This window comes from Photobacterium carnosum, assembly GCF_021236965.1.
Classification (GTDB): Bacteria; Pseudomonadota; Gammaproteobacteria; order Enterobacterales; family Vibrionaceae; genus Photobacterium; species Photobacterium carnosum.
In genome coordinates this window covers 1-115343 of the sequence record NZ_WMDN01000009.1, presented here as the reverse complement: position 1 = coordinate 115343, position 115343 = coordinate 1, and the positions used below count along the sequence as shown (strand labels likewise).

Below are 115343 nucleotides of genomic sequence, written 5' to 3'. Positions count from 1 at the left end.
CGATAGACAGTTAGTGGATAAGCTAATCCTTTCATTTTTAGATTTGTGATGGTAAATAGCCGCATCCAACATTCAACATCTTCAGATTGGGTTAATGATTCATCAAAAAATTGCATATCAGAATGGTGTTTTTGACAATAAAAGCCAATTTTTTTTAAGACGACTGTTTTAATGACAGCTGATGATCCATTGCCGATAGGATTTCGGCAATAAAGATCACTGATTGTGATGTTATTTATTTTAGGCGTCTGTTGTAGGTTAATGGATTCATTATCCATGTTTATTAGTTTCGATTGACTATAACTCATCGACACATCAGAATTTAATTGATGTAAATAATAATGGGCTTTTAACTTATCTTTATGCCACAAATCATCGCCATCTAAAAAAGCAATAAACGTGCCTTTAGCATGACGAATACCAGTATTTCGAGCGCCACTTAGGCCCCGGTTTTCTTGCTCGATAAGCCGAAATCGATCATCTTTTTCTGTAAATTGTTTGCATATATTAACGCTGTTATCTTTACTGCCATCGTTAACCATGAGTACTTCAAAATTTGAGAAGCTTTGTAGTAATACCGATTTTAAGCTATCACATAGATACTCTTCTACGTTGTAGATCGGTATTACAATCGAAAAAAAAGGAGTATTAGAAGAAGCCATATTTCGCCACCAATTCATCAACATGAATATCATTGGATATGTCATTTAAAATATGTCGCTCATTACGGGTGAGTGTAAGAGCCCGCTCAATTACTTGGTGTTCGACTTGCTGCGGTACAATAACAATGCCTTCATTATCGGCATAAATAAGACAATTGGGCTCAACAGTTACATTATCAAGCGTAATTGTTTTGTTGAAATGTTCAACTACCGCTCTATTTTTAACATCTTGGCAGTTATAACCTTTAGAAAATACAGGATAATTCAAGTTTGCGACATTCTGGCTGTCACGGGTTGCACCATCAATAATGGTTCCGATAGCTCCCGCTCTAATGGCTAAATTTGCATTTAATTCACCAAAATAGGCATAATCTGAAATTTCATTTTCAACAACAATAATGTCATTAGGGACAATATATTTATAAGTATTTAATGCATTGTAAATACCAGCAGGTGATTCGTCTTGGTGTTTTTTACGTAACTTTAAGGTTTTTGCACGGCCAAAAATTTTTGTCGGGGTATAAGGTTTAAGTTTTTTTATGACTTGGTTTGGGTAACCGAGTTCATCTAATATATCTGACAATATTGCACTCGATATTGATGCTGAAATATTTTGTAATAAATGATTTTCTTGTTCTCGTATTCCAGCAGCAATGAGATTGGCTAGTTGAAAATCTTCAGCCCAATTAACATCAATGGCTTCTATTGGTGTTGCGTAGATAAGGTAAGGATTATTACCTATACGTCGTTTTAATGTAAGCGCATGGTCACGATACATAATATACATACCCATGGTTTCTATGATCGTATCATTCAGATCGACACTATTGGGTATATGCTCAATATCATAACTAGGTTGGTTATTATTCCATAAATATTGTTTTTCTTTTTTTACCATCACGGCACTGTCATATGCAGGGTTGCTTATGAGTGTTGCTAAGGTATCTTCAATGGTTTGAATTTCAATAAATGGGCTGGTGCATAGTACTTGTAAATAAATATCAGCATCAATATGGGAAACTTCATTTAAAAATAAAGCATTACCATCGGTTGTGTTACTGGCTAGCTGAGGCTCTCGTTTCATGATGTGAATAGGAAGCTCGCTAGCGATATCTATAAATTGCTCGCTATCAGTATCAAGCCATACCTCATCAATAGATGGACACTTTATTAGTTTTTCTAACATATTGATAAATAAAGGCTTACCATCAAGTAATTGACTGTTTTTTGATGGTATGCGATCACTATTACCTTTTGCTGGAACAACTGCAATTATTTTCATATTTTCTTCCTGTAAATACGAGTATATACACCTGAGATATGCTGAATGTTGTTATGATATACTATAACAATAGTATTAATATTGTGTTGTTGCATAAGTTGTTCTGCATCATGTACCGTATGATTGTCATTTAAGGTTATTGGATTGACCGACATGATTTCCTTTGCTGGAATGTTTTGCCAATGTTGAGGGTTACGAGAGATAGCGCGATTAAGGTCGCCTTCGGTAATTAGGCCTTGGAGTTGTTGTTGGCTACCGACGAGTACACATCCTTGATGGCCTGATAATAATTGAGATAATACCTGTTGTAATGGGGTATCTGTATTAATAATAGGTACTGATTGCAACTGGGTTTTAAGTGGCTTTAACGCATTTAATCCTAAGTTGCCATGGGGATGATTTTTAGCAAAAACAGTCTTAGAAAAGGCATGATTTTTAGCTATGGCAATAGTGATAGCATCACCCATAACCAATGCACAAGTTGTTGAAGATGTCGGTAATATACTGTCAGAATCTGCTTCTATTGATGAACCTGCAATAAGATTTAGATCGGCTTGCATAGCGACGCTATTAGTATGATTTCGAGTTAACGTGATAGTAGGGATCTTACGCTGCTTAAGTTGATATTGTAGTGCAAGTATTTCAGGGGTTTCTCCAGAGTTGGAGATCAAAAAAGCCAGATCATGATGCTTTAATGGCCCTATATCACCATGCATGGCCTCACTTGCATGAAGGAATGTTGCATTAATGCCGAGGCTTTTTATTGAGCTTGTGATTTTATGGGCAATATGACCTGATTTACCGATACCTGAAAATATAATTTGACCTGTTTGACGTTGGATTAAATCCATCAATACTTCAGATTGCGTCGTTGTTAATTGGCGCTGCATATTTTGAAGTGCCCCAATTTGTAATGACATTGAATTAGATATTAGTGAATGCATTATATTTCTTGCCTCAAAATTGATTATTATTCTTAAAAATAAGCAAATATTAAGCCAATAGCGTAGTATCTTATTTGTCATATATATTATCAATTTCTGATATATTTTCTTATTACATGCATATTTTCCTATAAATAAGAGGTTTTATTTTATATTTTGTATTGAATATTTATTTTGCTTTGCTTTTTGCAAACGATAAAATAGATAACTATCATACTGATAATATAACGTTATTTATGGATTGGAACGGCAGTTATAAAGAAAATACCTGTCAAAAAATTATAATGGTAATAATTCAATGACAGATATTAACGTGATATCGAAAATTAAGGCTGAAGTATTAATGGTTCAATATCAGCTGTATTTCCTCGACAACGCTGACGAATATCTAACCACAGCATAGGAATAACAATAAAACTGAGTAGAACAGTTGATAATGGCATTGATAACCAGACCCCTTTTACGCCTAGCCATTGTGGTAGAAAGTATAAAAAAGGAAGTTGTACTAACATATTACTGACTGAAATAGCTAACGCTTTGCCTGCTTTATCTACCGCCATAAAGTACACCGTTGCAAGGACAATTAAGCCATCTAAAAACATTGCAAATAAGTGTAATTGAATGCCACCCACCGCTTCTGATGTCAATGCGGCATTACCGCTATTAAACAATCCAATCAATGTGCGTGGGAAACTGTACAGTAATGCAAACCATGTGATACCTGCAATAATGGTGACTTTAATTGCTAAGTATGTTGTTTTCTTAATGTTTCTTGGTTGTTTAGCACCATAGTAATAACTGACTGGTGGTTGCATGCCCTCTGCAATGCCTTCAGCGACTAAGTAATACAATGTCATCATATAGCCGACAATCGCAAATGCTCCGACTGTTAGTTCAGTACCATATTGCATAAATTGATAATTATGTAGTGCAACAACAAAGCTCGTATAGAGGTACATAATTAAGACTGATGAACCAAGGCTAACGATTTTCCAGCAGTGGTTTAATTGAATATTAATCATTGTTAAACGGATACGAAGCGGTGAATATGAAGAACAAAAGTAGAGGATCCCGCCTATAACTGTAATGGCTTGAGCAATAATAGTCGCAATCGCAGCACCTTGTAATTGCCAGTTGAAGACACCAATAAAGAGATAATCCAATCCAATATTGGTTAATGCTCCCGTAATTAATAAGCCAGTTGCTATTTTAGGGCTATCATCATTACGAATAATCATTGGAATTGCACCAGCAAAAATAGTCACAAATGCCGCCCAACCAAAACTTTGAACATATTGCAGTGCTAGTGTTTTTATGGAGTGGTTAGCACCTTGGATCGTTAATAATGTTTCACCAAAATGAACAAATAACACTAATGCAATAGTACTAACTACGGCAATTAATAGTACCGCATGATCTAATGCGCGCTGTGCATGTTGTGAATTATTTTCCCCTCTAGCGATAGAGATCAGTGTGCCACTACCAATACCGATCATCAAACCTAAACCTGATAATAAATAGGTAATCGGCCATGCCATATTAATCGCCGCTAATCCTTGATAACCCACATAGTGGCCAACAAAAATACCATCAACAATTTGATATAATCCAGTGACTAACATTGCAGCTATAGATGGAATAGCATAACGCCAAAAATTTTGGTTGATAGTGAGTGTTGGCGGTGGTAAGTGAGTAATTTGCATAAGATGCCTCATGATATTGATAACGGTATTATCCTTGTTTCTTAGATTGTTCAAAGATAATATCTATCTTATTTTCGGATGGTTTAAACTGTTATGGATTGGACATTAGATCAGCTCAATGCGTTTGTTATATCAGTAGAACAGGGATCGTTTTCAGGTGCCGCTCGGCGAATAGGCAAAGCACAATCACGTATCAGTACCGCAATTAGTAATCTTGAGGCTGATTTAGGCTTTGATTTGTTTGATCGTAGCGCCCGTTTACCTGTGTTAACGCCGGCTGGCGAGCAGATGTATGAAGAAGCAAAAGTGGTTTTAGCACAATGCGACCGATTACAATCGCGGGCGTTAACATTAACTAAAGGTGAGGAAGTATCACTTACGATCGCAATGGATGAGGCGACACCAACAACCGTATTTGAAGAGTTTTTTGAGCGCGTAGCCGTTACTTTTCCACTGTTAAAGTTGACTATTATCAGTGGTTCAAAAGATGATATTGCAAGTCAAGTTGACGACTTAACCGCTGATTTGGGGATTTTGTTTTTCAGTAAAACACTGCCTAATAGTTTAGAGTTTACCCCTATTTGTGAATTTAATTCATCGTTAATTGTGGCTAAAAATCATCCTTTAGCAACCGTATCAGCACCCACGATGCAGCAGTTAGGCCAATATCGACAATTATTAATTTGTGATCGAATGGGGTATTACCATACGGATGCACTTTCAGCTAACTACTGGCATATTGATAGTTATTATTCGATCACGGCATTTGTGTTGAGAAATATGGGATGGGCGTTTGTGCCTGATCATGTGTTTAATTATTCAATATTTAAAGATGGGGTAGTGCGGTTATCGATTGAAAATATTCCAACCTCGCCTTGGATTGATATGGGATTAGTAAAACGACGTGATCAAGGTAATGGCCCAGTATTACGTTGGATGTATCAAGAACTTAAAACAATGTTCGCACAACATAACTAGCAATTTTTGATTTAGAGATGGTAGAAAAAAAATGAAGAACACGGTGGCAAGAGATCCCCTACCATTAATTGTAGCGGGGCCTATTTTACGTAAAGCAACCGCAAAAGAATTAACATTATGGTTAGTGACAACGCGTCAATTTGAAGCTGATTTTAGTGTTTTCATGGGATCAAGTGAAACACCTTTTTATGAGGCAAAATTTGACGCTTCTCATCAAATTCAAATTGGTAAACATGCGTGGGTTGTACTCGCGCATTTTAAGGGTGATTTTCCGCAAGATACACCACTTGAATATCAAGTAACGACAGCTGAAGGCTTACTAACTGAATTAGTCCCTAATTTATTGTATGGCGATGAATCTCGTTTAAGTGTCGTCATTCAACAACGGGCTGACTATGTATTACATGGTTCGTGTCGTAATCCGCATTACCCAAGTAAAGACAGTTTAGTTGCCGCTGATCATAAAGTGAGTACGTTAGCTGCAATTGATCGCCCGAGCTTATTAATGATGAGCGGCGATCAAATTTATGCCGATCATGTTGCAGGGCCAATGTTGGATGCAATTGAACAAATAACGGTATTGTTAGGTTTACCTGATGAGACCTTTGAACAAGCGACAATTGCGGATACTACCGCGTTGTATCAACATCCACATAATATTTATGGTCGTGATAAATTACTACCGCATTATGTTAATAATGAAAGTTGGTGGCGACGTTGTTTGCCGACAACGACTCAGCCTATTTTTAGCTCGCGTGAATGTGAAAATCATTTAATTAGTTTCAGTGAATTTTTTGCGATGTATTTATTGGTGTGGTCACCAACATTGTGGCAATTTGTTGATCGTGACCGTTTTGTGCGTAATGGATATTGTAATGCAGGTGTTGCAGTCTCGCTTAAGTGGCAGCAAACATGGCAACATGAAGCACCTATTATTGATGATTTTGTCGCAGGGCTTGATAATGTCCGTCGATTAATGGCGCATATCCCAACGTATATGATTTTTGATGATCATGATATTACTGATGATTTTCAGCTTAATCGACGTTGGGAAACAGCAGCTTACGATAATTTATTTTCACGCCGTATTATTGGTAATGCTTTAATTAGTTATTGGTTATGTCAAGGCTGGGGGAATGCGCCCGAAAAATTCACGCCATCTTGTTTAGCATTAGCACGAACGTTTTTTAAGCAACCAACAGCTGAGAGGCATGATGCACTGGCTGCGTATTTTTATCGTTTTGAAGATTGGCACTATACAATCGCAACAGTGCCAAAGATTGTGGTGTTAGATACTCGTACACGTCGCTGGCGTTCAGAATCACATCCCAATCGCCCCTCAGGATTAATGGATTGGGAAGCATTGATTGAATTGCAGCAAGAATTATTACATGAACCTGCAGTCATCATTGTTTCTGCAGCTCCTATATTTGGGGTTAAATTTATTGAAACGTTACAACGAATGATGACGTTATTAGGACAACCTTTAGTGGTTGATGCTGAAAATTGGATGGCTCATCCAGGTTCTGCCAATACGTTATTAAGTATTTTTACCCATACTAAAACCCCAACGACATTTATAATATTATCGGGCGATGTTCATTATTCGTTTGCTTATGATATTACGTTACGTAATTTGAAAGGGCAGTTTAAAATCTTTCAAATAACGTGTAGTGGGCTGAAAAATGAATTTCCAACTCGATTATTGCGATTTTGCGATCTGATGGATCGGGGGCTTTATAGTCCACATTCGCCCCTGAACTGGTTTACTAAACGTAAGCGATTGTTGATTGAAAAACGGGATCCCGACATCGCGGGTCATCATCGGCTAATTAATCAGAGTGCTATTGGTGAATTATTCCTTGATCAACAGGGAACGCCATTAGTTATTGATATATTAACCGCTGAAGGAACCGTTATTCATTTTCCAGCGAAAGTTTCTTGATGATAAAATGACAGTATGTTCACCGTTGGTATATATATTATTTGATAATAATCATTCTAGGTTTATTTTATGTGATCGTTATTATTATCACTATTATTGATTAATAAAGTATTTAATAGTCTTATTTTTGTTGTCAAGGTGTGATCTGCTTTATTGTTTTTTACGTCTAAAAATGGATATTAATAGAGATGAATATAATTTCTCATATTTATGATTTTGTTTTTATAAATAAAACAGATTTAATACCGCAGAACCAAAAAAAATGACCTATTATTGACTTTGACATGACGTTAACTAGATATATTTCTCAAACTAATAGTAGATACTGTTAAGGTTATATTTTAAGGTGGATTTTACAGGAGTTGATATGAAAAGAAGTATTATTGCTATCGCTATTGCTGGTTTAGTGCTTGTTGGTTGTGATCAAGCAAGTCACGATTCGGCAAAAGAATCTGCGGCTTCAGTAAAGGCAACAGCAACACAGGTAAAAGAGGATGCTGCTACCACAACGGATGCAGTGCTTGATTCAACGAAGAAAGCGGTAAATGATTCTGCAGACGCTGTAAAAAATACAGTTAACGACGCAGTGAATAAAGCAAAAGAAATGAAAAATAGCGTAGTCGATAGTTCTGATGCGGCAATGGCTGATTCTAAGCAGGCAGTATCTGACTCGACTAATGTTGTTGAGGATAAAGCCTCTGAGCTAAAAGATAGCGCAGAAGATGCAACGACTAACGCTATTGATGCATCGAAAGAAGCGGCAGATAATACTAAGGCTGTGATGGAAAATGCAGCGACTGATGCTGCTAATAATGCGACAGAAGTAAAAGATAGCACTATTGATAAAACTAAATCAGCGATAAATGACGCCGCTGATATGATGAATAAATCTGTTGATTCAGCAGAGAAAAAAGTAACTGATCTAACAAATTAATCAATATAATAAAGTAATAAAAATATTGATATTCACATTAAGAAGCCGAGCATTATTAATTGAGTGCTCGGTTATTCTTTTTTCACAAGGAGTTTACGGTGAAAAAAAAATATTTATTGGCCGCGATGGTTGTACTTGCATTAGCAGGTTGTGATCAAGCAAAAAACAGCGCTAATGTTTCCACAGCAAAACAAGCTGACGTGCATACGGCACAAAATTCATTAGATTGGATGGGGGAATATAACGGCATTCAGCCTTGTGGTGATTGTTCTGGTATTGAGACGAGCTTAACCTTAAATAAAGACGGTACATTTGTTTTAAATGAAACCTACCAAGGTAAAGAGACGAAGCCATTTGTTAATAAAGGTAACTTTAAGTGGAATGATCATGGTGATACCATCACATTGAATCTTACCAGTAACAAGTCTGTGAAATATTTTGTGGGTGAGCGCCGTATTTTCCGACTTGATCAAAAAGGTCAGCGTATTACCGGTGATTTAGCCGATGCTTATACTCTTAAGCAAACTGATGATGATTAATTTATAAAAAAACACCCTGATGTCTTTTTATTAAGTATAGATATCAGGGTTTGTTATTGATAATAGATATTAGTTTATTTGTCTTGCCATTATTACTATGTTGTTAACCATTGCTTAATTATTGTGACCGTTGAATTTCATCATCTACCCAGCGTAATAACTGCTTGATTGCGCGTGATAAGACTTGATTCTGACGCACTATATAGCCAAGACTCGTGGTCGGGAAATGTGGTAACGGTGTAATGGTTGTTTGTAGATGTAATTTCGAATGCAATGAAAAACTAGGAACAATAGCTACCCCAAATCCCGCTTCTGCCCAATCAATTTGAGCATCAACACTGCTGACTTCCATCACATGATACTTAGCGAGTTGTAAGCTGGGTAATGCTAAATCAATTAATTCGCGAGTACGGGTATCGTGACCCAATAAAATTAATGTTGGTTCATCTGCGGCAAGAGCCGACTGTTCAATTATCGCTTCTGGATCTTGTGATAATTGTTGCCAACGTTTTAAGCCATTACCTAACGCGCACCATTTAACTTGGCGTAATTCCATAAAATGTAATGGTTGGCTTTCTTTCTGGGCAATCACAAATCCCAAATCAGCTTTGGCACTTTTTACGAGCTCTGTTGCTTGTGACGAGGTGGTATTAAAAAGAGATAAATCGATACCCGGATATTCTTTTTTAAACGCCTGAAATGGACTGATAAGTAACAATCGCGAGATAATATCACTGGCAGCAATTGTCAGTGTACCTTGGTTGAGTTCGTTAATCGCATTCAGATCAGCTTGGCAAATTTGTAATTCCATTAAGGTGTTTTCAGCGCTTTTCAGTAACCGTTCACCCGCTTGTGTTAAGCGAAATGGATTTCTTTCAATTAATTTTACTCGTGTTGTTTGTTCTAATTGTTTTATATGAAGGCTGACATTAGGTTGAGTCATGTGAAGCGAAATAGCTGTCTTTCCAAAATGTTGATGTTTAGAAAGTGCAACGAATGTATTGAGCCAATGCAAATCTATCATTTTTACCTTCTATTTGGTTTCGATGTTATTACTGTTTGCAATATTATCTGAATAAAGACAATGGATAATGTACGCCATATAAGAGATTCTTATCAAGTTAATAACGATTATTAATTATTTTTATTGAGCTATTGAGCATAGGATAGCTACATCGCTTTTAAGGAGAGTTAATTATGTCGTCTATTGTTGTTGTTGGTGCTAACTGGGGTGATGAAGGTAAAGGTCGTATTGTTGATTTCTTAGCAGACCAAGCTTCAGCTAGTATTCGTTTTCAAGGTGGTAATAACGCAGGTCATACTGTTGTTAATGATTTTGGTACTTTTAAACTACACCAATTACCAAGCGGCGTATTTAACCCTGATTGTATTGCTGTTTTAGGCCCTGGTATGGTTATCAGCCCAGAGAAATTAAGCCTAGAAATTGAAGAAGTTGCAGCCGCTGGTGTTGATGTGAAACTTTGCATCTCTGATCGTGCAACACTATGTCTACCATTACACGCACTAGAAGATACGCTAGAAGAAGAACGTCTAGGCGCTGGTGCTTACGGTTCAACTCGTCAAGGTATCGCACCTGCATATGGCGACCGTGTAATGAAGAAGGGTATTCTTATTGGTTGGTTAAATCAGCCTGCAGTACTTCTTGAGCGTATTCAATTCATGATGGATTGGAAACTGCCACAGCTTAAAGCGTTATATCCTTCAATGGAATTTACGCAAACTGCTGAAGAAATGACAGAGTGGCTTCTTGAAGTGTCTCAACCTTGGCGTGACAGTATTTGTAACGTTACTGAGCCACTAAAAGCACTACAAAAAGAAGACAAAACATTATTGTTTGAAGCACAGTTAGGCGCTGGCCGTGACTTAGTTTATGGGGAATACCCATGGACAACATCATCTAACGTAACTGCAGCTTATGCAGGTATCGGTAGTGGTTTACCAGCACTTCACCCTGAACGCGTTATTGCTGTTGCTAAATCATTCAGCTCTTCAGTAGGTACAGGTACTTTGATCACCGCAATGGAAGATCAAGACCAATTCCGTGAAGATGCTAAAGAATTCGGCGCAACAACAGGTCGTCCACGTGATATGGGTTACTTTGATGCAGTTGCAACACGTAATGGTGTTGAACTACAAGCAGCAACAGAAATCGCATTAACTAAGATTGACTGCCTAAGTGGCATGAAAGATCTTAAGATCTGTGTTGCTTACAACGGTGACCACACTGAAAACCCAATTTGGCCTCAAACTGCATCTCTAACAGCAGTCTATGAGCAAATGATGGGTTGGAATGAAGACATTACGGGTTGCCGTAAGTTTGAAGAACTACCAGAAGGTGCACAACAGTACGTACTTCGCATTGAAGAACTAATGGGTGTGCCAGTTAAAATGGTATCAGTAGGTCCTGAGCGCGAACAAATGATCCTACGTTAATCGTAGCGTAATCCGACATTATAACGGGCGAGTTACTTAGTAACTCGCCCGTTTTTTTATCTGTTTATTTATACGTAACTTAAGGGCAGGCAATGGATATAATCGGTGTACTTATCATGACAAGGGCACACCCTTGACTCTCGATATGAGTTACTCTTGTCACGAGGGCTCAAGTAAGCTTCTTTGTCAGTTTAGTGGATTATTACTAATTTATTTTGCAATTTTTACAACGTGATTTTCCCGTAAATAAATAGGAAATTTTGTAGCGATTACGGGCGAAAAATAAATAACATTTATCGGCAAAAAAACTAATGATAGGCCAGCGCAGTAATGCTAGCCATTTTTTCTTTCCTATTGATTTCCAAGCAAGGCAAGCAAGGCAAGTGACATCAAGTCCAAGTAATAATTGGGGTGATTGTTGAGGATCAGGAAAATATAAACCATGTAATATTGTTGAGGCGTCAGTAATCTTTATATAAGGGAAACGTTGATTAAAATCAGGTGCAAGAATATCCTCAAACAAAAGCTGTTGATGATTATTGTGTGTTTGTAGTTGACGCATTTCAGTAACACAGAGTGGACAACTGCTGTCATAGAATAAGATTAATTTCATAAGATCCTCCTGATACCTATTAATAATAGCGACTAATTAGCATTCTTTGGCTAATTTTATTATTTAAGGTTACATCGACTGTAAAACCTAGGATAATAGTGATTATCTATCGTTAATTTTCGGTTGTGAATGATTAACGAGAAAATTTTAAACTTCTAGGATATTGATTATGCGCGCTTTCGTATTACGAGCCCGTTCTGCTCCAACAGACAGTAAGATGTTATTAGCTTCAGTTGGACAAGATGCTCACACTGAGATTTTGGCTCACGTTTTAATGAATGCTATTTTTGTAGCGCAATCACATCGTGAAGATATTATGGTGCATTTAGTTCTTGAAAGTACTCAAGACTTCTCTCGCACTATTAGCTTTAATTCTAATGATATTACTAATTTATCAGGTTTCCATGAGCAAGCTTGGCTTGATAAAATTGCGCATGCTCTAGATAAGTCATTAGGTATGGCGAAAGAACAACAACGTAATGTTGAACCGGGTATTGTTGTTCGTACCATTAGTTTTGAAAAATTAGTGAGCGAGCTGGCAGAAGATTACCAATTATATATGCTCGATAAAAAAGGTGACTTTATTCGAGATATCGAGCTAGCTGCAAATCCTTGTTTTTTACTGACAGATCATATGCCGATGCCGAAAAAAAGCTTTAATAGCTTAAAGCGTTTAGGTGCGAAAAAAATCAGTTTAGGGCCGAAGATGTTATTTGCATCGCAATGTATTGTATTAATACATAATGAATTGGATTTAACGCTATAATTTTTATTGTTATTAGTTGTTAATAAATAAAAGCCGTTAAGTGGTTGTTGATGTTTCAACCGATCATTTAACGTTTTTTTTATTGTGATAAAAATGAATTAATATGCATATGTTGGGTTTTAAGTGATTTTTTATGTGATGTTGGTTGCAAAAGTGTAACTGTAAGTAGATGATGTTGATAAATGGCATATAATCGTTTGCCATTTTTTATATACGATAATATCCATTTTATTTATATGAAAATTAAGATACTAAATATGGAGTAAGATTAAGCTTGAGCTTGAGCTTGTTCAGTGTATTTTCAGTATTAAATACCAACGGTATTTCAAATCAAATAACAATTATTACCGTTAGCCTATATGGCCCCTTTATTAGGAAACAATATGCAATTATCCTCTCAGCCTAAAGGGCTTTTTCACCTCATTGCGATACAGATGTGGGAATTCTTTAGTTATTACGGCATGCGGTCGTTATTAATCCTCTTTTTAACTCAAAAACTTTTAATGTCTGATGACCATGCGTATGCCCTTTATGGTGCTTATACGTCATTAGTTTATGTTACCCCTATCCTCGGTGGCTACCTAGCTGACCGTTATTTGGGTAATTATTGGTCAGTGATTATTGGTGGTTCATTAATGGTTGCTGGGCACGCTGTGCTGAGTATTCCAAGTCATGATAATACGGTACTTTATGCAGCATTAGCATTGATTATTTGTGGTTATGGTTTTTTTAAAACTAACTCAAGTTGTTTATTGGGTGAGTTATATAAAGACCATGAAGAGGCACGTGAATCTGGATTTTCTATTTCTTATATTGGCGGTAATGTTGGCTCAGCATTAGCACCGATATTCTGTGGTTACGCGGCGAGTCGTTGGGGCTGGAACGTCGGTTTTGCACTTGCTGGTATCGGTATGCTTATTGGTTTGATTATCTTTAGTACTGGGCGTAAACACTTCGCACATGTACAAAAAGCTAACCTACCAGCATTACGTAAAAAGACCGCAGGTTTTAGCCATTGGCAATTGATTATTCTTGGCGTCATTGTTTGTGCTACGGGTTTAGTCTTCGTCTTACAAGATTTACTTGCAGGTTATATTCTTGCTGTTGTTTTGGTTTTCTCTGCATTACAGATGTTCCGTTTATACCGTAAGAGTAGTACAGAAGATCGTAAGAAATTAAATGCAATTATTTACTTTATGTTGTTTGGTATGGTGTTCTGGGCATTTGATCAGCAAGGTGGTAGTTCTATCAGTTTGTTCATTGAGCGTAATATTGATACCGATATTTTTGGCTACCATATTCCAACAGCATTTTTCCAATCAGTGAACCCTGTTGCGGTTATTGTGGGTGGTATTGCTGTTGCATGGTTGTGGAAAGTATTAGCTGCTCGTCAAATTTCAGTACGGACTTTGACTAAACTTAATCTGGGTTTATTCCTGCTTACTGCTGGGTTTAGTTTGATTGCTTTATCGTCTAAATTAGCAATGGCTAGCGGTCACACAACATTCCTATGGTTATTTATTGGTTTGTTCTTAATTGGTATTGCCGAGCTATTTATTGACCCTGTAGCGTTATCCGCGATTACACGTATGAACCCTCAAGGTGCAACGGGTACAGTGGCGGGTATTTATATGCTAATGGGTGGCTCAGTGGCTAACTACTTAGCCGCTAATATTGCAGAGTTAACATCAACCGGTACGCAAGCAACGAATGCGGCTGATTTGATTGCATCTGCAGCTCAGTATCACCATGTGTTCCAATCAATATTTATTGTAACCGTGGTCGTCTTTATCTTGGGTTTATTAGTGAATTTCAAAACGCGTAACGAACCTGAATACGATTAATTTCTATTCTTAGAAAAGGTCGGTAATGGGGGCTATTTTTAGCCACCATTACCGACCTTTTTTTTGGGTTATTTATAGCAAAGGGTCATTAAATGAATGATAAAAAGCAATATGCGAAAGTGCCCAGTAGTCGCTTATCCCGTTTAGCTAAATTAGGATCATTAGCGACGAAGGTTGCTTCGAGTATGGTTGCTGAAGGGGCAAAGCAATTAGCTGCGGGGCATCGACCTAAAATGAGTGAATTAATTTTAACCCCAACAAACGTTAAACGCGTGGCAGATCAATTAGCGGATTTACGCGGCGCAGCAATGAAGGTCGGGCAATTATTATCAATGGATGGTGGTGATCTCTTGCCGCCACAATTAACTGAATTATTGTCTCGCTTACAAGCAAATGCCAAACCAATGCCGATTAGTCAACTTAACCATTCGCTTGAACAGCAATGGGGCTGTGATTGGCAACAGCAATTTAGTCAGTTTTCCTTTTATCCCATCGCTGCGGCATCGATTGGGCAAGTGCATAAAGCGACAACGCAAGACGGACGTCTATTGGCGCTAAAAATTCAATATCCAGGGATCAATAAAAGCATTGATAGTGACGTCAATAATGTTGCTATTTTATTAAATATTAGTGGTTTAGTTCCAAAACAGATAGATATATCTGAATTATTAAATGAAGCAAAAAAGCAACTTCATGCAGAAGCAGATTATTTACTTGAAGCTCAATATGTAAAGCAATATCGTCAATTATTAGCTTCTGATACTCGTTATGTCTTACCGAATATTGCCGATGATTTGACTACAGAACATATTCTCGCAATGACATTTGTTGGTGGTATTGATGTTGATAAATTAGTCGATCAACCTCAAACAGTTCGTGATCATGTTATTGAGCTCGCTTTTAGTTTAATGTTTCGAGAAGTGTTTGAATTTAGATTAGTACAGACAGATCCTAATTTTGGTAACTATCGTTATGATATTGAGACTCAACAATTAGTGCTACTTGATTTTGGTGCGACACGGGTATATTCCGAAGTGATAGCGGAAGGTTATCGTCAGTTAATGACAGGGGCTGTGATTGATGATCAACCGCAAATGTTAGCCGCATTGAAGCAGATTGGTTTTTTCTCTCAGCCGATAGAACCTCAAGCACAGCAAGCGTTATTAGCATTGTGTTTACAAGCTTGTGAGCCTTTAAGATATCAAGGTAAGTATGACTTTGGACAATCAAATATGATGCGCCGAATCCGTGATGTAGGCAGTCAATTAAGCATGAAACAAGGTTATTGGCATACACCGCCTGCTGATGCTATTTTTTTACATCGTAAATTAGGCGGGCTTTATTTGTTAGCGGTAAAATTAAAAGCACGTGTAGACATCTATAAAATATTTTTATCTCATATAATTGAATAATTATATAGATCCATGTGTTTATGATGAGTCAAGTGACTCATATTTAGAATATCAGTTATTATTTTGAGTAATTTATACTTTCCTCAACAGTGACTATACTCATCGTTCCTTGTTCATTTGTATGACAAATGCCCACAAAAAAGTAAAAATGTTATGACCGGTAAACACATCTCTTATGCAGTACAAAATATTGAAGGATTTTCCTTTGATGCAACTGATATATCTAAAATAGCCTTAGTCACCGAGGGGGGTGGTCAACGAGGTATTTTTACGGCTGGTGTATTAGATGCTTTTTTAGAAGCTGATTTTAATCCATTTTCGTTGATGGTGGGCACATCAGCTGGATCACTTAATTTAGCGTCATATATTTGTGGTCAAGATAAACACGCCTATAAAGTAATTACACAAGCAACGACAGATCATCATTTTTTTGATGTTTATCGATTTATTTTTGGTCGAGAAGGGTTAGATCTTGATTGGTTGATGAAACAAACGTGCACCAGTCTGGAGCTTGATTGGCAGCAAGGGCGTGAAAATATGCGCTCACGTACAGTGCTTGCTTCAGCAAGTGGTATTACGAACCATCAAGCCGCATATTTTAACTTAAACAGTGATAACTGGTCGTTGGCATTAAAAGCCTCATGTGCAGTGCCTGTTTTAAATAAACAACCGATATTTTCTCAAAATGAATTTTGGGTTGATGGTGGTTTATGTGCGCCTATTCCAGTGCAAGAAGCTTATGAACGTGGCTATCGTCATATTGTTGTAATACGAACCGTACCAATAGATACGTCATTTGATCATTGTTGGATGACCAATATCAGTCGAGCTTTAGGCCATTCTAAAGCGGCAGGTATGATTGAAATGTTATTAGAGCATGAAGATAATTACCGTAAAACCCAAGCGTTCTTAAGTAATCCGCCTGATGATGTTACGATCTTTGAAATTTATCCGCAAAAACCGTTGAGTTCAAAAATGATTGGCAGTGATTTGGCGGCGCTTGATCAGGATTATCATTTGGGCTATCAATCAGGTAAATATTTTCTAAATACTGTTGGTCGGCATATTAAGATTAAAAATACGCCTTATAAAACGAATTATAAGCATGATACCGAGAATGTTAATTTAATGAAATATGCTTAATGTTAACATTCAAATGATGTCAGCATAAAAGAGATATATTTGAGGCGTTTTTACTAAGAAGTTGCGAATAAATGAACCAGAATAATGTTGAGTTTTCAACCAAGGAGTCGGTGTTTAAACAGTTAATGGAAAATGATGTTCACAGTATGTGGTTACAGCGTAAGCAAAATGCATTTAGTGGTAAAGATGGGGTGCAGATTCAATGGATCAGTGTCACTAATCCTATAAATACTCGCTGTATTGTCATTGTGAATGGTCGGAATGAAAGTTTTTGGAAGTACCAAGAAATTTTCTTTGAATTTTCGCGACAGGGTTATGACGTTTATGCGTACGATCATCGAGGCCAAGGTGCTTCTGGTCGGTTAACAAAAGATCCTGAGCTCGGTCACGTGCATAATTTTGATGATTATGTTGATGACTTACATACATTTATTACTAAAATTGTTGATAAAGGAAAAAGTTATCAGCATCGTTTTTTATTGGCTCACTCAATGGGTGGGGCAATCAGCACGCTTTACTTAGAAAAATATAATAGCCAATTTGATGCGGTCGTCTTAAATGCACCGATGTTTGGTATTCATATGCCAGTGCCTTTAAAATTAATTGCATCATCGATTGCAAAGCTCATGGAGCACTATCAACATGAGCCGTCATATGTGTTAGGACAAAAGCGCTATCATGAAGAGCCATTTGAAAATAACACAGTATGCCAAAGTAAATTACGTTATGTTTGGGCAAAGCATTTATATCAAATTCATCCTGAATTGCGTATCGGTGGCCCAAGTCCCCGTTGGTTATGGCAAGCCATTGAAGCTGCAAATCATTGTATTCGTGATGTTGAAAAAATAAAGATCCCAGTACTCATCTTACAGGCAGGCAGTGACACTATTGTTGATAATAATAGCCATCATCGATTTTGTGGTCAGAGTAAACATTGTCATATGAAAATCATAGGCAATGCACGGCATGAAATGTTAATGGAAAAAGATGTTATTCGAAATCAAGCACTGTGTGAGACTCTGGCCTTCTTTAATCAATTTATAGTGTAAATTGATTAAAAACACATACAGATATTACAGTTGAAATAGCGGCGGTATTTAATGAAAATACCGCCGCTATTTTTATGTGAGCTAAATTTATTTGTTGGTATACAAACTAACGTTGTTATTGGCAGATAAACCAAGATTTAGCGTCAGCTTCTATGATGGCTTTTTTATGCCATGGTAATGGTGTTGAAATAGGTGCAATACGAACGTCACCTTTGATTTTACGTGTAGCAAGCACACGGACACGACCTTCTTTTACGCTTTCAATAGTGCCCTTGTACGTGGCCCCGTAAGCGTCGTCTTTTGACTTTTTATACATACAGACAGTTTCACCCACATGAGTCGCAATAAAGGTTGTTTCTTCCGTCCATGCTTCTTCTGCTGGTGGTAGTGTCGCATCATCAAGTTGACCAATCGCTTTGGTCGTCATTAATGTGCGATGTACTGAATAGGGTTGATAACCTAATAACTCAGCGCCATCTACCCATGCAGAGTGTGGAATGTCACGGTTTTCAATAATACGCATGGTAACGAAATGGCCACCAGAACAAATATCAGCCCATAGATCAATAGAAGAAATGCGTGCAGCAAAGAGGGGCGTTTCTTGATCGGTATTGGCATGTTGAACACACCACGTGCCTGTCTCTAAATTAACCAGTGAACCTTTATTTACACTACAGGTTTTGGCGGCTAATTGGTTAAATTGTGCGATATCTTGTTGTGCTTGTTGATCGCTATTAGTGCAATAACGGTAGCTATAAGCAAAGGTTTCTTTTGGATAAAACATCCCTTTATCAACAACAACACCATTGCTACGCGTGCTATCGGCTGCGATGAATTTGTTGGCTGCTGTTTTAAAACTGAAATCAGGTGCTGGTTTTGGTGGCGATGGTGGTGGTGTTGAACTACAACCCGCAACAACAGCAATAACTGCGGCGAGTGATACGCGAGAAAACAGGGTGTTGTACATTCTTGCCCCCAGAGAAAATGTTTTTTCATCGACGTGATAAAAAAATCGCTAATAATAAATAAGTCTATAGGGGACAACAGAAATTGTTAGGAAGCAAGCCATTATTCTGTAAATTAAAATGGGTATTAATAGATTCAATGAGTTAGTGATAACAAAGATTGACTTATTATAGTATTTATTCAGTGTATAACGTAATCAGCCCATTAGCGATAAACGATAATGGGCTGAAAAATAACTGATTATTAAATGAGATTAATCAGCAAAAGTATTTAGCAATGTTTGTGAAACGATAAAGTAGTTAGTACCTGTTTTCGCTTCAACAAAATCAAGTAAACGGTCGTAATGGCCATCACTATCAGCAAAGACCATTTGTTGTAATGATGTGCTCATAATAACAGGAGATGCAGTTAAACCGATGAACATGGTGCCATGTTCCATCGCATTACCAAACGGACGGTTTTGACGCAGCATTTTGATCTCTGTGTCATCAATGATCACTTTACTTTTATTGTTGTGCGCCCATACAGGCTTCACATCATCATCAAGTTCAATATCATCTAGTTTAGTACGACCGATAACTTGTTCTTGGTATTCAGTTGACTGCTTGTCCCATAAACCTTGACGGTCAATATAACGTTGAACTGTTAAGTAGCTACCACCTTGGTGAATTTCAAGATCATCAACTACTAATACAGCATTTAAACGGGCGGTGTTTTTAGGGTTTTCAGTACCATCAACAAAATCAATCATGTCGCGACTATCAAGGTATTTAAAGCCTTGAATATCTTCAATTAATGTTGCTACTTTAGCAAATGCTTGTGCAAGATATTTAGCGGCTTGATAGTTTAAATCCATACGTTCAGATTTAATCATGATAAATACATCACCAGGGGTGCTAGGGAATTGGCGTTCGCCATCAACCATCGCTTTAAAATCTTGTAATAAGGCTGGTGCAGGAGTTGTAGGGAAAGCAGTAGACCAGCCGTGTTGAGAAACACCTAGTGTGAAACTAAGGTCTGCGGCTGAATCTTTTTGACCAATGGATTTTTCAATGATCTGAATTTTAGCGAAAGCATCACTAACGGCTTCGGCATCAATATCTGTTTTAAAAACAAAAGTAAGATATTCAGCAAACGTATTTGGATTTGATAAAGCGCCTGGTTGGGCACGTTCAGATGACATTGCATTCATAATAGTAGACCTTAATTAAAGCTATCTTGTTACGGTACGCTTTTTAGATAGCGGGCTATAGGTAAATTTTTGTAATGTAAAGTTTCACATTTTAGACTGTAAAATGATACCTAATCTGTTGTTAATAGTGAAACAACGAAGTGCATTAACTGTTTATATCGTTAATAATTTTTACTTCTAATGGTATTAACGTGACGTTATGAACTTAGTCGAGTTTTTTAGGTATAAAAGCGAATAAACACATGGGGCAAAAAGGCGACATAGATAAATAAATATTTGCGATTAAGCATGCGTTTTTTGTAAGGCGTGAACGATCAAAGTTACGCAATAAATAGATCTATTACTAGTCTTTTTTAGTTATTTTATTACGAATATGGCCTTGTTCACAAAGTTGTTGTTATGTGCTTTTTTCAATTAAAAACCTTTGATACTAAGTACTGCATGTCGACACAGGTTTCTTTAGGAGGGTATTGTGTCTATTAACTCTATCGATTATTCAGAAATTTCTTCCGTCTCATCTAAGTGGGAACACAAAGACGATTCGGCAACCAACATCGCAGATAGCAAGAAGCAGCAAGGTGCTGCACGACGACGCATTGAGATGCTACGCGATATTCAAGCCAGTGGCTTAACCTTAGCCGAAGCCAGAGAGTTGGGTTTATTGCATTAAGAATGGGATGAATTAGCGCATTAGCCAACGAGGCGAGGTGCATGTGTCAGTTATTCGTTAACCGCATTACAACGTTCCAAATCGTGAACGTACAGCAATGTCAGAGGCAAGGTAAGGCAACTTACATTATTAACGCGAGGTATAAGCAAACTGTTATAGCTCGCACTCTGAACTCTTCCTAGGGATGCTCATCGTAGTGTCCCTTTTTTGTTTAAATACCCCCAAACAACTACCGTTATTTCTTACCGTGAATGCCCGCGTGGGCGATAGGGAATCTACTCACAGGGTGTTGAATTTTTCAAGTAAAGATGTGGCTGTCCTTTATTCTCTGTGAGTTCACAAGTTGTGAACTTGGTTCGTAGGTGCTATATTCACATATAGTGAACTTAGAGGTGTTTATGCACGTAATATCAAGAAAACCATTTAGTGATGCGGCAAAAAAGTACCCGAATGATGCTGCGGCCATTGATGCATTATATAAATCATTAAAAAATAATAACTTTTCAAATCCGTTGGAAATGAAAAATGTTTACCCAAGCTTAGATAACTTTAAGTATAAAGATAAATGGTATGTTCTGGATATCGGTGGGAATAATTTACGATTAATGACTTTTATCGAATTTCGAGATAATAGAATGTTTGTTAAGCATATTGTTCCTCACGCAGAATATGACAAATTATGTGCAAAATACGCAAAGGAGTCGAAATGAAAAATTTTAGTCAAGTTAAATCAACAGCATTACAATTATTTTCAATGGCTAGTTTTGTCGGTCATATTTCAACGGAAGAAGAATATGCTGAAGCCTTGGCGTTAATGGAAGATCTTATTGAAGAATATGATATCTACAAACCATTAATTGAGGTTTTGGAAGTCTCTATCGAACGTTGGGAAGATCATGCAGATGAATTTGCAGAGTTTAATGCTCGTATTGAGAACTTAGATGATGGTGTAGCAACACTACGTGTATTAATGGATCAGTATCAACTTAAAGCTGATGACTTAAAAGATGTCATTGGTGGTAAAAGTTTAGTTTCAATGATCCTTAATGGTTCTCGTAAGCTAACGAAAGAGCATATCCAAGCCATTTCATATAAATATAATATCAGCCCTGCATTGTTTTTTAGCTGCGTTTAACTGATAAGGATATGTGTCGTGCAGCCGACACATATCCGAAGTGTTGGACAAGCCCGAGCAGCCTTATATAAGTAAATATTACGCATGTCATGATGAAAAAAGCATAGGACACCCATCATTTTCCCTTTAGAAAACAGATAAGAATTAACGTTATTGTCAGGGCTGATTATTGCCATTCCTACAGTGAATGCTCGGGAGGGCGATAGGGAATCTACTCACAGCGCGTTGAATTTTTAAAATAAAGATATGGCTGTCTTTTATTCGCTGCACAGTAATAGCTATTAGTAGAAAAACCGGGAACTAAATGGTAAGTGCCCTATTTTGTAATTATTATCAGGATTTATAAGTAAAAATGCATCTGATTTATAACGTTTTTTATATTATTAAAAGATAAATACGGGCGCATGTTCAAAGAACAAATTCGGGCAAGTTGTTAATCTAATAAGTTGTTAGCCATCAAAATAGAAAAGGAGATTCAATGGCGTTAAAAACAATGACTACTGCGGCGAGCTCGTTATCAAGAAACCCACTTGGTATCATTGCGTTGTTTATAGTTTTGATTTATGGGTTTGCCGCTTTAGTTGTTGCTACTGGCGATAGCGGCAATGAACTTTACCCTATAGTTTGGTTTCTAGTTGTATTTCCATTTATGGTGTTGGGAACATTTGGGTGGCTGGTTAGTAAACATCATGAAAAGTTATATGCTCCAAGTGACTTTAAAGGTAGTGATTTTTTGGAAGCACTTGGTAGCAATAAAGGTTCTCGTCCAAATTTGGGAAATTTGGATAAGCAGATAGAACACAAAGTGAAATCAGTTTTACAGGATTTGGACTTAACACAGTCAACTGATGCAGAAGAGCTGAAGGTAACTTTAACTAAAGCTGCGGAAACAATAACAAGTGAGATACGTTCATCCTCCTTTATCACTGTAGATGCCCGAGAGTTTACTGGTGAGCCATCCGATATATTTGAGTTTCCAGCGGATGCATTTTCTAGCTTTAGTGATCTGACGAATGAGATTTACTTTTTACTTGAGTCTCGCGTTGGGCCATTCGAATATGGCTATTCATGGCAACTAATGCAGGCAGGACAAGTTATTAAGAACTCAAGAATGATAACTGGGGAAAAGCCAGGGGTTCCTCTCACAGATAATCGCCCATTGAACGAGGTTGGAATTTTGGCTGGTAGTAAATTGCAGGTAACTCAGGGCTCCAATGGCTAACAGATAAGGATAGGTGTCGCGCAGCCGACACCTATCCGAAGAACATAGGACACCCATAACTTTCCCTTTAGAAAACAGATAAGAATTAATGTTATTGGCAGGACTGATTATCGTCATTCCCTACAGTGAATGCCCGCGAGGACGATAGTAAATCTACTCACAGCACGTTGAGTTTTTAACGTAAATATATGGCTGTCCTATATTTTTGTCTTGGTTATTCTAAATATGTTTTTGAGTAACATCACAAAATAGAGCTGTATTTATATACAGTATTTAATGTGTGATTATGATGACTGGATCTATATTCTTCTCTATCCATTAATTGACGGTGGTTTTACTATGTCAGATTCAAAAGCAAGCTGCCTTTGCGGTGCGGTAAAAATTGTTGCAGCAGATGTTAATCCTAAGTTTTCAGTGTGTCATTGCCAGTCATGTCGAACGTGGGGTGGTGCGCCATTTTTTGCTGTTCAATGTGGTACTCAAGTAACCTTTGAAGGTGAAGAGAATATTAAAATATACCCATCATCAGCTTGGGCATCGCGTGGTTTTTGTTCTGAATGTGGCACTCATTTGTTCTATAAAATAAAAGCCAGTGGTGAATATAATATGCCTGTAGGTTTGTTCCCTGATTTAAAAGGGCTAACAATGAATATGCAGTATTTCAGCGATGCCCGCCCTAGTTATTATTGTTTTACTAATCAAACCAAAGAAATGACAACCGCTGAAATCATGGCGTATTTTGCCGATAAAATGTAGATGAGGTGGGTGTTTGTGGGGCTAACTTGTTAGTCCATTCGAGTAATAAAGGTTTGCTCGTCATCCACAAAAGCTACAAAGCCACCGTGATAGATAAACACTCGACCACGTCCCTCAACTAGGCAGGCAAGCTGTGGGTCTAAATTTTCTTCGTTATTCTGGCGTTGAAATGTGCCTGTATCGGTGATTATGCCGCTGAGTGTAGGCAAATATCCATAAGTGCGCTTGGCTTGATCAATTAGGTCCAATTCACTGGCGGTAGAGAAGCAACAGGAGATCGCACCAGCTTCTTCGATAAATAAAGTTTTCATTTCTTCAAAAGCTGTAATCACCAGCCAGTCGATGCCGTTAACGTGATGGATAAACATAGAGTTTCTCGGTAATTCTGATGTGGAGATTCTATCACTATCAAGGGCTGAATGTAGTAGAAACAAAGCAATAAAAAGATAGGACAGCCATAACTTTGCACATCAACCATGAGCTACTACACTTAATCTTCAAGTTGCTTATGGTGAAACGAATGACAATCTCAAGACGAAAATTGATAGAGCCTCAAATCACGCCTTTTTATCATGTGATTAATCGTTGTGTACGTCGTGCCTATTTGTGTGGCGATAATCCGTATAATGGCAAAAACTATCAACATCGTCGTGGTTGGATAGTAAATAAAATCAAACAATTAGCCGCTGTATTTTGTATTGATGTTTGTGCTTATGCGGTGATGAGTAACCATTATCATTTAGTGCTTAAAATAGATACCGAGCAGCAGCAAAAGCTAACCCCTGAAGCGGTGATATCACGCTGGTTACAGTTATTTAGTGGTCATCCTATCGCGGTCGATTTTTTAAAAGAGGGTCAAATAGCCACAGATAAACAACAAGCGCTATCAACATTAGTGGCTGAATGGCAGCAACGATTAGGCAGTATTAGCTGGTTTATGCGTTGTCTTAATGAAGAAATAGCACGAAAAGCCAATAAAGAAGATCAATGTAAAGGCGCGTTTTGGGAAGGGCGGTTTAAGTCTCAAGCACTACTGGATGAACAAGCGTTACTCTCTTGCATGATGTATGTTGATTTAAATCCGATTAGGACTGGTATTACACCGTCATTAGAGCAATCAGATTTTACCTCAATTCAGCAGCGTATTCGTGAATATAATCAAACGAAAACTCCCTCTAAACCATCCTCATCAAATAACAGTCATTTCCAATTATTACCCTTTGTTGGTGCTGAACATCAAGCTAAAAAAGCAGGTATAAACTTTGCTTTTGCCGATTATCTTGAACTGATTGACTGGACCGGTCGATGTATTCGAAATGATAAAAAAGGTTTTATTGCTCCTAATCAGCCCAAGATTTTACAGCAAATGGGAATAACAGCAGATGCTTGGCTTGAGCACAGTGAACAATTTATGGAACATTACGCTAACGTAAGTGGTAGATGGTCTCAAATGTGTGCATTCAAACAACATGCTGGTGGGCATTGGTGCAAAGGAAAGTTAGCGAGTCATCAGTTACATCCTAGTTAGACATGGTTTCTTATAATTAGATAAACATACTGCAATAACCGTTAGGACTGTAGGCGTTGTCGATCGTTAAATATGGGAATAGGGTTGATTTAACAAATAATTATCAATAATGGGCTGTAAATTTTAGCTTTGAGGGTTTATTGCTGGTGGAATGGTTTATTTTTTAAGGGCGTTATTTAAGAACAAAAACATTTGGCTGTCCAGTAGTTCTCCCTAATCAGCCAAAGATTTTACAGAAAATGGGAATAACAGCAGATGCTTGGCTTGAGCACAGTGAACAATTTATGGAACATTACGCTAACGTAAGTGGTAGATGGTCTCAAATGTGTGCATTCAAACAACATGCTGGTGGGCATTGGTGCAAAGGAAAGTTGGCGAGTCACCAGTTACACCCTAAATAGACATAGCTTCTTATAATCAGATAAAAATACTGCAATAACTGTCAGGATTGTAGGCGTTGTTGATCCTGAAATATGGAAATAAGGTTGATTTAACAAATAATTATCAATAATGGGCTGTAAATTTTAGCTTTGAGGGTTTATTGCTGGTGGAATGGTTTATTTTTTAAGGGCGTTATTTAAGAACAAAAATATTTGGCTGTCCAGTAGTTCTCTTTCGCTGTTAAGTGGCTGATTTCTATTAGCGTTACAGTATCAGGTGATATTCTAATTTTTGGTAGTTAACGTCTTAAATGATTTATTCAAATAGTGAGTAATGCGAGGAAATGCACAATTATAACTATCAATAGTCACTGGGCGTTTACCTTGTAAGATGAGATAGGTAATGTGTTGGCTGTTGTCCGTTATGTTGCATTATTCACAGAGTATTTTGACTGTGATATTTTATTTATATTAAAGAATAAGATAATGAAAATTATAAAAACTATATTTGCTGCTTCTATGTTTACTTTAACTTGCAATGTGTTTGCTGCTCCCGTTGAATTTCAGAAAATCCCTGAGATCATGGCTAAATTTGAACATGCTCAAATTTTCGTAAAGAAAGATAAAACCTTAGGGCGTTTACCAACAGATACTGAAATTGGTTCAGAATTTCCGACTTATGTTTCTGATACCAAAGGTGGTTTTATTGTTGAAACCTCTAATCGTGTGACAAATGATATTGTGATTGCGAGTAAAATAACTCCGATTGCTGATAATATTTATAATCAATGGTTAGTTCCCAAGTCTACTTGGGTTAAGACTTATGGTGAGTTACCTGTATCGAGTGAATTTCAATCTTTTAAACGTATTAAAACGATAAAAGCCATCTTGATTGATACTGAAATGCTCAAACTGATGGGAAGTAAAGATGGTAAAACGGCAACCATTAAAGTTAGTTGGAGTGACAATGGAATGACGGTCTATAAAGATGGTTATTTGGCTAATTACGAATATGGTATTGCTCCAGAAGAAATGAAAGAAACATATGAGCGGGTTAAATAATCATGTGGTTATTTATATATTATGTGTTGTTATCAAGTTTGCCAGAAAGACAGCAATGAAAACTACATTATACAACGCGAGGTGAGTAGATCCTCTCTCTTGTTCGTAATCTCACTGTAGGGAATGATGGCTATTGATCATATTGATTAAGTTAGCTTGAATAGAATTATGATCTTTAAGGATGAGAGCAAATGATTGTATATCAACCCACCCGTGATGTATCGGCATCAGCGCAGTTAACGTATAACAATATGCGTACGTATTATGAGTATTATGCTGTTGATTGGGCGTTGCCAACAATAGTAGAACAGATAACAGGGCTCGATAACTGGGATATTTTGTCTGATGGTGACGTCATTGGTGCTATTTGCTTAGCATGGGATAATGATGAGTGCTATTTGCGGGATCTTCAGGTTAGTTCTCAGTATCAAAATCAAGGTATTGGCGCTTAAGCTATTATGGAGTCTGTTCGATTAGCACGTGAATATGGCGTAAAACAGTTGAGGTTAAGAGTGTTTAAAATCAGTCCTGCTTATCATTTATATACTCGATGTGGTTTTACCATTGCGAGCGCAGATGACCGTTTTTTTAATATGATCCAGAATATTACGTAATAGTCGTCGGCAGAGTGGTTGTTAATCGGCAGTACATCATACATATGTTAGCATTATAAAATGTGAGGGATTGAGGTGTTAATTCTCAAGCCGACTAAACTTAATACTAAAGCTTTTATCCTGAGGTTGTTATGAAAGTAATGTTATTGCTGATGTTGTCTATTTTGTCTTTTCAAGCATCGGCAGAAGATATGTATGTGTGTAAAGATGGCAGCGCAGAGCGCACTGTTGAGGTGGTTTATAGTCAACCGGGTAACAAAGTACCTTGTGATGTTAAATACACCAAAGCAAGCGGTAGCCAAGTGTTATGGAGTGCAAACCATGAGGTCGGTTACTGCGAAAGTAAAGCTCAAGCCTTTGTTGCCAAACTTGATACATTGGGTTTAGCTTGCTCGAAGGTAAATAATGCCGTAGCAACACAGCCATTGAGTTAATAAGCGGTATTAAACGGATTAAAAAAGGTGAATTTTTAATCCGTTTCGTTTTAGTTATTAGTAAGCTTAGATAGTGATGCAGATAGCACAATTGAGACTCATAGGTTTTTCCTATCAGTTTAATCAGTAAAAACAGCTTTTGTTTTTAGAATGATAGGGATAGATTTAATAATAATAGTTTAGAATTAGATTCGGAAATTCATTATGACAACCATGACAACTCGCTGCCCACATTGTAAAGCATTAAACCGTTTACCCCTTGATCGTGTGAACGATGAAGCGACATGTGGTACTTGTAAAGAAAAACTACTTGATGGCATGCCAATTGAAGGTACTGCTGATAACTTTGCAAATTTAATTAATGGTGACAAACCTGTTGTTGTTGATTTTTGGGCCCCTTGGTGTAGTCCTTGTGTAGGTTTTGCGCCAGTCTTTGCTGATGTGGCTAGTGAACGTGATGGTGCTGCTCGTTTCGTTAAAATTGATACTGAAGCACAACAAGCATTGGCAGGCCAATACCGTATTCGTAGCATTCCAACCATTATGGTCTTTAAAGGCGGTAAGATGGTTGATATGTTAAATGGTGCAATGCCTAAAACAGCGTTTAATGAATGGCTAAATAACGCACTAACAAAATAATAGTTAGTGGTCTGTTTTATCTAGTGGTTATATTTGCTGGTGGTATATTGAATTCTTAAAGCCTCGTTATGTAAAAGTAACTGGGCTTTTTTGTGCGTTTTTTTCAATGTAACAGTCAAAAAAGTAGTATTCAGGCTATTATTTATGCGAATTACGTATAAATGTAAAAAAACACTATACTAAATTTTTAATGTGACCAATATCTCTATATACTCCCGCCTCGGCCAGAACAATTACGTTCAGCCACCTTATTACAAGCTGTCACTAGGATATGTGAACGACCCACGGAGTTGGACCGGCGTTAACTGTAGCTTGTTAATTTAGGTGACTTGTATGTTGTACCATTGGACGAACACCCCTTTAGTTATTTACGCATATTGGCGTAATATCCATCTTTTGTTGATCCCTCAGCAAATGTTTTTCCGATGTCACAATACAATCAATACCTACATTATTCGACACCCACTTATGAACACAATAGGACGAAATAATGCAGTTGTTAATTAGTTTGGCCGGTATTATCATACTGGTTTTATTCGCAATTTTACTTTCAGATAACCGCAAAGCGATCAATTGGCGTACTGTTATTGGCGCTTTAGTACTGCAAGCAAGTTTTGCTGCATTGGTCTTGTATGTTCCCCTCGGTCAAAAAATGCTTGGCGCAATGAGTCATGGTATTGCTGGCTTATTAAGCTTTGCTGATGTTGGTATTCATTTTGTTTTTGGTGACTTATCGAATATTAAAAAAAGTGGCTTTGTATTTGCGATCCGTGTATTACCATTAGTGATCTTTATTAGTGCATTAATTTCATTGTTGTACTACTTCGGTATTATGCAGTGGGTAATTAGAGTATTAGGTGGTGGGATTCAAAAACTATTGGGTACTAGCCGCGCTGAATCATTAGTGGCAACGGGTAATATCTTTTTATCACAAGGTGAATCACCATTATTGGTGCGTCCATTCTTAGCCAAAATGACCCGTTCTGAGCTTTTTGTCGTAATGACATGTGGCATGGCATCTGTTGCAGGTTCGGTGTTGGGTGGTTATGCAGGTTTAGGTGTTGATCTTAAGTTTTTGATTGCAGCTAGTTTTATGGCCGCTCCTGGTGGTTTGTTAATGGCGAAAATTTTAGTGCCAGAACAACAAGTGCCAGAAGAACAAGTTGAAATCGAAATGGCGACTAGTGAGCACAGTAATGCAATTGATGCATTGGCTGCGGGCGCAATGAACGGTATGAAAGTATCGGTTGCGATTGGTACGATGTTAATTGCCTTTGTTAGTGTGATTGCGATGGCGAATGCAGGCTTAGAACAAGTGGGTTATGGCTTAGCAAGTTTAACTTCTGTGGTTGGTTTAGATACCGTATCGCATTGGTTTGCAACAACGCCTCTTAGCATGCAACTTATTCTAGGTTATATCTTTTCTCCATTAGCATTTGTTATTGGTGTTCCTGCTAATGAAATGATGGCTGCGGGTACATTCATTGGTGAAAAACTGATTCTAAATGAATTTGTTGCCTTTATGGATTTTGCATCAATCAAAGAGACATTATCACAACATACTCAAGTCATTATTACCTTTGCGTTATGTGGTTTTGCTAACATTGGTTCGATTGCGATTCAGATTGGTTCAATTGGTGTGATGGCACCTGAACGTCGTAGTGATGTGGCAAAATTGGGTTTTAAAGCAGTAATGGCGGCAACGTTAGCTAACTTAATGAGTGCAACGCTAGCGGGTATTTTCGTCGCGCTATAATGAATATTGTTACTAGATAAATAATCTAGATATAAAAAATAATTAAGCCGTAGTAATGGTTATTGCTACGGCTTTGTTGCTAAGTGTTTTAAGTCACTATTTATCAAATTGCTTGATTAAGATTGATGTGTCTGCGCGGTTAAACCCACGTTGTTGTAATTTTTCATATTCAGCATCAACTTGTTTTGCTAATGGAAGTTCAACATTAAGTTTCTCGGCAGCATCAAAGCAAATCGCAAGATCTTTACGCATCCAATCAATGGTAAAGCCAAAATCAAATGAATCTACAGCCATGGTTTGGGCGCGATTTTCTAATTGCCATGATCCTGCCGCACCATGCTTTAACACTTCGGTCATGGTGTGAATATCAAGACCAGCCGCTTTAGCGAGAGTTACGGCTTCAGATAACCCTTGTAATACACCCGCAATACATAACTGGTTGGCCATTTTTGTTATTTGACCATAACCCGTTTCACCCATTAACGTTGTTGCTTTTGCATATTGTGCAATAGCGTGTTTGGCTTTATTAAATACCGCTTCATTACCGCCAACCATAACCGTTAAGCAACCATTAATCGCGCCAGCTTCACCGCCTGATACGGGGGCGTCTAAAAAGTCACAACCAATGGCATGGGCGGCATCGGCAATTTCGCGTGCAACATCTGCTGATGCTGTCGTGTGATCAACTAAAATAGCCCCCGGTTTAGCGGTGACTAAAATGCCTTGTTGACCCTTATAGATTTCACGTACGTCATCATCATTACCCACGCAGGTGAAAATAATGTCGGCTTCTTTTACCGCATCACAAGGAGTAAGGGCAATTGTGCCATTATATTCTTGAACCCAATTATCTGCTTTTGCCTGGGTTCGATTATAAACTGTTACATGGTAACCTGCTTTGGCGAGGTGGCCTGCCATGGGATAACCCATCGTTCCTAGCCCTAAAAAAGCAACATTTGCTGTCATTATTAATACTTCCTTGATTTTAATTGTGAGCAATTTCTAACATCATAACAAACTATATTATTGCGTAAATGGGTATCAGTTGTATGTGTTTTATGCAAATGAGTGAGGTTTATCAATAGGATTAATTATTCGAGATTAATCGCTTGTAACAAACTGTGTTGGCAATTATCATAACACTCACTTTTATTTTACAGATTGGTTTAGTCACATTTAATGATGTCAATCGTGTTACGCATTATATTATTGGTGTTATGTCTAGGAGCAAGTTCATTTGCTTCCGCATCGCCACAAGCAAATATTATGCATTTCACCTCGACCAGTCCTGTTTATACTGATGTTATTGAAGCGCCAGTATTTAGCACCCATGTTGTTAATACTATCGCTGTGGCTCCTGATATGGTCAGCCGTACTGATCAGTCTCTTACTCTTCAACATAAGAGCGATCAATCGCCAATCCAAAAACATCCAACAGATCGCTATGTAAGTAATAATGGTTTACCTGTTTCTTTTTATAGCACTAGATTAGTTTGGAATTTCCCATCTCCAGCTAATATTAAGATTCCACTCCATAGTGGTAAGCATCATCGTGCTGACGTTATTAATTTAAGTAATATGATTAATATCTCTACGCGATCTTTGAATAGTTTCTACCATAGCGCCGATGAAATAGCGCCAACATTCGAAGTAGTGTTTGAACTCCCCTTACTCCCTATACCTATGCTTGCCATTGGGTATGCAGAACCCATCAGCCCGCAAAATGATTGGATTTTAACGATAAAATCTTCATCATCTCGTGTCTCTGGTTGGAAAGAATCTAATTTACTCTATTCACAGTACGGGCATTCGTTCGTTACGGCATAAGACATTACTGGTGCTTGTGTCATTTATGGCATGGTGTGCTTTACTTAGTGATGTTGCTTTCATCGACACATAAAGCGTTTTATCAATTTATGTATTAAATCTATCAATAGCTATTATTAATACCAAGGTTATCTGTTGTGAATACGATAATCAGCGGACATTCTTATTTATTAAGAATAAAATTAACAATAATTACTGATGTGTTATCGGTCGCAACAATATGATTTGTTGCTAGAGATATGGCTTAAAATAATGAGAAAAAAGAATAATAAACAGATTCTGAATCATTACTCAGCATGGAAATATGTTGTGTTAATTGTGACGGTTTCGATTATGTTGCTTAGTGCTATTCCAACGTGGTATGGCGAAAATGCAGCAGTACAAATTAGTGCGAAAGGCGGCGCGATGCCAACACCTTTTGAGATTCAACGTGTTCTAAAAGAAAATGGCATTGAAGCCAAAACTATTGAACAGCAGCCAACTCGTACTATTGTGGTGGTTAATTCAACCAAAGAACAAACCAATACGAAAGAAGCGTTAAACAGCATTATTCATAATGAAGACCGCTTAACGTTAGCATTAGAACCTGCCGCACCGAAATGGTTGCTAGGTCTAGGTTTTGAGCCTATTAAGTTAGGTCTTGATTTACGTGGTGGTGTGCAGTTCTTACTTGATGTCGATATGAAAGAAGTTTATAAGCAGCATGCCCAGCAGCTGACTGATGATCTTCGTGGTGATTTCCGTAAGCAAGATATTCGTGCTGCACGTTCAGAAATGACCAAGAACAACCAAGTTATTGTGCGTCTGCCAAGTGAAGAAGCGAATGATAAAATTCGTACATACCTTCGTACTCAATACCCACTATGGCAAGCGAAGAATGGCGAAGGCAATAACTTAGTATTGTCTATGCGTGAAGATGAGCAAACCAATCTGCGTAACCTAACCGTACAGCAGAACTTGCAAACTATGCGTGGTCGTATTGAGCAACTTGGTATTACAGAAGCATCTGTACAACGCCAAGGTGAAAACCGTATTCGTATCGAGCTTCCTGGTGTACAAGATCCAGCAGCAGCGAAAAACGTTATTGGTGCAACGGCAAGTTTGGCTTTCTACGCTGTTAAGCAAGAAGGCACTGGTAGCACAATGATTATTGACGACAAAAATGGTCGTCCTGTACGTGTTAGCCGTAAGCCAGTATTAACCGGTGATCATATTATCGATGCACGTGCGAGCATGGGTGAGATGGGTTCTCCTGAGGTTAATATTACCTTAGACAGTGCTGGTGGCAGCATGATGTCAGATTTCTCACGTAATAACGTGGGTCAGCCAATGGCGACTTCGTTCAGCGAATATACTCGTAACGCGAAAGGTCAAACAGTACAAACTAATAAGATCATCAGTGTTGCAACAATTCAAACTCAGCTCGGTAGCCGTTTCCGTATTACGGGTGCAGGTTCACTTGCTGATGCGCAACAATTGGCGTTATTACTACGTGCAGGTTCATTAACTGCGCCAGTTACTATCGTTGCAGAGCGCACAATTGGTCCAACATTGGGTGCTGAAAACATTAAAAATGGTTTCGCTGCTCTAGCATTAGGTTTAGGCGTAACACTTGTCTTTATGGCACTGTGGTACCGTCGCTTAGGTTGGGTTGCAAACATTGCATTGATTACTAATATGATCATGCTTTTCGGTTTAATAGCCTTGATTCCAGGGGCGGTATTAACCTTGCCGGGTATTGCTGGTCTGGTATTGACCGTAGGTATGGCAGTTGATACTAACGTGCTTATTTTTGAACGTATCAGCGATATGGTTCGAGATGGGCGCAGTTTTGCTCAAGCAATTGATCGTGGTTTCAGTAGCGCATTTGGTACTATTTTCGATGCCAACTTTACAACTATGATTACCGCAGTGGTTCTTTACTCAATCGGTAATGGTCCAATTCAAGGCTTTGCATTGACGTTAGGTCTAGGTCTTCTAACCAGTATGTTCACTGGTATATTTACTTCCCGCGCCATTATTAACTTGGTTTGGGGTCGTGATTCTCGACGAGATGTAAGGGTTTAACGCAATGAAAAATTGGATTATTTCACACTTAACTAAATTGCGTTATATGACAGGTCTTGTGTCAATTGCGTTAATGGTTATCTCGATCAGCTTCATTTGTATTCGTGGTTTAAACTGGGGTCTTGATTTTACTGGCGGTGTTGTTAGTGAAATTCAGATGAACAGTCAAATCACTAGCAGTGAAATTGAACCACTGATGGATGCTGGTTTTAAACAAGATGTTATTGTTATTGCAGCAGATGAACCTGGTCGTTGGATTCTACGCTATGCTGTTCCAGCAAAAGGCGAGACTTACCCCGCGATCATTCAGGTACTGGATCCGCTACATGCGCAAGTACAAGTATTAAATACCAGTATTGTTGGACCACAAGTAGGTGCTGAAATGGCATCACAGGGTGGCTTGGCATTACTTGTTACTATGCTTTGTATTCTTGGTTATCTAAGTTACCGTTTTGAATGGCGTCTTGCTGCAGGTGCATTACTTGCCCTAATGCACGATGTTATTTTAGCTGTTGGTTTCTTTGCTATGACGCAAATGGAATTTAATTTAACGGTACTTGCGGCGATCCTCGCTATCTTGGGTTACTCATTGAATGACTCGATTGTTATTGCCGACCGTATTCGTGAACTTCTGATTGCAAAACCAAAGCAAGATATTGAAGCAACTAATAACGAAGCAATTATTGCGACGTTCTCACGTACGATGGTGACATCGGGTACGACATTAATGACGATCAGTTCATTATGGTTATTAGGTGGCTCATCATTGCACGGTTTCTCTATTGCGATGTTTATTGGTGTATTAACAGGTACATGGTCATCGATTTCAGTAGGTACTCTACTTCCTGAATTCTTAGGCTTAAAACCTGAACACTACTTACCAAAACCTGAGTCAAAAGATCCTTAATCGTTAGTTATTAAGTGGTAACAACAAATAATAAACCGTTAACAGTAATGTTAACGGTTTTTTTTTGCTGTAACGTCAAAATCTGAGCTTATTTTTCGGACATAATAAGATTTATTGCTAGACTAATGTAAGTGAAACAAAGCATGGTGAAAGGAGATAGCATGCAACAAAAAATAATCTTAATGTGTAGTACTGTATTATTCATTGTTGGTTGTACTCATACCAATGACGGTGATATTCGTTTTTTACCTGATCAATATATTAATAATGTTGAACACGATAGTCTTTATCATTATGGCTATAATCAAGGATGTGAATCTGCACTGGCAAAAGCAAAAGTAGCAGGGTATAGCTATAACCAAGATATAACGTTAGAGAATCGATCAATACAGTTTACAGAGGGTTGGCGACAAGGTTATTCGGCTTGTGAAGCGGGAAAAGAAGTCATGCTATATAATTTATCGAAAACACCGTAAGGTTTTCGATACATGTCACTATTTTATAAATTAAGGTTTGTTTTATAATTAAAGAATGTTTATTATAGCCAACAAAGAGCATATGTAGGTTTTGGTTTTAATTACCTTTAGTTATTAGATATACCTAAAAAAATAGAAATATAAAAAAACAGATCATGAGATCTGTTTTTTATAAAGGTCAAACTAGCCTAAGTTTGTATTGTTAATTTTTTTCATATGTTTTTATGCCGCAATTGCAGTTACTTTTTGATCATTAAATGCAATATGAGTGGCAACATTTATTTCAGATAATAATAAATAATTTTCTAATTTATTATTATCGAGTTCAACTACAATTTGTAGATGGTATTCAGTCATTTCTCTAAGGTATGAATAGCAATTTATAGCATTGCCACTATTTAATTGTTTATAGCATCCTTCCTTTGCATATACCCAAGCATTGTATGAACACTTTTTGTTTTCTATTTGTGCGATAAATTCCGCAATGTTTTTCATATCTAATCCCTTAATGAACCAATCTATGCTATAGACATCATTAGTATGACGTAAAGCAACCAAACTAAAACCACATATTGATAGTTAATTTGGATAATGTGATATTGATAAGTATTTTTAGGTAATAATGATGCTTACGAATAACTAGTATTAAAATATTTTAATATTAAAGGGGAATAGTCCTAGATATACTTATTGATTGTATTGTTTCATTTTATAAAAATACTCTTTTTAATCTCAATAATAATTATTTAAGGTTAGTATGATTGATTCTAAGACACTGTGTTTTTGGGCTGCTCATTCAGATTTAGAGCATCAATATCATGATAATGAATGGGGTAAACCGAATAAAGATGATGGTTATTTATTCGAATTTTTAATATTAGAAGGCGCTCAAGCAGGGCTTAATTGGTATACCATTCTAAAAAAGAGAGCGAGTTATAAAAAAGCCTTTGAGGGGTATGATATTGATACACTTGCGTCTTATAGTGATCAAGATATTGAAATTCGAATAACTGAAATTATAGCAACATATGATGTAGTTAGGCACCGTAGTAAATTGCGGTCTGTGTTTACTAATGCACGAGCGGCACAAACCTTACAGTGCCAATATGGTGATTTAGCGACCTCATTATGGCAATTTGTTAACTATAAACCTCAAGTAAACCATTGGCCTTCAAAGGATCAAGTCCCCGTTACTACCGCGGAATCATTGGCTTTAAGTCAATTTTTAAAGCAGCATGGGTTTAAATTTATTGGTAATATAACCTGTTATGCTTTTATGCAAGCAGTTGGTATGGTGAATGATCATACGATTAATTGTCATTGTTATCATGCAATTGCAAACAACAAAGGAAAGTAGCGATACAGGTAAAAAAGATCACATTTTGTGAGTTAAATTCGTTATTATAATCGCTGCCATTTTTTCTATTTTATGGGGCGTTATGTCTAAAAAGGCCGTTAAGTTAATTCAGAAGGTTACCTGGGTTGGGTCTATTGCAAATATTGCTTTAGCATTTATAAAAATTACCATAGGTAAACTTACGGGTAGTCAGGCGCTTATTGCCGATGGTGTCCACAGTTTTTCTGACTTGGTAACAGATACTGCTATTCTAATAGGATCGCGTTATTGGACAGCACCTGCGGATAAGGAACATCCTTATGGGCATGGTCGTTTTGAAACGTTAACTAATATTTTTATTGGTTTTATTTTAGCCATTGTAGGTATTGGTATTGGTTGGGATTCATTATATTCAATCAGTAGCGAATCACACTCAGAACCTGGTATGTTAGCATTTAGCGCAGCTGTGGTGTCGGTTGTTGTCAAAGAAGCATTGTATCGTTGGACCGCCATTCAAGCCAAAACTATTAATAGTCGAGCATTGTATGCTAATGCTTGGCACCATCGTTCTGATGCATTAAGTTCACTGCCCGTTGCTATTGCAGTGATAGCAAATTACTTTTTTCCAACCTTTCATTATTTAGATCAAATTGCAGCATTAATTGTTACTGCGATGATTCTAAAAGCGTCGTTTGAAATTTTATGGCCAGCTATTTTAGAATTGACTGAAGCAAAAGCGGATTCTGATATTGAAAAACAAATTCAAGCATATGCTGCTGAATATAAAGATATTAAAGAAGTACATGAAATACGAAGCCGTCGTACAGGTAGTACTATTTTATTAGATTTTCATTTGCTGGTTGATCCTGAAATGAGTGTTGAGCGTGCTCATAATATTACTGAGAATTTCAAAATACATTTATTAGATAAATTAGATGAAGTTGTGGATATTATTATTCATATTGAGCCATATAATTGTGAAGAGCGAATGCTAAATCCATGTTGCGATGATTGTGGTGACAAAAAGGAATAATAAAATAGGTTTTTTAATAACAAGACCGATGATGAAAGCGGTCTTGTTATTACAACTGTTCTTTATTGTAATTCTAATAAGATTAATTAATCTTATTTTGTAACCACTTATCAATATCCATCAATACATCATTATGGTATGGATATTCAATGGATAAATTATTGATAGCCGTTGTGATGGCGGCTGTATTATAAGGCAGATTAAGTAATCGCTGTTCTAATAATTCTAACGGTGCGGGATCAAGACTGTCCGTAAATAGTTTCACTTCAGTTATCACACCTTTATTAACATCAAGGTGTAGCTCTATTCCTCCCCAAGTAAAACGCTCATCTAAGCTATGTGTGAATTGCGGTGTATTACCAAAATTCCAGTCCCAACGACTAAACTTTGCAAAGGTTTCATTAAATCCAGTTAATTCAGGTAGTGCTTGTGGCGAAATATGTTCAGTTTCAACATGCTCATTATAATAATTACAAAACGTTTCAATAATGGCATCACAGACCATTTTATGATCAATATTTTCGACGATTTGATTAAGATTTGTTACGCGTGAACGAACAGACGTAATTCCCTTCGCGGCGAGTTTCTTTTTATCGGGGTTAAGGTAATGCGCGAGCTGTGTTAAATCTGCACTAAGCAGTAACGTGCCATGATGGAAACCACGATCCATTGTTTCACGGTATGCTGATCCTGAAAATTTACGCTCGCCCATTTTATCTTCAACAACTAAGTCATTACGGCCTGTTGCCTTACCATTAATACCCAGTTTTTTTAGCGCTGTAAGTACAATATCGGTTGATACCGTTTTATTGTAATCAGGTTTGCCAGCCATAAAAGTAAAATTAGTATTACCAAGATCATGAAATACGGCACCGCCACCACTTTGACGACGTGCAAGGGTAATACCATCTTGCTCCATTTTTAATGTATTACATTCTTTCCATGGATTTTGTGCTCGTCCAATAACAACTGTATTGTCATTGCGCCATAAGAATAGCACCCTTTGTTGGGGGGACATTGTCCGGAAAATAGCATCTTCAACAGCAAGGTTGAACCATGGATTAGTTGAGTCTGAAATAAGCACTCTAATTTTTGAAGACATTATGCATACCTGACTAAATGTGGATGCAATGAATTTACCCTGTGATTCGAAAGAGGTAAAGCAAGTAAAGGAAATTTTATTTGAGGATTTTAAATAAAAAAACCAAATCACATCCTATAAACTGGAACAAATGTGATTTGGTAACATGTTTTTAATTATGGCTGTCTAGAGAATTTTGTTTTTTCAAGACTATATTATAAGAATAGCATCACAAATTTAGGATGCAAATAACGATAATTGCAAGGTAAGGTTACTTTTTGTTATTGGTAAGCGGACATAATGTAATGAATGAGTAAATATTGTAAAAGGTAAAGTATATGCGAAAGGATGATGATAGAAAGGTCTGTAACAAAGAGAAGGTTTGCGCTGAAAGGTAAGTAATAAATCAGTAAGAGCATGGATTGATTACCATGCTACCTCTAATCTATATATGATATAAAAATATTATGTTGAACTAGATTAGTTACTGATTGTTCGTTGTTTGTTCTGTTGGTGTCGATTGACTTGTTTGGTTAAAGACATCATAAGTGATGAAGTAGCCAATCAATAAAATGAGGGGAATAAATTTTATCCACTTGTTCATAATGATACCCAGCCAAAAAATGTTCGGCTACCATACCAGTCTTCCTCTGTAGGTAAAGAACCATTAATGAAAAGTTAGGTTTACATTACCAATGGTCGCGATAAGCGACTGAGTTAACCTAATGAATTAAATGTTGCTTTATGCTCTTATATTTTACGGCTATGAACAAAAAAAGCCAACGTATTGGCTTTTTTTGAAATAAGGGGTATCGATTAACAGTCAATTAAAAATAAAGGCGCATGACTGACTCAGCAACACAGGCAGGACGACGGCAGCCTTCGATTTCAACGGTAATTTCTTGGACTATTTCTAAACCGCGTTTGATCGGTGTTACAGATTGAATTTTTGTTCTTGCACGAATGTTAACACCAGCTTTAACTGGGTAAGGGAATCGAACTTGGTTTAAACCATAATTAACTGTCATTTTTGCTGATGGAAATTTAGGGTTAGCAGGATCAACACTGTCAGTGAGTACTGATAGGAGTGAAAGCGTTAAAAAGCCATGTGCAATGGTTGTTTTAAAAGGTGATTCTGCTGCTGCTTTTTCTGGATCAGTATGGATCCATTGATGATCATCAGTGACATTCGCAAAATTATTGATACGTAATTGATCGACGGCCAACCATTCGCCAACATGAATTTCTTCACCCAATGATGCCGTAATTTCATCCATGACTTTAGTTGCTTCTGGATGTATTTCTATTCCAATCGGTTCAGAGACGACTTCACCATTAGATATCGATACAAGGTTATGATCTTTTACCCAAGTTGCAAAGTGGCTACTGTTAGCCTTATTGAGAAATTCGATCCAATAATCACGAATTGATGGTGATAGCCAGTCTTTAAATTCAAACTGGTGATGTGATAACACGTCACGCTTACGTTTGATAAAATCGACTACTTTTACTTTCATAGAGCAAAACCTTAGTTTGAAATGCCATGCTTTGGTTTGGGGCAGGGCATTGTAGCTATTATTCACAGTAGTACAACGGGTATTTTTTATAACAAATACTTATGAAACTCATCGGATGAGTTAATTTTAAAGGATGTTGATGCTATTACGCAATAATTAAATAGTGTTTTTTTGTGATTTTTATAAAGTGCAACACTTTATAGTGAAAGTGTCGCTAAATATTATCTAGAATTATGATAAACCATGGGGTCTTAATGGCGACTGAAATTAATTTAATCATTGCGAGCTATAATAATAGTACATACTTTAGATGAGTCATGGAGGGCGGGAATAATGGCATATGAAGCTAATTTTGATGGCTTAGTTGGGCCTACACATAATTACAGTGGTTTATCTACGGGTAATATTGCTTCTTTAACCTATAAACACCAAATTTCAAATCCTAAACAGGCGGCATTACAAGGTTTAGACAAAATGCGTGCCCTCGCTAATTTAGGGTTGATTCAAGGCGTCATTGCCCCTCAAATGCGGCCTGATATAAAAATGTTACGTCGATTAGGCTTTAGTGGTAATGATAACCGAGTGTTACAACAAGCATCAAAACACGCGCCTCAGCTATTAAGCTGTTGTTATTCAGCATCAAGTATGTGGGCTGCTAATGCTGCAACAGTGTCACCATCGGCAGACACTAATGATCGACGAATACATTTTACGCCAGCTAATTTAGTGAGTCATTTCCATCGTTCTATTGAGCATCAAACAACTGCACGTATTTTGGCGGTGATGTTTAATGATGATAATCGTTTTTGTCATCATCAGCCATTACCAGCATCTGAACAGTTAGGTGATGAGGGGGCGGCTAACCATACTCGTTTTTGTGATCAATATGGGCATCAAGGTGTCGAAATGTTTGTTTTTGGCCGTTATGGTTTTGATCAACATCAACAGGCTCCAATGCAATATCCGGCTCGACAAACCTATGAAGCGAGTGCTGCTATTGCACGATTACATCAATTAGATCCGCAACAGGTTGTAATGGCTCAACAGAATCCATTATTAATTGATCAAGGTGTGTTTCATAATGATGTGATCGCGGTTGGAAATCAGCAAACGTTATTTTGTCATCAATATGCTTTTTTAAATCAAACCGATGTTTACCAACAGCTCCAACAAAAAATGGGAATGGATTTTTCGATTATAGAAGTACCTAATGATGTGGTCAGTGTCGATGACGCAGTAAGTAGTTATTTATTTAATTCACAACTAGTGACGTTGCCAAATGGTGATGTTAGCTTAATTTTACCGCACCAGTGCAGAGATAACCCACGGGTATGGCACTATGTACAACAATTATTGCAAATGCGAGTTGGTATTAACCGAGTTGATTTATTTGATCTAAGTCAGAGTATGAAAAATGGCGGTGGGCCAGCATGCTTACGTTTGAGAGTAGTATTAACGGCTCAAGAACAACAAGCGGTTAATCCTGCAGTATTATTGACTGATTCCTTATTCAAACAGCTACAAGCATGGATTCATTTACATTATAGAGATCAGTTGGTAGACGCTGATTTTGCTGATCCATCATTATTATTACAGTCTCAGACGGCATTAGATGAGCTTACTCGTATTTTAAAATTAGGCTCAGTTTATGATTTTCAACGGATGTAATATAGAGCTAGTCTATTGTGTATGATGGTGGTTTATTGATTATTATCGATAAGAATTATTATGACAACGCTTGACCTGTTTTAGAGCAAACAGAGATAATGACAGTTATAAATCAATGAGTGACATAATCACTTATAGCAACGAAGAATTGATGGAGTTTCAATGGCAAAGCTAAGCCTACAAGAACAAATGCTAAAAGCGGGTCTTATTGATAAGAAAAAGCTAAAAAAAGCGGGCAAAACAACAAAAAAATCACGCACACAAGCTAAAGAAGCAAAGGCTGCTGTTGAGGAAAATCGTGTTTCTCAACTTGAAAAAGATAAAGCTCTTAACCGTCAGCGTGATGAAGAAGCATTGCAAAAAGCATTCATTTCACAAGTAAAACAATTAATTGAAATGAACCGTTTAGATCGTAATAACGGCGACATTGGTTATAACTTTACTGACGGTACTACCGTTAAGAAAATTTATGTTGATAAGTTAATGCAAAAGCAGCTTGTTAATGGTCGTCTTGCGATTGCACGCTACCTTGATGGTTATGAAGTTATTCCCGCGACCGTTGCTGATAAAATTGCAATGCGTGATCAAGAATCAATTGTACTTAATAATGTGGTTGATGACAGTATTGCTGATGAAGATGATCCATATGCAGACTTTGTTATTCCAGATGATTTGATGTGGTAAATATAACGTGACATTGAAAAGTCTCTTTTGAGGCTTTTTTTTTGTCTAAAATATTTGGCGAGAGGATGTTTTTGGTATTACTGTTTTAAAGATAGGTATAAAAATAGTAATACATACGGATAAAAGTGATCGTTTGCTTATTAAATTCGACGTTAAGAGAGTTGTAATTTAATCCAATAGGGAATATTTTAATGAGAGTATTTATCATTTGCATTACTGCGGTAATGGTAATGATAAATAAACGGACGATAGTAGTGTCTGTCGATATCAGAATAGTTCAGCCATTACTATTGGGTTGTGATGATGATAAACATACCAGGATGATAATAATGAATAATGAAATAACACGTTGGTTGCAACGTGACCCTGATCCTAAATCATGCCAAGAATTACAACAGCTAATTGCTGATAATGCGATTGTAGAATTAGCCGATCGCTTTAATGGACGATTAGCATTTGGTACCGCGGGTTTACGTGGCATCGTTGGTGCTGGACCGAACCGTATGAATCGACTTGTGATTCAAGAAACAGCGACAGGGCTTGGTCAATATCTTCTTCGAACAGATAGCAACGCTGCTCATAACGGCGTCGTCATTGGTTATGATGGCCGTCCAGATTCACGTCAGTTTGCTCATGACACAGCGGCAGCGTTAACGGCTCAAGGTATTAAGGTTTACCTCACTACCAAAGTTGCTGCAACCCCGATTGTGGCTTTTGGCGTTAAACATTTACATACTGCTGCCGCTGTTGTTGTTACCGCTAGCCATAATCCGCCAGCCTATAATGGCTTTAAAGTGTATTGGAATAATGGTGCGCAGATTATTCCGCCTCATGATGCTGGTATTGCGGCTGAAATTGATAAAGCGACCCAATCTGAATTACATCTTATGGATTTAGCTGAAGCTGAAACGAACGGTTTATTGGTTTGGTTAGATGATGCGTATTATCAAGATTACCGACAAGCGATCAATTCGACACCATTATTAAATAATCATCATAATCCACAAGCGATTAGCCTTGCTTATACTGCGATGCATGGTGTGGGTGCTGAGATGGCTGAAACATTACTTGCTGATGCAGGTTTTACTCATGTTTATAGTGTTGCTGCGCAACGAGAGCCTGATGGTGCTTTTCCGACCGTTAAGTTCCCTAATCCTGAAGAGCCGGGTGCGATGGATCTTGTGATCGCAGAAGCGAAACAACATGGGGCTATTTTAGCGTGCGCAAATGATCCCGATGCTGATCGTTTTGCTGTTGCTGCACGTTGTGCTGACGGTGAGTTTCAAATGTTAACCGGTGATCAAGTCGGCACATTATTTGGTTATTATCTACTTAATCATGCGCAAGCATCTGCTAGTTTAGTCGGTAATACGATTGTTTCATCCACCTTGTTAGGTAAAATTGCAACAGCGCTTGGAGCACAATATTATCAAACGCTAACAGGTTTTAAATGGTTAACCAATGTTGCCATGGAGCGCCAAACTGATGATCATCAATTCCTATTTGCTTACGAAGAAGCCTTAGGTTACACCATTGGTTCGACGGTATGGGACAAAGACGGTCTCTCTGCATTAGTGGCTTTTGCACAATTAACCGCAGAACTTACTGCGAAAGGGCAAACAGTTTGGGATCAGCTAGAAGCTATTTATCGTGAATATGGTTTATATATTAATGCTCAACGCAGTATTGCTCTTGATCCAACCGCGGCTCCTATTGGTGATTCATTACGTGCAATGCCACCACGCGCTATTGCAGGATTAGCTATTTGTAGTACTGAAGATTTTAAAACATCATTACGTACGTTTGCTGATGGTTCTGTGGAAGCGATTGACTTACCGATCAGTGATGTATTGATCTATCATTTAGAAGATGGTGCACGTGTTGTGGTGCGTCCTTCAGGTACTGAACCTAAATTGAAATGTTATTATGAAGTTGTCGAGCCGATGAGCCAAGAAGAGACATTTGAACATGCTCAACTTCGTGCACAGGAAATGATGGATCGATTAATTGCTCAGCATCAAGCATCGTTGTGATTCAAATCGTGACAATGTGGTAAAGCTGACCTCGGGTTGATTTTCAGTGTATAATCGCCGCAGTTTTAATTTGTTTTAGATAACCAAGGGTTTACCATGCACGATCTTAATATATCGTTACCTGATGATTATGAAAAAGAGCCAGAATTACCGATTCCATCTATTGATGATCAAAAGAAAATTGTGGCAGAGCTTAAGCGTTTAGAAGCTGCGGGTGAATTAACCCCTGAAATTTTACACGCATTCATGACAGGTGAGCGTTTACCTGAATAAGATCATGTGATCTTTGCGTAATAAAAAGCCTCTTACTGCTCTTCATTTATTGAAGCAGTAAGAGGCTTTTTTTATGTCTTATTAATAGTCACTTCAACGTTCGTAGGAATAACCCCAATTATTACTATGCTTTGTTGAACTAATTGTTTGTTACTGAATCAAGGCGGTAATCAACAACGTTGAATTTACGTGCAACAATAGGTAAACGACCCATTATTGTTGTCATAAATAAGATCAATAATGTAGGCAATAACCAACTTGCATGCGCTTGATATAGCGGTAATGCATCATTAAAGAACTGATTAAGATCTGTCGGCATTTTACCTAGAATACTAACGGCATCAATAGTACCAAATACCATTGCGGTTACTAATACTGATGTATGAGTCAAGGTCGAAACATGAGTAGCCGAAGCTGTTAATGAGGCAAAGACTAATGCAATTGCGACTGGGCATAAGACCAAGATCGCAGGTAGACTAATTTTTAAAATATCATTAAGGCCGAAATTAGCAATAATACCGGTTAATACCACAATAATTGTTGCTGTAAATCCAAACGAAGCTTTGAAAGTTTGCTGATAATATTCAGCACAAGCATTGGTTAAACCTACCGTGGTCGTTAAACATGCCATGATAATAATCGCGGCTAATAACCATTGGCCATAAGCACCAAATTCACCCGCAACATAACGGGTTAAGATCACACTGCCATTCATACCATGGGTTGCAATAGAGGTTGATGTTGCGCCAACATATCCCATTGCAATATAACAACCGCCCATTAGTACAAAATAGATCATTGCGACTTTAAATGAAACACTAGCAATGCCTTTTTGTGAAATTACACCTTTAGCTTTAATCGCTTGAATAATAACCCAACCAAAACCGACGGCTGCGATAGCATCCATAGTCATATAGCCTTGAATTAAACCACTGGTCACGGCGCTATGCTGATAGTCACCATAAGGGGCTGCTGGTAAGCCAAGCGGTGAAAAGAATGCGGCTAGTCCTAAACCTGCTAAAAGTAAAATCAGTGCAGGCGTCATTACTTTACCGATGAAACTGACTAAGTTGCCTGGTTTAAAGGCTAAAAGTAGCGTTAAAGCTGAGAAGATAATAGAAAAAGCAACCAGATGATCGGCTTTGAAAAAAGGTTTTAATCCCATTTCATAAGCAACGGTAACTGCTCGAGGCATACCAAACGCAGGGCCAATTGCAGTGAACAATAGTACCCAGAAAGTTGTGGCTAACCATTTTGGCAGTGCTTTTGTGAGGTTATTGGTACTGCCAATACGTCCAAGGACAATAATAGTGAAAGCAGGCAGGCCAACAGCCGTGACTAAAAAGCCACTCATAGCCGAAGTTAATGATGTACCTGCATCTAAGCCCATTGCTGGGGGAAAGATCAGATTACCAGCACCTAGAAATAGGGCGAAGGTCATTAGACCAATAGCGAGTAAGTCTTGTGTTTTCAAATGTTATACCTGCATTGTGGTGAATATTGAACAGTAATTAATAACTTAACGGTGTAAGTGTTATTTTGCTGTTTCTTCGTTTAATAATGGTTCCGCAGGATTGCTGAAAGGAAGATATGAAGAGTTGAAACTATCTTCCATCAGCATGGCTGACGGAAGCTTGTCCGCCAGCCTAGCGAATAATCACTAGGATAAAAGCGGAAATAATTCGAGATGTTTTTTTTGTCGTCATAGAAGTCACATCAACCCAAGCGTTAGTCGCTATCGTCGATGCTAAATGTTTTTGTGCTCTATGTTCAAACTGTGTTGAATGCATAATTTAACAACTTCTATAAATGAATACGTGAATTACAGGTTAAAAATATAAAGAAAAGTTAGTGTTGTAAATAACTTTCTTCAACTTATTTTTAATGGCTGTGAAAATAATATGATTAAATCGTTTAATATTAATTGGTTAGCGTTATTCGGCTGTTTATTGTTAGCGGTGATGGTAATACCAATTGATTGTGTTGTTAGTTATTTATTGTTGGGTAATAAAAGAATAATGACAAGGCTAGAAATTATCTAGCCTTGTCATTTTAAATTAACTTATTACAACGCTATCGTGATTTTTATATTCACGAGAACACAATTTACTGATAAAAATAGTGATGGCGACAGGGACTAACCAAGATGCGTGAGAACTAAATAATGGTAACCAGTGCTCAGCAAAAGGAATCACTGTTGTTGGTAGCTTCCCGAGAATATTTAGCGCATCAATACTGCCAAATAATGTAGCTACAATCACTACCGTAGTCTGACTGATAGAGATATGGCGTTGTTCTGCTGTTGAGTGAGTACGGATGAAAAAGGTTGAAATAATTAATGATATTGAAATAGGACATAAAATTAAAATAGCAGGTAGGCTTACTTGAATAATCGTTTCCAAGCCAACGTTAGAAATAATTGCAGTCAATACCATAATGACAGTAGCACTGATTTTAAATTTTACGCCGTAGGTGTTTTTATAATATTCACCATTAGCATTGGTTAGACCTACAGTGGTGGTTAAACAAGCCATTAAGGTAATTGTTGCTAATAATAGTTGGCCTAATGTTCCAAACTCACCTGCAGCATAACGAGTCAAAATTTCACCACCATTGGTTGCTTGTGGTGCAATATCAGAAGATGTAGCGCCTAAATATCCCATAGCAAGGTAACAAAGTGACATAAGAAATGCGTAAATCAGTGCGATACGAAGAGTGTAGTAAGAAATGGCTTTATTGCATTTCACACCGGTATTACGAATAGTTTGAATAATAACCCAACCAAAAGCGACAGCTGCAATAGCATCTAATGTCATGTAGCCTTGAATTAGACCATTAACAGTCGGAGCTTGACGGTAGGTTTCAATGGCTGCTGTTGGTGTACCTAATGGATTAATAACAGCTGAGATAGCCAGTAATGCTAACATTGCAATCAATGCCGGTGTCATTACTTTACCAATATAATCAACAAGCTTACCCGGTTTTAAAGCCAGTACTAATGTAAGAGCACAGAAAACAGCGGAGAAGATCATTAATCCGTTACCTGAATAAAAAGGTTTGATCCCCATCTCATAGGCAACCGTAACAGCACGAGGTAAAACAAAAGCAGGGCCAAGTGTGGTGAGTACTAAGAACCAAAAAGAGCGATCCATCCATTTTGGTAATGCGGCTGTTAATTTATCAGCAGAAGATAAACGGCCCAGAACAACTAACGTTAATGCTGGCAAACCAACGGCTGTGAGTAAAAATCCAGCAATAGCGATAAGCCAGTTTTCACCTGCTTGTTGTGCCATTAGAGGGGGGAATATTAAGTTACCAGCACCAAGAAATAATGCAAAGGTCATAAAACCAATGGCTGCAAGTTCTTTTCTTTTCAAATGACATACCTTAATTCAAATAAAACAATCTGAGTCAGTATGCTGGAAGAGATAATTTAGAAGTGAAATTCATATCCGCCAGCGTTACTGACGAATAAGTTAACCGTCAGCGTCAGAGAATGACGACGACGACAGAGTTTAGCGTACAAGCAATCGATAAGGTTGCTGTAGTTGTAGCATCCTGATTGTTGTTAATGTTTTGAGACATAACTTATACGCTCTACATAAAAATGAGGCTTAAACTTAATCGGAATTGAGGTGCTTGTAAAGCATGATGAGGAAATAAACACTATTTTTTTAATACTGATTAACTGAATACTATATAAACAACTGAATTATAGTCATTATATAACAGCATCCAGTCGTTTATAAAAGAGGTGAATATTACTCACTAAGTAATAATGCTTGTAATTCAGCTAATGAAGAGACGGTATAAGTAGGATTAATACCTTCTGGTTGTGGTTTTTGTTCGACATTAAGCCAACACGTGTCCATTCCTGCATTAATACCACCTAAAATATCAGACTGAGGATTATCACCAACCATAAGAATATTCTGACGTTGAGTTATGTTCATTTTTTGGCAAGCATAATCAAAAATACGAGTATCAGGTTTTGCGACACCTATTTGTTCTGAAATGATAAGCACATCAAAAAAATCTTTAAATCCGGTACGCTGTAATCGCATTTCCTGAAGTGCAGTAAAGCCATTGGTAATAATACCTAGTTTTGTTTGTGGCTTTAATGCATCAAGGAGTGATTTTGCACCTGTTAATGGGGTACAAATATCAGCCATTACCATTAAGAAATCATGATTTAGTTGTTCTGTCGATAATGAAAGGGTTACTGCCCATGATTCAAAACGAATATTCTGTAATTCCGTTGCTGAAATTTCCCCATTTTGATAATCAACCCATAATGGTCTATTAATGGCTTCATATTGTTCGAAATCAGTATTGGTGAAGGTAACATTATGCCGAGAAAACATCAGTTGAAGGCCGCGAAAGGCATCAAAGTGAAATAAGGTTTCATCTGCATCAAATAAAATCCATTGGTACTTCATTAAACATAACTCTCTTTTATTGGGTGGAGATTATATTTTATTCACTCTTGCTGAGCAGATTGTAGTTTACTTGAAGTTAGGATGTACAAGCTAGAGAATCACGATTAATTACTACGACCTATGAGTTATATCTATGGATAGATAATTTTTATTGAACTTAATAGTGTGATATATGTCTACTTATACCATAATCATATTATCTCTTTTAATAGTGAAAAATTAGTCAATTGGGGAAAAAACATGGGTATTTTATCTTGGATTATTTTGGGTTTAATTGCTGGTGCATTAGCTAAATGGTTAATGCCTGGTGAAGATGGCGGCGGTTGGGTTGTAACAATGGGACTGGGTATTGGTGGTGCTTTTGTAGGTGGTTTTGTCGGTAAGTTTATTGGTCTAGGTCATGCAGACGGTGTAAACCTAGGCAGCATTATTACTGCTACATTAGGCGCATTCATCTTATTGTTTGTTTATAATAAGTTTATTCGTTAATAATCATATTATTACTGTTGTTATTTATACTAAAAGCGAGTCGTTTTGTACGATTCGCTTTTTTTTGAGTCGAAGATAGCATGGTTGTGAGTTGTGATTAAATATAAAAACAAGCCCGCGACTGATTAATATCGTCACGGGCTTTATTATTTATTGGCGTTTATTGCTATGCCGCTTGTGGTTGTAGGTAACCTAACCATGCTGTTTGGTATAACTGGTGTGATTGTTGGCGTAGTTGCTTAATTTGTGCTGCTTCAAATTCTGATAATGAACGTTGTTGTTGCTGCGCTAAACGTTCAATGTGTTGAATTTTTTCGTAAAGATCATGTTCTGGACCATTTTTAATGGTTGATATTTCATTTAAATGAAGTTGAACTTCAGTAATAATTTGGCTATGAGGTAAACGTACTAATACGTTTAAATCACGATAGCCTGATGGGGTTGGATTTTTAAAGCGATTTTTTACGCTAACGATAGTCGCTTCTTTTGCTAGTAATTCATAAGCTTGAACTAGCGTTGGAATATCGTTAGCAATAATTGAGCCTCGAGCTATATCGGTGATCTTATCTGTTTCGCCTTGCAATTCGGTTGCGATTTTTTGTTGTGAACGCTGTGCTGATTTAATCTTTGGAATAACAATATTTGTGGCGGATGCCAAGCTAACACTTTGTAGTAATGTTTGTAACTCGATTTGGGCGGTAGTTGATGCCAAATACAGTGCATCAAAATTATTAAAGGGTTGGCGTAGATTATCATCCCTCCACGATTGAATGCTGTATAAGCCACTCAAGTCACGTTGAAAAGCTTTACGGCTAGCTTGTGTCTGACGAGTTTGTGATTGGTCATGGGTATTAAAAGCGGGAGCGATCGCTGGTGCTGCTACAACGGTGCGGCTGAGCATACAAAAAAGAACAAAACTTGTACGTAAAACAGATTTTATGTTCATTAAACAACTCCTAAAGATATTGCAGTTACAATATCGAGACATACTAAAACGGGTATAACCAAAAAGAGCGTATGTGGCTGTAATGTGCTATCTGTTTACATGTTAGTAACTTTACCTTGAACGGGACTTGAATACTGTGCTGATATTCATATTTTTGAATTATTTATTACAGTTTATTTACATTATTTATAAATATAGTCATATTAGCGGACAATCATGAGATTAGTTTTTATGTTGTATGCAGGCTTTATTATCAATGACCATACTAAATAGACGTAGAATGCGGCATAGTAATGAGGTTATTATGAATACTATAAGAAATGTTTTTAAGGAAAAAAGATGCAGGAAAATCTATTAATTGGTTTCGTTGTTATTTGGTTAGGTTTAACTGTAGGCAGTGTGATGTTATTCCAACGCGGTAATGATGTGGCTAAAAAACGTCGTTTATGGCCAATTTATACGGTGTTTAGTAATGTTGTCATTGGTGGTTTTATTATTTTTATGCAACCACCTACCGCATGGATGATTTCAATATTGATTTTATTAATTCCTGTAACGTTACTAACTATCCGCTCAACAAAATTTTGTGATAGTTGTGGTCAGGCGAGTCGCTCGCCTTTTTTTATGAAGCCGCCACAAGTGTGTAGTCATTGTAAAAAGCCGTTGTAGAGTTATACGACAATAGAGTAAAAATCACTGAAATTATAAGATCATACGGTGGTTTTTATTCTTCTTTCTTACGAGTGAGTGGGAAGTGGTCAAAGTGAATACCAATCAAGCCTGATTTTATAAATTGGCGAATATTTTGATGATCATTATTCTGTGGGTGTTGAAATACATCATTACGATAAAAAGTACCAAAACAAGCTAACGTTTCCATTTTTGATAACTGATGTAGTTGCGAAAATGCAAATATTTTACATGATCCTTCGTTAGTGCCCGCAAGATTAATAATCGTGTTATGCGCGATACCGTTAGTAAAACGGGTGGGCTGATAGTGATAACAGTTATTAATAATGGTAATAATATCGTTAAATTTAATATTATTTGGGGTGTGTTTAATTTGTTTAATCATTGTATCCATAATATTCCTTGTCAGATATAGAAATAAGGCTAGCAAAATGAATGCTAGCCTATAGAAAAATACTTAATTAGCGGTGTTTATTCGCTAATGTCTTTAATTCATAATCAAGTTCGTCAGGATAAATAACCAGACCTTCTTGTTCAGGAATAGGGAATACAACGAGTGCTAGTTCGTCATCTTCTAAACCATGAGTCCAACGGCTATGCCATTTATTTAATGAAATAGCTTCAGCTTTACATGTTTCCCATTCACCTGTTGCCCATGCCTCTGCAAATTCTTTATTAGGCCAAACAGGAACGCAATCTTCATCGTCAGTATTGAGCATAACACACCCATGCTCATCGATAAGAATCCATATTTCACGGTTAGCAACCACTTCTTTTACTAAGTGTTTGTAGCGCTTTTCAGCGTCAAAACTCTGAATTGTTTCAATCATCGTGGCATCTAATGGAGTAGACATACTGTAGTCCTATTTTTTACGTATTGTTATTTTAGGCAAGGATAAAACAAAAGTAAGGTAACGTCTTGTGTTATCCATGATTTTTTCTGTGCTGAGATGATTTTAGTTTATAAAAAAAATGTCTAAATAATTGTATTTTAATGAATGCTTAAGTGTACAAAAAAAGAGTAAACGATAAAAATTTATTTATTTATTTTTAAAAAAGACAAATAAATAATATGATTTTTTTTGCTCTATATTTTTTTAATATAATGAAATATAACAAATATATGAGAAGTTATATTATTAATTATTTTAAAATAGTATATTTTTATGGTAATTCTTAATATTTATACAATGCAAAATAGGCAGATGTTACCTATATTTTTTAATATAAATCGAACATGGCTATTTTCTTAAAAGGTGACTCTAATGGTAGCTATAAATGATAAAAAGAAGAGTAATGGACGTCTTGTTGCCATTGGGTGTACTTATGAACCTTGGATTGCACTATTAGAACAAGCCGGTTGGAAAACACATTGTTGCTATGATTTACGAACGGTGGATGCAATTCTAGAAGAATATAGCCCATGTGTCTGCATTGTTGATTTAAGTAATAATGATTTTAGTTTAAATAGTATTTCCCAACGAGCAAATAAAACCAAGCATGTTAAATGGATCGCTATTATTAAAAAAGAACAATTGAAAATTGATTCTATTTGTCAATTTATAAATAATTTTTGTGTTGATTTCTTTTCTACGCCGATACCATCAAATCAATTATTAGATACCGCTGGTCATCAATTAGGAATGTTGGAAATTGAATCGACATCTTCAGTTGATGCCAATCATCAATGTGAAATTGGATTATATGGGGAATCTAAATCGATAAAGCATTTGAGAGATATGGTGAAACGCGTTTCGATGACGGATGTTAACGTTTTAGTGAGTGGCGAACACGGTGTTGGAAAAGAACTTATTGCTAAGACAATTCATAATCTTAGTAAACGTCGAAGTGATGATATGACTATTATTAATTGCTCTTCATTAGCTGAAGACGATCAGCGTGCAAGTTTTTTAGATCCCTCTCAAGATACAAATGATAATAATATTATCAAAAATGGCACCGTATTATTAAATAGTGTAGAAGAGCTATCTAAGCCATTACAGTTAAAGCTACTTAATTATTTACAACAACCAGAAAATGAAAAATTAAATGATCAAGAATATTTTGATGTGCGTGTTATTGCATCATCAAGTGTCGATTTAGAGCAAGCGGTAAAAAAAGAAACATTTAATAAAGAGCTTTATTATCGATTAAATGTATTTCATGTTGCAGTGCCTACGTTAAGAGAACGTGGAGCAGATATAATTTTATTAGCAGAATATTATTTACAACAATTTTCTAAAGAGTATAGCTCGCGAGTGATGCATTATAGTGAAGATGCAAAGCAATTATTACTGCGATATAACTGGCCAGGTAATGTTCGTGAACTTATTAATCAAGTAAAACGAGTTTCACTATTAAATGACTGTAATGAAGTTAGTCTTGATCATTTTGATTTACCCCAAAAAAGTAGTAATAAACAAAGTTTACGAACGATAAAAGATGAAGCTGAAAAAGGTGTTTTAGTGACAATGCTTGAAACACATAAAGGGCAAGTTGCGTCGGCTGCGAAAGATCTTGGTGTGTCACGTGCAACTATGTATCGTCTCCTTAATAAACATAATATTATCCCTGATGTACGTTATTATAATGGTGGTTATGTTGCTGAGTAATTAAATGTTTTTTGTCAGATCAATCGACAGTGTAAACAATAACGGGCAGTGATCGCTGAGTGTAAATTGTGAAAGTTGTTGTTTATCATATTTAATTTGATGTTGGCTGAGAGCATTGATATTTGTTGTAGCAAAAAGGTGATCAATTAGTTTTTTATAGGTGCGATAGCGGGGAATTGTAGTTGTTAGTTTAACTGTGCAATTAGCATTAATAGACGATGATAATTGATTTATCATCGTTGGATTATCTGTGATTTTGTTGACGAAAGATTGTTTATCAATAATCCGGTGATTAAAATCACCTACAATAATAAAAGATCGTGATTTTTGGTGCTGAGTATTAATCCACTGTTTAACTAAGGTTAGTTGTTGGGCTAATGTTTTACAGGCTTTACTTTTATGTTTTGATAGCTGTTTAGCCGTAAAACAACCTGATTTAAGATGTAAATTGAGTAATAGAATAGGTTGTTTATTCATTGTGACTTTAATAACACTTCCATAACGCAATTTATTTCTAAATGGCATTGTTATACCCGTAGCTATGGCTGGTGAGCTCAATTGTGATAAATCAGCAATATCATCGACAATAATATTTCGTCTAATGGCAAATCCAGTATATTGATTGTTTTTTGTGAAGCTATCTTGAGTATTATGAATACGATCTGAAAGATAGATTTTATATTGCTGTTTATTAATGACACGATATAAAGCCTCTGCACTATCAACTTCCTGGAAAGCAAGAATATCAGGTGAATAAGTCGTAAATAGTTGCTGTAAAATATGATAATCAGCTGTAGATCGTGCAATTGGCGATGCGGGCTTTGTTGATAACCATTGCATATTCCAACTCATCAAAGTAAAAGGCTGTGCGTAGCTATTCCTCACAGTTAATGATACGAATAGTAGAATCCAAGTAAAAAAAGAGGGCATAGTTAGTCTTGTTATTAGTATTAGCTTAATACTGACTGTGCCTTATATTCACTGAAAAATGGACTATTTATAATTTATTAATGTGATCATGTTGTCATCGTTATAGTTGAGTGTAATTGTGTCATTACGTTTTTCATTTTTATGCGCTACAGTATTGATTTCGGCCTAATTCTTTAGCGTTATAGAGGTGGCTATCTGCATTATTAATTAATTGATTTGGTCGTTGATTAGTTTGCCATGTAGCGATACCTTGGCTGACTGTAACAGAATGACTAATATCAGAAGCTGAATGATTAATGGCAAGTATTGCTAAATTTTGTTGAATACGTTTAGCGACACGACATGCTCCATGAATATCAGTATTGGGCAATAATACAACAAACTCCTCACCACCATAACGAGACACTGTGTCGTTACTTCTTAATAAGCTATTCTTAATTGTTACCGCAACAGATTTCAAACAGATATCGCCTTTAACATGCCCGTTTGTATCATTAAAAAGTTTAAAATAATCAATATCAATTAAAATAATTGAGAGAGGGGTATTGTGATGCTTAGCATTAATAATTTGTTTATCAATAGCAAAATCAAAAAAACGACGATTATTAATTTGTGTTAATTGATCGGTAAAAGATAATTGCGCCAATTCACTAAGTAAGCGCTTATTATCATGTTCTTGAGTAATTCGTGTCGTAAACCATTTAAAGAGTAGTTGTCGGCCTGATTCAATAATAATGAGGGTAATCGCAAGTTTTGTAAATGAAAAGAGTAAGTTGAATCGAGGATCTTCAATGCTGTACCAAGTAGTAAAAATAAGGATTGGCAGTATGGCAAGGTAGACGGCTATTCGATACGTATAAAAACTAAGTAGTATAACTAGAAATAAGAGGTTGCCTATAATTTCGACAATAACATAAGCATGACCTAAATTGTTGAGGTTAATAATAGTCCCCCCCCATGTTATTCCGAAGAGTAAAGCATAAATAGCAGCAATAATTTTATAATGTTGCAGTGTTTTGTTGTGTACAAAAAACAGCCAGCTTGATGCGAAAAGTAGCCCTTGAATGGCGAAATTTATTGTGGTTAGTAATAAATTACTATTTTTTGTATGTATAAAATCAACCCAAATAACAATGGTTATTAGCAGTAGTGTGATTAAAGAAATTTTAGATGCCCAAATGAAACCAATGCGTAGATTTTTATATACTGTGTTCTCAAGGCGTGTATCGAATGATGAAAAATCCATTGTGTTACATCCATAATTATTGTGGATCGAATAGTCTCAAGTATTGCGTGAAAGGCAAGTGTTTTTTTTTAAATTTTTGTCGAATGTGATAATAAATTTATTGACAATGAACTTTACAAATAAGCTTACATTCAAAATTTTGGGGCGGCTCATAATCATCGTTCACAAGACAAACTGCTCGTTATAAAAATTGATCTCGATCAATGTTTCTTTGCGCCAGATCGCGCTTAATACCCCACATCTTGTTGCTGAACACAAATAGAACACTATATTTTGTGGTTATGTGACACTGTAATTTTTTCTTAGATTAGGAGCCTGGTGTGAAGCCTGTAGTAATTAAGCGTGACGGTTGCCGTGTATCTTTTGATGTTTTACGCATTAAAGATGCCATTATTGGGGCAGCAAATTCTATCAGCGATTCTGAATCTCAGACTATGGATGCGGCTTACGCAGTATCTGTTGCTGAAGCCGTATTAGCACAATTTGTCGGTACTGATAATGTTGATATTCACGCTATTCAAGAAGCGGTAGAAACACAGCTTATGGCAGGTCCACACAAGGTTGTTGCCCGTGCTTATATCGAATATCGCCATGATCGAGACATCTCTCGCGAAAAGAAAAGCCGTCTAAATAATGAAATCCGTGGCCTAATTGAGCAAAGCAATGCTTCATTGTTAAATGAAAATGCAAATAAAGACAGTAAAGTGATTCCAACCCAACGTGATTTACTTGCGGGTATTGTCGCTAAGCATTATGCAACACAACATTTGTTACCTCGTGACATTGTTAAAGCACATGAAAATGGTGAAATTCACTACCATGATTTAGATTACTCACCGTTTTTCCCAATGTTTAACTGTATGCTAATTGATCTTGATGGCATGTTAACGCATGGCTTTAAGATGGGTAATGCTGAAATTGATACGCCTAGATCAATTTCTACGGCAACCGCGGTAACGGCTCAAATTATTGCTCAAGTTGCGAGCCATATTTATGGTGGTACAACGATTAACCGTATAGATGAAGTGTTAGCACCTTATGTTACGGTCAGTTATTCTAAGCATTTAGAAGTTGCAACAGAATGGGGTATTGCTGATCCTATTGCTTTTGCACAAGCGCGTATTGAAAAAGAATGTTATGACGCATTCCAATCATTAGAATATGAAGTAAACACATTACACACTGCAAACGGCCAAACTCCTTTTGTAACATTCGGCTTTGGTTTAGGTACATCGTGGGAATCGCGTTTAATTCAACAATCTATTCTTAAAAACCGTATTGCAGGTTTAGGCAAAAATCATAAAACAGCGGTATTCCCTAAGCTTGTTTTTGCGATTAAAGATGGCTTGAACCTTAAACAAGATGATGCTAACTACGACATTAAGCAGCTTGCGTTAGAATGTGCATCTAAACGTATGTACCCTGATATTCTAAACTATGACAAGTTAGTTGAAGTAACGGGTTCGTTTAAAACACCAATGGGTTGTCGTAGCTTCCTTGCTCCTTATGAAGAAAATGGTAAAATTATTCATGAAGGTCGAAATAACCTTGGTGTAGTAAGTATCAACTTGCCACGTATTGCGTTAGAAGCGAAAGGTGATGAAGCCCGTTTCTTTGAGATTTTAGATGAGCGTTTAGCATTATCTCGCCGTGCGTTAGATACACGTATTACACGTTTAAATGGTGTGAAAGCACGTGTGGCTCCTATCCTTTATATGGAAGGCGCGTGTGGCGTACGCTTAAAAGAAGATGATGATGTATCTGAAATCTTCAAAAATGGTCGTGCATCGATTTCATTAGGATACATTGGTATTCATGAAACAGTAAATGCGTTATATGGCAATGAGACTCACGTTTATGACAGTGAAATCTTACGTGAAAAAGCGGTTGCTATTGTTCAACGTTTACGTGATGCGACAGATGCATGGAAAGAAGAGTCAGGTTATGGCTTTAGTCTTTACAGCACACCAAGTGAAAATTTATGTAGCCGTTTCTGTGCTATTGATACTAAAGAATTTGGCGTTGTTGCTGGTGTAACAGATCGTGGTTTCTATACCAATAGCTTCCATTTGGATGTTGAGAAAAAAGTTAATCCATACGATAAAATTGACTTTGAGATGGCATACCCTGATATCGCGAATGGTGGCTTTATTTGTTACGGTGAATACCCAAATATTCAGCATAACCTTGAAGCATTAGAAAACGTGTGGGATTACAGTTACACCCGCGTTCCTTATTACGGGACTAACACACCGATTGATGAGTGTTATGACTGTGGCTTTACTGGTGAGTTCGACTGTACTAGTAAAGGCTTTACGTGTCCTAAATGTGGTAACCATGAGCCTTCTCGTGTTTCTGTGACTCGCCGTGTATGTGGTTATTTAGGCAGCCCAGATGCACGTCCGTTTAACTTCGGTAAACAAGAAGAAGTTAAGCGTCGCGTTAAGCATATGTAATTATTGGGGGAATACAGTTATGAATAAGTTTAAAAAGTTAATTCTAGTTCTTTCTGTTTTTGTTCCAATGCTTTCATCAAATTCTTTCAATGTTGAAAATTCTTTTAATATTGATATGAATATTATTGGTCCTATGATCTTGATAAATTCAACTATCAATATCATTTAATATAATGGAGCACTATAGGTGCTCCGTTTTTTTGATATAAGTTATTAGATATGAATTACCATAATTACTACCCTGTAGATATCGTTAATGGCCCAGGCACGCGTGTAAGCTTATTTGTTGCTGGTTGTGTTCATCAGTGTAAAGGCTGTTATAACCAAAGCACATGGCGTTTAGATGCGGGTCATCCGTTTACGCAAGAGATGGAAGATAAGCTCATTAACGATCTTAACGATACGCGAATTAAACGTCGTGGCTTGTCTTTATCTGGTGGTGATCCATTACATCCTCAAAATGTAGCAGCCGTTTTGAAATTGGTGAAGCGAGTACGTCAAGAATGTGCAGGTAAAGATATCTGGCTATGGAGCGGGTATTTATTATCAGAACTTACTGTTGAACAGCAGCAGGTCGCTGACATCATTGATGTGATGATTGATGGTAAATATGAACAAGAACAACGAAATCCTTCTTTGGTATGGAAAGGCAGTGAAAATCAAATTATTCATTATTTAAATCTTGATAACTAGAAACAGCTAATAAATTTTCCAATAATTGTACTTTAAATGTCATTTTTTGATTTATTTTTGTTGCAATAATATGATTTTATGTTTTCTCAATGAACTTATCCACTGTTTCTGTGTATAACTATGGGAAAACATATTGAATAGTGGTGGGATTTTGATCAAGGCTAAATGAAGCTAAAAATCAACCTCGAATATTTTTTATTTTTGATGGTTGAACCTTGATTTTGAGATGAAAATTATTGGCTCCTGATCAAAAAAGCATTATATTTAACTTATTGAATATAATGCTTTTAAAGCAGAAAATATAATGCCAATGTTTACAAGGATGTCGCAGTTATCCGTTAATAAGTATCTTGTCGCAGTCTCAAACGTTTTTTTAATGGCGTTACCATTGGTATTGATATCAACCTTTTGTGAGTTGATAGCGTTATTTTGTGATTATTTTGATTTTAGTGATTTTGGACAAACGGTTCATTATGTCGGCCAAACGACAAGAGTCATGATCCCTATATTGGTTAACTTTTACCTTGCTACTTATTTGTCAGCAGTAAAACGTATACCAAAAGGTATTGTGATTGCTACGTCATTAACTGTATTTTTTATTATTTCTTATCAATGGGATTTAATCTCACCGTTAATTCCTCTTCCTAATAGTTTTCCAATGTCATTACTGACAGCGTATATTTCTTGTGAAGTTATTGCTAAATTAAGAAAAATAAGACTATTTAAAGGGAAAACGGATCAGTCATTTATCGATATATCGATGAGTATGTTGGCGGGATCAATTGTTACTATATCAATAGCGTTATCTATAAGTTTTTTCTTTCGTAAAATATTTGAACAATTATCATCGTTAATTCCTTGGTCGTTTATTCCACGTTTAGATCCAACATCATTTATCGATGGCTTAATTTATGAAGTGTTACGGGGTTTATTTTGGGCAATAGGTATTAATGGCCATCATATATTACATTCCTATAAAACTGATCTTTATAATATTACTTTGGTAAATATTACTGAATGGCATAATTTTGGTATTAATTTAAATATTTTAAGTACTAATTTCTATGATTTTTTCACAGGTATTGGTGGTAGCGGAAACATGCTGAGTTTGGTTCTCTGTATGTTGTTCTTTGCAAAGAGTAAAGGGTATAAGTTATTAGCTAAGACGGCATTAATATTGTGTTTATTTAATGTTAACGAGCCTATTTTATACGGTATTCCTGTTATTTTTAATCCGATTATGATTATTCCTTTCTTATTAGTGCCGAGCGTAAGTTTTATTATAGCCTATGGCGCTATGTATGTAGGTCTGGTTCCCCCTTTAAGTGAGGTTCATAGTTGGTTAATGCCACCGTTTTTAAGTGGTTATATGGCGACAGGTGGTGCAATCTCTGGTGCTGTTTTGCAACTATTATTAGTGTTAATTGGTATTGTTATTTATTTACCATTTTTTAAGTTGATGGATAAGCGTAGTTTAGGCATTGGAGTTTCAGATATATTTTCAAATCGTTTATTTACCAGTGATGAAATTGAATCTAAAACACGATTAACTAGTTTTATTCCATCGTTACATAATAATCTTCGTGCTCAGAAGAAAATTGAAAAATTGCAGGGTGATGGTGAATTTATTCTTTATTATCAACCTCAGGTTGATATTGAAAATAATTGTATTGTTGGTTGTGAAGCTTTAATTCGTTTTAGGAATCATCAAGGGGAAATATTACCACCAACATTTATTTCTGATTTTAATCAATTAGGGTTAATGCCTGAATTAGATTTGTGGGTATTGGATAATGCAATAAAAGCCGCTGAAAAATTCATTATTATTAATCCTAAGTTCAAAATATCAATTAACATATCCCCCGACACGATTTTGTTAAAAAATTTCGCTAGCATTGTAATAGAACGGATTAATAATAGTTCGTTGTCTTTTCATCATGTAGAGTTAGAGTTTACAGAAGAGTTATTGATTTTAGATGAAGATAAAGTTGCTAAAATAATGACAGAATTACAAACGTTAGGTATTTCTATCGCTTTAGATGATTTTGGAACAGGGTATTCATCATTAGCATATTTATCACGATTTGAGTTTGATAAAGTTAAGATCGATCGCTCATTAGTATTAAATATTGATAGTCAACGCGGAAAAGAATTATTTAAAATCGCAGTGCAATTAGGGAAAATAACGCAAGCGGATATTATTGTCGAAGGCGTGGAAAAACAACAAGAGCTAGATTTTATTGCCTCACTCGGTGTGCGTTATATTCAAGGTTTTTATTTTTATAAGCCTATGGCTGAAAATGAATTATTTCAGCGTGGCCTATTAAAGTCGAAACAGTGTGAAGTTGCTGATAATTAAGGCGCTATAAAGTAAATCGTTATCGTAAAGACGGTTCTACTTCCATCTTGAGCGCTTATACGGTAAATTCGCTCTCCTTTTGTGCTCTATTGGGGACGTTATGTCACGTACTATTGTTTATACCTACAAAGAAGAAGAAAAGCAGCTAATTTTCTCTTTTGATATACACCGTAACATTCATGAAGCGGTAGCGGCTGCTGAAGGTATTGATTTAACGGCCTTTTTAAAGATGGAACAACAGGTTGAAGCAGTATCAACGTGTAGTAAAGCGGGACGAGAATACCGTGATAGTTATTTCCGTAAGTTAGGCTTTGGTAAAATAGCACTTGCGAAGAAAGAAAACCGCGGTGTCGGTGAAAAATAAAATATTCATAAAAAGCTGACGTTAAGTCAGCTTTTTTATTGTTGCCTTATTCATATCCAATAACGTTAATTCAATTCATTATATTTTTTAGCAGAGCCATAACATTTACTTATCGGGTATTTTTCCGCATTTTGTTGTATCTTTTCTTGGCAAGCCTGCATGACATTAATATCACACTTATCCGCTAATCGAAGTAAATACATCATCACATCAGCAATCTCTTCACTGGCATGTTGTTTCTTTTCTGGTGATAACTGTTGGCTTTGTTCTGGTGTTAGCCATTGGAATATCTCTAGTAATTCACCGACTTCACCGCTTAAGGCCATAGCAAGGTTCTTAGGGGTATGAAATTGATCCCAGTTACGCTGATGTGCAAATTCTGCTAATGCCTGTTGGAGTTGTTTAATTTCATTTGACGGGGTTTCAACAGATATTGTTGTGGTTAGCATGGTATTCCCTAAAGAATTGAAGGAAAGAAAGACTAGCCTAACGATGGCGGAATAATATGATCGAAAGGCTATTTATTGGTTAATGACTTATAAGTATATTTTTTTTGCGACGAAACATAGCGGGCAGTGCTTCAATTGTACAGAAGATTAAACCTAACCAAATCAGACCAAAACTAATGGCTTTAGTTTGATCAAAGATTTCGCCAAATAAAAATACGGCCAGTAAAAACTGTAAGCTCGGCTCAATATATTGCATTAAACCCACCATCGTAAGACTGGTACGATTGAGTGCTAAAGCAAAGAATATCAATGGTGCAACAGTCACTGGTGCGGCCCCTGCATAAAGTAAAAAGGTGGTGGTGCCAGAAGTTAGCGCAACACTATCACCACTGAAATAAAGCCATATCATATAAATGAGAGCAAAAGGAGTAAGGATGGCAGCTTCAATTGTTACAGAGGTGAGTGCATCATATTTAATATATTTTTTAGTTAAGCCATAGATAGCAAAAAAACTACCCATAATTAATGATAGCCATGGCAATTGCCCGTATTGCCATACCTGATATCCAATGCCTAAAATAGCAAGGATAACAGCAATAACCTGTGCCTTAGTGAGTCTTTCTTTTAGGAAAAACATGGCTAATGCGATTGCAAATAATGGGTTGATAAAATAGCCTAAACTTGCGGCTAATACTTCGCCATGAGTGATTGCCCATGTAAATGCATACCAAGAAACGCTCATTATAACGCCAGCAAAACCACACATTGCCAATGATTTTTTATCAGCAAGAATATTTTTGATTGCGGGAATAGGTTGTCGAAGTAATACCATGACAATTAACATCACAGGTACAGAGAAAATAAGCCTTAATGCAAGTAATTCATTAGTATTAGCTTGAGGCAAGTATTGGTAATAGAGCGGTAATACTCCCCAAAGAATGAATGAAAATGCCGCTAGTATATTACCTGCACGACGTGATTGCATGTTAACACCTAAGAATAAAAAGTAGTTGTTGCCTCAATATCATTGCAATATTGAGAAGCGATAGTGATGAATGATCAAAATGGCGCTCAGGCCTAAGATACCATCCTGGTGTAAAGTGATAACATTCGTTGACATTTTGTCACTGAATTTTTATAAGTCAACATATGCAGTGAAGAAAAATATTGATCAATACTGTTAATTTCTTCTAAATACTATATAAGAACAATGACTAAATAATAATGCTGCAAAGGTGTTTTTTTGATAAAATATCTAGGTAGGATAAAGGTTGATATATTTAACCGATAAAGCCATATTATGGCACTTTAATTGAGAGAAAATAATGACTAAATTAACTGCAGATATCCAAGCAAATAAAGCTTTGTTCGTAACAGAAACACAAGCAACCAACGTTGTTTGGAGCCTTCGTAACGAAGAGGGTGATTGGTTATCTGTTGCCTCTTCTGAATTTGAAGACTCTGAAGTGATGCCATTTTGGTCAAATGAAGCAGATGCTAAAGTGCAATGTGCTGATGAATGGTCTGAGTTCCAACCAAGTGAATTACCATTAGATATTTTTCTTGAAGATTGGATGATCACGCTAGTAGAAGACGGTGTTTTAGTTGGTTTAAACTGGAATGAATCACTTGAAGGTGCTGAATTAGAACCTTCAGATGTGGCTAAACTTTACCTATAATTGTTTTATATATTATAAAATACTGACCCTGTGATTAATAATGAATTTTTTTCTTATTTTCATGGGGTTTTTTATGTTCTTGATAATAAATATAATTACAGGATAGTGTAAATTATTTCTAACCATTATTAATGGTAAATATAATAATTTCGCATTTAGTCTTAAAATATCTAGATTAATAAAAAATGACGTTTCATTATATTTATTTCTTCTACTATATTATTTCTAGCTTGCACGATAGTGTGAGCTTTTTTGTTTCTCCTTTGAGAATATAAGTCATTTAGTCATTTAGTCATATGTTGTTTTAGTTATATTCTTGAATAGTATAATTCTTCATGTATGATCAGAAGGATATAGATAATAATATATAGAACAATTGAATCAATGCCACAGTTATTAGTTACTGCTTACGTTAATATGATGAATGTAGCTATAATATTTAGTTAATTGTATTGAATATATTTATCGCCACTGAATGATTGCAGGATAAATTGTGAAGAATGGATTAATGACAAAAAAAGCGATATTAATTTTATTAGCTTTATTATCAATGGCAGGATGTTCATCACCGCCAGCAGACGCTACTAATACCGTAAATACTGTAAAAGCGCTAATATCCACACCTAAGCATAATGTTGCACAAACATTACCCATCCATAAGAATATATTTGATGGGGTTTACCATAATTGGAAAGGTACACCATATCGTTATGGTGGTTCGTCTAAAAAAGGCATAGATTGTTCGGCGTTTGTTCAGGTCGGGTATTCTAGTGTTTATCAAAAATTACTACCTCGAACAACCTTAGAATTAGTTAAAAAAGGTAAACAAGTTAAACGGAATAATGCTAAAGAAGGAGACTTAGTCTTTTTTAGGACCGGACGTAATTCACGTCATGTAGGGATTTATTTAGGTAATTTAAAGTTCTTACACGCATCACAATCTAAAGGCGTTATTATATCTCGATTAGATAATCCATATTGGAAACGCCATTTTTGGCAAATACGCCGCTTAGATAAATACTAAAAAGAACCCAGCTATCTATCACATATTCTCGTTGAAAGTGTAAGAGTATAGCTGGGTATTTATTCTTATTTACCCGCCTTCTTTAAGGCGTCAAGAACACTATCACTTGATAAAATAACCGGTAACTCAATACCTTTTGGTGCATTAGGACCGTAAACGATATTAAAAGGCACACCAAAACGGCCATGAGATTGCAGAAAGCCTGTGACGTAATCTGATGGTTTAGTCCAATCACCTCGCATCAAGACGATATTTTTATTATCCAGTGCTGAATATACTGGCTCTTGTAAAATCACCCCGATTTTATTGGCTTTACAAGTAATACACCATTGTGCGGTTACATCAACAAAAACCGTTTTACCTTGTGCGACTTCGGTAGCAATTTGGGCGGTATCTAATGGGATCCAGTGGTGATCTGCGGGTAGTGGGGTTGCCCATTTATTGGCGGTTAAGCTACCTGTAAATAAACTTGCACCAGCGCCAAGTAACATTACTGCTAACGTAATAATAACGATCTTACGTCCTTTTTTACGGCCTAATAACCATAAGATAGCCGCTAAGATAACGGCACCTAACCCCCATACGACAGTGGCATTAAAGAAGCTGGTCATCAAGCTTAGTAACCATACTGATGTTGCTAGCATCATTAAGCCAAATAGCGTTTTAACGCGATCCATCCAGATGCCAGGTTTTGGCATTAATGTTGTTAATTGTGGAAAAAGTGCAATTAATAACCATGGTGCTGCCATTCCGAGAGCAAGTGCTGTGAAGATAGCAAATAAGGTCACCAAATCTGCACCTAGAGCAAACGCTACAGCTGTTCCTAAGAAAGGAGCGCTACAAGGTGTTGCTAGTAATGTTGCAAACATACCTTGAATAAAATGCCCTAAATGAGAACTATCACCTTTAGTGGCTAGCCATGTATTGGTATTACTTGAAAGACGAATTTCAAATAATCCCAGCATATTTGCGCCAAATAACACCGTGATAGCAATCATTGCGCTTATAAACCATGGATTTTGAAATTGAATTCCCCACCCAAGAGCTTGACCTGATAACTTCATTACGGTTAAAAAAGCAGCTAATAACCAAAATGAAACAATGATCCCAGCTGCTGATGCTAAAAATTGGGTGCGGATTTGACGACGAGCCAGTCCTTGAGCTGAAGTAATACTGCTTAATTTCATTCCTAATACAGGTAAAACACAAGGCATAATATTAAGAATAAGACCACCAATTAAGGCTAATCCAATAATTTTTAGTAAATTACTATTAGTATTTGGAATATTAACGGGTGTATCAGTCGCTTTTGCTGTTATTTCAACTGCAAGATCATGATCACCAATAGTGACATGAAGGGGTTGTCCTATAAGTTTTGGCGTTCCAAACCAACTAGTTACAGGCAGAGTGGCATAAAGTGTATTACCTTTAATGGTCGTGGTTGGTTTTAAAAACGAAGTATCTTTAGCCGCTTGTGTATCACCATCAATAATTACGTCGGGTTGTTGCCATCCAGTGGTATTAGTTGCAACAACGGTTACTTTTTTTTCTGCTTTATTATAAGAAATTGTATTTAAAGTAACTGTGGGTGATGACTTTGGTACTTGGCTTTCGCCTTTATTATACAGAAACATGGCTTCTGTAGATGGCAGTAATTTGCTAGGGAGAAAATCAAATGAAAGTTCGTAATCGGTTAAGACACAAATACTCGTACATGATGACATGGTTAATTTACCAGAGAGAAATACTGGCTTGTTCATGTCATTTATATGTATAGAAAGTGGAAATATAACATCATGCTTATAGCCCAGTGTTTCAACGCCTAAAAACTCATAACGTTTTGGTAATGGCCATTGCCAATCAACTTTAGTGATATTAGATGACATATCCCAATTGATACTTGGAGCGACGCCACCTTCACCCGGTGATCGCCAGTAGGTTTTCCAATCAGCCGCAAGTTTAACTTCTAATAAACCTTGAACGGTATGCTTGGCAAGGTCTTGTTGACCGGTGAGCATTAGCCTAACTTCAATAGGAGGATGTTGAGGGTTGGTAACCCAACCCGTGCTGTATTGTGGTGTTGCTGCTGCTATTGATGAAAAGGTAATGCCAAATAACGTCGTTAGTAAGGCAAAGGTTAAATAGAAATATAGGTATAACTTTTTCAATCTAGAGCTCCAAATAAACAACGTGTAATGTTGACAAAGATGGCAATTTTTCGTTGTTCGATATTTAATTCTTTGTGTTGATTTAAGTATTATCTGTGCTGAAACGATGAATATTTACTGTGTTATACATGAGACCGACAATAAGCAAACTTTATTTCATTAAAGATAAATACACTCATATTGTCGGTAATTTATGAAGTTAGAACAAGTCAGTTGTGTAGTAAAGACAGCGGTTAATGTCATTTTTAAGTTATAACATATAGCGTGACTATACTTTTCTGAACAGTTGCTTGATACGAGTGCTGAATTTAACGGTATTGTAGTTTTTCCCTAAATAGTATGATTGCATAAATTCGCATCTAAGTGATTCTACATTAGTATTAATCTGTGTTGATGGCGCTGTATTTTCATTACTAATAAGAGCAATACTTTGAATTTTAGCTTGTTCATTGCTGTAACTGTAATCAATACCATATGCGCCTTGTACCATTAACCATAAGTGCGTTAAAGCCAAAAGATATTCTTGATCTTGATGAGTAAAGTTAGTTGCATAATTGTCACCAAGAGTATGACTAAAAACAGCTTTCATTTTTATGGCTGCAATGTGTTGAGCTGACCATTCTTGTTGAGCTTGTTGATGATGCAAGGTCATAAAGCCAAGTAATAAATCGGACATTGTACTGTTTGGACGTTGTTGACGAACATGATCAAAATGCGCTGATGATGATGTGATAAATTGATGCAGGTGTTGTGTGGATGGGCAAGTCAGCCATGTCAAGTAATAATAATTGTTGTTTTAATTTTGACATTTTCATAAGTTCTTATTAATAAATGATGAAAGAGTAGCATGTTCGGAGATTGTAACTGAAGGATTAAATAGAGTGAGCGATTAGCTAGTTTTTATTGGAAATAAAATAATCAAATTTGGCTTTTTATTTACGGATTATTTGTTGCTATTGTAGTAAGAGAAAATAGAATTAGGATTCTAAGGATGTGTTGATGGCATCTGCCAGGATAAAAAAGGGATTAACTTATCGTAGTAGGTTGAAACATATTGCTTAACAACATGAATAAAACATCTTACATGGCGAAGATGTGGTAATATAAAGAACAATGATACTAAAAAACAATCATTTAATGGTGGTTTTATCATCGTTATTGGCACTATTTCAAGTCTACTCAGTGCTCAGTTAGTTAATGATTTTCTTATTTATAGATAACAGTTTAATTAAAGTGCAGGCAGCTATTTATAATTAGATCCATTGATATCGATTATAGTTATTGCATTTTTGAGTATCTCAATTAGCTGTTTAGGAAGTTGGGTTATTGTAATGATTAATAAAGAAACAATTGTGAATAAAAATAATAAATTTGTTGTTGGTTGGCGCGAAGTCGCCACTTTACCTGATCTTGGTATCGATGATATTCATGTCAAAATTGACACTGGGGCTCGTAGCTCTTGTCTTCATACCTTTAAAATTGAAGAATTCACTCAAAATGATGAATTATGGGTTAAATTTTGGTTACATCCTATTAATAACAATACTGATATTGAACAGGTTTGTATGGCTAAAGTGGCCGACAAGCGTATTGTAAGAAACTCAGGTGGCGATGAACAATTACGTTACTTTATTGTTTCAACTATTGATTTTAATGGTCAACGATGGCCAATTGAAATATCGTTAACAAGCCGTGACAACATGGCATTTCGGATGTTGCTTGGACGAACATCTATGCATGGTCGTATCATTGTTGATCCAGAAGCCTCTTACCTCATTCAAAGCAAGGAAAAGTAATAGTAATGAAAATTGGTATATTATCTCGTAATCAGTCATTGTATTCAACGTCTCGCCTTATTGAAGCGGCAGAGCAACGTGGCCATGAAATCAAGGTGATTGATGCACTTCGTTGCTATATGAACATTAACTCGCAAAAACCATCGATTCACTTTAAAGGTGAAGATTTAGTGGATTTTGATGCGATTATCCCTCGTATTGGTGCATCAGTAACGTTTTACGGCACAGCAGTATTACGCCAATTTGAAATGATGGGTGTTTATACAGTTAACGAATCTGTTGCGATTAGTCGTTCGCGCGATAAATTGCGCTCAATGCAGTTATTATCACGTAAATGTATCGGTATGCCAGTGACTGGTTTTGCTAGCAAACCTGATGATGTTAAAGATCTACTTGATATGGTAGGTGGCGCACCAGTAGTGATTAAGCTATTAGAAGGCACACAAGGTATTGGTGTCGTTCTTGCTGAAACTCGCAAAGCTGCTGAAAGTGTTATTGAAGCATTCATGGGCTTAAAAGCAAATATCATGGTGCAGGAATACATTAAAGAAGCCGGTGGTGCAGATATTCGTTGTTTTGTGATTGGTGATAAAGTGATCGCAGCAATGAAACGTCAAGGTGCAGAAGGCGAATTCCGTTCTAATCTCCACCGCGGCGGCAGTGCAGCATTGGTTAAGATCACTCCTGAAGAGCGTAAGACAGCTGTTGCTGCTGCGAAAATCATGGGATTAAGTGTTGCTGGTGTTGATTTACTGCGTTCAGAGCGTGGTCCACTAGTGATGGAAGTTAACTCATCACCAGGTCTTGAAGGTATAGAGAAAGCAACGGGTAAAGATATTGCCGGTATGATTATCGAATACATTGAAAAGCACGCATCTAAAAAAACAGCACTACGTAGCAAAGGCTAAGTAAGTACTGTTCTTTGTATTATAGAGCCCTTCATGGTGATATTCATGAAGGGCTTTTTTTATAAGTGATTTTCTATAGGTGCTTTTCTATCGGTAACGCACCTGCAAGCCATGCGCCCATTTTTAGCATCGTACTGCTATCAGGCTCAGAATCAAATTGCTTACCATTGATATCATCAGTCCAAACAATGTCATTATTGTTATCTAATGATAAACGATAAGCGCTTTTTTCTAGAAGGCGATCTAAATCAGCATAAAAAATATCAGAAAATGGTTTTGAATCAACAATGACACCCAATTCAGTATTGAGGTAGGCTGAGCGTGGGTCGAAATTAAAAGAGCCCACAAATACTTTTCTGTGATCAATAATAAACGTTTTAGCATGTAAGCTTGAACGAGAATTACCTAACCATGAATGCCTTTTCTTTATTTTAGGATCGGTTTTGATTTCATATAGCTTGATCCCATTCTCTAGCATTTCTTTGCGGTGTTTTGCATACCATCCATGTACGGCAAACACATCATTAGAAGCAAGTGAATTGGTGACTATTGTAATATTTAAGCCGCGTTTAGCTGCTTTTACAAGCTCTTTAACACCGACTTCTGTTGGTACAAAATACGGTGAAATTAATAAAAAATCCGTTTTAGCTTGGCTGATCATGGCGGATAAATGATGCAGCAATAAATCATCTTTGCTATTTTTTACTTTATAAGGCGTATCATAAATAAGCTCAGCATCAGCCCAATAAAATGGTAATGTTTGATTGGATAATTTTTTTGCTAATGGATGTTGTTTTAGTGAACGTGCATAATCTGATGTTAAATACTGTTTTTGTGCTTTTTTCCATTGCTGTAATTGATCGGCAGTTGGCAAATGAGCATCAGTAACTAACATTTCAATTGGTATGGCAGGTTTACTGTTCCAATATTCGTCAAATTGACGTGAAACCTGAGGAACGATTTTTCCCATCATTAATAAATCAAAGTCACCAAATTCAACGTTATTATTGGCAGAAAAATATTCATCACCAATATTGCGGCCACCAGTAATAGCAAAGACACCATCAGCAATGATCGACTTATTGTGCATACGACGATTTAAACGATCAAAATCAGTTAAAAAACTAAATGGTTTAAAACTACGATTACCAAAAGTATTAAATAAACGGACTTCTACGTTAGGATGTGCGGATAAGTCTGCTAATGCTTGATCATCACGATTTTGCATGTCATCTAACAGTAGACGAACTCGAACGCCCCGTTCTGCTGCTTGATATAAATACCAAGTCAGTAAATTACTGGTTGCGTCATCACGGTAGATATAATATTGCACATCGACCGTTTTTTGGGCGCTTTCAATAATAGCTAAGCGTGCAAGTAGTGCAGCTTGACCATCACCTAAAGGGTAAAAAGCGGTCTTATTAGGATTAGCTTGAGTATACGGTAATACCTTTTGGTACAAAGTGGTATTGAAGTTATCAACATTGCTATATGTTGCTATTTTTACTGTTGATAACGGTTGTGCGCAACCAATTAGCGTCAAGGTACTTACGGCGATAAATGAGTGGGTGCAGAGTTGCTTGAGACGACTAAAAGTAATCATTAGAAAACATGTTTCTGAAAAAAGTGTGGCGATTCTACCTGTATTTATAAATTTATGCTTGAGATAAATAAGTGAATAATTAATTTTAATCATAAGGCGTACCAATGGATTAAAATTAATCAGCCAGATGTCATTGTTGACACTTTTTGGGTGTAAAAAAGCCCAAAATAGCAGCACTATTTTGAGCTTAGTAAGAGGCTAAATTGAGCGCTTAACTTGCTACTGTATTAACACCACGCCATTGATAATGGTTATTGGGTTTTTTACTCACAATACCTTGATCAAGTAGCTGATGAAAAATAGCATCAACTTCATCTGTTGTGAGCTTGAGTAATTGGCTTACTGCACGTTTACTACAGTTAACTTGATTTTTAGTGAGCGCTTCGATAGCTTGTTCATACGCTGTTTTTGGCGGCTCTGGCTCAATATCTTCAACAATAATTTCGTCATCACTGATGTCGGTAATAGATGATGTTCCAACAGCTGATGGATCAAAATGGGTTAATAACTGTGGTTGATCTTGGATGCTATAGCCATTAACTGATAATAATTGTTGACGCTTAAACTGATAACGGAAGCGATTTTCTTCACCAATTAAACCCACAAAAAATGCTGCAAAGAAATCGAGCAATACTGATAGGAAAATAACTAATCCCAACTGAGCCGCTTGATTGCTGACATTAAATGTTGTTGCAAGGCTATCAATTAGCCCAAGTACAGATCCTTGACCAACAATTGGTGTGGTATCGCGTTCCATTGCTATTTGTTGTTGTTGCTTGCGTAATTTTTCATTTGCTTTTTGAATGCGAGTGACACCAGAAGCAATTCGTTCCATCTGGATGTATTTTTTAGCGGCAACATTATTAAGATCAATTTGTTTTTCAATAGCTTGAATCTGCATATTAAACGCATTGATTTTACTCTGCTGTACATTAGCTTCACTGTACGCTTTATTGGTTGCGCTATTAATACCACCAACAGAGCCTCCAATCGAAATTGCGGCTAATACTGCATAAAACGTAAAGGCTGTAAATGTGCCACTGTAGTTACGTCGTGCTTTACGTTCCCCAACTTCGTACCATGCAAAGAATTTTCCCAATTCAAAAATGACAGCTAAGCCGCCAAAGAGAAATTTCATCAAGGGGTCATCATCAATAGATAAAAACAACAACAGTGAAAACACGATTGAAGCAAGAATAGCGGCGCCTGTGAAACTGTAAACGCTCCACATTGCAAAAATCCCTTTAGGGAAACGTACGGGTATATTTTGATTGAAATGCATAAAAATATCTAAGTAAGGAGCATTTGTTCAGCTGGTCGCATTATTGCGGCAAGCGCGTAAAAGACCCTAGGATACAGTAAAATTCTTGTTAACCCTTTATAAAATGTAGCTCTCAATATCCTTGTGAGGTTAATTTGTCCATAATAATAACTATTGCTCAAATAACAACCCAAAAGTGTAAATTTAAAAACCATTATTAATAATATCTAACATATAAATGATTATTTTGTTTAAAAAAATCGCTATAAAGTAATTAATCATATAAAAAAAGAGCTTATTTTTGGATCAATTTATCGGTTTCTAATGTGATAGCTATATTTGATTTAGATGGAAAATTTGAATGTTTTATGTCTACACTTAATGAATAATCGTTTTATTAGGGGATGTTTTATGTTTTATGTAAGCCAACATCAACTTATTGACCAACAACAAAATATCAATAATATTGCCTTTTTTAGTCCTGAATTACCTAATGAAATGGTACTGCATTCAACATTTATTTATGTAGAAGACAGTTATTTTCAATGTTTTTGGGAAGCGAAAAATATAGAATTAGTACAACAATATATTCATACAGCAGTAGGGAGTGAGTGCATAACGGAGTGCTACGGTGTAGATCCTATGACAGCTATAGCATAGATTTGTTATTAATAAATCAGTTATAACATGCTGGTTCGCTGGTTCGCTGGTTCGCTGGTTCGCTGGTTCGCTGGTTCGAGGTCTATGTGTGTGACAATGGTCACTAATGTTATGTATAAATAGTGATACTCAGCGCAAAAAAATATTCTATTAATAATATTATTAATACCATAAACAAATATTAACATTCTAACTTATGGTGTGACTGATGAATAAAAATCCTGTCTGTATTGCTATGCTTGTTGCTGGTTTGTGTATGAGTTCGTTAGCTGTCGCGGCTGACGATTTACCGAATATCAAAATTTTAGCAACAGGAGGAACCATTGCAGGGGCGGGCCAGTCAGCAACGGAGTCTGCTTACACCTCAGGTCAAGTAGGTATTGAATCATTAATTAAAGCTGTGCCGTCAATGACAAAAATTGCGGATGTCAGTGGTGAGCAAGTGGTTAATATTGGCTCACAAGATATGAATGATCAAGTGTGGCTTACTTTATCTAAACGTATTAATGAGTTATTAGCCCAAGATGATGTTGATGGTGTTGTTGTCACTCATGGTACTGACACCATGGAAGAAACGGCTTATTTCCTTGATCTTACGATTAAAAGTGATAAACCTGTAGTCCTTGTTGGCTCGATGCGACCATCAACGGCGATGAGTGCTGATGGTCCGGCTAATTTATATAACGCTGTTGTGACGGCTGTTGATAAAGATTCAAAAGGGCGCGGAGTATTGGTCGCAATGAACGATACTGTGTTAGATGCGCGTGATGTAACAAAAACCAATACTACAGCGGTTGACACTTTCCGTTCACCTAACTTTGGTTCATTAGGCTATATCCATAATAGTGATGTTATTTATCAACGTGCGCCTGAGCGTCATCATACAACAGCAACACATTTTGATGTATCGAAGCTAACCACCTTACCCAAAGTAGGCATTGTTTATAATTACTCTAATGCATCAGCGTTACCTGTAACTGCGTTAGTGAATGCTAAATTTGATGGTATTGTCAGTGCGGGTGTGGGTAACGGCAATATGTATAAAGCTATTTTTGATGAATTAGCTAAAGCAAGTAAAGAAGGAACGATGGTTGTGCGTAGTTCACGAGTTCCGACCGGCTCTACGACATTAGCGGCTGAAATTGATGATGCTAAATATGGTTTTGTTGCTGCCGGTACACTTAATCCACAAAAAGCCCGTATATTATTAATGCTATCGTTAACACAAACAAAGAACTATAAAGATGTACAAAAGATGTTTCAGTATTACTAAGCATTATATTTAAATAACAACACAACAAGATATAATATTAACTCTTGTTGTGTTTTATCTTGTTATTTTAATGTAACTATTATTTAGTGCTTGCTTGTAGATCGCTGATTGCTTTTTTAAGTGCTTCAGGATTATAGCCATTAATAATAGTAATGTTGTCTGTAGTAATGTTATTTGTTGGCATTACAATTAATGCAGGTGTGCCTTGGAAACCTAATTTACTAAATAACTCAAAGTTATTCATAAAAGTATTATTTACATTAAATTTAGATACATCAATACCAATACTGGTCGCAATAGTATTAATATCTTTTTTAGTTAACTTACCTTCATCTTTACCTGTTGCGAATACAGCATTATGATATTTAGCGTATGTTGCACTGCCTTTTTGTTGGTAGATCCAATTACCCATATCAGCCGCATATTTTGATGCTTCCCAGCGTGATGCGAAAATAGGTGTTTCTTTAAAGATGAATTTCACATCTGGATTTTTTGCTTCTAATTGCTTAACAGTGTCGGCAATTTTAGAACAATACATGCATTGATAATCAAAGAATTCAATCACATTCACTTTTGCGTTTTTAGGACCAATGAATGGTGTAGTTTTGTCATTTATAAGTTGAGCCGCATTCGCAATGACGACTTTTTTAGCTTCAACTTGTTGAGCTTGCATTTGCTGTTGTTGTAATGTTTGAGAGGCTTTTACTAATACATCGGGATGATTAATAATATATTGGCTCGCAATTTGTTCAATTTTTGCTTTTTGTTGAGCTGTAAAATCCCCATTGCTGTTAGCTGTTGTTTCATTACAGCCGGTAAGTAATGCGCCTAGCATAATAGGTAGAAGTATTTTTTTCATCGTGTGATCAATCACTATAAATAATTAGGGGTTAATAATATTAGAGTAATAATAAAGTAAATTAGTTCAAAGTATTTCAGTACAATGTTAGTTTTTAATAATTAGAATATAATAATAAATATTATAGCCAATTGGTTTTTGATAAATGGCTGTTATTTTTTACGTCTATTTATCATGGATCTTATATTTCATATAAAATAGCAATATAATGTGATAACTATCACTTTATATATAAATGTGAATCGTTAGATTATCCATTCACTTTTTTTGATGATTTATTCTAAAATGAAAAAGACATTTACTGCGATTACTATTTCTTCTTTGCTTGCTTTGAGTCTTGTTTCTAGTTCTGTAATGGCTACGCCAAAAGTACCAGGTACTGAAACAGGATATAGCACAATTCAATTAACACAAATGGGACAACCTAAAAGTGTTGATTGGGTAACTGTAGATCAAATTGCTCAACAACTAAAAGGCAAACCACCGATGGCGGTAGGTTTTGATGTTGATGATACTGTATTATTTAGCTCTCCAGGTTTTTATCGTGGCAAACAAGTTTTTTCTCCAAACAATTTTAGCTATTTAAAAGATCAGAAATTCTGGGATAAAATAAATTGCGAGTGGGAAAAATTCAGTATTCCAAAACAAATTGGTAAAGAGTTAATTGCTATGCACCAAAAGCGTGGCGATGATATTTACTTTATTACTGGTCGCGATTCTTCAAAATGTGAAATCACCACGCAATATTTAAAAGATGTGTTTAACATTAAGCATATGAATAAAGTTATTTTTGCTGGTTCTAGTAAAACAACCAATACAAAAACACCGTACATAAAAGCTGAAAATATTAAAGTATATTACGGTGATTCTGATGGTGATATTACCGCTGCACGTGATGCGGGCGCTGTGGGTATTCGTATTATGCGTCCTGCTAACTCAACCAACCGTCCGATTGCTAAAAATGGTATCTACGGTGAAGAGGTTGTTGTTAACTCACAATACTAATTGCTATTGATACGCATAATATTTAGGTTTTATTAAGATAATAATTGCCTGATCTATTATAAAATAGATCAGGCATTTTTATATCTATATTTTGGTGAATACAAGATAAAAAGTAGTCATAATATTATAAGTCGTTGTTTGTTTTGGTTGATGCTGATTACGGTATTGAGTGTGGTAGTATTAAGTAAATATAAAACAGCATTAAAAGAGGTAAATATCAATGCTAGTGATTTCTAATGCTGTGAGTTTAGCGGATTGGGAGATTGAATTAATTGCTATTCGAGCTCAAGGTGCAGGTGGACAAAATGTTAATAAAGTTTCGAGTGCTATTCATTTACGGTTTGATATTAATCGCTCATCTCTGCCTGAATTTTACAAAGAACGATTATTGAAATTATCAGATAGCCGTATAACTAAAGATGGTGTGATTGTTTTAAAATCTCAGCAGCACCGAACTCAAGAAATGAACCGCGAAGAAGCGTTATCACGTTTAAAGCAATTGATTCTAGGCGCGATGGTGATCCAAAAAGCACGTCGAGCGACGAAGCCAACTAAAGGGTCTAAAGTACGGCGGATGGATAAGAAAAATCAACGGGGTAAAACCAAACAATTGCGTGGCAAAGTCGATATGTAAATATAAATGTAAGGCTGAATTGTTGCTATACGTAACACCGCATATTTTATGTGACGTTAACTGCATAATCTCGTTTGTTGTTAGTAGTTGTTGTCACTATCTATTAATATCTTACAATATTATACGGTTGGTAAAATATACGTTACTAACAGCATTACATAGGCTAATAAGTTGGTGAACAAGGATGTTTGAAAAAAAGACGCTACAACTATTACAATTATTTTATCGTGAAACTGAACGTGTGCGCTTACTCGATATTGATCAATTACCCGTTTTAGGTGTTGAACTACAACCGATGATGAACCAATGGTTAGAGACTAAGCGTAATTTTCAACGTGATGAAATATATCAACAATACTGGATTAAGACCTGTAGTGCTGGTTATATTACTGAACTGCGTTTACATGCTGATGGCACTTTAGATGAATATACTTTATTTAATCGTCTACACACGCAAGGACATTGGCAATTAGTCGATGGTGTTATCGAGCTTGAAATTATCAAGGGTGATAATTGTTATCGTTGTGCCGTATATGCTAATCGCTACGTTAATATTCATTCTGCTATCGAATATAAAAATGATCGACTTCATTCCTATTTGAAATTGGCGCAAACCCGTCCAATTTAGTGATATATAATCACTTTTTCATCTAATAAACAGACTTCCCAAAGAGAGTAAAGTCAGTACACTGAAACTAATCACTGTATATATAAGGCACAAGGATGAGTAAAATAAAAACAGTCGCGGTTGTAGGTGGTACTCATGGTAATGAATTTAGTGGTATTTACTTATTACGTAAATGGCAGCAACCAACAGCAGTAGTGCGAGATAGTTTTAGTGTTGAAACTGTCTTTGCTAACCCTAAAGCTCACGATGACAATAAACGTTATGTTGACCATGATTTAAACCGCCAATTTAGTTTAATTGACTTAGCCAATAATGATTTGGCAAGTTATGAGCAGAGTCGCGCTAAAGTGATTAATCAACAGATTGGTCCTAAAGGGGATGCCCGCGTTGATTTTATTATCGACTTACATAATACCACTAGTAATATGGGGCCTTGTTTAATTCTATTGCAATCTGATAGCTTTAATCGTCAGATGGGGGCATACGTTAAAATGCAGATGCCTGATGCGGTAGTGGTATTTGAAGATCATACACCCGTTGAACAAAACCATTTCCTTAGTTCTATTGCACCACAGGGCGTTATTGTTGAAGTTGGACCGCAGCCGCAATCTGTGATCCGCCAAGATATTCTTGATTGGATGGATGAGATGACAACCCATATTCTTGATTTTGTTCATCTGCATAATACCAATGAACTTATTCCTTTAATTCCAAGCTATGAAGCATTCCGCTACCATGAAACACTGTCATTGCCAGAAGATGAGCAAGGACAGCGTATCGGCATGGTACATCGCTCAGTGCAAGATAATGATTTTAAACCGCTACGTAATGGTGATCCAATCTTTACTTTGTTTGATGGCACAGAAGTGCATTGGCAAGGTGATTACGAGGCTTATCCTCATTTTATCAATGAAGCCGCTTATTATGATAATAATTTAGCGATGTCTTTGGCGAAGAAGATTGTGATGGAAACCAAGGGTTAATTTGTTTGGGTGATAGTCAATCAGTACGTACGATTATGGCTGTAATGGAAGATGGTTATAAAGTAGTAGCTAACTTTTAATTTGGTCGATGTATGATCTAACATACGATTACGCCTCAGAATACTGAGGCGTAATAAAATGGTTCATTGTGATCTATTTGATGATTTAACAACGACAATCGGCCGCTCATCGATAATAGCAACGTGTGAATCAACATCAAATACCGACCAAATTAAAGGGGGTGTAATCGTCGTTATTGGATCGCCATAAGCAAACAATTTGCCTTGGTGCAACGCGGCCACTTTGGTTGAATATTGAATGGCTAAATTAAGATCATGGATCACCATTAATACACAAGCTTGGCTTTCTTGACTGTATTTTTTTACAAAATCAAGAAGCTTCATTTGGTTATGCATATCAAGCGCCGACGTTGGTTCATCAAGTATTAGCACTTTCGGTTGGTTAATAACGGCTTGCGCAAGCCCCACCATTTGGCTTTCACCGCCAGATAATTCAGTACACACTTTATTGGCTAAATGTAAAATTCCCATTTGTTTTAATAATTGTAAACTTTTTTCTGCACTGTTCGCTTTAGCAAATAAAGAATGTGATCCCATATTCAACGTGGTGATCAATAATTCAACCACTGTAATGGTGGCTGAAATACGATGATCTTGAGGTAAATAACCAATGTTCTCTAAGGTTAATGGTTTACCGTGTAATAAAATTTGCTGTGAATGGTGGCGTAAATTTTGCGTAATATGACGGAGTAAGGTTGATTTTCCTGCACCATTTTTACCAATAATCGCTACCATTTCGCCTAACGCAATGGTAGGTAGCGATAAGTTATCTAAAATTGTTTTATCGTCAAATGCGACTGAAATATCATTAATTGCGAGTGCCATTAAAAACGTCCCCCTTTTTTGATGATTAAATAAACAAAGAAAGGAATACCAATAATCGACATCACCACCGTTAGCGGTAAAATAATGCCAGGCATAATACTTTTACTGGCAATAGAAGCAAGTTCTAGTAACACTGCGCCGACAAGGAATGATGCGGGTAGGAAGTAACGTTGATCTTCACCTAACACCATACGTGCAATATGAGGAGCAACGAGTCCGACAAAACCAACTGCCCCTACAAATGAAACCGCTAGCGATGTGATCACTGATACCAATAATAGAGTCTTAATGCGCAGTCGCTTAACGTTTACTCCCATTGCTTGAGCACGTTCGTGACCGATTTTAAGGGTGGATAACTGCCAAGCATCTTTCATCATTATTAATAATACAATCGGTAATACAATCGCAAGTACCGTAATTTTGGCCCAACTTCCGCGATCAAGTGATCCCATTTGCCAAAACACTAATGTTTGTAATTGGGTTTCACTAGCAACGTACTGCATCATGGTCAGTAAACTGTCGTAAGCAAACATTAACGCAATACCAAATAGCATTACGCCTTCAATTGAAATCCGCTTTACTGATGAAATCGCCGCAATTAAAAAGGTGGTTAGTAAGCACATAATAAATGCCATTAACGCTATTTGATATTGTGGTGGAATGAAGGGAATCGCAATAGCGTTCGTGATCACTAATGATGCCCCAAACCCTGCGGCGGCTGAAACGCCAAAAGTATAGGGATCGGCAAGAGGGTTGTTTAATGTGGTTTGCATTTGTGCGCCAGCTAAGGCTAAAGCACCACCGATTAATGGTGCCATTAATGCCATTGGCATACGAATATCCCAGACAATAATTTTACTGGCAATATCGCTGGTTTGAGGATGAATCAGTGCGTGGATCACTTGAGTAAAAGTTAGCCCTTGTGAGCCAATGAAAATATCGGCAATAACACAAATAATACTGAGTATAAAGAAAGCCGCTAAGGCCACTTTCTTGTTACGATTACGAATGTTATGTGTGTTTAACTCAAGTAAGATTGAGGTCATTACTGCATAGCCTTAAAGTTATTCTGGCCAAAATCGCCACTGATTGTGCGATGACCAAATTGCTTATTCATTTCTTCAAAGGTTTTCTCTGGATGTAGATTTTTAAATACGTTGGGATGAATCCATTTAGCAAAGTATTCCATTGCGACTAAGTTATACGGTGAATTATAAAATGGCATATAAATTGAATAGATATTTTTGGTTTGATAAGCACTGACAGCTTGTAGCCAATCACGATCCATTAATGCTGATGTTGCTGTTTTGATTGCGGCCGGATTAGGATTATAACCTAATGGTATACCATGTGTTGGCTGACCCTTATCATTAACCCAACCTGTTGTTTGCATAATATAAACATCAGGTCGAGCCGTGATTACTGTTTCTGGTGACATTTGTCCAGTTACTGCACCTTTTAATGGTTTATCTGCAATATTAATTGCTTTTAAGAACGGAATATAAGCCCCCATATTACCGCCAGCAAATGTACGACAACATGAATCACTGTAACCTGCTGCTCGTTCAATAAAGACCCGCTTGGGCTTCAAGTTAGGGTATTGGGCAAGGGTTTGTTTAAGATCGGCAATATGATCAAGGTAATAGTTAGCAAATGCTTGTCCTTGAGCTTCTCGACCGACGGCTTTAGCCACCGTTTCAACCGATTTTACAGTGTTCTTAATTGGGTTTTCACGAAAATCAACCGCGATCACTTTAATGCCTGCTGCGTTTAATTTTTTTAATAAACCGTTATCTTGGGCTAATTTAATATTAGATAAATCAACGATAAATAAATCAGGTTTAGGTTTTAAATTAATGAACCGTTCAGCATCAAATTCGCCTGATTTTATCAGTCCAATTTTGGGCACATGTTGGAGAGAAGGGTATTCTTTTACATAGTTGGCATACATGCTGGGTGCAGAAAATTGCATATCATCGCGTGCAGCAACAAGGTGTTTTGCAGCATCTTGTTGATAAATAATTTCAAGTAAAGGAAAAATACGGCTCGTTGATAAAGCAATATTTTGAGGCTGGTGGTCAAACGTAATAGTGCGCCCCGCAACATCGGTTACTGTAACTGGATACGTTGCGGCAAAAGAGCTAAATGACCAAAAAGTAGTTGCGCAAAGTGTGAGGAATTTCAGCTTATTTTTCACAATGATACCTAGGAAGAATGATTTCGTGAATAGTAATGATAATACTTATCATTTTAAACTAAGATAAATGCAAACTTACACTGCAAAATTGAATGAGTTTGATTGTTATTTGTATTTTGGTGTGTAAATTGTTTGAAATAGTTAGAAAAGGTTTGAGATTTAACGCGCAGTATGAAAAAGTCGGAATACTTGGTTTTATCAATCAAAAAACATAACAATATTGATTATAATAAAGTTATTAACCATTACATGCCTTAATGCTCAGCAGTAATGAGAGATAACAAAGAGGAACGGCTATGTCATTAGTTATACCAATGGTTATCTTTATGCAGCAACATTTAGTCGCTGAAGGCAGTACACTTGTTGCAAAAAAAATGCAGTATGATCTTAACAGTCGACAACCCTTTTATGGTGTTAGCCTAGAAAAGCGTCATAAAATATTTCAATTAGCGATTACACATACCAGTATTGATAATATCGAAGACTATCATCGCTTATTATTGTGGTTATGGTCGGGGGTTTATCGAGAAGAACGCTATTTAGCTTTAGATGCTGGTGAGTATTATCCTGAATATCAGACGTTAGCTTCTTTTGATGTGTATCTTGAAATGTTAGCAACAGCCGATAATGTTGATACTTTAGATCGTCTTGTGACTAACTTGATAGGTAAGGTGATACTGCAAGATAAAGACTTAGAACGTTACCTTATTCAATGGCGTGAATCAGACAGTGTATGGTTAAAACGGGCGTCAGTATTAGCGCACTTACACCATAAGCAACAGACGAATGTAGTGCTGTTAACGGAGACTATTTTATATCTTGCCGCTGATAAGTCATTGCTAGTACAGCAAGCGATGGGGCAAGTGTTAAATGCTTATAGCCAAATTGATTTTACCTTTGTTGATACTTTTATAAAAAACAACATGACATTATTAACGCCGCTTTGCCGACGTGAAGCAAGAAAACTCACAATGGTGGTAAATAGCACAGTTGAGTAGAATTACCAGTGTTTAATCGCTTGGTGCTATCTATATTGATATTTTTTTGCTACAACACTTAACGAAAGTAGTGCCTGTTCATTAATGGATAGGCATTATGGTTTTTTAATGTTCAGTGTGGGTTTCTCTATGCAATTATATCAACAAGATGCCGTTGAATGGCTGTCTTCATTAACGGATAATAGTATCGATCTTTTGATTACTGATCCTCCTTATGAATCACTAGAAAAGCATCGAAAAATAGGTACAACCACACGTCTAAAAAATAGTAAATCTTCCAGTAATCAGTGGTTTGATATTTTTCCTAATCAACGATTTCAAACTTTACTTGAACAAGCTTATCGCGTTTTAAAACCCAATAGTCATTTCTATCTTTTCTGCGATCAGGAAACCATGTTTTACATTAAACCTATCGCAGAACAGGCGGGATTTAAATTTTGGAAACCGATTGTGTGGGATAAAGTCGCGATTGGTATGGGCTATCATTATCGAGCTCGTTATGAATTTATTCTTTTTTTTGAAAAAGGAAAACGTAAATTAGCTAATTTGTCTATTCCTGACGTGCTTGAATTTAAGCGCGTTTATCGCGGTTATCCGACAGAAAAACCAGTGCCTTTGATTAAAATATTAATTGAACAAAGCTCAGTTATTGGTGATATTGTCGTTGATCCTTTTTTTGGTTCAGGTTCAACGTTAGTCGCAGCGCAACAATTACAACGTCAAGCATGGGGTAATGATATCTCAGATGCTGCGCACCAACATTTGCGTAGTCGAGTACAGCCAGCATAATGTTGACTGATTGATTTAGGCTATTGATTTTGGTTGTTGGTAAGGGCGCAGTAAATGAAGAACTTTGATATAAATTTATTACGTATATTAAACGTGTTGTTGGAAGAACAAAGTGTTACAGCCACCGCAGCGCGACTTCATCTTAGTCAATCGGCGGTGAGTAAGCAGTTAGCTAAATTACGTCAAACGTTTGCTGATCCTTTATTTGAACGGACACCTTATGGTTTACGGCCAACACCGAAAGCATTGTCATTATCAGATTCGGTTTATGATATTTTACAGCAGATTAATCAGTTAACGCGTGCAGAGCTATTTGATCCTGCACAGAGCCAACGTCAATTTCATATTGATTTAGTTGAAACTGCTTATGCATTAACTTACCCCCGTTTTATGCCTCAGTTATTACAGCAAGCCCCTGATATTAGTTTAACCAGTAAAACATGGAACGATGATAGTTTGCAGCGATTATTACGCTGTGAAATTGATTTTGGTATTGGTATTTTTGAGTGGGATGAACGTTCATCCAGTCATTATCGTAATGTACCTTCATCGTTAAATTATATTGAGTTAGCGCGTGATTATCCGGTGTGTTTAATGCGTCGAGGGCATCCTGCATTAAGTGAGCCTTGGAATTTAGATATATTTTTAAAATACCGTCATTTACAAGTTAGTATTGGTGGATTAAAGCGGTGGCTGCTTGATGAAATTTTAGCGCTTGAGAATAAGCAGCTCGATAATGCGGTTAATATGACGGATTTTTATGCCGCAGCGAAGTTATGTGAGCAAAGTGATTTATTGATGTGTTATCCCTCTGGACCCGCACTGGCGATGATTGAAAATACTGAATTGATCATTCGGCCTATTCCTATTGAATTAGAGCCAGGTGGTTATCTGTTATTATGGAATAAACATTTTGATTTAGATCCTAGTCATCAATGGTTACGGCAACTTATAACTAACGGAGTTAACGCCAGCTTGAGAAAATAAAGGATCACAAATGAAAATTAATTGCTCATGTTCTACAACATAAGTGGCTAGTATATTAACCTCAATGGCGTATCGTATTTAAACATAATGTAGTTATTATATTTACATAAGAAGGTTGGTTATTATGTCACCTGAAGATAAAAAACTATTAGATCAAGTACTGACTCTTGAAGGTAAAGACCTTACGCGGTTAACGGCGGCAGAAAAAATGATATTTGATAAATTTAAAGCGCGCGAACATACATTTGGAGTGAGTATTGATGTTGCCACTGAAGCACCGATTGGCGATCTAGGCCAAGGCACATCTGAATATGATATTAACGAGCAAGAAAAAAATTACCCTCGTGAAATTATTATTAAACAAGATTGATAGTTAGTTCTGTCGTTATTATTAACGGCAGAAATTTAGCTTCCTGTTATAAATGATTTTATTTTTAATTAGTTATATTTCATTTTCGTTTAATCGTTAATGATATAAATATGATGTTATTCATTTTGGATTCATTTTCAACGTTTAATATAATAGACACTCAATCTGCTTATTTATAGCCACCGTTTTTAATGTATTTTTAAATTATGTAAATACGCATGAGAGGTCGATATGAAACGTTTAGCGATGGCAATTACAGGTATTGTAGCCGTTACTTGTCTAAGTACTGCTGCGTGGGCTGACACCAGCATACAAACGATTAAAGTGTATGAAAACCCAAGCATTACTTCTCCTGTGGTTGAAACCATAAAGTCTGAGATACCATTAATTACCATTTATCAAAATAATGGTTGGGAAAAAGTGGGTGATACAACTAATGGTAATACGGGTTGGATCCAAAGTGTTGATCGCCAAATGATAGCAAAAGCGAATACCAAGGTTTTGCCTGATCAAACGACCAATACAGTAAAAACTAAAGATGGTGAGAAGAGTGTAACCAAGGGTGTATTGCAAACACCACAAGGTCCATTCCATTATGAAATTGTGCAATTTCAAGGTAATAATAATCAAAAAGTAGATAAGCACTTTTATAATGCAATGCAAAAACAACAACTTGAAATGAACCAAGCATTTGCAAATTCTTGGAATACTATGGGTAATCCAAGTGATTTTAATACTATGCAATCTAACATGGCGAAGTTAATGCACCAGCAACAACAGAAAATGTTAGCGATGCAACAACAGTTTCAACAAGCAGGGATTAGCTCACCAACTCAAGTTAAATTAAGTGATCATGTTGCAACACCAGCAAAAGCGACAGCATCTACAGTCGTTACGTCTACAGATACGGTTGCTGCGACTAAATAAATCTATTGTATTATCCAGTGAAAATTAGTGGATAATACAATGTTAAAACCCTTTATTAATATTCGTATTGAGAGAGGGTTTTTTATTATCAGTAGAATGATTAATAATCAGTGTTTAATAGTGGTAGCTTAAGATTATTGTGGGTATGGTACTTATTTTTATTGGAGCTGAGTCTGATGCACTGTGTAAAGATAACGGTATAAAAGGAGATCCTGCAATGGTTTATACTGTTATAGAGGCATTAGCTAAACACCACTAGATATTAACGAATAAGACACCGCGTTATTGATAAAATAGGTTGTAAATAAATGATAAGGAAGTTGTTATGTTGCGTTTTAAATGTTCACATTGTTCTCAGCGAACTATTTCGATGTCTAAAAAATTTTGGGGGAGTTATAAATAAAAGTAGGGTTGTCTTCAGTGTCATAAAACCTGGAGTATTAGTGCAACTTATCATCAAAAAGTAGGATATTTGTTCTTGTGTTAAATGGATAATACAAGTCACCGTCTATTTTTATATAAAGCTGACTAATAACAGCGTAGGATGAGACAAATATACAAAATAGGGTGCGCGTATGTGCACAATAGAAAATTATGCAATTAACTGCAAAAGCATCATCTAATCACGCGTTATTGATTTCTATTCAAACTCCACAGTTTAAGGGGGATGAAGCAGCAGCATCATTAGCTGAATTGGCTCGATTGGTAACAACTCTTGGTTTTAAGGTTGTAGGAACACAATCACAAAGACTAAATTCGAATCAGAAAGTAAGCGTTCTAGGTTCGGGTAAACTGGCTGAAATCGCACATCTCACTGGTAATCAAGGTCTGATCGAAGAAAGTGAAGAAAGTGATGATGTTGATGAGATGCTTTTTACAGAACTACCCTCTGAAAACCTGTCGTTTGGTAGTGCTGATGTAGTGGTTTTTGATTGTGATTTAAGCCCATCACAGTTGCGTAATGTTGAAAACCAATTAGGTGTTGAGGTTTTTGACCGCACCGGTATTATTATTGAAATCTTTAGTCGTCATGCTCGTACTCGAACTGCACGACTACAAGTTGAGATTGCACGTCTTAACTATTTAGCACCACGTTTACGTGAATCTGCTATTGGTAATAAAGAACGTCAAATGGGTAAAGGTGCGGGTGAAACGACACTTGAGCTCGATCGCCGTAAAGTTCGCGATCAATTAGCTGAATTAAGACGTGAATTAGTCAGTGTTCAAGATGAACTTAAAGGCCGACGTACTCAACGTTCTGAGCTTTTCTGTGTCGCATTAGTAGGCTATACCAATGCGGGTAAGTCATCAATGATGCGCGCATTAACAGGCAGTGATGTTTTAGTTGAAAATAAACTGTTTGCTACACTTGATACAACAGTACGTGCTTTACAGCCGATCACTCAACCTCGAATTTTAGTGTCAGATACTGTCGGTTTTATTAAAAAATTACCGCACGATTTAGTGGCTTCATTCCACTCGACGCTAGCTGAAGCACATGATGCTTCTTTATTACTATATGTTGTCGATGCATCTGATGCTTCTTTCCGTTCACAACTTGATGTTGTGCATGAAGTATTAAAAGAAGTGGGTGTCGATGGCATCACGAAGCAATTAATATTAAATAAATCTGACCAATTGAGTGATGAAGAGCAACAAGCATTAATGGTTGAGTTTCCTGATGCTGTTATGACATCAACCCGTAATCCTGCTGATATTACCAAGTTACATCAATATATCGTTAATATTGCACAAGATGAGATGATTGAAGATGAAATCATCGTGCCATATACCGCAAATGGTATTATCGGTGAAATTCGCTCAAGCATGAGTGTAACTAAAGAAGAATATGAATATGAACATATTACTTTTACAGTACGCTCAAACCCAATTAATTTAGCGCGTCTAAAAAAACAGATGCAGAATAAAGACTAAATAATACGGTTAAGTTCGTATCCTAGACCATCATAAAATACCTAGCAGACTCTATGTTGGATATTTAAAATGAGCGATTATTCGCTCATTTTTTTTCTTTGTGCTCACCGTTAAAGCCTAAAAAAGATAATTGTTTTTTTGCCACCTCGGGTGGGGTGTCGCTGCTATCGCTATCATTTTCTTCTGTAGTAGGATGCGTTGAAATCGGCAATAATCTAAATATCGCAAACCCACCTTCTTTACGTATAAATGAAATTTGACGGTGTAAAAGGTTATCACTTGTTTTTGTTGCCGCTAAGGTTTTGTCATTGACTAACGCTAATGGGGCAATCATCATTTGGCAATGATAAAGCTTGTAATTGTAATCATTAAAGAAACGGCAAGGTTGATCAAGCGTAAATGTCTCACCTTCAAGTAAATGACGACTATTCTCCACCGCGTTATTAATGTCGGTGATGTTAGCGGCAAATGCATAAGAAGTAGTAAAGCTAATACTTGCAATGACTAACAAGCTGGTGGAAATGATTTTTTTTAGCATAGAGTATTCCTAGTTTAATCTAAGTTGAATGCAAAAAAGCCAATACCGAGGAATAATAATATTCACTGATATTGGCTTTATTATAGACAGGGTTTCATCTAGCTTAGGTTAAGCTGCTGCAAACTCATTCAGTAATTCTTTTTGGCGATCACTCAGGTTAAGTGGTGTTTCAATGATAAGTTGAACAATCAAATCACCCGTATTGCCTTTACGATCAGTAACGCCTTTCTCTTTTAGACGGAATTTACGACCAGTTTGTGTGCCTTCAGGTATTTTTAAACTGATTGCACCACCTAATGTATTGACTTCCACTTTACCGCCTAAGGCTGCGGTAACAAAATCAGTGGTTGCTTTACAAAGTAGGTTATTACCTTCGCGAGTGTAACGTGGGTGAGGACGAATATTCATTTGAATATAAACGTCACCCTGAGGGCCACCGTTAATACCAGGATGACCTTTACCGCTTAAACGAATACGGCCACCTTCTTCGATACCTGCTGGAATTTTGATGTTTAGCTTTTTATTGGTTTGGGTGCGGCCTTCAAATACAGGGAGATCGATAACGCGTGATGCGCCGCTGATCGCATCTTCAAGATCGATTTCCATTGTATATTGAAGATCTTCACCTTTTTGAGGACGGGTTGAATGACGACCACCAAAACCACCTTGGCCACCACGTGCATTGGAGAACATATCACCAAATGCACCGCCAAACATATCTTCAAAATCACCATAACCAGCTTGCTGACCAAAGCCTTGTTGACCACCTCGACCGCCACCCATTCCTGGATTTTCAAACGCATTATGACCAAATTGATCGTAAGCCGTGCGTTTTTCTTTATCCATTAGAATCTCATAAGCCGCTTTTACTTCTTTGAATTTATCGGCTGCGGTTGGATCATCAGGGTTTTTATCTGGGTGAAACTTCATTGCTAGCTTTTTGTAAGCTTTCTTAATTTCTTTCTCAGATGCAGTTTTGGCGACACCAAGAACTTCATAAAAATCGCGTTTTGACATTGGTAACACCTCTTATCCCTAGCGGGATAACTATCTGGAACATTCTAAATCATGCAATTAAACCATATGATAACGAAAAACAGCATCATACATAAACAGTTAATGATCTAAAAAGGCACAGATAGTTAGCCTAGTGGGATTATCGCTCTATTGTAATCGTCGAAAAGGGCGAGAGATAAAGATCTCTACGCCCATTGTTTTTGTGAAGCTTTGCTATGTGTCGTCGATTATTGATCTAACAATGTATCGATATAACAACAGTAGTGTCTTACTTCATTTCTTCAAACTCAGCATCTACAACGTCATCATCTTTCGCATTTTGTTGCTGGTTTGCGTCAGATTGTCCTTGAGTATTTGCTTGGGTTTGAGCCTGAGCATGTTCTATTATTTTTTGTGCTGCTGTCATTAACGCTTGAGTTTGAGTATCTATTGCGGCTTTATCATCGCTAGATTTAACTGCTTCAAGCGCTGTAATAGCAGCTTCAATGTTCGTTTTCTCTGCTTCAGGAAAGCTATCTCCCGCTTCAGTCATCTGTTTACGAGTATTATGAATCAATTGATCAGCTTGGTTACGTGCAGTGACTAACTCTTCAAATTGTTTGTCTGCGTCTTTGTTCGCTTCTGCTTCTTGTACCATCTTCTCAATTTCAGCTTCTGTTAAACCGCCTGAAGCTTGAATAGTGATTTTTTGTGCTTTGCCTGTTGCCTTATCGGTAGCAGAGACATTTAAAATACCATCAGCGTCTAAGTCAAATGTTACATTAATCTGTGGCATACCACGAGGTGCTGCTTGAATACCTTCAAGGTTAAACTGACCTAATGATTTATTATGTACCGCTTGTTTACGTTCACCTTGAAGTACATGAATCGTTACTGCATTTTGGTTATCCTCAGCAGTAGAGAACACTTGATCCGCTTTTGTCGGAATGGTCGTATTTCTATTGATCAAGGTTGTCATCACGCCCCCCATGGTTTCAATACCAAAGGACAGTGGTGTTACATCAAGCAATAGTACATCTTTAACATCGCCCGCTAAGACACCCGCTTGAATGGCTGCGCCCATCGCAACAGCTTCATCTGGGTTAACGTCTTTACGTGGCTCTTTGCCAAAGAAGTCAGTAACAACTTTTTGTACCATTGGCATCCGTGTTTGACCACCCACTAAAATCACATCAGTAATGTCATTTATAGTTAGGTTAGCGTCTTTTAATGCTGATTTTACAGGGTCTAGTGTACCTTGTACTAGGTCTTCAACCAGTGATTCCAATTTTGCACGTGTGATCTTAACATTCAAGTGTTTAGGACCGGTTGCATCCGCAGTAACGTAAGGCAGATTAACATCAGTTTGTTGTGCTGATGATAATTCAATCTTCGCTTTTTCAGCAGCTTCTTTTACACGCTGCATTGCTAATGGATCATTTTTAAGATTGATGCCTTGGTCTTTCTTGAACTCGCTTACAAGGTAGTTAATTAGACGGGTATCAAAGTCTTCACCACCAAGATGAGTATCACCATTGGTTGCTAGTACTTCAAACGTTTGCTCACCATCAACGTTATCAATTTCGATAATAGAAATATCAAACGTACCGCCCCCTAAGTCGTAAACGGCAATAACGCTGTCACCGGCTTTTTTATCAAGACCATACGCTAATGCTGCGGCTGTTGGTTCATTGATAATACGCTTAACATCAAGACCTGCAATACGGCCAGCATCTTTTGTTGCTTGACGTTGAGCATCATTAAAGTAAGCAGGAACGGTAATGACTGCGCCTGTTACTTTTTCACCTAAGTACTCTTCTGCTGTTTTCTTCATTTTCTTTAAAATTTCAGCAGAAACTTGTGGTGCGGCCATTTTTTGACCTTTTGCTTCAACCCATGCGTCACCATTATCAGCCTTAATGATTTTGTAAGGCATGATATCAAGATCACGTTGGATTTCGTCATCTTCAAAACGACGACCGATTAAACGTTTAATCGCAAACAAGGTATTCTCAGGATTAGTCACGGCCTGACGTTTTGCGGGTTGGCCTACTAAGGTTTCACCATCAGTGTAGGCAATGATTGATGCCGTGGTACGTTCACCTTCCGCATTTTCAATAACACGTGGAATACCGCTATCTAAAACAGCAACACAAGAGTTCGTTGTACCTAGGTCAATACCGATAATCTTACTCATATTTATTCTTTCCTTTGTGCGCTACATTGATTAGTTTTTCTTATTCGAACGGCGAGTTATAAGTATGCCATTAAGGTCCATGAAAGGGTTCATGTGATCCTTGGGAATAACAATAATCAATCCAGCTAAATTTTTAAATAACCCATAATAGGGTTGAATATTGACGGAGCTATTAGTCTATAGCCAAAATCATGGCATTATTAATGATGCTAATAGCTCAACGTTATTACGAGAGGAGCACTTACAACTGATGATGTTTACTCGGCAGTCGGTGCTACTGATGCTGATTGACCAATTGTAATTTTACGCGGTTGCATTGCTTCTGGTACTTCACGGAAAAGGTCAATATGTAGCAGACCATTTTCGAGATTAGCACCCACAACACTTACGTAATCAGCAAGTTGGAATTTACGTTCAAAGTTACGCTCAGCAATACCCTGGTAAATAAAGTTCTTATTTTCTTCTGGTGCACGAGTACCAGTTACAACAAGCATATTCTCGTTTTGAGTAAGATCTAAACGCTCTTCAGAGAAACCAGCAACTGCCATAGTGATACGGTAGTTATTCTCATCCGTTTGTTCGATATTGTACGGAGGGTATCCCGTTGCTTGAGTTTTAGTGTTGCTTGCTTCAACAAGGTTAAACAAGCGATCAAAACCAATAGCATGACGGTATAGGGGAGTGAAATCTACATTACGCATAAAAACTATCCTCAATAATAAGCAATAGTCTTAGTTGGTTATTAAGTGTGTCGTTATCGACAGGGCGACTTAATAGCTAACTAAGTGAACCAATCCGTTACAGGATCTTGATTCGTTATATAAGTGCTAATAAGGCATTCCCTAATAAGGCGAATCTTAGTAGCGGTTTGAACTCCATCTGGCAGTTCATGTAATTAATATATGCTTCCGGTGAGTTGCCGTCAACACTTTTTGATTAGTTTTTCTAATGTTTTATTTCGATTTTTACTAACGTACTGATTTTGAAATATTATCAGCACTAAAAAATTGTACTCTGTTTTATTACATAAGAGATAACAGTTGATAATCTAATGTCATTCAACTGTATTTCTGTTCTTGTTCTTATATATATAAGGGCGGAAAACGTATTTTCAAGACTGAATCAAGTAATACGTCGCTTAAATGAAATAGCGTTAATTTTCTGTTTTGCTTATCACATGGTGAATAATTAAATAGAGGGGATATGGTTTTTTAACAATGACTGCGAATTACGACACACTATCTATTATCAGTAAATAGTAGAGATCAAAACTGTGACCATTCGCATTACTTATATCGTGATAACGTTTACAATTGGTTACAGTATTTATCATGGAGTTACATCATGTCGTCTTACTTAGGGTTATCAAGCATAGATATTGCAGTCTTTGTTGTATATGTGTTAATTATTATTGGGGTCGGGTTATTCGTTTCTCGTAATAAAAAAGGTCAGACTAAAACCACGGAAGATTATTTTCTAGCGGGTAAATCTCTACCGTGGTGGGCGGTGGGGTCATCATTGATTGCTGCAAATATTTCAGCCGAACAATTTATTGGAATGTCAGGCTCTGGCTATTCGATTGGACTCGCTATTGCTTCTTATGAATGGATGGCGGCACTGACGTTAATTATTGTGGGTAAATATTTTTTACCTGTCTTTATTAATAAAGGTATTTACACCATTCCTGAATTTGTTGAACAACGCTTTAATAAAAACTTGAAGACTATTTTAGCGGTGTTTTGGATTGCACTGTATGTGTTTGTAAACTTAACCTCGGTATTGTATTTAGGCGGGTTAGCACTACAGACTATTCTGGGTATTCCTTTGATTTACTCTATTTTAGGATTGGCTCTTTTTGCATTGGTTTACTCAATTTATGGTGGTTTATCCGCAGTCGTATGGACTGATGTTATTCAAGTGTTCTTCCTTATTGTCGGTGGTTTAATTACAACCGTGATGGCGGTATTGTATATTGGTGGCGCTGATGGATTATTTGGTGGTTTATCTCGTATGGCTGCCGCAGCTCCTGAACACTTTACAATGATCCTTGATCAAGACAATCCGCAATACATGAATTTACCGGGTATTGCAGTCTTAATTGGTGGCTTATGGGTGGCGAATCTTTATTACTGGGGATTTAACCAATATATTATTCAGCGTACTTTAGCGGCAAAATCTATTGGTGAAGCTCAAAAGGGTATTGTTTTTGCAGCATTTTTAAAACTCATTGTACCGTTCCTTGTGGTTATTCCAGGTATTGCAGCTTACGTTATTACTCATGACAGTGCTTTACTTGCCGGTCTAGGTGATATTGGTCAAACAAATATTCCTAGCTTTGCTCACGCAGATAAAGCATACCCATGGTTAACGCAATTTTTACCTATTGGTCTTAAAGGGATGGTTTTTGCTGCACTTGCTGCTGCGATCGTGTCATCGCTCGCGTCAATGCTGAATTCAACCGCAACTATTTTCACGATGGATATTTATAAAGAATATATTTCACCTAATTCTAGTGATAGCCAATTAGTGAATGTTGGCCGTGGTAGTGCAATTATTGCCTTGGTTATTGCATGTGTCGTTGCGCCAATGCTAGGTGGTATCGGGCAAGCGTTCCAATACATTCAGGAATATACAGGATTAGTTAGCCCAGGTATTTTAGCGGTTTTCTTATTAGGTTTGTTCTGGCATAAAACGAACAGTAAAGGGGCGATTATTGGGGTGTTATTATCAATTCCATTCGCTTTATTCTTGAAGTTCATGCCATTGAATATGCCGTTTCTTGATCAGATGATGTATACCTTATTATTTACAATGGCAGTGATAGTGCTGGTAAGTTTAGGTAGTGCAACATCATCATCAGACGATAAAGCAATTGATTTAGATCCAAACATGTTTAAAACCGATAAGATGTTTAATATTGGTGCCTATGCCATTTTAATTATTCTTGCTGTGCTTTATTCTGTGTTCTGGTAATAACATTAGCGTCATGTTAAATAAAGATAGCGAATCATGAGGTTCGCTATCTTTTTAATATCGTTAATGAATACGACACTTATTTTGTTATCGATGGTAACGATTACAAAATAATAGTTAAATGACACGAGTAATTATTGATATGTCTGAAACCTTGATTCCTAATATTGTTGAGTTTATGGGAGCGGTTGATCCGTTTGATAAGCTAAACCCTAAAACATTACGTGATGTCGCGGGAATGATCACTATTCGCTATTTTGGTAAAGGTGAGGTGATTGATTTACAAGAAAGTGATCAACTGTATTTATTGCGAACGGGTGCTGTTGAACAACGCAATCTTGATGGTACGTTACGAGCAAAATTAGCAGCGGAAGATTTTTTTGGTTTTTCTCGATTAACTCAGCAAGAGACCAATACCGCCAGTGATCCTTATACCATTACGGTTATTGAAGATGCCCTAATTTATTGCTTGTCTATTAATGCATTATTAACCAAATTAAATGATCAGCCGAATGCTTTAGCACATTTTGCTTCACATGCACAAAGTCGTCTTCGCAGTGGATTAAATGTTGTGTGGTCACAACATGAAAAAGGGCTGTTTTTTAAACCTATCATGGACGTGCTTAATCCTCATATTGTTTTGGTTGAAAGTACTCAAACTATTCAAGCGGTTGCTAAAGCGATGCATGTGAGCACGAATTCATCTTGTGCCTTTGTTATGCAACATAATGAATTTATTGGTCTGATTACAGATAAAGACATGACGAAGCGCGTCGTTGCTGAAGGTATCGCTATTACCGAGAAGATTGCCGTCGTTATGACGAAAACGCCTTATAGTGTTAAACGTGAAGATTTGGTGATCACGGCGGTATCGCTGATGATGCAACACGGTATAAAGAATATCCCTGTAGTAGATAATGGCGTTCCAATCGGATTAATTACCCCCTCTGATTTAGTTCAAAACCACCGTATTCAAGCGATCTTTTTAATCGATAAAATTAATAAAATTGAACGTCTTGATCAGCTGGCAAAGCTTACTATTGAACGACAAGCTATTTTTGAAGCCTTGGTTGAAGCGAAAGTGACTGTTAGTGTTATTGGTCAAGTCATGGCAATGATCATGGATGCTTATAATCGTCGGTTAGTGATGATGGCAGAGGCATATTTAGGGGCCGCACCTTGTGAATATTGTTGGATTGTTGCCGGTTCTCATGCCCGTAATGAAGTTCATATGCTGTCTGATCAAGATAATGCGTTGATTTTAGCAAATGATGCGACTGATACAGATAAAGTCTATTTCCACCATTTAGCGATGTATGTCAGTAAGGGAATGGCGTTGTGTGGGTATGAGCTTTGCAGTGGTCGCTTCATGGCCGTGACGCATAAATGGTGTCAGCCCCTCGCAGTATGGAAAGCGCACTATCAAAAATGGGCGGTAAACCCTGAATATGATTTATTATTGGAAATGAGTGTCTTTCTTGATATGCGTTATGTGACGGGTAATCAACAGCTGGTCGATGAGTTACAAGCGTGTATGTGTAAACAGCTGGTTCATAATGCGCGTTTAATCTCAGCCTTGGCTCGTAATACGTTGGTACAGAAAACACCGCTGAGTATTTTTAGAAATTGGGTATTAGTAAAAGAAGGTGAAAATGCCAATACGCTTGATATTAAAAGTGCCGCATTAAGTATTATTGTGAATTTAGTGCGTGTGCAATATTTACAGTTGCTATCACAATTATACAGCGCAGAAGGAAGTGTTGTGTATAAAACCAATACCGAAGAAAGATTACAGGCATTGTTTGAACATAATGTGATAAATAAGGCGACGTTCAAGGATTTATTAGCGGCATTTCAATTTATTAGTCAGATCCGCTATAGCCATCAACTGCAAGCATTACAGCAAGGTAAAATACCTAATAATCATATTAACCCTAATGCGTTTAATAGTTTTGAACGCACACATCTACGGGAAACGTTTAAGTTGATCACCAGCTATCAAGAAGTCATTAAAATGAAATTTTGTTAAGCATGAAGAATAATCATATTTTCAGCCGATCTCAGTGGAGTGTATGGTGGCAGCGCTTATTGGGAAATCCATTAGGTGATTTGGAACAGCGACGAATAACGCTGTTACAACAGCGGTCTGACTTACCTGATTTTATTCAAGCATTGTTTCGTGCGCCGCTACCTCAATCATTAACAGTGATTAATCAATGGCCATTGTTAGCGATTGATTTTGAAACTACAGGTTTTGATGCTCAGCAAGATGATATCTTATCGGTAGGCTATGTTGCTATGCAGATTAATGCGATTGATCTGAGCACCAGTGTCAGTGAATTAATCAATTCAAGTGCAACAATTAAACCTGATAGTGTGGTGATCAATCATATTGATCATGCGCAATTATTACAGGGACAGCCACTTGATGAGGTGATGATGCGATTGCTGGTGGCTTTGACGGGAAAAATAGGTATTGCTCATGGCTGTTTTATGGAACAAGGTTTTATCAGTGCGTATCTACAACATAAATATCAATTAAATGATTGCCCGCTACTGTGGCTAGACACGTTACCTTTATATCAATCTTTATATAATAATCAAATCTCACACCAAGATGCGCGTTTAGGCAGTGCGCGGCATAAGTTAGGTTTACCTGAGTATCAAGCCCATGATGCCTTGTTTGATGCTATCGCGTGTGGTGAATTATGTATGGTGTTGGTACATAAAATTTACGGTAACAAATCCCCGACGCTTAGTCAGTTACTTAAACGTTAGTGTTACTTATTTTAAGCTTTAGATCTTAGTTTAAGATTTAGGTGCCTTTCTTTATTCATTCACTGTCGCTGCTATTCTGCATTGATCACTTAATTGCACATCTAAACAACACGCTATGCATAGATGCTCTACACTCAAATTAAAGCAATAGTGTGTTTTGGTTTGCTAGTAAGGGATTGGATAGCATGGGTGTCATTATAAGACGCTATTTACCAGTAGTGATTTTATTGCTGTTTGCAGGATTATCGGCCGGATTATTATTAAATCGGCCTCAGCCTCAGCAAAAATTGATTGAAAATATTGTACCAGTGCTTGATGTGATGCAAGTGAAAAAGCTGCAATTACGTTTTAGTGTTCATTCTTATGGAATGGTAAAGCCTAAGCATCAAGCAGAGTTAGTGGCACAAGTCAGTGGCATTGTTAACCGTTTAACGCCTGCTTTTGCTGTTGGGCAATTTGTGCAAAAAGGACAGGTGTTAGCGTATTTAGACGACGATGATTACCACGCTGATCTTGCTCAGGCGCAGGCAACGTTAGCTCAAGCAAAAGCGAAACTTGAACAAGAAATCGCCCATGGGATCGTAGCAAAAAAGAATTTACGGCATGTGGCCGTCGCTAAGCAGTCAGCGTTAGGATTACGCATTCCACAACGAAAACAAGAACAAGCGAACGTTAAATTTGCACAAGCAGCATTAGCCCGTGCCCAACGCAACGTTACCCGTACAAGTATTACCGCGCCCTTTGATGGTTTAATTACAGAGAAAATCGTTAATATTGGCACTCATGTCAATGTTGGCGAGCAACTTGGGCGTATATTTGGCACAGATGTCGCTAGAATCCGCCTTCCTGTGACACCACAAGCTTTTTCATTCCTCGATACAAACGCACTCAATATTCACGTTATATTAGCCTCAGAGCGCCTTGGTCAGCCTTATCAACATTGGCAAGCTGACTTTATTGGTACTGAAGGGATCATCGATCAGCAAAGTCGAATGGTTTATCTCATTGTTGATGTGATCGATCCTTATCAATTGCAATTATCTCGTTCGCAACGAACGGATATTCTAAAATTTGGGACGTTTGTTACCGCAAATGTTGCAGCCAAGCCGATTGATAACGCCATTAAATTACAACGTCACATGGTGAGAAATGATCATGTAGTCTTGGTTGATAGCAATGGCTTAACTCAGATGCGGAAAGTCGTTATTGCGCGTACTGATCTTGATCATGCTTATATTAGTGCTGGATTAGATGAAGGTGAATTAGTGTCACGAACTTGGCCTGATAATCATTTAGATGGCACAAAAGTGACGCCAATCTTAAATATTCCTTCATCATCAGTAGCACAAGCACAAGCACAAGCACAAGCACAAGCACAAGCACAAGCAAATTCTAAAGCTACTGAGAACGGAGAGTAAGGAATGGAATCATCAGGGATCATTGCTTGGTTTACGCGTAATCATGTCGCCGCTAATTTGTTGATGCTGCTGGTGATGATCGGTGGTTTATTTTCAGTTAATCTTATTAATAAAGAGATATTTCCTGCCTTTGGTACTCATAAAATTACCATAACCACTCAATATACAGGAGCTGCCGCTGCCGATGTAGAACAAGGGATCATTGTTAAAATTGAACAAGCTATTGATGACCTTGCTGATATTAAGCGGGTGACGGCTGTTGCCAACCAAGGAAGTGGGGTTGTTACGGTTGAACTTGATAATGATGCTGATCTTAATAAAGTTTTAGATGAGGTAAAACAGCGGGTTAATAATATTACGACATTCCCTACTCAAATGGAGCCGCCCTTGATTCAACGGGCGGAATTTATGAGTAATGTGATGTTTTTATCAATATATGGTGATTTGAGTGATCGCCAACTTAAACGTTATGCTCAAGTTGTAAAAGATGAAATTATTCAGCAAACCAGTGCGACAGCGGTGACGGTAAGCGGAATAAGAAATGATGAAATAGCAATTGAAATAGCCGCACACCAACTGCGTGATCATGACGTTACCATTGAGCAAATTGCACAGGTATTACAGCAACGTTCATTGGATTTACCCGCTGGTGCAATTAAAGCCCAAGATGGTGATGTATTAGTTCGCACCACAGAACAACTTTATCAAGGCGATCAATTTGCCAATATTGTTTTACGCACGAACGCTGATGGGAGTCGATTACGCCTGTCTGATATCGCTACCGTCATGGATGGTTTTGTTGAGCAATCGGTGCTTAATCGGTTTAATCAACAACGTGCTGCGGTGATACAAATTCGAAATCTTCCTAATCAAGACGCAACGCTCATCTCCCAGCAAATCAGTGATTATGTGATGAATAAAAAGGCGCAATTACCCGCTGGCATTCATATTGATAAATGGGCTGATATGTCACATTACCTTGAAGGGCGGCTTAATATGATGCTGTCTAATATGGTGTATGGCGGATTATTGGTGTTTATTATTCTCGCTATTTTTCTTGAAGTGAGATTAGCATTTTGGGTAATACTTGGGTTACCTTTTTGTTTTCTTGGCACGTTATTATTTATGCCATTTGAGATGATTAATATCTCCATTAACTTATTGTCGTTATTTGGGTTTATTCTCGTACTGGGGATCGTGGTTGATGATGCGATTGTTGTGGGAGAAAGTGTTTATTCAGAAGTAGAACAAAAAGGACAAACGGTTAATCATGTTATTCAAGGGGCGAAGCGAGTCGCTATTCCTGCAACCTTTGGGGTATTAACGACCATGGCTGCATTTGTGCCAATGCTGTTGTCAGATAGCCCCCGCACTGAATTTTTTAAGGCCATTGGATGGGTGGTTATTTTATGTTTAACTTTTTCCCTGATTGAATCTAAATTAATTTTGCCCGCCCACTTAGCTCGATCGCGTTTAGTACAACAACGATCCTGGAATAATCCTATTGTACGAATGAAACAACGCTTTAATCAGGCGGTAAATAAGTTTATTCATGTTCATTATCGACGTTTTATTGGTTTAGCCATCATACATCGATATAGCGTCTTAGCGACATTTTTCGGTGTGTTGTGTTTAGCGTTGGCATTAGTGTTCAGTGGACAATTACGGTGGGTGTTCTTTCCTAAGTTGCCGTCTGATTATATTCAAGTGCGGGTGGAAATGAATGATTCTAATTCAAAAGCAAATAATATTAAGGTTATTAATCAATTAGAACAGGCGTTGTATGCAACTGATGAAGAAATTTATCAGCAGCAGGGTGTGCATGTGGTGAAGCATAGCTTTGTTAATATGCGAGATAACAATAATATGTTTGTGTTGGTTGAATTAGAAAAAAGCGAAAGTTTACCGATCACTAGCTTTGAGATTTTAAATAAATGGAAACAATATATTCCACCATTATCTGGTGTTAAAACTATTGCGTATGAAGCATCTATTGATCGTCAGAAAAGTGATATTCAATACCGTTTGCAAGGCGAGAATAGTCAGCAACTATTACAAGCGGCTACGCAATTAAAACAGCAGCTTAAACGTTACCAAGGGGTATTTAATGTTGAAGATGATTTATCCGCGCCAACACAAGAGATTAATATAAAGTTAACGCCAATTGGGAAAATATTAGGTTTATCCGTCGCGAATCTGACCAATCAAGTTCGACATGCTTTTCATGGTATTGAGGTTCAACGTATTTTACGCAATAACGAAGAAGTGAAAGTGATGGTACGTTATCCTGCTGATGAGCGTCGTAGTGTCGGTTATTTACAAAATATGAAAGTGGTTTTAGCAAATGGTACGTTGGTGCCATTTTCTGAAGTGGCAACCATTGATTTTATTTCAGCACTAAACAGTATTAATCGGGTAGATAAACGTCGAACATTGATCGTTAGTGCAAATGTCCACAAAGGTAAAGCTTCTCCATCTGAGATATATACCATTATAAATAAAGATTATTTACCGTTATTACGTCAGCAATATCCAACCGTTAACATTCAACTTGATGGGCAAGCAAAAGAAGAGTCTGAAACGAAAGTTAGCCTACTTCGTGATGCGGTATTAGCACTGGTTGCTATTTTTGCATTAATGGCGATTCCATTACGATCATACAGCCAACCGTTGATTATTATGTCGGTGATCCCCTTTGGTATTATTGGTGCCATTGCTGGACACTATTTTGCAGATATTTCACTTAATTTACTGAGTGTGTTTGGTATTTTGGCATTGTCTGGTGTAGTGGTGAATGATTCTTTAGTGCTGGTGGTATTTATTAACCGTGCTTTGGAACAAGGTACTCCTCTTTATGACGCCGTTATTGATGCAGGGTGCTGTCGTTTTCGTGCCATTGTACTAACGTCACTAACCACCTTCTTTGGCTTGGCGCCTATTTTACTTGAAACGAGCTTGCAGGCACAGATTGTGATCCCTATGGCAACATCATTGGCATTTGGGATCTTATTTGCAACAGTAGTTACTTTACTATTAGTGCCTGCTCTATATTTAATTTTGAATGACATCAAACAAGCTTGTCGCCGTTTATTGCATTATTGGTGGCGTCCACAGCTTGATAAATGAATTTTTCTTATAATTGAATACCTGATAGATATTCAATGATTAGCAATTATTTTTTAGTTGTATTTTTACTGGATAAACACTCGCTATAATCATTAAAGCCTTTTTGTTGGCACTCAAGAACATTTTTTTTCATATGATTGAGCTCGGTATGATCACGGACTGAATAAATATTGCCATTAGTACAATTAATTGAGATAACACCATTTTGCTCGAAATGATAACCTTCAATTTCACTACCACAGGGGTTAAATCCAACTCCCGCATCTACACTTACTCTTGTTGGAATGGTACGCATACTTTCAGTTACACATCCGACTAACAATAAACAGAATAGACATGTAATAATAAATTGTTTCATATAGTGTGCGTACTTTTAAGTGATGATTTATGAGATAGATATTATAAATGAAAATTAATATCTTGTGGTGGAAAGATAATTTACAGAAGTAAAACATGCAAATATATTTTTAATTAGAAATGAATTTATCAGCATGTTTTAGTGTATTAAATAATGATTATTCGTCATCGTTATTGATGATAGTGACGGGACCATAATAATGGTGGTGATGATGCGTTGTGTAATGATGGTGGTGAGTTTCTTTATGTGCAGCACCAACACCACCATGGATATGATGTTCATGTGATGGTTCATGTTCGCGATATTGTTGATGATCTTTATCATGCTTGTGTTTTTCATCATCAGAGTAGTGATGCTTCATTGTTTCATGTGTTGATTCTTTTGTTTTTTGAGTTGCCATAAATACCTCTATTTTATGATATATCGGGACTCACTAAGCGTAGTTCAGTTTTTTATTTTAAATGAAATTTTGATCCTATTTTTATATGCTATTTGGAAACATTAGAGGTTGTTAAATATAATTGCTTGATAACTAATCAATTATATTGTTATCTTGATGTGTTTAATTGCTTTTTTATTATTAAAAATACAAATTTTCGTAATAATTGATATTGTTGCTATATGGAATTAATGTTTTACATTCAAATCGTTCGCAGAGTAATCCTGTAAGTGCTATAAAGTCAGCTGATTAACTATGCGGAATACAACATGAATCTCGATGAATTTAAAATATTATCAGTAGTGCTTATTTTTGTGACTACTGTTCTCGCTGGCTTGTATCCGTTTCTGCGTAAATTTAAAACGACTCGACCTTTAGAATCACCAGCCGCAGAAGCTTTAGCATCAGGTGTTTTTTTGGGTGCTGGTCTTATTCATATGTTGGGTGACGCTTCAAAATCATTTTTAAAACATGGTATTGAGTACCCTATCGCTTTCGTATTAGCGGGCTGTGTGTTTTTACTATTATTGTGGTTTGAACACTTAGGTCGTCGTTTAGATGAACATGGTGATAGCAATAGCCCTGCATTTGCTGTTTTAGCGATGATTATTTTATCTATTCATTCGTTATTGGCGGGTACGGTACTTGGATTAAGCGGATCTATCACTATGATGGTGATGATCCTCATTGCTATTTTAGCGCACAAATGGGCGGCAAGTTTTTCATTGGCAGTGCAATTAAGTAAAAGTCGACTGTCGTTACGCCAATCTTTAATCATGTTTGCGCTCTTTACCATAATGTTGCCTATTGGGGTTGGGTTAGGATCGGGGATTTTAGAATATACTGATAATTATCCATTATTAGAGCCGATCTTTTATTCATTAGCTGCGGGCACATTTTTGTACCTTGGTACATTGCATGGCTTAAAACAATCGACGTTGGTTGATAAGTGTTGTGATTTAAGAAACTTTACCTTTGTTGTAATCGGGTTTGCGCTAATGGCCGTGGTTGCTATTTGGGCTTAATTGTTTGCCTCTATAATATCCTATCTTATTGTCCGCGTTAGTTCCTTTTAGCTAACGCGGAACAGCCTTTTCTGAGCAATAATCCTACTGTCATTAAATAATTACGTACTTGAGTGAGAAACTGATGTGCTAATTATTCAAAAGTTGATCCGCCTCACTTGCGATGGGACAAATGTCCTGATCTTAGGTAAATATACCTTTTACAATAGCGTTAAATTATTAATGAGAACAAAAGGAATAACAGATGGATTTTCTTGCTTGGTTTGATATCAATAACACCCTTGTTAATTTCCCCATTGGTGACGGCTATGCAATGTCATGGATTGAAGCCATTGGTACTGTCTTTGGTCTGCTATGTATTTGGTTTGCCAGTAAAGAAAAAACCATAAACTTCTTTTTTGGTCTTATTAATGTCACCTTATTTTGTATTATTTTCTTTCAAATTCAATTGTATGGGTTGTTATTACTGCAAGTGTTTTTCTTTGTTGCCAATGTTTATGGTTGGTTTGCATGGACAAGGCCAACCAGTGAGGGCGATAACTTAGAAGTTCGGTGGTTAAGTAAGCAAAAATTAGCCATGACAGTGACGTTAAGTGTGATTGCGATTGGGTTGCTAACGGTTTATATCAACCCTGTGTTTTTTGCTTTAGCTAATTTAGCGGTAGATGTGTTAAATGTTTTCGGAGCTAATTTAGCGGCTCCAACATTACAACCTGGCGCGTTCCCATTTTGGGATGCAACCATGACCGTACTGTCTATTGTTGCTCAAATTCTGATGACACGTAAGTATGTTGAAAATTGGATTGTGTGGGTGATTATTAACATCATCAGCGTCGGTTTATATGCCGCACCAGGTGTGTATGCACTTTCTATTCAGTATGCGATTCTGCTCTTTGTTGCTGCGAATGGCGCCCGTTGCTGGATTGCAATTGCTAACAGAAATAAACCACAAGCTAAGAAGGTTATCGCATGAATCAGCAACCACACTTATTAATCAGCCACGGTCAGATTGCCACGGGTATTTTAGTCTGCGGTGAGCCAGATAGGGTTAATCGCATTGCAGAACGTTTCTTAACAAATAGTGTGTTAATTGCTGAAAATCGTGAATACCGTATCATTAATGGCGACTATCAGGGTAAGCCCGTTACATTGTGTAGTACGGGGATGGGCGCACCATCAATGATTATTGCTTTAGAAGAACTCAAACGCTGTGGCGCTGAATATATTATCCGTGTTGGCTCAGCAGGGGCACTGCAATCAAATATTGGTTTAGGTGAAATCATTGTTGCCGAAGGTGCGGTGAGAGATGAAGGTGGCTCTAAAGCGTATATTCCAAGTGAATTTCCGGCTATTGCTGATCATCAATTGGTTCACTTATTAAAAACGGATTTATCGCAACAGAATATCAACTATCATAGTGGTATTGTACGTTCTCACGATAGTTTTTATACCGATGATGAAGACAGTATTTGTGAGTATTGGCATAAAAAAGGCGTATTAGGGGCTGATATGGAGACTTCTGCCTTATTAACGGTGGGTCGTTTACGTCAACTAAAAACAGCCGCAATTCTGAATAACGTGGTGCTTTATCAGCAGAATGTAAGTGAAGGGATTAGTGCTTATGTTAATGAAGCTGAAGATATGATTAAAGGGGAACAGTTAGCTGCCCATACTGCGCTGAATGCCCTTATTAAGGTTGTTTGAGTCTATTTAATCACCAAATTAATAGCCCGATTTTTATAAATTGGGCTATTTTAATGTGCACTATAAATTTTCCTATTCAGTGCCATAAAAACCCGCTATCTTGATTTAAAATGAAATAACAGTGATATGCGCAATGCAATTGACTCCTTCCTCCTCAATCCGTTTTAGTGATTACCTAACTCAACATTATGCGAGCTTTCGCCTGGCACTATATAAGTGTCAAATAGGCAGTAAACGCTACCAAATCGGCGATGCTATCATGCAGCAAGGTCAGGATATTACTCAGTTAATGATTGTGCCTGTTGGACGAGTGTCGATGCATATTTGTGCTGTTAATGGGCGTCGTTTTCAATTAGGAGAGATGGACTGTAACTATAATGTCTTTGGTGAAATGGAGTTCTTTACTAAAACACCATGCCAATGGTCTGTTGTTGTTGAAGAAGCGATAGAAATTGACATTCTTGATATAAAAAAAGTAGAGAAATTACTGTTAGAACGCCCTGAATTTAGTTTGTTTTTTGCGTCTGCATTGGCGCTTGATTACCAAGACTCGCTTGATATTTACACCCACCGTTTATTACATCCCATTACTTACAATATTGCATTTGATTTACTTCAGCACGCCCGTAATTCGATGACCCTTGGTCGATTTAATAAAGCAGATAAAGAGGCTGAACGGTTTGGTACATCAAGCCGTGTTTATCGACGCGCATTAAAGACATTGATTCAGCAAGGATTAGTTGAGAAACAAGGTTCTGAGCTTATTATTGTGGATTTGGCTGGGTTACAGAGGTTTGTGGATCATTTTGAAGATTATGAATTATCGTAAGTTATTTCTGAATATTTAAAATAATAATGGCGACTGATTAAGCCGCCATTATTTGATGTTATTACTTGATATTTATGATTACGCATAATGTTATGCGTTGATAACTTATCACGGCTCCGCTAGACCTATTTCTGTTCAGCTAATAGATCAATAAAGAACGCGTATTCTAGTGCATCTTCACGTAATGCTTTAAAACGACCTGATGCGCCACCATGACCTGCTTCCATATCAACTTTAAACAATAGACGGTTATCGTTCGTTTTAATATCACGCAGCTTAGCAACCCATTTCATCGGCTCGAAATACTGCACTTGTGAGTCATGTAAACCCGTAGTCACTAATAGGTGAGGGTAGTCATGAGCGGTAATATTATCGTAGGGTGAATAGCTCAACATATAGTCGTAGTATTCTTTGTGGTTTGGATTACCCCACTCATCATACTCGTTAGTTGTCAGCGGAATTGATTCATCCAGCATGGTGGTAACAATATCAACAAACGGTACGTGAGCTGCAACGCCACAGTAAAGCTCAGGGGCTTGGTTGATAATCGCGCCCATTAATAAACCGCCCGCAGAGCCACCGACAGCGAAGATCTTGTCTTTTGCGCCATAGCCTTGTTCTACTAATGATCGAGTAATATCAATAAAGTCATTAAAGGTGTTTTGCTTGGTGAGTTTCTTACCATCGTCATACCAAGGACGGCCCAACATTTCAGAACCACGAATATGCGCAATCGCATACACAAAACCACGATCTAATAAACTTAATCGGGTTGATGAAAAGCTTGGGTCAATGATAGCGCCGTATGATCCATAACCATATTGATACAACGGGTTAGTGCCATCTTTTTTAAAGCAATCTTTACGATAAACCAGTGATACCGGAACGGATTTACCGTCGCGAGCCGGCACCATAATACGTTCAGAGTGGTAATTATTCGCATCAAAATCACCGAGGATTTGTGCTTGCTTGAGTACTACATTACTGCCATCGTTAAGATTAAAATCGTAGTGAGTACCTGGTGTGGTCATGCTTGAGTAATACAGGCGTAATTTGTCTGAATCAATCTCTTTATTACCGTAAAGATAAAGTGTGAATGCTTCATCGTTGAAATGTAATTGTTGCTGCTGTTGAGTGTGAAGATCACGCACAGTAATGCGAGTTAAGCCATTCTCACGCTGCTGATATACTAGATAATCATTAAAGATCTCGTAATCTTCCAACATTGCGCCTTCTTGCGCAGGGATCACGTCTTGCCAATGATCTTTATTGGCGATATCAGTTGTAGCCACTTTCATTAAACGGAAGTTAACCGCTTTATAGTTAGTGTGAATATAGAACCAGTCATCAAGCTTAGAAATGCTGTATTCCAAGCCAGCTTCACGATCTAAGAACGATACAGCTTGCGCATTGGCATCGTTAGCATCAATAAAAGAGACGGCACTGGTTTCTGTGCTTGAATGCCAGATATAAATTAGTGAGTTGTCTTTGCTTTTACCGATTGAGGTATAGAAAGTTTGGTCAGTTTCTTCAAAGATCAACTGATCGTCAGCTTGTGGTGTACCTAAGCGGTGACGATAAACCTGATAACCTAATAAGGTTTGTGGGTCTTTGTGAATATAATAAAACGCTTGGTTATCATTTTGCCAAGCAACAGAGCCACAGGTTCCCGTGATTTCATCAGCAATATATTGACCTGTGGTGATATTTTTAATTCTAATAGTATAAATACGACGGCTTACCGTGTCTTCACCATAAGCTAATAAATTTTCATTAACACTAATACTTACACTGGAAACATCATAGTAATCATGCTCAGATGCGAGTTGGTTTAGATCGAGTAATACTTGTTTATCGGTGCCCGCAAAATCAGTCGCACGAACAGAAATAGGGTACTCATTATCACCTGAAACTTCACTTGAATAGTAATAACTGCCTTGCTTTACAGGAACCGTATTATCATCTTTAATAATACGTCCTTTTAGTTCATCAAATAATGTTTGCTGTAATGCAGTGGTGTGTGTCATTACTGCATCGGTATAACTATTTTCAGCATCAAGATGCGCGATGACCTCAGGATCAGTGCGGCTATCATCTCGCATCCAATAGTAATCATCAATACGGGTATCATTATGGATGTTCATCTCATGGGGGATTTTCTTAGCCACAGGGGCAGTCACGGCCAGAGTGTTGCTATTATCATGAGATGTCGCTGATGTTGTGTTGTTCAAAGTGTGATCCTTTTGTGGCTACTGAGTGAGATAAATGGCTCAGTAATGCCAATAGATACAGCAATATTATTTGCTTTGATAGTAACAATCTTGGGGCTACTATTGGTTTTTTCAATCCTTAGTTTTATAAAACAGAATGGTAAGTAGTAATACAAATAGAGGATGATTATTAGTGACAGAGAGTAGAACAGTAATTGATGTTTAAATTATGAGTTTATCTAATTGAAGTTATTGGTTTTTATGTGATTTATAAAATCGTTTTTGCATGTTGCTGAGTCCGTTTTGTCATTATGTTACCTACTCATATTAAAAGGAGATGATATCATCTCTGAGTAGGAGGTGAAATTTAATGTACCATTAAAAAGCGAATAAAAGATCGAGTTCATACATTCAGACTGTTCTTAATATAGTGATGTATTTACGTGTATTATTTGTCATTTGTACCAGATGTTTATTAAGGGAAATTAGTTAAAGATGTTATCTAGCCATCAATGACTATTAAAATACTCTAGCTAAACGGGATGGTGGTATATTTAAACAAGAATATTTACTTTATAAATGTGAAACTATTGACGAAATGATTTAATTTTAGAAAAAAACACCAGATAAAGAGAATAAAAAAGGCCAAGTGCTATGTACTGAGCCTTTATTTAAAATTATCAACTTATTTTAAGATGAAATACGCTATGACAACTTTTTATTAGATGATATAACATCAGCAATAGTACTATATAAAATTTCTCTTTTTAGTGGTTTTGATAGATATTTGTCCATTCCTGAATCAAGACATTTCTGAATATCTTTTTCTATGACACTTGCGGTTAGCGCTATAATTGGTGTTCTTTTTTTATGATATTCATTTTCATATTCTCGAATTTTTATAGTTGCAGTAAATCCATCCATTTCTGGCATCATACAATCCATTAAAATAATATCGTATGAATTCCCATTTTTAATTTTATTTAGTGCTTGTAATCCATTCTCTGCGATATCTATAATGTATCCTTCTTTTTCAAGATGAAGCTTTACAACTTTTTGATTTACAATGTTATCTTCAACAACTAATATTTTTCCATCTACTTTTAGAGTATCTGATTCATTGTTACTTATTGATTTTTTAGATGTTAATGATATTATCTCTTCTATCATTTTATCTCCAAATATAGGATATGCGCTAATACTATCAGCAAGTTCATATATGTTATCAGGTGGATTTGAGATATCGTAAATGATAATTACTTTAATATTATCAATTGATTCTCGCATTTCACCAATAACATTCCGTGTCAAATTGTCATTTATATGTTCATAGATAAAAATATTGAAACCAAAATCATTATCAAATTCCTTTGGTTCTATACGATAGAAATCCAACTCATTGACTAAAAGATTTTTTACATAATCAGTTTCAATTCTATAAACGATATTACATTTAGATAATTCTTTTTTTAATTTTGGTTTTAATCTAATTATTTTCATTGGTAATTTAAAAGAAAAGATAGTTCCAATCCCTTTTTTAGATTCTACATCTAATATACCATCCATTTTATCTATTAATAACTTACAAATATTTAAACCTAACCCTGTACCACCAAATTTTCTTGTTATAGTGTTATCAGCTTGTACAAATGGGTTAAATATGTTTTTTAAATTCTCCTGATCAATACCAATACCAGTATCTTTAATAGATATGTATATATTTTCTGTTTTTTTATGAATATCAAATGTAGTTACTTGTACTGTTATTTTTCCTTCTTCTGTAAATTTAATAGCATTAGAAATTAGATTGATTAATATTTGCTTTAAACGTTGCTCATCAATATAAACTGTATCAGGAATATTACTTGGTATAATAACTTCTAATGACAATTGTTTTTCTTGTATTTTATTTAAACTTAAAGATATTGAATCATATATTATTGTTCTAATGTTTGCAGAGTGATTATTGATTTCTAACTTACCTGATTCAATTTTTGACAGATCAAGAATATCATTAATTAAAGCGAGTAAGCTATGAGAAGACGAATTAAGTATAGATAAATATTCTTTTTGATTAATATTAAGATCGGTACTCGATAATATCTCTGACATTCCAATAATGCCATTTAATGGTGTTCTTATTTCATGTGACATATTGGCTAAAAATGTACTTTTTTCTATATTTGCTTTAATCGCATTTGATTTTGAAATTAAAATATTTTTTTCCAATTTTGATATTTTACGATATATATATATAAGTATCAAACAAATTGAAACTAAAGTTAATAAAGCTAATAAATGTAGGTTTTTCTCAATTTTATCTAAACGATTTTTTATCTTTATAGGTGTTTTTTGTTGTAGTAAATTTAGCTTATCTTCAATGACATGCATCGTTTTTCGCAACTCTAAATGCAACCCAAATTGATGGTTAAATCCAATTTTTTCATAAATGTTGATAATGTTATTAAAATTATTATTATAATTAATTATTTCATGATAAATGATATTATCATCATTCTTTGCGTTATTTACTAACTTATTTATTTCTAAGATGGCTTCTTTTTTACTTTTTATACTTGGATATAATAGGAATTTATTTATTTTATATGATGTGTTAATAAAATTTAATAATATTGATGTTTTTTTAATTTCAATAAATCCATTGTTAGTTTTGTGCTGAAATCTTTATTTATACGTAATAAGTTATCTTTATTATCATATTCAGAATGTAGTGTTTTTTTTAACTTTATAAATTCATTGAATTTTGATTCATATTTTCCAATTGCAAGGTATATGTCTGGAAATGAAATATTTTTTTCAAACCCTCCATTATTTAAATCAGATTCTATTTTTTGAATAATATTATTTAATGATTTCTTGGAAATATTCAGTTGTTTTATATATTTATACTCCATCCGCTCTATGAAATCTTTTTCATTTCTTCGTATTGATAACATGTCATTAACTGATCTTGATATTGACAATTGTATATTTCTTAATTTATTTTCTTCATTTCTATATTCATGATTTACAAAAAAATAAAATAATAATAGTATGACTAATATTGAAAATCCACTTAACATTTGACCTTTAATTGTTTTAAAACTATTTTTAATCATATGTTTTGCCTTAATTTTTCAATCTCTACTTTTATTTCAATTAATATTTCAGGTAATTTATTTATTACATGATTTAAATCATCTGTAGTTATATTTTCATTTTTCGATGTCTTTATTTCAATCGCCCTGAGAGATGATGTTAGATCTTTTTCACCAAAACTTTCTAATATTCCTTTTAATGAATGTGACGATATATATATATCATGCCATTTTTCGTCACTAAAATAGTCGGTATAATAAATTATAAAATCTTCATATTCAGATAGAAATAATTCTAAAATTGTAATAATCGATTCTTTATCATTATCTAGTTCTTGATAGAATGAAGATAAATTTATCATAATATACTCCTTTAAATATTGTCTTTATTATATTAGACATTTTTATTGTAAATTTTCAAATTTAAGTGTGATGCATATCCAAATTTCAATAAATAACGAGTGATAAAGTGGCGATAAATATTTAAAAAATATAGTGTTAATAAGAGGATAATGACTAATTAGATATTTATAAGGCGGCTTCTAATGTTAGATCTATTAGATGAAAAATATAAAAAATCGTCCGTTTTAGTTGTAGATGATGAAAATTTAAGTTTGGAATTATCAAATAGAATATTATCGCCATTATTTACTGTGTATTTAGCTACTAATGGTGAACAGGCGATTGAATATGCTTTATGTTATAAACCAGATCTTATATTACTAGACATTATGATGGAAGGTCTTGATGGAACTGATATATGTTACGTTCTGAAATCAAAGCCTGAAACAAAAAATATTCCAGTTATTTTTGTTACTAGTCATTATGAAGATAAGATGCAGATGAAATGCTGGAAAGCTGGTTGTGTAGATTTTATCACAAAACCTATTAATCATTTAACTCTTACACATAGAGTAAAAACACATATAGAACATAAAATAAAGACTGAAATATTAGAGTCTTTAATAAAAAAAGATAGATTAACAAATATTTCAAATCGCTTCGCTCTTGATGAAGATTATCCTGTTGCAATAAATTATTGTCAGAGAAATTTAGCTTATTTTTCATTGTTAATGATCGATATTGATGATTTTAAATTGTTTAATGATACTTATGGGCATACAAGTGGAGACAATACATTAATAAAAGTTGCATCGATAATTAAAAAGTCATTAAGTAGAAGTACAGATAATGTATATAGATTTGGGGGGGAAGAATTTGTCATTCTTCTTCCTAATACAAATAATACGGGTGCTGAAATGTTATCAAAAAAGATTATTTCAGCATTAAATTCAAATAGAATTGAAAATAAAAAAACAAAAATTGGTTATGTAACTATAAGTATTGGTGGTGTAACTTATTTTTCAAAAAACATCCCGAATGACATGGTTGAGGCCTTAAATGTTGCAGATAATGCTTTATATAAAATAAAAGGTAATGGTAAAAATAGTTATTTTATAGAAGATAATGAATTACATCAACAGACGATATTAAATAGTTCAACATTATTAGATAAAGAAATTTCACTTATTAAAAATAGTGAAGATAAAAGTAATTATTATATGTGTTGGGATAAAGAAAGTTCAATGAATAGAATTGGTGACGATAGAGATTTTTATATTGAAATCATTGAGATTTTTATAAATACATTTTCTGAATATGCTCTACAATTAGGAAATAATATAGATAATAATGATAGAGGAAAAGTTATTTTTTTTAGTCATAAATTAAAAGGAATCTGTGGTGATATAGGAGCTGATCGTTTATATGAATTTTTGACGATTATCGAAAATATAGCAAAATTAGATAATATTGAAATTATTGGTGAGATATATAATAAATTACTATTAGAATTTAAATTAGTGAAGAATTTAATGAATAATGAATTCAACTTTTCTTCTGATATATAATGATACCTATAGTTGTAGATAGTAAAAATTAAATGTGAAATAACTTGTAGTATTAATATTTTTCATATTCGAATTTATACAAACATATGGGACTTAAAAACAATGTAAAGAACGTTTATTTAATCTACGTTGGGTAAAATGGTTACGTTTCTCATGAATGTGGCTTGAAACGTTATTGTGAACTTAAATATTGACTATTATATCAATGTAATAAATGTTGCCATCAAATGTCATTGACGTCAGATATTTTTTCATCATTAAAAATTACCGTTTTTTTAGCTATTTATCTTATTACGCAAGATGAAAATAGTATTTTAATATTAGAACTAAAGCGAAAAGTGAAAACGGTACTCAGGTCGAATATCTTTATATTTGCGATTTTTTTGAATGAGGAATGTCATCCTATTTATACGCAGTAAGTATAATTTCTTGTTTGAAAAAACAAAATACTTGTTATATCAGATAGCTTATATTTTTTAATGGACTGACAACGGCAGATATTATTTATGGTTCATTATTAAAAAATGGTAAGGAGTTTTATCAATATTAAGCTTTATTTTATTGAGTAGACCTGATTGGTAATCAGGTAAGCTTATTCGTAATGATTGATTTTATTCTCTCATTATGAACAATAAACGATATATTGTTAGATACTGTGAATTTAATAGCAGATCTTTTAGTGTTTTCTTCTAAATTTAATCAACCTATTAAATAGGAATACTCACTTTAATTTTAGGAAATTGTTTGTACTAAAGTAACCTTTGTTACTTTTAAATGGATAGAAATATGAAAAGTTGCTATCTATTAAGACAAAACCAATGTCAAACATCATTATGTATTGATTGATACTTGATTAATATTACCGTTACGTAATGTTTGTAATACTTGTTCTTTAGGGCCGTCAGCAACGATATGACCATGTTCCATAACGATTAATCGATCAACCACATCAAGCATT

At 36.4% G+C, this 115343-nt stretch carries 106 protein-coding genes and 1 pseudogene (1 of these 107 running past the window's edge); 66 read left to right on the top strand and 41 right to left on the bottom strand.

What is annotated here, in order from left to right; translation table 11 throughout:
• The 4 genes from GLP24_RS10690 to GLP24_RS10675 all read right to left on the bottom strand — a co-directional run.
• A protein-coding gene (locus GLP24_RS10690; protein WP_232615990.1) for a glycosyltransferase family 2 protein crosses the window boundary here: on the bottom strand, window positions 1-662 show its 5' portion. The gene continues 364 nt to the left of window position 1, outside the view; only the first 662 of its 1026 coding nucleotides appear in the window; the start codon lies at window positions 660-662; its stop codon lies off the left edge, out of view.
• Window positions 649-1944, bottom strand: a complete 1296-nt coding sequence (locus GLP24_RS10685) for an RraA family protein (RefSeq protein ID WP_232583331.1) — start codon at window positions 1942-1944, stop codon at window positions 649-651. Before GLP24_RS10685 ends, GLP24_RS10690 begins: the two co-directional genes overlap by 14 nt.
• Window positions 1941-2888: an SIS domain-containing protein gene (locus GLP24_RS10680; RefSeq protein ID WP_232576729.1), complete on the bottom strand. Its 948-nt coding sequence runs from the start codon at window positions 2886-2888 to the stop codon at window positions 1941-1943. The genes GLP24_RS10685 and GLP24_RS10680 overlap by 4 nt, the downstream gene beginning before the upstream one ends.
• 326 nt (window positions 2889-3214) lie before the next feature.
• Window positions 3215-4591: an MATE family efflux transporter gene (locus GLP24_RS10675; protein ID WP_232599530.1), complete on the bottom strand. Its 1377-nt coding sequence runs from the start codon at window positions 4589-4591 to the stop codon at window positions 3215-3217.
• A 93-nt stretch (window positions 4592-4684) separates the two neighbouring features.
• On the opposite strand from GLP24_RS10675, the gene GLP24_RS10670 reads away from it, so the two are divergent.
• The 4 genes from GLP24_RS10670 (at window position 4685) to GLP24_RS10655 (ending at window position 8987) form a co-directional block, all read left to right on the top strand.
• The gene (locus GLP24_RS10670) at window positions 4685-5569 is read left to right on the top strand and encodes a LysR family transcriptional regulator (protein ID WP_101767923.1); all 885 of its coding nucleotides are present in this window, start codon (window positions 4685-4687) and stop codon (window positions 5567-5569) included.
• 31 nt (window positions 5570-5600) lie between these two features.
• Window positions 5601-7514 carry a metallophosphoesterase family protein gene (locus tag GLP24_RS10665; RefSeq protein ID WP_232615989.1) on the top strand — a complete coding sequence of 638 codons (1914 nt, stop codon included), beginning with the start codon at window positions 5601-5603 and terminating at the stop codon, window positions 7512-7514.
• 367 nt (window positions 7515-7881) lie between these two features.
• The gene (locus GLP24_RS10660; protein ID WP_152653395.1) at window positions 7882-8448 is read left to right on the top strand and encodes a hypothetical protein; all 567 of its coding nucleotides are present in this window, start codon (window positions 7882-7884) and stop codon (window positions 8446-8448) included.
• A 98-nt stretch (window positions 8449-8546) separates the two neighbouring features.
• Window positions 8547-8987, top strand: coding sequence for a copper resistance protein NlpE (locus GLP24_RS10655; protein ID WP_101767926.1), 441 nt, complete (start codon window positions 8547-8549; stop codon window positions 8985-8987).
• 118 nt (window positions 8988-9105) lie between these two features.
• Here the strand turns inward: GLP24_RS10655 and GLP24_RS10650 are convergent, their stop codons facing one another.
• On the bottom strand, window positions 9106-10011 hold the full coding sequence (locus GLP24_RS10650; RefSeq protein WP_101767927.1) for a LysR family transcriptional regulator: 906 nt from the start codon (window positions 10009-10011) through the stop codon (window positions 9106-9108).
• 173 nt (window positions 10012-10184) lie between these two features.
• Between GLP24_RS10650 and GLP24_RS10645 the strand changes: the two genes are divergently transcribed.
• Window positions 10185-11441, top strand: a complete 1257-nt coding sequence (locus tag GLP24_RS10645; RefSeq protein WP_101767928.1) for an adenylosuccinate synthase — start codon at window positions 10185-10187, stop codon at window positions 11439-11441.
• Window positions 11442-11646: 205 nt separating this feature from the next.
• On the opposite strand, the gene GLP24_RS10640 is transcribed toward GLP24_RS10645, so the two are convergent.
• Window positions 11647-12054 (bottom strand): thiol-disulfide oxidoreductase DCC family protein, encoded by a 408-nt coding sequence (locus tag GLP24_RS10640; RefSeq protein ID WP_232615988.1) that lies wholly within the window; start codon window positions 12052-12054, stop codon window positions 11647-11649.
• Window positions 12055-12223: 169 nt separating this feature from the next.
• Between GLP24_RS10640 and trmY the strand changes: the two genes are divergently transcribed.
• The 5 genes from trmY (at window position 12224) to GLP24_RS10615 (ending at window position 18268) form a co-directional block, all read left to right on the top strand.
• The gene (gene trmY / locus GLP24_RS10635) at window positions 12224-12820 is read left to right on the top strand and encodes a tRNA (pseudouridine(54)-N(1))-methyltransferase TrmY (RefSeq protein WP_232615987.1); all 597 of its coding nucleotides are present in this window, start codon (window positions 12224-12226) and stop codon (window positions 12818-12820) included.
• Between the two features lie 383 nt (window positions 12821-13203).
• Window positions 13204-14664, top strand: a complete 1461-nt coding sequence (locus tag GLP24_RS10630; RefSeq protein WP_101767931.1) for a peptide MFS transporter — start codon at window positions 13204-13206, stop codon at window positions 14662-14664.
• A gap of 92 nt (window positions 14665-14756) precedes the next feature.
• A complete protein-coding gene (locus GLP24_RS10625; RefSeq protein ID WP_232615986.1) occupies window positions 14757-16076 on the top strand; it encodes an ABC1 kinase family protein in 1320 nt (439 codons plus the stop codon).
• A 153-nt stretch (window positions 16077-16229) separates the two neighbouring features.
• Entirely contained in the window at window positions 16230-17219 is a 990-nt protein-coding gene (locus tag GLP24_RS10620) for a patatin-like phospholipase family protein (RefSeq protein WP_101767933.1), read from the top strand.
• Window positions 17220-17290: 71 nt separating this feature from the next.
• On the top strand, window positions 17291-18268 hold the full coding sequence (locus GLP24_RS10615) for an alpha/beta fold hydrolase (RefSeq protein WP_232575300.1): 978 nt from the start codon (window positions 17291-17293) through the stop codon (window positions 18266-18268).
• Between the two features lie 115 nt (window positions 18269-18383).
• On the opposite strand, the gene GLP24_RS10610 is transcribed toward GLP24_RS10615, so the two are convergent.
• Together GLP24_RS10610 and GLP24_RS10605 are read right to left on the bottom strand one after the other, a co-directional pair.
• Window positions 18384-19235, bottom strand: a complete 852-nt coding sequence (locus tag GLP24_RS10610; RefSeq protein ID WP_232615985.1) for a hypothetical protein — start codon at window positions 19233-19235, stop codon at window positions 18384-18386.
• A 252-nt stretch (window positions 19236-19487) separates the two neighbouring features.
• Window positions 19488-20426: a Dyp-type peroxidase gene (locus GLP24_RS10605; RefSeq protein ID WP_101767936.1), complete on the bottom strand. Its 939-nt coding sequence runs from the start codon at window positions 20424-20426 to the stop codon at window positions 19488-19490.
• A gap of 472 nt (window positions 20427-20898) precedes the next feature.
• Between GLP24_RS10605 and GLP24_RS10600 the strand changes: the two genes are divergently transcribed.
• The 5 genes from GLP24_RS10600 (at window position 20899) to GLP24_RS10580 (ending at window position 24209) form a co-directional block, all read left to right on the top strand.
• Entirely contained in the window at window positions 20899-21096 is a 198-nt protein-coding gene (locus GLP24_RS10600) for a hypothetical protein (RefSeq protein WP_036791113.1), read from the top strand.
• Between the two features lie 398 nt (window positions 21097-21494).
• Entirely contained in the window at window positions 21495-21806 is a 312-nt protein-coding gene (locus GLP24_RS10595) for a type II toxin-antitoxin system HigB family toxin (protein WP_045037622.1), read from the top strand.
• The gene (locus GLP24_RS10590) at window positions 21803-22231 is read left to right on the top strand and encodes a helix-turn-helix domain-containing protein (RefSeq protein WP_101767937.1); all 429 of its coding nucleotides are present in this window, start codon (window positions 21803-21805) and stop codon (window positions 22229-22231) included. The genes GLP24_RS10595 and GLP24_RS10590 overlap by 4 nt, the downstream gene beginning before the upstream one ends.
• A gap of 478 nt (window positions 22232-22709) precedes the next feature.
• A complete protein-coding gene (locus tag GLP24_RS10585; RefSeq protein ID WP_232615984.1) occupies window positions 22710-23453 on the top strand; it encodes a hypothetical protein in 744 nt (247 codons plus the stop codon).
• Between the two features lie 339 nt (window positions 23454-23792).
• A complete protein-coding gene (locus GLP24_RS10580) occupies window positions 23793-24209 on the top strand; it encodes a GFA family protein (protein WP_152653401.1) in 417 nt (138 codons plus the stop codon).
• Window positions 24210-24238: 29 nt separating this feature from the next.
• Here the strand turns inward: GLP24_RS10580 and GLP24_RS10575 are convergent, their stop codons facing one another.
• Window positions 24239-24577, bottom strand: coding sequence for a cytosolic protein (locus tag GLP24_RS10575; protein ID WP_101768016.1), 339 nt, complete (start codon window positions 24575-24577; stop codon window positions 24239-24241).
• 152 nt (window positions 24578-24729) lie between these two features.
• Between GLP24_RS10575 and GLP24_RS10570 the strand changes: the two genes are divergently transcribed.
• The 7 genes from GLP24_RS10570 (at window position 24730) to GLP24_RS10540 (ending at window position 30622) form a co-directional block, all read left to right on the top strand.
• Window positions 24730-25737: a transposase gene (locus GLP24_RS10570; protein WP_232615983.1), complete on the top strand. Its 1008-nt coding sequence runs from the start codon at window positions 24730-24732 to the stop codon at window positions 25735-25737.
• A 239-nt stretch (window positions 25738-25976) separates the two neighbouring features.
• Entirely contained in the window at window positions 25977-26138 is a 162-nt protein-coding gene (locus GLP24_RS10565; RefSeq protein WP_232575297.1) for a hypothetical protein, read from the top strand.
• Between the two features lie 465 nt (window positions 26139-26603).
• Window positions 26604-27179 (top strand): hypothetical protein, encoded by a 576-nt coding sequence (locus tag GLP24_RS10560; protein ID WP_232598131.1) that lies wholly within the window; start codon window positions 26604-26606, stop codon window positions 27177-27179.
• Window positions 27180-27370: 191 nt separating this feature from the next.
• A complete protein-coding gene (locus GLP24_RS10555; protein WP_232615982.1) occupies window positions 27371-27631 on the top strand; it encodes a GNAT family N-acetyltransferase in 261 nt (86 codons plus the stop codon).
• Window positions 27632-27924: 293 nt separating this feature from the next.
• On the top strand, window positions 27925-28227 hold the full coding sequence (locus tag GLP24_RS10550) for a hypothetical protein (protein WP_232615981.1): 303 nt from the start codon (window positions 27925-27927) through the stop codon (window positions 28225-28227).
• A gap of 204 nt (window positions 28228-28431) precedes the next feature.
• Window positions 28432-28866 (top strand): thioredoxin TrxC, encoded by a 435-nt coding sequence (gene trxC, locus GLP24_RS10545; RefSeq protein WP_101767944.1) that lies wholly within the window; start codon window positions 28432-28434, stop codon window positions 28864-28866.
• 490 nt (window positions 28867-29356) lie between these two features.
• On the top strand, window positions 29357-30622 hold the full coding sequence (locus tag GLP24_RS10540; protein WP_101767945.1) for a NupC/NupG family nucleoside CNT transporter: 1266 nt from the start codon (window positions 29357-29359) through the stop codon (window positions 30620-30622).
• A gap of 96 nt (window positions 30623-30718) precedes the next feature.
• Here GLP24_RS10540 and GLP24_RS10535 read toward each other — a convergent pair whose 3' ends face one another.
• Window positions 30719-31591: an NAD(P)-dependent oxidoreductase gene (locus GLP24_RS10535; protein ID WP_407951500.1), complete on the bottom strand. Its 873-nt coding sequence runs from the start codon at window positions 31589-31591 to the stop codon at window positions 30719-30721.
• 210 nt (window positions 31592-31801) lie between these two features.
• On the opposite strand from GLP24_RS10535, the gene GLP24_RS10530 reads away from it, so the two are divergent.
• The 4 genes from GLP24_RS10530 (at window position 31802) to GLP24_RS10515 (ending at window position 35899) form a co-directional block, all read left to right on the top strand.
• Complete coding sequence (locus GLP24_RS10530) at window positions 31802-32449, top strand: hypothetical protein (protein WP_232615979.1); 648 nt, start codon at window positions 31802-31804, stop codon at window positions 32447-32449.
• Between the two features lie 252 nt (window positions 32450-32701).
• The gene (secD, locus tag GLP24_RS10525; protein WP_232615978.1) at window positions 32702-34516 is read left to right on the top strand and encodes a protein translocase subunit SecD; all 1815 of its coding nucleotides are present in this window, start codon (window positions 32702-32704) and stop codon (window positions 34514-34516) included.
• Between the two features lie 4 nt (window positions 34517-34520).
• Window positions 34521-35423: a protein translocase subunit SecF gene (gene secF, locus GLP24_RS10520; protein WP_221942890.1), complete on the top strand. Its 903-nt coding sequence runs from the start codon at window positions 34521-34523 to the stop codon at window positions 35421-35423.
• A 161-nt stretch (window positions 35424-35584) separates the two neighbouring features.
• Complete coding sequence (locus GLP24_RS10515; RefSeq protein ID WP_232615977.1) at window positions 35585-35899, top strand: hypothetical protein; 315 nt, start codon at window positions 35585-35587, stop codon at window positions 35897-35899.
• Window positions 35900-36121: 222 nt separating this feature from the next.
• Here the strand turns inward: GLP24_RS10515 and GLP24_RS10510 are convergent, their stop codons facing one another.
• Window positions 36122-36394: a hypothetical protein gene (locus GLP24_RS10510; RefSeq protein ID WP_101767951.1), complete on the bottom strand. Its 273-nt coding sequence runs from the start codon at window positions 36392-36394 to the stop codon at window positions 36122-36124.
• A 262-nt stretch (window positions 36395-36656) separates the two neighbouring features.
• Between GLP24_RS10510 and GLP24_RS10505 the strand changes: the two genes are divergently transcribed.
• Window positions 36657-37256 carry a DNA-3-methyladenine glycosylase I gene (locus GLP24_RS10505; RefSeq protein ID WP_232615976.1) on the top strand — a complete coding sequence of 200 codons (600 nt, stop codon included), beginning with the start codon at window positions 36657-36659 and terminating at the stop codon, window positions 37254-37256.
• Window positions 37257-37338: 82 nt separating this feature from the next.
• Entirely contained in the window at window positions 37339-38268 is a 930-nt protein-coding gene (locus GLP24_RS10500; protein ID WP_101767953.1) for a cation diffusion facilitator family transporter, read from the top strand.
• A gap of 82 nt (window positions 38269-38350) precedes the next feature.
• Here the strand turns inward: GLP24_RS10500 and GLP24_RS10495 are convergent, their stop codons facing one another.
• Window positions 38351-39370 carry a lipoate--protein ligase gene (locus GLP24_RS10495; protein WP_232615975.1) on the bottom strand — a complete coding sequence of 340 codons (1020 nt, stop codon included), beginning with the start codon at window positions 39368-39370 and terminating at the stop codon, window positions 38351-38353.
• Between the two features lie 806 nt (window positions 39371-40176).
• Window positions 40177-40866 (bottom strand): MaoC family dehydratase, encoded by a 690-nt coding sequence (locus GLP24_RS10490; RefSeq protein WP_101767955.1) that lies wholly within the window; start codon window positions 40864-40866, stop codon window positions 40177-40179.
• 330 nt (window positions 40867-41196) lie between these two features.
• On the opposite strand from GLP24_RS10490, the gene astB reads away from it, so the two are divergent.
• The 4 genes from astB (at window position 41197) to GLP24_RS10470 (ending at window position 45524) form a co-directional block, all read left to right on the top strand.
• Window positions 41197-42534, top strand: coding sequence for an N-succinylarginine dihydrolase (gene astB, locus GLP24_RS10485; protein ID WP_232616006.1), 1338 nt, complete (start codon window positions 41197-41199; stop codon window positions 42532-42534).
• A 162-nt stretch (window positions 42535-42696) separates the two neighbouring features.
• A complete protein-coding gene (locus GLP24_RS10480; protein WP_232615974.1) occupies window positions 42697-43218 on the top strand; it encodes a DUF2058 domain-containing protein in 522 nt (173 codons plus the stop codon).
• 329 nt (window positions 43219-43547) lie between these two features.
• Window positions 43548-45251 carry a phospho-sugar mutase gene (locus tag GLP24_RS10475; protein ID WP_232579300.1) on the top strand — a complete coding sequence of 568 codons (1704 nt, stop codon included), beginning with the start codon at window positions 43548-43550 and terminating at the stop codon, window positions 45249-45251.
• A 96-nt stretch (window positions 45252-45347) separates the two neighbouring features.
• Window positions 45348-45524: an ATPase gene (locus GLP24_RS10470; protein WP_045040131.1), complete on the top strand. Its 177-nt coding sequence runs from the start codon at window positions 45348-45350 to the stop codon at window positions 45522-45524.
• A gap of 139 nt (window positions 45525-45663) precedes the next feature.
• On the opposite strand, the gene brnQ (GLP24_RS10465) is transcribed toward GLP24_RS10470, so the two are convergent.
• The 3 genes from brnQ (GLP24_RS10465) to yjjG form a co-directional block, all read right to left on the bottom strand.
• Window positions 45664-46998: a branched-chain amino acid transport system II carrier protein gene (gene brnQ / locus GLP24_RS10465; RefSeq protein ID WP_232615973.1), complete on the bottom strand. Its 1335-nt coding sequence runs from the start codon at window positions 46996-46998 to the stop codon at window positions 45664-45666.
• A gap of 583 nt (window positions 46999-47581) precedes the next feature.
• Entirely contained in the window at window positions 47582-48901 is a 1320-nt protein-coding gene (gene brnQ / locus GLP24_RS10460) for a branched-chain amino acid transport system II carrier protein (RefSeq protein ID WP_101767959.1), read from the bottom strand.
• 384 nt (window positions 48902-49285) lie between these two features.
• The gene (gene yjjG, locus GLP24_RS10455; protein WP_232615972.1) at window positions 49286-49963 is read right to left on the bottom strand and encodes a pyrimidine 5'-nucleotidase; all 678 of its coding nucleotides are present in this window, start codon (window positions 49961-49963) and stop codon (window positions 49286-49288) included.
• Between the two features lie 240 nt (window positions 49964-50203).
• Here yjjG and GLP24_RS10450 point away from each other — a divergent pair, with 240 nt between their 5' ends.
• Window positions 50204-50452, top strand: a complete 249-nt coding sequence (locus GLP24_RS10450; protein WP_101767961.1) for a GlsB/YeaQ/YmgE family stress response membrane protein — start codon at window positions 50204-50206, stop codon at window positions 50450-50452.
• Between the two features lie 166 nt (window positions 50453-50618).
• On the opposite strand, the gene GLP24_RS10445 is transcribed toward GLP24_RS10450, so the two are convergent.
• Window positions 50619-51398: a RelA/SpoT domain-containing protein gene (locus GLP24_RS10445; protein ID WP_101767962.1), complete on the bottom strand. Its 780-nt coding sequence runs from the start codon at window positions 51396-51398 to the stop codon at window positions 50619-50621.
• Window positions 51399-51737: 339 nt separating this feature from the next.
• Here GLP24_RS10445 and GLP24_RS10440 point away from each other — a divergent pair, with 339 nt between their 5' ends.
• Window positions 51738-52067: a hypothetical protein gene (locus GLP24_RS10440; protein WP_101767963.1), complete on the top strand. Its 330-nt coding sequence runs from the start codon at window positions 51738-51740 to the stop codon at window positions 52065-52067.
• Between the two features lie 55 nt (window positions 52068-52122).
• Here GLP24_RS10440 and GLP24_RS10435 read toward each other — a convergent pair whose 3' ends face one another.
• Window positions 52123-52482 (bottom strand): HopJ type III effector protein, encoded by a 360-nt coding sequence (locus tag GLP24_RS10435; protein WP_221942882.1) that lies wholly within the window; start codon window positions 52480-52482, stop codon window positions 52123-52125.
• A 67-nt stretch (window positions 52483-52549) separates the two neighbouring features.
• Window positions 52550-52942, bottom strand: a complete 393-nt coding sequence (locus tag GLP24_RS10430) for a DUF2750 domain-containing protein (RefSeq protein WP_101767965.1) — start codon at window positions 52940-52942, stop codon at window positions 52550-52552.
• Between the two features lie 411 nt (window positions 52943-53353).
• On the opposite strand from GLP24_RS10430, the gene GLP24_RS10425 reads away from it, so the two are divergent.
• Window positions 53354-54700: a sigma-54-dependent transcriptional regulator gene (locus tag GLP24_RS10425; RefSeq protein ID WP_101767966.1), complete on the top strand. Its 1347-nt coding sequence runs from the start codon at window positions 53354-53356 to the stop codon at window positions 54698-54700.
• Here GLP24_RS10425 and GLP24_RS10420 read toward each other — a convergent pair whose 3' ends face one another.
• Both GLP24_RS10420 and GLP24_RS10415 read right to left on the bottom strand, forming a co-directional pair.
• Window positions 54701-55540, bottom strand: a complete 840-nt coding sequence (locus GLP24_RS10420; protein WP_232615971.1) for an endonuclease/exonuclease/phosphatase family protein — start codon at window positions 55538-55540, stop codon at window positions 54701-54703.
• Window positions 55541-55769: 229 nt separating this feature from the next.
• Complete coding sequence (locus GLP24_RS10415) at window positions 55770-56876, bottom strand: GGDEF domain-containing protein (protein ID WP_101767968.1); 1107 nt, start codon at window positions 56874-56876, stop codon at window positions 55770-55772.
• Window positions 56877-57196: 320 nt separating this feature from the next.
• On the opposite strand from GLP24_RS10415, the gene nrdD reads away from it, so the two are divergent.
• From nrdD to GLP24_RS10395, 4 genes are all read left to right on the top strand, one after another.
• A complete protein-coding gene (gene nrdD / locus GLP24_RS10410) occupies window positions 57197-59332 on the top strand; it encodes an anaerobic ribonucleoside-triphosphate reductase (RefSeq protein ID WP_101767969.1) in 2136 nt (711 codons plus the stop codon).
• Between the two features lie 219 nt (window positions 59333-59551).
• On the top strand, window positions 59552-60025 hold the full coding sequence (gene nrdG / locus GLP24_RS10405) for an anaerobic ribonucleoside-triphosphate reductase-activating protein (RefSeq protein WP_101767970.1): 474 nt from the start codon (window positions 59552-59554) through the stop codon (window positions 60023-60025).
• A gap of 304 nt (window positions 60026-60329) precedes the next feature.
• Window positions 60330-62384: an EAL domain-containing protein gene (locus GLP24_RS10400; protein WP_232615970.1), complete on the top strand. Its 2055-nt coding sequence runs from the start codon at window positions 60330-60332 to the stop codon at window positions 62382-62384.
• Window positions 62385-62484: 100 nt separating this feature from the next.
• Window positions 62485-62748 (top strand): DUF2960 family protein, encoded by a 264-nt coding sequence (locus tag GLP24_RS10395; RefSeq protein ID WP_045028813.1) that lies wholly within the window; start codon window positions 62485-62487, stop codon window positions 62746-62748.
• Window positions 62749-62813: 65 nt separating this feature from the next.
• On the opposite strand, the gene GLP24_RS10390 is transcribed toward GLP24_RS10395, so the two are convergent.
• Together GLP24_RS10390 and rarD are read right to left on the bottom strand one after the other, a co-directional pair.
• The gene (locus GLP24_RS10390) at window positions 62814-63197 is read right to left on the bottom strand and encodes a nucleotide pyrophosphohydrolase (protein ID WP_232615969.1); all 384 of its coding nucleotides are present in this window, start codon (window positions 63195-63197) and stop codon (window positions 62814-62816) included.
• Between the two features lie 79 nt (window positions 63198-63276).
• Window positions 63277-64182, bottom strand: a complete 906-nt coding sequence (rarD, locus tag GLP24_RS10385; protein WP_101767973.1) for an EamA family transporter RarD — start codon at window positions 64180-64182, stop codon at window positions 63277-63279.
• 340 nt (window positions 64183-64522) lie between these two features.
• On the opposite strand from rarD, the gene GLP24_RS10380 reads away from it, so the two are divergent.
• Window positions 64523-64876, top strand: coding sequence for a DUF2750 domain-containing protein (locus tag GLP24_RS10380; RefSeq protein WP_101767974.1), 354 nt, complete (start codon window positions 64523-64525; stop codon window positions 64874-64876).
• A 508-nt stretch (window positions 64877-65384) separates the two neighbouring features.
• On the top strand, window positions 65385-65900 hold the full coding sequence (locus GLP24_RS10375; RefSeq protein WP_232615968.1) for an NlpC/P60 family protein: 516 nt from the start codon (window positions 65385-65387) through the stop codon (window positions 65898-65900).
• A 65-nt stretch (window positions 65901-65965) separates the two neighbouring features.
• On the opposite strand, the gene GLP24_RS10370 is transcribed toward GLP24_RS10375, so the two are convergent.
• On the bottom strand, window positions 65966-68068 hold the full coding sequence (locus tag GLP24_RS10370; RefSeq protein WP_232615967.1) for a protein-disulfide reductase DsbD family protein: 2103 nt from the start codon (window positions 68066-68068) through the stop codon (window positions 65966-65968).
• 268 nt (window positions 68069-68336) lie between these two features.
• Window positions 68337-68846: a hypothetical protein gene (locus tag GLP24_RS10365; RefSeq protein ID WP_232615966.1), complete on the bottom strand. Its 510-nt coding sequence runs from the start codon at window positions 68844-68846 to the stop codon at window positions 68337-68339.
• A gap of 553 nt (window positions 68847-69399) precedes the next feature.
• Here GLP24_RS10365 and GLP24_RS10360 point away from each other — a divergent pair.
• Both GLP24_RS10360 and rimK read left to right on the top strand, forming a co-directional pair.
• Window positions 69400-69864, top strand: a complete 465-nt coding sequence (locus tag GLP24_RS10360) for an ATP-dependent zinc protease family protein (RefSeq protein ID WP_101767977.1) — start codon at window positions 69400-69402, stop codon at window positions 69862-69864.
• A 5-nt stretch (window positions 69865-69869) separates the two neighbouring features.
• The gene (gene rimK, locus GLP24_RS10355; RefSeq protein ID WP_101767978.1) at window positions 69870-70772 is read left to right on the top strand and encodes a 30S ribosomal protein S6--L-glutamate ligase; all 903 of its coding nucleotides are present in this window, start codon (window positions 69870-69872) and stop codon (window positions 70770-70772) included.
• 73 nt (window positions 70773-70845) lie between these two features.
• Here rimK and GLP24_RS10350 read toward each other — a convergent pair whose 3' ends face one another.
• The gene (locus tag GLP24_RS10350) at window positions 70846-72375 is read right to left on the bottom strand and encodes a phospholipase D family protein (protein WP_232583350.1); all 1530 of its coding nucleotides are present in this window, start codon (window positions 72373-72375) and stop codon (window positions 70846-70848) included.
• Between the two features lie 211 nt (window positions 72376-72586).
• Window positions 72587-73657 carry a Preprotein translocase subunit SecY gene (locus tag GLP24_RS10345; RefSeq protein ID WP_152653421.1) on the bottom strand — a complete coding sequence of 357 codons (1071 nt, stop codon included), beginning with the start codon at window positions 73655-73657 and terminating at the stop codon, window positions 72587-72589.
• Window positions 73658-74047: 390 nt separating this feature from the next.
• On the opposite strand from GLP24_RS10345, the gene GLP24_RS10340 reads away from it, so the two are divergent.
• Together GLP24_RS10340 and ansB are read left to right on the top strand one after the other, a co-directional pair.
• Entirely contained in the window at window positions 74048-74296 is a 249-nt protein-coding gene (locus GLP24_RS10340; RefSeq protein ID WP_221942865.1) for a hypothetical protein, read from the top strand.
• A 208-nt stretch (window positions 74297-74504) separates the two neighbouring features.
• Entirely contained in the window at window positions 74505-75569 is a 1065-nt protein-coding gene (gene ansB / locus GLP24_RS10335; RefSeq protein WP_152653423.1) for an L-asparaginase 2, read from the top strand.
• Window positions 75570-75648: 79 nt separating this feature from the next.
• Here ansB and GLP24_RS10330 read toward each other — a convergent pair whose 3' ends face one another.
• The gene (locus GLP24_RS10330) at window positions 75649-76428 is read right to left on the bottom strand and encodes a thioredoxin domain-containing protein (protein WP_152653424.1); all 780 of its coding nucleotides are present in this window, start codon (window positions 76426-76428) and stop codon (window positions 75649-75651) included.
• A 285-nt stretch (window positions 76429-76713) separates the two neighbouring features.
• On the opposite strand from GLP24_RS10330, the gene aphA reads away from it, so the two are divergent.
• The 4 genes from aphA to GLP24_RS10310 all read left to right on the top strand — a co-directional run bounded on the left by aphA (window position 76714) and on the right by GLP24_RS10310 (window position 79678).
• Window positions 76714-77433, top strand: coding sequence for an acid phosphatase AphA (gene aphA / locus GLP24_RS10325; RefSeq protein WP_101768020.1), 720 nt, complete (start codon window positions 76714-76716; stop codon window positions 77431-77433).
• A 220-nt stretch (window positions 77434-77653) separates the two neighbouring features.
• The gene (gene arfB / locus GLP24_RS10320; protein ID WP_101767983.1) at window positions 77654-78067 is read left to right on the top strand and encodes an alternative ribosome rescue aminoacyl-tRNA hydrolase ArfB; all 414 of its coding nucleotides are present in this window, start codon (window positions 77654-77656) and stop codon (window positions 78065-78067) included.
• Between the two features lie 184 nt (window positions 78068-78251).
• The gene (locus tag GLP24_RS10315) at window positions 78252-78695 is read left to right on the top strand and encodes a hypothetical protein (RefSeq protein WP_152653425.1); all 444 of its coding nucleotides are present in this window, start codon (window positions 78252-78254) and stop codon (window positions 78693-78695) included.
• A gap of 95 nt (window positions 78696-78790) precedes the next feature.
• Window positions 78791-79678 (top strand): aspartoacylase, encoded by an 888-nt coding sequence (locus tag GLP24_RS10310; RefSeq protein WP_221942863.1) that lies wholly within the window; start codon window positions 78791-78793, stop codon window positions 79676-79678.
• Window positions 79679-79821: 143 nt separating this feature from the next.
• On the opposite strand, the gene GLP24_RS10305 is transcribed toward GLP24_RS10310, so the two are convergent.
• From GLP24_RS10305 to GLP24_RS10295, 3 genes are read right to left on the bottom strand one after another with little or no spacing between them, the layout of a single operon-like run.
• Window positions 79822-80583: an ABC transporter ATP-binding protein gene (locus tag GLP24_RS10305; protein ID WP_152653427.1), complete on the bottom strand. Its 762-nt coding sequence runs from the start codon at window positions 80581-80583 to the stop codon at window positions 79822-79824.
• The gene (locus tag GLP24_RS10300; protein ID WP_101767987.1) at window positions 80583-81629 is read right to left on the bottom strand and encodes a FecCD family ABC transporter permease; all 1047 of its coding nucleotides are present in this window, start codon (window positions 81627-81629) and stop codon (window positions 80583-80585) included. The genes GLP24_RS10305 and GLP24_RS10300 overlap by 1 nt, the downstream gene beginning before the upstream one ends.
• Window positions 81629-82780: an ABC transporter substrate-binding protein gene (locus GLP24_RS10295; protein ID WP_232601551.1), complete on the bottom strand. Its 1152-nt coding sequence runs from the start codon at window positions 82778-82780 to the stop codon at window positions 81629-81631. Before GLP24_RS10295 ends, GLP24_RS10300 begins: the two co-directional genes overlap by 1 nt.
• Window positions 82781-83076: 296 nt before the next feature.
• Between GLP24_RS10295 and GLP24_RS10290 the strand changes: the two genes are divergently transcribed.
• From GLP24_RS10290 to hflX, 6 genes are all read left to right on the top strand, one after another.
• A complete protein-coding gene (locus GLP24_RS10290; protein WP_101767989.1) occupies window positions 83077-83778 on the top strand; it encodes a DNA alkylation repair protein in 702 nt (233 codons plus the stop codon).
• Window positions 83779-83907: 129 nt separating this feature from the next.
• Complete coding sequence (locus GLP24_RS10285) at window positions 83908-84567, top strand: DNA-methyltransferase (RefSeq protein ID WP_232575273.1); 660 nt, start codon at window positions 83908-83910, stop codon at window positions 84565-84567.
• Window positions 84568-84621: 54 nt separating this feature from the next.
• Window positions 84622-85554, top strand: a complete 933-nt coding sequence (locus GLP24_RS10280; protein ID WP_232579287.1) for a LysR family transcriptional regulator — start codon at window positions 84622-84624, stop codon at window positions 85552-85554.
• 124 nt (window positions 85555-85678) lie between these two features.
• Window positions 85679-85924, top strand: coding sequence for a hypothetical protein (locus GLP24_RS10275; RefSeq protein WP_101767991.1), 246 nt, complete (start codon window positions 85679-85681; stop codon window positions 85922-85924).
• Between the two features lie 231 nt (window positions 85925-86155).
• Window positions 86156-86851 carry an SH3 domain-containing protein gene (locus GLP24_RS10270; protein ID WP_232576763.1) on the top strand — a complete coding sequence of 232 codons (696 nt, stop codon included), beginning with the start codon at window positions 86156-86158 and terminating at the stop codon, window positions 86849-86851.
• Window positions 86852-87445: 594 nt separating this feature from the next.
• Complete coding sequence (hflX, locus tag GLP24_RS10265; RefSeq protein WP_101767993.1) at window positions 87446-88786, top strand: GTPase HflX; 1341 nt, start codon at window positions 87446-87448, stop codon at window positions 88784-88786.
• An 85-nt stretch (window positions 88787-88871) separates the two neighbouring features.
• On the opposite strand, the gene GLP24_RS10260 is transcribed toward hflX, so the two are convergent.
• The 4 genes from GLP24_RS10260 to GLP24_RS10245 all read right to left on the bottom strand — a co-directional run bounded on the left by GLP24_RS10260 (window position 88872) and on the right by GLP24_RS10245 (window position 93218).
• Complete coding sequence (locus GLP24_RS10260; protein WP_101767994.1) at window positions 88872-89324, bottom strand: hypothetical protein; 453 nt, start codon at window positions 89322-89324, stop codon at window positions 88872-88874.
• 108 nt (window positions 89325-89432) lie between these two features.
• On the bottom strand, window positions 89433-90341 hold the full coding sequence (locus tag GLP24_RS10255; RefSeq protein ID WP_101767995.1) for a DnaJ C-terminal domain-containing protein: 909 nt from the start codon (window positions 90339-90341) through the stop codon (window positions 89433-89435).
• A 268-nt stretch (window positions 90342-90609) separates the two neighbouring features.
• A complete protein-coding gene (gene dnaK, locus GLP24_RS10250; RefSeq protein WP_232579286.1) occupies window positions 90610-92517 on the bottom strand; it encodes a molecular chaperone DnaK in 1908 nt (635 codons plus the stop codon).
• Between the two features lie 257 nt (window positions 92518-92774).
• Entirely contained in the window at window positions 92775-93218 is a 444-nt protein-coding gene (locus GLP24_RS10245; protein WP_101767997.1) for an Hsp20 family protein, read from the bottom strand.
• Between the two features lie 643 nt (window positions 93219-93861).
• On the opposite strand from GLP24_RS10245, the gene GLP24_RS10240 reads away from it, so the two are divergent.
• From GLP24_RS10240 to GLP24_RS10220, 5 genes are all read left to right on the top strand, one after another.
• Window positions 93862-95490 (top strand): sodium/sugar symporter, encoded by a 1629-nt coding sequence (locus GLP24_RS10240; RefSeq protein WP_045040153.1) that lies wholly within the window; start codon window positions 93862-93864, stop codon window positions 95488-95490.
• A gap of 121 nt (window positions 95491-95611) precedes the next feature.
• Entirely contained in the window at window positions 95612-97519 is a 1908-nt protein-coding gene (locus GLP24_RS10235; protein ID WP_232615965.1) for a DUF294 nucleotidyltransferase-like domain-containing protein, read from the top strand.
• Between the two features lie 2 nt (window positions 97520-97521).
• The gene (locus tag GLP24_RS10230; RefSeq protein WP_232575265.1) at window positions 97522-98268 is read left to right on the top strand and encodes a 3'-5' exonuclease; all 747 of its coding nucleotides are present in this window, start codon (window positions 97522-97524) and stop codon (window positions 98266-98268) included.
• 185 nt (window positions 98269-98453) lie between these two features.
• Entirely contained in the window at window positions 98454-99686 is a 1233-nt protein-coding gene (locus GLP24_RS10225; protein WP_232615964.1) for an efflux RND transporter periplasmic adaptor subunit, read from the top strand.
• Between the two features lie 3 nt (window positions 99687-99689).
• Window positions 99690-102812, top strand: a complete 3123-nt coding sequence (locus GLP24_RS10220; protein ID WP_232615963.1) for an efflux RND transporter permease subunit — start codon at window positions 99690-99692, stop codon at window positions 102810-102812.
• A 46-nt stretch (window positions 102813-102858) separates the two neighbouring features.
• On the opposite strand, the gene GLP24_RS10215 is transcribed toward GLP24_RS10220, so the two are convergent.
• Together GLP24_RS10215 and GLP24_RS10210 are read right to left on the bottom strand one after the other, a co-directional pair.
• Window positions 102859-103170, bottom strand: a complete 312-nt coding sequence (locus tag GLP24_RS10215; RefSeq protein ID WP_167388523.1) for a hypothetical protein — start codon at window positions 103168-103170, stop codon at window positions 102859-102861.
• Between the two features lie 157 nt (window positions 103171-103327).
• On the bottom strand, window positions 103328-103570 hold the full coding sequence (locus GLP24_RS10210; protein ID WP_152654447.1) for a hypothetical protein: 243 nt from the start codon (window positions 103568-103570) through the stop codon (window positions 103328-103330).
• A 308-nt stretch (window positions 103571-103878) separates the two neighbouring features.
• Between GLP24_RS10210 and GLP24_RS10205 the strand changes: the two genes are divergently transcribed.
• From GLP24_RS10205 to GLP24_RS10190, 4 genes are all read left to right on the top strand, one after another.
• Complete coding sequence (locus GLP24_RS10205) at window positions 103879-104634, top strand: ZIP family metal transporter (protein ID WP_152654448.1); 756 nt, start codon at window positions 103879-103881, stop codon at window positions 104632-104634.
• A 244-nt stretch (window positions 104635-104878) separates the two neighbouring features.
• Window positions 104879-105607, top strand: coding sequence for a nicotinamide riboside transporter PnuC (gene pnuC / locus GLP24_RS10200; protein ID WP_232615962.1), 729 nt, complete (start codon window positions 104879-104881; stop codon window positions 105605-105607).
• Entirely contained in the window at window positions 105604-106338 is a 735-nt protein-coding gene (locus GLP24_RS10195; RefSeq protein WP_232615961.1) for a nucleoside phosphorylase, read from the top strand. The genes pnuC and GLP24_RS10195 overlap by 4 nt, the downstream gene beginning before the upstream one ends.
• Window positions 106339-106471: 133 nt before the next feature.
• The gene (locus GLP24_RS10190; RefSeq protein WP_101768006.1) at window positions 106472-107167 is read left to right on the top strand and encodes a Crp/Fnr family transcriptional regulator; all 696 of its coding nucleotides are present in this window, start codon (window positions 106472-106474) and stop codon (window positions 107165-107167) included.
• 125 nt (window positions 107168-107292) lie between these two features.
• Here the strand turns inward: GLP24_RS10190 and GLP24_RS10185 are convergent, their stop codons facing one another.
• The 4 genes from GLP24_RS10185 to GLP24_RS10170 all read right to left on the bottom strand — a co-directional run bounded on the left by GLP24_RS10185 (window position 107293) and on the right by GLP24_RS10170 (window position 112837).
• Window positions 107293-109398, bottom strand: coding sequence for a S9 family peptidase (locus GLP24_RS10185; RefSeq protein ID WP_232615960.1), 2106 nt, complete (start codon window positions 109396-109398; stop codon window positions 107293-107295).
• A 684-nt stretch (window positions 109399-110082) separates the two neighbouring features.
• On the bottom strand, window positions 110083-111768 hold the full coding sequence (locus GLP24_RS10180) for an ATP-binding protein (protein ID WP_232615959.1): 1686 nt from the start codon (window positions 111766-111768) through the stop codon (window positions 110083-110085).
• A gap of 233 nt (window positions 111769-112001) precedes the next feature.
• Complete coding sequence (locus GLP24_RS10175) at window positions 112002-112496, bottom strand: hypothetical protein (RefSeq protein ID WP_232615958.1); 495 nt, start codon at window positions 112494-112496, stop codon at window positions 112002-112004.
• On the bottom strand, window positions 112493-112837 hold the full coding sequence (locus GLP24_RS10170; protein WP_101768008.1) for a hypothetical protein: 345 nt from the start codon (window positions 112835-112837) through the stop codon (window positions 112493-112495). Before GLP24_RS10170 ends, GLP24_RS10175 begins: the two co-directional genes overlap by 4 nt.
• Window positions 112838-113020: 183 nt before the next feature.
• Between GLP24_RS10170 and GLP24_RS10165 the strand changes: the two genes are divergently transcribed.
• Window positions 113021-114385, top strand: coding sequence for a diguanylate cyclase (locus GLP24_RS10165; RefSeq protein WP_232615957.1), 1365 nt, complete (start codon window positions 113021-113023; stop codon window positions 114383-114385).
• 55 nt (window positions 114386-114440) lie between these two features.
• Window positions 114441-114932, top strand: a pseudogene (locus GLP24_RS10160) (transposase); the annotation flags it as partial.
• Between the last annotated feature and the right edge of the window lie 411 nt (window positions 114933-115343).

Bases quoted from the DNA above. Each gene is read 5' to 3' on its own strand.
- GLP24_RS10430 (WP_101767965.1), bottom strand. From the start codon at position 52,942: ATGTCTACTCCATTAGATGCCACGATGATTGAAACAATTCAGAGTTTT.
- GLP24_RS10220 (WP_232615963.1), top strand. From the start codon at position 99,690: ATGGAATCATCAGGGATCATTGCTTGGTTTACGCGTAATCATGTCGCC.
- GLP24_RS10620 (WP_101767933.1), top strand. From the start codon at position 16,230: ATGACCGGTAAACACATCTCTTATGCAGTACAAAATATTGAAGGATTT.
- pnuC (WP_232615962.1), top strand. From the start codon at position 104,879: ATGGATTTTCTTGCTTGGTTTGATATCAATAACACCCTTGTTAATTTC.
- GLP24_RS10675 (WP_232599530.1), bottom strand. From the start codon at position 4,591: ATGCAAATTACTCACTTACCACCGCCAACACTCACTATCAACCAAAAT.
- GLP24_RS10565 (WP_232575297.1), top strand. From the start codon at position 25,977: ATGGGAATAACAGCAGATGCTTGGCTTGAGCACAGTGAACAATTTATG.
- GLP24_RS10400 (WP_232615970.1), top strand. From the start codon at position 60,330: ATGCCAATGTTTACAAGGATGTCGCAGTTATCCGTTAATAAGTATCTT.
- GLP24_RS10275 (WP_101767991.1), top strand. From the start codon at position 85,679: ATGTCACCTGAAGATAAAAAACTATTAGATCAAGTACTGACTCTTGAA.
- GLP24_RS10165 (WP_232615957.1), top strand. From the start codon at position 113,021: ATGTTAGATCTATTAGATGAAAAATATAAAAAATCGTCCGTTTTAGTT.
- GLP24_RS10170 (WP_101768008.1), bottom strand. From the start codon at position 112,837: ATGATAAATTTATCTTCATTCTATCAAGAACTAGATAATGATAAAGAA.
- GLP24_RS10445 (WP_101767962.1), bottom strand. From the start codon at position 51,398: ATGAACATAAAATCTGTTTTACGTACAAGTTTTGTTCTTTTTTGTATG.
- GLP24_RS10680 (WP_232576729.1), bottom strand. From the start codon at position 2,888: ATGCATTCACTAATATCTAATTCAATGTCATTACAAATTGGGGCACTT.
- GLP24_RS10615 (WP_232575300.1), top strand. From the start codon at position 17,291: ATGAACCAGAATAATGTTGAGTTTTCAACCAAGGAGTCGGTGTTTAAA.
- GLP24_RS10390 (WP_232615969.1), bottom strand. From the start codon at position 63,197: ATGCTAACCACAACAATATCTGTTGAAACCCCGTCAAATGAAATTAAA.
- hflX (WP_101767993.1), top strand. From the start codon at position 87,446: ATGCAATTAACTGCAAAAGCATCATCTAATCACGCGTTATTGATTTCT.
- GLP24_RS10500 (WP_101767953.1), top strand. From the start codon at position 37,339: ATGTCTAAAAAGGCCGTTAAGTTAATTCAGAAGGTTACCTGGGTTGGG.
- GLP24_RS10625 (WP_232615986.1), top strand. From the start codon at position 14,757: ATGAATGATAAAAAGCAATATGCGAAAGTGCCCAGTAGTCGCTTATCC.
- GLP24_RS10205 (WP_152654448.1), top strand. From the start codon at position 103,879: ATGAATCTCGATGAATTTAAAATATTATCAGTAGTGCTTATTTTTGTG.
- GLP24_RS10305 (WP_152653427.1), bottom strand. From the start codon at position 80,583: ATGGCACTCGCAATTAATGATATTTCAGTCGCATTTGACGATAAAACA.
- GLP24_RS10575 (WP_101768016.1), bottom strand. From the start codon at position 24,577: ATGTTTATCCATCACGTTAACGGCATCGACTGGCTGGTGATTACAGCT.
- GLP24_RS10340 (WP_221942865.1), top strand. From the start codon at position 74,048: ATGTTTTATGTAAGCCAACATCAACTTATTGACCAACAACAAAATATC.
- GLP24_RS10315 (WP_152653425.1), top strand. From the start codon at position 78,252: ATGTTTGAAAAAAAGACGCTACAACTATTACAATTATTTTATCGTGAA.
- GLP24_RS10440 (WP_101767963.1), top strand. From the start codon at position 51,738: ATGCAGGAAAATCTATTAATTGGTTTCGTTGTTATTTGGTTAGGTTTA.
- GLP24_RS10470 (WP_045040131.1), top strand. From the start codon at position 45,348: ATGCACGATCTTAATATATCGTTACCTGATGATTATGAAAAAGAGCCA.
- GLP24_RS10215 (WP_167388523.1), bottom strand. From the start codon at position 103,170: ATGAAACAATTTATTATTACATGTCTATTCTGTTTATTGTTAGTCGGA.
- GLP24_RS10255 (WP_101767995.1), bottom strand. From the start codon at position 90,341: ATGTCAAAACGCGATTTTTATGAAGTTCTTGGTGTCGCCAAAACTGCA.
- GLP24_RS10640 (WP_232615988.1), bottom strand. From the start codon at position 12,054: ATGAAATTAATCTTATTCTATGACAGCAGTTGTCCACTCTGTGTTACT.
- GLP24_RS10280 (WP_232579287.1), top strand. From the start codon at position 84,622: ATGAAGAACTTTGATATAAATTTATTACGTATATTAAACGTGTTGTTG.
- GLP24_RS10230 (WP_232575265.1), top strand. From the start codon at position 97,522: ATGAAGAATAATCATATTTTCAGCCGATCTCAGTGGAGTGTATGGTGG.
- GLP24_RS10415 (WP_101767968.1), bottom strand. From the start codon at position 56,876: ATGGATTTTTCATCATTCGATACACGCCTTGAGAACACAGTATATAAA.
- GLP24_RS10285 (WP_232575273.1), top strand. From the start codon at position 83,908: ATGCAATTATATCAACAAGATGCCGTTGAATGGCTGTCTTCATTAACG.
- GLP24_RS10590 (WP_101767937.1), top strand. From the start codon at position 21,803: ATGAAAAATTTTAGTCAAGTTAAATCAACAGCATTACAATTATTTTCA.
- GLP24_RS10665 (WP_232615989.1), top strand. From the start codon at position 5,601: ATGAAGAACACGGTGGCAAGAGATCCCCTACCATTAATTGTAGCGGGG.
- GLP24_RS10270 (WP_232576763.1), top strand. From the start codon at position 86,156: ATGAAACGTTTAGCGATGGCAATTACAGGTATTGTAGCCGTTACTTGT.
- rimK (WP_101767978.1), top strand. From the start codon at position 69,870: ATGAAAATTGGTATATTATCTCGTAATCAGTCATTGTATTCAACGTCT.
- GLP24_RS10245 (WP_101767997.1), bottom strand. From the start codon at position 93,218: ATGCGTAATGTAGATTTCACTCCCCTATACCGTCATGCTATTGGTTTT.
- GLP24_RS10570 (WP_232615983.1), top strand. From the start codon at position 24,730: ATGACAATCTCAAGACGAAAATTGATAGAGCCTCAAATCACGCCTTTT.
- GLP24_RS10540 (WP_101767945.1), top strand. From the start codon at position 29,357: ATGCAGTTGTTAATTAGTTTGGCCGGTATTATCATACTGGTTTTATTC.
- GLP24_RS10425 (WP_101767966.1), top strand. From the start codon at position 53,354: ATGGTAGCTATAAATGATAAAAAGAAGAGTAATGGACGTCTTGTTGCC.
- GLP24_RS10360 (WP_101767977.1), top strand. From the start codon at position 69,400: ATGATTAATAAAGAAACAATTGTGAATAAAAATAATAAATTTGTTGTT.
- GLP24_RS10375 (WP_232615968.1), top strand. From the start codon at position 65,385: ATGACAAAAAAAGCGATATTAATTTTATTAGCTTTATTATCAATGGCA.
- GLP24_RS10490 (WP_101767955.1), bottom strand. From the start codon at position 40,866: ATGAAAGTAAAAGTAGTCGATTTTATCAAACGTAAGCGTGACGTGTTA.
- GLP24_RS10395 (WP_045028813.1), top strand. From the start codon at position 62,485: ATGTCACGTACTATTGTTTATACCTACAAAGAAGAAGAAAAGCAGCTA.
- GLP24_RS10505 (WP_232615976.1), top strand. From the start codon at position 36,657: ATGATTGATTCTAAGACACTGTGTTTTTGGGCTGCTCATTCAGATTTA.
- GLP24_RS10310 (WP_221942863.1), top strand. From the start codon at position 78,791: ATGAGTAAAATAAAAACAGTCGCGGTTGTAGGTGGTACTCATGGTAAT.
- GLP24_RS10495 (WP_232615975.1), bottom strand. From the start codon at position 39,370: ATGTCTTCAAAAATTAGAGTGCTTATTTCAGACTCAACTAATCCATGG.
- GLP24_RS10585 (WP_232615984.1), top strand. From the start codon at position 22,710: ATGGCGTTAAAAACAATGACTACTGCGGCGAGCTCGTTATCAAGAAAC.
- GLP24_RS10550 (WP_232615981.1), top strand. From the start codon at position 27,925: ATGAAAGTAATGTTATTGCTGATGTTGTCTATTTTGTCTTTTCAAGCA.
- aphA (WP_101768020.1), top strand. From the start codon at position 76,714: ATGAAAAAGACATTTACTGCGATTACTATTTCTTCTTTGCTTGCTTTG.
- GLP24_RS10235 (WP_232615965.1), top strand. From the start codon at position 95,612: ATGACACGAGTAATTATTGATATGTCTGAAACCTTGATTCCTAATATT.
- GLP24_RS10240 (WP_045040153.1), top strand. From the start codon at position 93,862: ATGTCGTCTTACTTAGGGTTATCAAGCATAGATATTGCAGTCTTTGTT.
- GLP24_RS10450 (WP_101767961.1), top strand. From the start codon at position 50,204: ATGGGTATTTTATCTTGGATTATTTTGGGTTTAATTGCTGGTGCATTA.
- GLP24_RS10435 (WP_221942882.1), bottom strand. From the start codon at position 52,482: ATGGATACAATGATTAAACAAATTAAACACACCCCAAATAATATTAAA.
- GLP24_RS10190 (WP_101768006.1), top strand. From the start codon at position 106,472: ATGCAATTGACTCCTTCCTCCTCAATCCGTTTTAGTGATTACCTAACT.
- GLP24_RS10610 (WP_232615985.1), bottom strand. From the start codon at position 19,235: ATGTACAACACCCTGTTTTCTCGCGTATCACTCGCCGCAGTTATTGCT.
- nrdG (WP_101767970.1), top strand. From the start codon at position 59,552: ATGAATTACCATAATTACTACCCTGTAGATATCGTTAATGGCCCAGGC.
- secF (WP_221942890.1), top strand. From the start codon at position 34,521: ATGAAAAATTGGATTATTTCACACTTAACTAAATTGCGTTATATGACA.
- GLP24_RS10475 (WP_232579300.1), top strand. From the start codon at position 43,548: ATGAATAATGAAATAACACGTTGGTTGCAACGTGACCCTGATCCTAAA.
- GLP24_RS10260 (WP_101767994.1), bottom strand. From the start codon at position 89,324: ATGCTAAAAAAAATCATTTCCACCAGCTTGTTAGTCATTGCAAGTATT.
- GLP24_RS10480 (WP_232615974.1), top strand. From the start codon at position 42,697: ATGGCAAAGCTAAGCCTACAAGAACAAATGCTAAAAGCGGGTCTTATT.
- yjjG (WP_232615972.1), bottom strand. From the start codon at position 49,963: ATGAAGTACCAATGGATTTTATTTGATGCAGATGAAACCTTATTTCAC.
- GLP24_RS10660 (WP_152653395.1), top strand. From the start codon at position 7,882: ATGAAAAGAAGTATTATTGCTATCGCTATTGCTGGTTTAGTGCTTGTT.
- secD (WP_232615978.1), top strand. From the start codon at position 32,702: ATGAGAAAAAAGAATAATAAACAGATTCTGAATCATTACTCAGCATGG.
- GLP24_RS10650 (WP_101767927.1), bottom strand. From the start codon at position 10,011: ATGATAGATTTGCATTGGCTCAATACATTCGTTGCACTTTCTAAACAT.
- GLP24_RS10350 (WP_232583350.1), bottom strand. From the start codon at position 72,375: ATGATTACTTTTAGTCGTCTCAAGCAACTCTGCACCCACTCATTTATC.
- GLP24_RS10290 (WP_101767989.1), top strand. From the start codon at position 83,077: ATGTCATTAGTTATACCAATGGTTATCTTTATGCAGCAACATTTAGTC.
- GLP24_RS10670 (WP_101767923.1), top strand. From the start codon at position 4,685: ATGGATTGGACATTAGATCAGCTCAATGCGTTTGTTATATCAGTAGAA.
- trmY (WP_232615987.1), top strand. From the start codon at position 12,224: ATGCGCGCTTTCGTATTACGAGCCCGTTCTGCTCCAACAGACAGTAAG.
- GLP24_RS10595 (WP_045037622.1), top strand. From the start codon at position 21,495: ATGCACGTAATATCAAGAAAACCATTTAGTGATGCGGCAAAAAAGTAC.
- trxC (WP_101767944.1), top strand. From the start codon at position 28,432: ATGACAACCATGACAACTCGCTGCCCACATTGTAAAGCATTAAACCGT.
- GLP24_RS10225 (WP_232615964.1), top strand. From the start codon at position 98,454: ATGGGTGTCATTATAAGACGCTATTTACCAGTAGTGATTTTATTGCTG.
- GLP24_RS10330 (WP_152653424.1), bottom strand. From the start codon at position 76,428: ATGAAAAAAATACTTCTACCTATTATGCTAGGCGCATTACTTACCGGC.
- GLP24_RS10380 (WP_101767974.1), top strand. From the start codon at position 64,523: ATGACTAAATTAACTGCAGATATCCAAGCAAATAAAGCTTTGTTCGTA.
- GLP24_RS10420 (WP_232615971.1), bottom strand. From the start codon at position 55,540: ATGCAATGGTTATCAACAAAGCCCGCATCGCCAATTGCACGATCTACA.
- GLP24_RS10645 (WP_101767928.1), top strand. From the start codon at position 10,185: ATGTCGTCTATTGTTGTTGTTGGTGCTAACTGGGGTGATGAAGGTAAA.
- GLP24_RS10195 (WP_232615961.1), top strand. From the start codon at position 105,604: ATGAATCAGCAACCACACTTATTAATCAGCCACGGTCAGATTGCCACG.
- GLP24_RS10560 (WP_232598131.1), top strand. From the start codon at position 26,604: ATGAAAATTATAAAAACTATATTTGCTGCTTCTATGTTTACTTTAACT.
- rarD (WP_101767973.1), bottom strand. From the start codon at position 64,182: ATGCAATCACGTCGTGCAGGTAATATACTAGCGGCATTTTCATTCATT.
- dnaK (WP_232579286.1), bottom strand. From the start codon at position 92,517: ATGAGTAAGATTATCGGTATTGACCTAGGTACAACGAACTCTTGTGTT.
- GLP24_RS10605 (WP_101767936.1), bottom strand. From the start codon at position 20,426: ATGAATGCAATGTCATCTGAACGTGCCCAACCAGGCGCTTTATCAAAT.
- GLP24_RS10300 (WP_101767987.1), bottom strand. From the start codon at position 81,629: ATGACCTCAATCTTACTTGAGTTAAACACACATAACATTCGTAATCGT.
- GLP24_RS10345 (WP_152653421.1), bottom strand. From the start codon at position 73,657: ATGCATTTCAATCAAAATATACCCGTACGTTTCCCTAAAGGGATTTTT.
- GLP24_RS10210 (WP_152654447.1), bottom strand. From the start codon at position 103,570: ATGGCAACTCAAAAAACAAAAGAATCAACACATGAAACAATGAAGCAT.
- GLP24_RS10580 (WP_152653401.1), top strand. From the start codon at position 23,793: ATGTCAGATTCAAAAGCAAGCTGCCTTTGCGGTGCGGTAAAAATTGTT.
- GLP24_RS10555 (WP_232615982.1), top strand. From the start codon at position 27,371: ATGATTGTATATCAACCCACCCGTGATGTATCGGCATCAGCGCAGTTA.
- GLP24_RS10515 (WP_232615977.1), top strand. From the start codon at position 35,585: ATGCAACAAAAAATAATCTTAATGTGTAGTACTGTATTATTCATTGTT.
- GLP24_RS10530 (WP_232615979.1), top strand. From the start codon at position 31,802: ATGATGTCAATCGTGTTACGCATTATATTATTGGTGTTATGTCTAGGA.
- GLP24_RS10685 (WP_232583331.1), bottom strand. From the start codon at position 1,944: ATGAAAATAATTGCAGTTGTTCCAGCAAAAGGTAATAGTGATCGCATA.
- GLP24_RS10175 (WP_232615958.1), bottom strand. From the start codon at position 112,496: ATGATTAAAAATAGTTTTAAAACAATTAAAGGTCAAATGTTAAGTGGA.
- GLP24_RS10180 (WP_232615959.1), bottom strand. From the start codon at position 111,768: ATGCATGTCATTGAAGATAAGCTAAATTTACTACAACAAAAAACACCT.
- GLP24_RS10510 (WP_101767951.1), bottom strand. From the start codon at position 36,394: ATGAAAAACATTGCGGAATTTATCGCACAAATAGAAAACAAAAAGTGT.
- ansB (WP_152653423.1), top strand. From the start codon at position 74,505: ATGAATAAAAATCCTGTCTGTATTGCTATGCTTGTTGCTGGTTTGTGT.
- arfB (WP_101767983.1), top strand. From the start codon at position 77,654: ATGCTAGTGATTTCTAATGCTGTGAGTTTAGCGGATTGGGAGATTGAA.
- GLP24_RS10630 (WP_101767931.1), top strand. From the start codon at position 13,204: ATGCAATTATCCTCTCAGCCTAAAGGGCTTTTTCACCTCATTGCGATA.